Source organism: Mycobacterium sp., assembly GCF_036273375.1.
In the GTDB taxonomy this organism is placed as follows: domain Bacteria; phylum Actinomycetota; class Actinomycetes; order Mycobacteriales; family Mycobacteriaceae; genus Mycobacterium.
Genome location: NZ_DASUHS010000161.1, coordinates 1 through 84,412, shown reverse-complemented (window position 1 = coordinate 84,412; position 84,412 = coordinate 1). Strand labels below are relative to the sequence as shown.

Genomic DNA, 84,412 nt, shown 5'->3' with positions numbered 1-84,412 from the left:
ACGGTCGACTTCGGCGTGCGCGAGGTCATCGAGTGCCACCTGCTCTTTGCGCCGGAGCAACGTCTGCTCGTCGGCGCGGGCCAGCAGCAGCAGATCTTCGATCAGGGTGTGCATGCGCCGCGCCTCGGGCAGCAAGGTGTTGACCGCCAGTTCGGCGTCGAGCAGATCGGGATGCGCCTCGGCCACTTCCAGCCCGGAGATGATGGTGGCCAGCGGGCTGCGCAATTCGTGTGACGCGTCGCCGACAAAGCGTTGCTGCGCACGGTGACCCGCTTCCAGGCGCGAGAGCATCTCGTTCATGGTGACGGCCAGGGCCGCGATCTCGTCCTGCCTGTCCGGCACCGGTACCCGCTCGGCCAGATCGGACGTCGAGATGTCGGCCACCCTGGTCCGGATGGCGTCCACCGACTGAAGCGACCGTCGCACCAGCCAATAGGTTGCCCCCGCCACCGCCCCGACGATCACCGGTGCGCTGCAGGCCAACAGGATCGCCAGAGTCCGCGCGGTCGCCTCGACCGCCTCGCTGCCTCCCCCCACCAGCACCGTGTACACACCGGACCGGGTTGCGACTTTTTGACCACTGACACGCATGTCGTCACCGGCCACCGCGTCGTCGGGCAGGCCGCGACGCAGGCTGAAGTCGAACTCGCTCGCGGCGACCAGCGGTGTTTTCGGCGCCGAGCCGGATCGCTTGACCACGTTGCCATCCGGACCGATCAATTGGGTTGCGACCACCCGCTGGTCGGTGTGCAGCACCGCGTTGTCGAGGTCGTCGAGCGAATCGGACTGCAGCGCCTTGGTGATGTCGCGGACCCTTTCGGCGGCCGCGTAGTCGACGCCCGCCAGCAACTTGCGGTACAAGACCGCGTCCAGCCCCGCGCCGGCCACGCCCAGCGCACACAGCACGACGATCGCCGACACGGCCGCCGAGCGGGCCGAGATGCCCAGGTGCGCGAGGTGCCACGAACGCCCTCGCCCGCTTCGCCGAGACGGCCAGACACCGGATATCCGCACGTCCTCGATTCTGCAGGCCCGTCGGCCCGGGTGAAAACATCGAGCTCAGCGCGTTCTCAGCGGCCTCTCAGCGGCCGCGTCCTACCCTCGTGGCGTCATGCTTGGTACTGCACGCCCTGTGCGTCGTAACGATCGTGCGATCACCCGAATACTGGTCGGCGCGGCGGTCGTGTTCGGCTGCGCTGCCCTGGGAGCGTCCCCGGCCGGTGCCGACCCAAGCCCGTTCAACACTCTCAGTTCGAGTTGCAACCAGACGGCTCCTGCGGGCAGGGACGCACTTCTTCAGGGGATCCGGCGAGGCATCGCCGACTGGTCGCCGGGCGCACCGCACACCTCTGCCCGCACCACGTGCGGCGCGAACCCGACTCCGACGACCGGTTGATCGCTCAGCTGTCGGCGACCGATGGCACGGCATCAGCAGCGTCGTCGCGTGCCCCGTTGGTTCCGGACGCGTCCGCGGGCAGCTCGAAATGCGCGGTCACCGAACCCACCGCCGCCATCGCGGCATTGCGTTGCGCTTCCATTCGGGCCAGCGCCGTCTCGGTGAAGACCGACAGCCCGAGATCGGGGTTGTAGCCGTGGATTTCTTTGACGTCGAGCTGGGCCAGGAAGTAGACGATCTCCTTGGAGACCACCTGGCCGGGCACCAGCACCGGGAATCCCGGTGGGTAGGGCACCACGAACGTGGTCGACACCAGGGTTTTGCCCTCGGCCAGCCGCCGTCCGGCGGTGCCGATCAGCACATGCTCGCGATCGGATTCTTCGTATCCTGCGTAGAAGGCCGAGCGCATGTCGCCGAACCTGCACTCATCGACAGGCTTGAAGGCGACGTCGAATTCACTGAAGTCGGGTAGATGCGGCAGATCCTCGGTGATCTCCTCTACATGACGCTCCTGCAACGCGCGGTCGGCGACGCTGGCCGCCTTCTCGATGCGGTCGAAATCGATTGCCACCCTTCGCAACACGTCGAGCAAATAGTGCACGCTCGACCATGTGACTCCGATCGTGAAGATCAGCAGCACGCTGTTGATCGACGTCTTGTTGATCTGGATGCCGAATCGCTCCATCAGGATCTTCTCGCGGAAGTCGTAGCCGTTCATTCCGGTCGTGCCGACAAAGAGCGTGACGCGCGTCGGATCCAGCACGAACTGGTCGGATCGCCACGCCTCGTTCCACTCGGCCAGGGCGCCCTGCCTGATCGAAGCGGTCGAGCTGACCGCGGACTCCCGAAACTCCTCAGGCACCAGGTCCGATTCGTCGAGGATCCGGAACCACTTGCTGATCAGCCGGTCTTTACGCACCCGGTGCCGGAAGACCAGCGCCATGTCGTAGACCTGCCGGACCAGTTGGAAGCCTTCGATGTCGACCTGGCGCCGGGCCAGGTCCAGGGACGCCAGCAACTGCTGGTTCGGTGACGTCGAGGTGTGGGTCAAAAACGCTTCCCCGAACGAATCGCGGGTGAGCGCGTTGAAATCCTGGTCGCGCACGTGGATCATCGACGCCTGCCGCAGCGCCGAGAGCGATTTGTGCGTGGAGTGCGTGGCATACACGCGCACCCGCGCGGTGGCCGGGTCGGGCATCAGCTTGCGCTCGATCCACTCCGACCGGTCCATCCCGTCCATGGACGCGGCCCATTTCCGGTATTCCTCAACGTATTCCGGCGATGCCAGCATCTGCTCGAGACGCTCGGCAGACACCATCGCTGTCCGCTGCCGGGCCCACGGCACGGCGGTGGCGAACGCGTACCACGCCTCGTCCCACAGGAAACAGATATCGGGCTTGATCGCCAGCACCTCCTGCATGACCTGCAGCGGGTTGCAGACGACCCCGTCGAAGGTGCAGTTGGTCAGCAGCAGCATGCGCACCCGGTGCAGCTGACCGGCCGCCTCCAGATCCAGCAGCGTCTGCTTGATGGTGCGCAGCGACACCGCGCCGTAGATCGCGAACTGCGGCAGCGGATACGCGTCCAGATACAGCGGGTAGGCACCGGCCAGCACCAGTCCGTAGTGGTGCGACTTGTGGCAGTTGCGGTCGATCAGCACGATGTCGCCGGGCCGGGTCAGCGACTGCACCACGATCTTGTTGGCGGTCGACGTCCCGTTGGTGACGAAGTAGGTGTGGTCGGCGTTCCACGTCTTCGCGGCCTTGTCCATCGCCTTTTTGATGTTGCCGTGCGGGTCCAGCAGCGAGTCGAGGCCACCGGAGGTGGTGGAGGTTTCGGCCATGAAGATGTTGCGGCCGTAGAACTCCCCCATGTCCTGCAGTGACCTGGAGTTGAAGATGCTGGCGCCGCGCGCGACGGGCAGGGCGTGGAATTGGCCGACCGGCGCCGCGGCATACGCACGCAATGCGTCGAAAAACGGTGTGGCGTAGCGGTTTCGCAGTCCGGCGAGCACCGTGCTGTGTAGGTCGGTGACGTCGTTGAGCCGGTAGAACGTCCGGTCGTAGACGTCGGGCTCGATGTCATCGCCGGCGGCGATCGACTCGTCGGTCAGCAGATACAGGTCGATGTGGGGCCGCAGCTCCCTGATCCACTCGCCGCACTCCACCCAATCGTTGGCGCGGTCCGGAATGACGTCTCCCGCATCCTCGTTGGGCCCGAGCAACGTGTTCATCAAGGGCAACCGGTCGCGGGACCGAAGCGGCAGGTCGTCGCGGATGATCGCGGCCTGAATCTCCCCGTTCAGCGCGACCGCGGTGATGGCGTCCTCGACGCTGGGAACCACCAGGATTTCGAACTGCACATCGTCGGACGGGTAGCGCAGCGCGCGCAAGCACTCGGCCAGGCTGTCCGGCGCCGTGCTCGGGGCGTCGTCGGCGAGCAGCACAGTGTAGAAGTGCTGCTGCTTGGCCTGGGCGACCAGCTCCTGGTCGTCCAGCGGCGCCGAGGTATCGAAAAGCCCTGCGCGGTCGCCGTATTCACTCAGCAACCGCACGGCCAAGGAAACCTCTTCGGTGAGCCGCACTGTGGACAGGCTCTCCAGGTGGGCGCGGAAGATCGCCAGATTCGCCGCACCGGGGTACAGCCAGTACCGCTCGTAGGCGGCGATGCGGTCCATGAGCCGTTTCACCCGCGCCACGTCGTGGGCCTTGTCCAGTCCGGCGAGGTCCACCTCGGCGAGATGGCGGCAGGCGTCATCGAGCAGGTTCCAGGTGTCGACCCGGGCGTATGACGGGTTGGCCACGGCCGCCAATGCGGACACCCGAAGTCGTCGCGGCTGGGTGCTGTATCGAATCATGACCTCACCTGTTCTTCTCGGATCGCCGCCGCTGACGTGCCGTTCGTATTGTGAACCCGCTGCGCCACCCAAGTGGTCATTTCACCCCAGCTTGATCAGTGGTCCGCCTCGTCGCCACTTTCCACGTCACCGTCGATGACGCGCCTGCCCCGGGCGCCGTCCGCCCACCGCAGCATGGGCAGCTCCCAGCGCCGGACCGGCAACTCGGTGACATCGGACAGCGACCGCACCACGCCCTGAGTCAGCGCCATGATCGCGGCCATCACCGGCAGCAGCGGCTGCAGCGGCTTGGCCGCCGAGCGCACCGTGCTGATGCGGCGTGCGACGGCCACCCGTTCGACGCAGTGATACAGCCAGGCGCCCACGCCGAGCGCGTAAATCGAAAGCACCGAGGCGACGATGGCCAGCCCGTAGGCGGCGCAGATCACCGCACCCAGCACCACCGTCGCGGCCAGGACGGCCGCCACGAGCAGACGCAGCTCCAACCGGGTCATGGCTGGGGTCCGTGGTCCTTCGGTGTGCCGGCGGTGTCGGAACCCAACGCACCCCGAACCGCCTGGGCGGCCGCCCTGATCTGCGGCGTCACCAGCATGACGTGGCCGAGGACCCCGTTGACGAAGCCCGGCGAGTCGTCGGTGGACAGCTCCTTGGCCAGCTGGACGGCCTCGTCGACGGCGACCGGCTCCGGCACGTCGTCGGCATACAACAGCTCCCAGACCGCGACCCGCAGGATGGCGCGGTCCACGGCGGGCAGCCGGTCTAGCGTCCAGCCCTGCAGATGCGAGCTGATCAGGTCGTCGATGTGCGCGGCGTGTTCGCCGACGCCCCGGGCCGCCGCGGCCGTATACGGCTGCAGGGGCGCGACTTCGGGGTTCGTTTCGGCAAGCCCGGTGCGGACGTCGACAACCTCCGCCGGGCTCAGCCCACGGGCCTCGGCTTCGAACAACAGGTCGACGGCACGTTTGCGGGCCTGATGGCGTCCCCTGACGGGTCTGCTCACGCGTTGACGCGCCCCAGATAGCTGCCGTCCCGCGTGTCGACCTTCAGCTTGTCTCCCGTGTTGATGAACAGCGGCACCTGGATCTCGGCCCCGGTCTCGACGGTCGCGGGCTTGGTGCCGGCACTGGACCGGTCGCCCTGCAGGCCCGGCTCCGTGTGCGTGACCACCATCTCGACCGACACGGGCAGCTCGAGGTACAACGGAGCCCCGTTGTGGAACGCCACCTGCACCGGCAGGCCCTCCAGCAGGAACCGGGCGCCGTCGCCGACCAACGACTCGGGCAGCGGGTGCTGCTCGTAGTCCTGGCTGTCCATGAACACGAAGTCCGAGCCGTCGCGGTACAGGTAGGTGCTGTCGCGCCGGTCGACGGTGGCGGTCTCCACCTTCACGCCGGCGTTGTACGTCTTGTCGACGACCTTGCCGGAGAGCACGTTCTTCAGCTTGGTCCGCACGAAGGCGGGGCCCTTGCCCGGTTTGACGTGCTGGAACTCGACGATCTGCCACAGCTGGCCGTCGATCACCAGCACCAGTCCATTCTTGAAATCGGCAGTGCTTGCCACGGTTCGGTATATCTCCTCGGACGTTGGACAGTCGTCTATCGGAACTGTCTGTGACTTGTCGGCCAGTTTAGAGCGCTCCGCGGCCGCGCCCCCGGGGCCCGGGTCGGACGGTGACTCGCGGGGGCAACCCCCGGCGAAGCCGTGCATCAGCGGCGCTACGTCAAAACAGTCAGCTCCTTGGGGAACTTGGTCAGCAGTTCCGGGGGCATGCCACGAGCCTCCTCCGGCACCACCAGCGTGTCCTCGATACGCACCCCGCCGCGACCGGGCAGGTAGACGCCGGGTTCCACGGTCACCACGGATTCGGCCAGCAACGTGCCGGTGGACGTGGCGCCGATGCCCGGCGCCTCGTGGATTTCCAGGCCCACGCCGTGGCCCAGACTGTGGCTGAACTGCTCGCCATAACCGGCGTCGGCGATCACCTGGCGGGCCGCGGCGTCCACCTCGCGCAGGTCGGCCCCGGCGTGCAGCGCCTCCCGGCCGGCCCGCTGCGAGTCGGCGACCAGCTGGTAGATCTCCAGCTGCCAGTCGGCGGCCATGCCGAGCACGAAGGTGCGGGTCATGTCGGAGTGATAACCGCCGACCAGCGCACCGAAGTCGATCTTGACGAAATCGCCGCCGGCGAGCACCGCGTCGGTGGGGCGGTGATGCGGGATCGCCGAATTCGGCCCCGCGGCCACGATGGTCTCGAACGAGATCGCGTCGGCGCCGTGGTCCACCATCAGGGCCTCCAGCTCGCGGCTGACCTCGCGTTCGGTCCGGCCGGGCCGCAGGCCGCCCCGCGCCACCAGATCGGTCAGTGCGGCGTCGGCCGCCTCACAGGCCAGCCGCAGCAGGGCGACCTCACCGGCGTCTTTGACCTCTCGCAATGCTTCGACGGTTCCGGCCGCCTTGACCAGCTCGGTGGCCGACTTCCGCTCGTCCAGCTCGCGGGTCAGGGCGTCGAATCCGTCGACGGTCACCACGTTGCTTTCAAAGCCCAGCTTCTGCGCACCCGCCTCGGCGGCCTGCGCCACCAGGTAGCGTCCCAGCGCCCGTTCGATCGCGACTTCGAGGTCCGGCGCCTGCTCGGCGGCCTGGGTTCGGTAGCGCCCATCGGTGGCCAGCACGGGGCCGCGATCGTCGGCGAACACCAGCAACGCGCCGTTGGACCCGGTAAAACCGGAGAGGTACCGGACGTTCACCAGGTCCGTGACCAGCAGCGCATCCAATCCGCTGGCCTCGAGTCGCGCTCTGAGCCTGTCCCGACGCTGTGAATGTGTCACGGGTCTTGACGGTACTCGCTACGCTTTTGGGCCATGAGTAACTGGATGTTGCGCGGATTGGTCTACGCCGCGGCGATGGTCGTCCTCCGATTGTTCCAAGGCGCACTGATCAACGCGTGGCAGACGCAGGCCGGGCTGATCAGTGCGGTGCTGCTGATTCTGTTCATCATCGGCGTGGCCGTATGGGGGGTTCTCGACGGCCGGGCCGACGCCCGCGCCAACCCGGACCCCGATCGCCGCGGCGACCTGGCGATGACCTGGCTGCTGGCCGGCCTGCTGGCCGGTGTGCTCAGTGGCGCCGTTACCTGGCTGCTCGCGCTCTTCTACAAGGGCCTGTACACCGGCGGGCTGCTCAACGAGCTGACGACCTTTGCGGCCTTCACCGCGCTGTGCGTCTTCGTGCCCGCAATCATCGGCGTGACCATCGGGCGCTGGCGGGTGGACCGGCAGTTCGAGAAGACTCCGGAGAAACACCACGGCCTTGACGAAAAACGAGAGCGCGACGGTGACACCGACGTGTTCTCCGCGGCGCGCGCCGACGACGCGCCCACCGGCGAGATTCCCGCGCAGACGTCCGGTGCCCACACCGAGGCGCGGACCGCGGCGGTCGCCACGGCCGAGCGCGAGGCGCCCACCGACAAGGTGGCCACCACCGAATCACCGACCGAAACGATCGCCAAGCCCGAGGACGACCCGAAGACCGAGGTGATCCGCACCGGCGACGAGCACACCAGGCACGGCAGGGAACACGACAAGGGCTAGCTTTGGGCGCCGGGCTCCCCGGCCAGATAGCGCAGGGCGAGCAGATAACCCTGCACTCCCAGCCCGACGATCACGCCGGTCGCGACCGGGCTGAGGTAGGAGTGTCGCCGAAACTCCTCGCGCGCATGGACATTGGAGATGTGCACCTCGATCAGAGGGCCACTCAACTCCGCGCACGCATCGCGCAGCGCCACCGATGTGTGGGTGAGCCCGCCGGCGTTGAGGATCACGGGTTCGCCCGCGTCGGCGGCCGAATGGATCCAGTCCAGCAGTTCTGCTTCGTTATCGCTTTGTCGCACAACGGCTTTGAGGCCGAGCGTGTCGGCTTCCCGTTCGATCAGCGCGGCCAGTCGATCGTGTGTCGTGTCGCCGTAAACGTCGGGCTCGCGCCGGCCCAGCCGGCCCAGGTTCGGGCCGTTGATGACGTTCACCGTCGTGGTCATGACACCTCCGCGAGTCCGGCATAGGCGGCCGCCAACAGCGACGGGTCGGGGCCGGCCATCCGGCCCGGCTTGCCCAGGCCGTCGAGGACCACGAACCGCAGCACCCCGGCGCGCGACTTCTTGTCTCCCGCCATGTATTCCAGCAACTCCGGCAACGCGTCGGCGTCGTAGCTGACCGGCAGGCCGAGCGCGGACAGGATGGTGCGGTGCCGCTGCGCGGTGGTGTCGTCGAGGCGGCCGGCCAGCCGGGCCAGCTCGGCGGCGAAGACCAAACCCACCGACACCGCGGCGCCGTGCCGCCATTGGTAGCGCTCGCGACGCTCGATCGCGTGGCCCAAAGTGTGTCCGTAGTTGAGGATTTCGCGCAGCTCCGACTCTTTCTCGTCGGCAGCGACAACCTCTGCCTTGACGGCGATCGCGCGACGGATCAGCTCCGCCAGCACGTTACCCGACGGGTCGACCGCGGCCTGCGGATCGGCCTCGATGAGGTCGAGAATCACCGGATCGGCGATGAATCCCGCCTTGACGATTTCGGCCATTCCCGCGACGAGTTCGTTGGCCGGCAACGTCTGCAGCGTCGACAGGTCGACCAGAACGGCGTGTGGCTGATGGAACGATCCGACCAGGTTTTTGCCCGCGTCGGTGTTGATCCCGGTCTTGCCACCGACGGCCGCGTCGACCATGCCGAGCAACGTGGTGGGCACGTGCACGATGTCGACGCCGCGCAGCCAGGTGGCCGCCGCGAACCCGGCGACGTCGGTGGCCGCTCCGCCACCGAGGCTGACCAATGCGTCTTTGCGCCCGATCCCGATTCGGCCCAAGACTTCCCACAAGAAGCCCACCACCGGGAGGTCCTTGCCCTCCTCGGCGTCCGGGATTTCGATGCGGTGCGCGTCAACACCCTTGTCCGCCAACCGGCTTCGGATCACCTCGGCGGTCTCCGTGAGCACCGGTTGATGCACGATGGCCACCTTGTGCCGGCCGCAGAGCAGTTCGTCCAGCTCGCCCAGCAAGCCGGTCCCGATGATCACCGGGTAGGGCGGGTCGACGGCGACCTTGATGGTCACCGGATCGCCGGGGCCGGTCATGTGGCGGCCCCGGCGGGAGCCTGCAACCGCGACACGATGTAGCGGACCACCGCGCCGGGGTTGCGCCGGTTGGTGTCGACGCGGATGGTCGCCGCCCGCCGGTACAGCGGGCTGCGTTCGGCCAGCAGCGCGCGGTACTTATCGGCGCGATCGGGCCCGGCCAGCAGCGGACGCACGGCGTTGCCGCCGGTGCGCCGCACGCCTTCGGTGGCGCTGATCTCCAGGTAGATAACGGTGTGGCCGGCGAGCGCCGCACGCACCCCTGGGCTGGTGACCGCGCCGCCCCCGAGTGACACCACGCCGTCGTGGTCGGCCAGCGCGGCGCGCACCACGCCTTCCTCGATGCGGCGGAATTCCGGCTCGCCGTCGGTGGCGAAGATGTCGGCGATGCGGCGCCCGGTCTGCTGCTCGATGGCCACATCGGTGTCCAGGAAATCGACACCGAGTGCCTTGGACAGCCGCCGGCCGATGGTGGACTTGCCCGACCCCGGCAGACCCACCAGGACCGCTTGGGGCGCCATTACGCGGTACCCCGGGCGGCCGGCGACTCCCGCTCGGCGATCGCCTGTCGGTAGGCCTCGGCGTTGCGGCGGGTTTCGGCCAACGAATCGCCGCCGAACTTCTGCAGCGCCGCCCGGGCCAGCACCAGCGCCACCATGGCCTCGACCACCACGCCGGCGGCCGGCACCGCGCACACGTCCGAGCGCTGGTGGATCGCGACGGCCTCGTCGCCGGTCGCCATGTCGACGGTGGCCAGCGCCCGCGGCACCGTGGAGATGGGCTTCATCGCGGCGCGCACCCGCAGCGGCTGGCCGTTCGTCATGCCGCCTTCCAGGCCGCCCGCGCGGTTGGTCGAGCGGACCACGCCGTCGGGGCCGGGGTACATCTCGTCGTGGGCGCGGCTGCCGCGGCGACGTGCCGTCTCGAAACCGTCGCCGATCTCGACGCCCTTGATCGCCTGGATGCCCATGACGGCCGCGGCGAGCTGGCTGTCCAGCCGGTTGTCGCCGCTGGTGAACGAGCCCAGCCCGACCGGCAGGCCCAAGGCCACCACTTCGACCACACCGCCGAGCGTGTCGCCGTCCTTCTTGGCGGCTTCGATTTCGGCGATCATCGCCTCCTCGGCCGCCTTGTCGAAGGCGCGCACCGGGCTGGCGTCGATCGCGGGCAGGTCGCCCGGGCCCGGCGGTGGGCCCTCGTAGGGCGCCGACGGGCCGATCGCGATCACGTGCGAGAGCACCTCGACGCCAAGCGCCTGACGCAGGAACGAGCGGGCGATCGTGGCCGCCGCTACGCGGGCCGCGGTCTCGCGGGCGCTCGCCCGCTCCAGTACCGGCCGGGCGTCGTCGAAGCCGTACTTCAGCATGCCTGCGTAGTCGGCGTGGCCGGGCCGCGGCCGGGTGAGCGGCGCATTGCGCGCGCTGTCCGCCAGCTCTCCCGGGTCGACCGGGTCGGCGGCCATCACGGTCTCCCACTTCGGCCATTCGGTATTGCCGATCTCGACGGCGATGGGTCCACCCAGCGTGACGCCGTGACGCACCCCGGACAGCACGCTCACCGCGTCACGCTCGAACGCCATCCGCGCGCCGCGACCGTAACCGAGGCGGCGCCGGGCCAGCTGTTCGCCAATGTCGAGGGAGGTGATCTCCACACCGGCGACCATGCCTTCGAGCACGGCCACCAGCGCGCGGCCATGCGACTCCCCAGCAGTGATCCAACGCAACACGAGTCCCATCTTCCCATGTCGAGATCCGAAAAGCCGATTCGCGCAGTCCGCGGCGGTAGTGGGTCCGCGCGCGGCACGGGTCAGAAGAAACTGCTCGCAGGCAGGTCCGCCTACGCGTCGACTTTCATCCGTGCTGATTCCTGCGCTGACCATGAGATAAGCCGCGAAGCCGGGCCACGCCATCGCGGTCATGTGCCACCATGTTGCCTGGTGGGTCAACTTCTCTGGTACATACCGAATACCGTCGAGCCGGGCCATCGAGGCGACGACACCGTCGACGGCTGGGGAAGTCTGGACTATTCGGTCGACCTGGCGCTGCGCGCCGAGCAACACGGCTGGGAAGGCGCGCTGATCGGCACCGGCTGGGGCCGGCCGGACACTTTCACCGTCGCGACCGCAATCGCCGCGCGCACCACCAACTTCGCCCCGCTGGTGGCGGTCCGCCCCGGTTACTGGCATCCGGCCCATTTCGCCAGCGCGGCGGCAACCCTGGATCGGCTCAACGACGGCCGGCTGTTGATCAACATCGTGAGCGGTGCCGATGACTCGGCCGCGTATGGCGACGCCGAAGTCGATAAAGCACGCCGCTACGACCGCACCCGCGAATTCATGCGGCTGGTTCGCCGGTTGTGGAGCGAGGACGACGTCACCTTCCGCGGCGAATTCTTCACCGTCGAACACTCGACGTTGCAGCCGCGCCCGCTCGGTGCGGCCGACGGCCGGTTCCCGAAGCTCTACTTCGGCGGAGCATCGGCGACCGCCGAGCAGGTCGCCGCCACCGACGCCGATGTTCAACTGTTCTGGGGCGAGTCACTGGAGGGCATCGCCGAACGCATCGACAGGCTGAAGTCGTTGTCCGACAAGCTCGGTCGCGAACACGCGCCACTGGAATTCGGCCTTCGGGTGACCACGCTGGTGCGCGACACGTCCGAGCAGGCCTGGCGCGACGCCGAGGCGAAGGTCGCCAAGCTGGCCGGCACGCCGACCATGTTGCTACTGCACGACCCAGCGGGGTCCGAGGGGCAGCGGCGGCTCAACGACCTTGCCGGGTGCTCAGAAGTGCTTGATTCCTGCCTGTATACGACGCCGAGCAAGTACGGCGGGGAGGGTGCCGGCACCACATGGCTGGTCGGCTCGGCCGTCGAAGTCGCCGCCGCATTGCGCAAATACGCCGACCTCGGCGTCAGCCATTTCGTGTTGTCGGACACCCCGTACAAATCCGAGACGGTCAGGCTGGGCGACCAATTGTTGCCGCTGCTGCGCACCACCGCCGCGCCGAACTGAGGGGCGTCACAGCAGCGCCAGCCCCACGCCCGCCGCACTGGCCAGACACATCGACGGCCCGTGCGGCACCGTGGCCGTGTCGTTGGCACCGCGGCGAACCCGGGCGAGCGCCCCAACCACCGCGGTCAGCAGCGGCGCGCCCAACGCCGCCAGAAACCAGGCGCCGACCCCGAAGCAACCGGTCAGCGCGCCCAGACCGAGAGCAAGCTTGACGTCACCGGCGCCCATTCCGCCCGGCGCCGCCCAGTGCACCACCAGGTAGATAGCGGTCAAGGCCACGGTTCCGGCCAGCGCCGGTGACCCGCGCCCGGCAACCGTCGCGACGGCAAGGACCGCCGCGGCCCCGCTCAGTGTCAGCGCGTTGGGCAGGCGTCGTTCGCGGATGTCATAGCAACTCAACGCGGCCAACCAGGCCAGCACCAGACACGCCGCCGCAATCCGCATGCGCGGCAGGCTAATCCGGTGCGGGCACCGCGCAAGTCATAGCCTCGCGCGGCGCGGGCAGCCCGGTGAACTGTTCCACCTGCGCGAAAGCCTGGTGCAGCAGCATCTGCAGACCGCTGACCACCCGGCCGCCCGCGGCGCTGACCGCGGCCGCCAGCGGCGTGGGCCACGGATCGTAGACGGCGTCCAGCAGCACACCGATGCGTTCGAAGGTGCCGATGTAGCGTTCGGCCACGTCCGCCGGGATGGTGCTGACCAGCACTTCGGCGCCCGCCACCTCGTCGACCAGCCCGTCGCCGTCCAGGTCGCAGAACCGGGTCGGCACACCCAGCCCGTTGCCCAGGTCCACCAACCGGGCCGCCTTGTCGGGATTGCGGGCCACCACGGTGATACCGGCGACGCCCAGTTGGGTCAGGCCGGCGACCGCGGCTGGCGCGGTGCCGCCCGATCCACAGACGAGCGCCCATCCAGAGGCACTGCCGAGCGCCCCGGCGACCCCGTCGATGTCGGTGTTGTCGGCCCGCCAGCCCGTCGGCGTGCGCACCAGGGTGTTGGCCGAGCCCACCCGCTGCGCACGGTCGGTGCGCTCGTCGGCGAACCGCAGGGCGGCGAACTTGCCGGGCATGGTCACCGACACCCCCACCCATTCGGGCCCGAATCCGCCGACGACGCCCGGCAGCTGCTCGGCGTCGCATTCGATGCGGTCGTAGGTCCAGTGGGCCAGACCGAGCGCGCGGTACGCGGCCAGGTGCAATTGCGGGGATTTCGAGTGGGCGATCGGCTTGCCGAGCACAGCCGCCCTGCGAGGGGCCGCGCTAGCGGGGGGTGCTGTCGAGGACACCGTTGTGCTTAGCCAGCTCGATGTTGGCCAGGTGTTGTTGATAGTCGCGGGTGAACAGCGTCGTGCCCTGAGCGTCGATGGTGACGAAGTACAGCCAGTCACCGGGCTGCGGGTGCTCGGCGGCGTTCAGCGCGTCGGTACCGGGCGAACAGATCGCGGTGGCCGGCAAACCCTGCGACACGTAGGTGTTCCACGGCGTCTTCTGGGCCCGGTCGGCGTCGCTGGTTGCCACCTCGCGGCGGTCCAGCGGGTAGTTGACCGTCGAGTCGAACTCGAGCGTGTGGTGGGCGTGCAGGCGGTTGTAGATGACCTGCGCGACCTTGGCGAAGTCCTGGGAGTTGGATTCCTGCTGCACCAGCGATGCCACCACCAGGATGTCGTACGGCGACAGGCCCATGGCCTGGGCGGTATCCACCAGCCCGGACTTCACGTACTCCTCGGCTCCGGCCCCGATCAGGGTGGTCAGGATGCTCTCTGGCGAAGCGGATGGGTCGACGTTGAACGTGCCGGGCGCGATCAGGCCCTCGATCCGGCGGTGGTCCCTGCCGAGCTCATTGACCGGCTCGAGCGCCCACGGCGGCACCGCCAGCGCCGCGGCGTTGCTGTTGGTCGCGGCCGCGCGCAGGTCCTGCACCGCAGCGCAGCGCGTGTCACCGTCGAGATCCACGCAGGTGGCGCGCGAGATCAGCGTCAGGATTCCTGGCGTCACCACGTTGGTCTTCATGTCGGTGGTGTCGTCGAGCTGACGTCCTTCCGGGATGACCAGCCGGCCCACCCGGCTGTTCGGGTCGGCCAGCCGCGCGACGGCGTTGGCCGCCGGGATTTCGGTGCGCATCCGGTAGAAGCCGGGCTGAATCGAATTGATGGCGCTGTTGCCGTGCGCGGCGTTGACGAAGGTCCGCACCGTCTTGATGACCTGCTGTTTCTGCAGTGTCTCGCCGATGTTGGTGGTCGAGTCGCCGGGCTGAACCTGAATCACCAGGTCCCGCTTGCCGCTACCGCTGTAGTCGTCACCGGGCCCGAATAGCGTGTGCCACAGCTTGCCGCCCAGTAACACGCCGGCGAGCACCACCACGACGAACAGTGCGAGCGCGATCTTGCCGGCGAAGCGCCGCCGCCGGCGGCCCCGCTCGGCTTGATTGCGGGCGACGCGGCTCGACCTGCGCCGGGACGGCGCGCCCACCGCCTCGGGCTCGGCTCGTTCCCGCCGTGCGCTGTCAACCATCGCTGAGCTCCCCCGCCACCGCCGCGCGCCGCTGATCCAGCCAACTCTGCAGGATCGCCACCGCCGCCGCCTGATCGATCACCGCACGCTGTTCCTGGGCCCGCCCCCCGGCCGCGCGCAGCGATCGCTGCGCGGCCACGGTGGTCAATCGCTCGTCGGCCAGCCGCACCGGGGTGGGCGCGATCCGCTGGGCCAACGCGTCGGCCACCTCGATCGCGTCGACCGCCGACGGCCCGGTGCGATCGGCCAGCGTGCGCGGCAGCCCGACGACCACCTCGACGGCCTCGAATTCGGCGGCCAGTGCGGCCAGCCGCCGCAAGTGTTTGCCGTTGCGGTCGCGGCGGACGGTTTCGACGGGGGTGGCCAGGATGGCATCGGGGTCGCTGCAGGCCACGCCGATGCGGACGCTGCCCACGTCGATGCCGAGCCGTCGTCCCCGTCCAGGGTCCTGGTGAGGATCGCCGGGCCGGTCAGGCACGCGGTGCTGTACTGAGACCACTCAGAGGCCCTGCGCTCTGACGATCTCTTCGCGGACCGCGTCAAGCGCCTCATCGATGGCGCTCGGATCCTTGCCGGAGCCCTGCGCCAGCTCTGCATTGCCTCCGCCGCGCCCATCGACGGCCTGCGAGAGTTGCTTGACAAGGTCGTTAGCGCGAAGCCCGAGATCTTGAGCGGCCTGATTGACAGCGACGGCGTAGGGGACGGCGTCGCCATCGTTTTCAGAGATGAGCACGACCACCGCGGGGTCGCTGGTTTGTTGGCGAATCTTGCCCACGACCAGGGAGCGTAGCTCGGATGCGGTCTGCCCAGACGTCCGATGCGGGAACACATTGACGTTGCCCTTGCGCTCAAGCTCGACCTTGGCCACGGTTGCGGAGAGCCCGCTTTTGCGGGCGCGTTCGAGTTCCTTCTCCGCCACCTTGAGCCGCTCCACCAGGTTGGCCACCCGGGCGGGCACCTCGTCGGATGGCACCTTCAGCGACGACGCCAGCCCCGCCATCAACGCGCGCTCCTTGGCCAGGTGCCGGAACGACTCCAGCCCGACATAGGCCTCCACCCGGCGCACCCCGGAGCCGACCGAGGATTCGCCCAGGATCGTCACCGGCCCGATCTGCGCCGAGTTGTGGACGTGGGTTCCACCGCAGAGCTCCAGCGAGAACGGGCCGCCGATCTCCACGACCCGGACCTCGTCGGGGTAGGCCTCGCCGAACATGGCCATCGCGCCCATCGCCTTGGCCTTCTCCAGCTCCTCGGTGAACGTATGCACCTCGAAGTCGGCCTGCACGGCCTGGTTCGTCACCTCTTCGACCTGGGTGCGCTGGTCCTCGGATAGCGGCCCCTGCCAGTTGAAGTCGAAGCGCAGGTAGCCCGGCCGGTTCAGCGATCCGGCCTGAACGGCGTTGGGGCCCAGCACCTCTCGCAGCGCCGCGTGCACCATGTGGGTGCCCGAGTGCCCCTGGGTGGCGCCCCGGCGCCACTGCGGGTCGACCGCCGCGACGACGGTGTCGCCCTCCACGAATTCACCGGACTCGACGTTAACCCGGTGCACCCACAGGGTTTTGGCAATCTTCTGCACATCGGTGACCGCGGCGCGGGCGCTCTGTCCGGCGCCCGTCCCGCTGATGGCGCCCTCGTCGGCGATCTGGCCGCCGGCCTCGGCGTACAGCGGGGTGCGGTCCAGCACGAGTTCGACCCGGTCGGCCCCTTCGGTGCCATGGGTGACCACCGGAACCCGCTTGCCGTCTACGAAGATACCCAGAATCTTTGCCTCGGAGGTCAATTCGTCGAATCCGGTGAACTCGGTGGGCCCGGCGTCGACCAGTTCCCGGTAGGCGGTCAGGTCGGCGTGCGCGTGCTTGCGCGCGGCGGCATCGGCCTTGGCGCGGCGGCGCTGCTCGGTCATCAATTCCCGGAAGCCGAGTTCGTCCACCTGCAGCCCGGCCTCGGACGCCATTTCCAGGGTGAGCTCGATCGGGAATCCGTAGGTGTCGTGCAGGGTGAAAGCTTCTGAACCCGAAATCGCTTTCACACCAGAGGATTTGGTAGCGCCGGCCACCTCGTCGAACAGCTTCGAGCCCGCCGCCAGCGTGCGATTGAACGCGGTTTCCTCGGCGACGGCGATGCGCCGGATGCGGTCGAAGTCGGCGACGAGTTCGGGATATGACGGGCCCATGGCGTCGCGCACGGTGGCCATCAGGTCACCGACGATGGGTCCTTCGATGCCGAGCAGCTTGGCCGAGCGGATCACCCGGCGCAGCAACCGGCGCAGCACGTAGCCCCGGCCGTCATTGCCGGGCGTGACGCCGTCACCGATCAGAATGGCCGCGGTGCGGCTGTGGTCGGCGATCACCCGGTAGCGCACGTCGTCGTCGTGGTTGCCGGCGTCGTACCCGCGCGGTGCCCGCGCGGCGGCGGTATCGATGACGGGCCGTAATAGGTCGGTCTCGTAGACGTTGTGCACGCCCTGCAGGATGAAGGCGACCCGCTCCACACCCATGCCGGTGTCAATGTTCTTGCGGGGCAACGGGCCCAGGATCTCGAAGTCGGCTTTGCCGGTGCCCTCGCCGCGTTCGTTCTGCATGAACACGAGATTCCAGATCTCGATGTAGCGGTCCTCGTTGGCGATCGGGCCGCCCTCGACGCCGAATTCCGGCCCGCGGTCGTAGTAGATCTCCGAGGACGGGCCGCACGGGCCAGGGATGCCCATCGACCAGTAATTGTCTTCCATGCCGCGGCGCTGGATGCGATCCTCCGGCAGCCCGGCGATCTCCTGCCACAGCTGCACGGCCTCGTCGTCGTCGAAAAAGACCGTCGTCCAAATGCGTTCAGGATCCAGGCCGTAACCGCCCTGCTCGACGCTGTTGGTCAACAGGGTCCAGGCCAGTTCGATGGCGCGACGCTTGAAGTAGTCGCCGAACGAGAAGTTGCCGGCCATCTGAAAGAACGTGTTGTGCCGGGTGGTGATACCGACCTCGTCGATATCGGGGGTGCGGATGCACTTCTGGATGCTGGTGGCGGTCGAGTATTCGGGGGTTCGCGCGCCCAAGAAGTAGGGCACGAACTGGACCATGCCCGCGTTGACGAACAGCAGGTTGGGGTCATCGAGGATCACCGATGCGCTCGGCACCTCGGTGTGGCCCGCCTTCACGAAATGATCAAGAAACCGCTTCCTGATCTCGTGTGTCTGCACTTTCCAGTCGCTTCTTCCTGTTACTTCGACGTCTGGCTCCCAGCCTATTCGCCGGTGCATGGGAAGCCTGTCTAACGACGCATTTCGACCGCTCACAGTACCTGCCCCGGCGCGACGGACACCGGGGCGCTAACCCTCCAGAAAGCTCAGCCGGACCGAGCGTTGCGGGTTGTCCCGGTTCAGGTCGACCAGGACGACGCTTTGCCACGTGCCCAGCATCGGCTCACCGGCCGACACCGGAACCGTCACCGACGGCGCGACGAGCGCCGGCATCACATGGTCGGCGCCGTGGCCAGCCGAGCCGTGCGAATGCCGGTAACGATCGTCGCGCGGCAACAGCCGCTCCAGCGTGTCGACCAGGTCGTCGTCGGAACCGGCGCCCGTCTCGATGATGGCCACCCCGGCCGTGGCGTGCGGGACGAACACGTTGCACAGGCCGTCCCCGCGCGACCAGCAGAACCCGCGCACCGCCTCGGTCAGATCGACGATTCGGCGGCGCGAGGTGTCCACGTCCAGCACATCGGTATGCACCCGGCCAAGCCTACGGCGCGAGCCTTGAGGCCAGCCAATCCATTGTGAGCGCTGACACAGCATCCAACGGCCGCCAGAAGCTTTCCGAAAGCATTGCGGCGAGTAACCGGCAGGAGGAAGGTAACGGGTGGGACCGGTGGCGCCACCGGGGTGCCGCCCCGACATAGGAGGGGTCAACCGTGTATGCACGCTCCACTACCATCCAGGCGCAACCCCTGTCGGTCGACATCGGTATTGCGCACGTTCGCGACGTCGTCATGCCCGCCCTCACCGAGATCGATGGGTGTGTGGGGCTATCGCTGTTGGTCGACCGGCAAGCCGGCACCTGCATCGCCACCAGCTCGTGGGAAACCATGGAAGCGATGCGCGGCAGCGCCGAGCGGGTGGCACCCATCCGGGACCGCGCCGCGCTGATGTTCGACGGCAGCGCGCGGGTCGAGGAATGGGACATCCCGTTGCTGCACCGCGACCATCCCTCCCGCCCCGGCGCGTGTGTGCGAGCCACCTGGCTCAAAGTGGTGCCGGATCAGCTCAGCCGGTCGCTGGACTTCTACCGGATGGCGGTGCTGCCCGAGCTGGCGGATCTCGACGGGTTCTGCAGCGCCAGCCTGATGGTCGACCACCCCGCCTGCCGCCGCGCCGTGACCTGCTCCACGTTCGACTCCATGGAGGCGATGGCCCGCAACCGCGACCGCGCCAGCGAACTTCGCAGCAGGCGGGTGCGCGACCTGGGCGCCGAGGTGATCGACGTCGCCGAGTTCGAGCTGGCGATCGCTCACCTGCGGGTGCCCGAGCTGGTCTAACCCCGCGTGCGGCGGATGATCGCGCGCAGCCGGTCCAGCCGGCCGGCCATCTCGCGTTCACCCCCGCGGCCGCTAGGCCGGTAGTAGTCGACCCCTACCAGCTCATCCGGTGGATATTGTTGTGCGACAACACCATCCGGGTGGTCGTGCGAGTACTTGTAGCCCTGCGCGTTGCCCAGTCCGGCCGCACCCGAATAGTGCCCGTCGCGAAGATGGGGCGGAACCAGACCGGCTTTGCCGGCCCTGATGTCGGCCATCGCCGCGGCCAGCGCCGAGGTGACCGCGTTCGACTTCGGCGCACTGGCCAGATAAATCGTGCAGTGCGCCAGGGTGAGCTGCGCCTCGGGCATGCCGATCAGCGCCACCGTCTGCGCGGCCGCAACCGCGACCTGCAGCGCGGCCGGGTCGGCCATGCCGATGTCCTCGCTGGCCAGGATCATCAGCCGGCGCGCGACAAACCGTGGGTCCTCACCGGCGACCAGCATGCGGGCCAGATAGTGCAGTGCGGCGTCAACGTCCGAGCCGCGGACGGACTTGATGAAGGCGCTGATGACGTCGTAGTGCTGGTCACCGTCGCGGTCGTAGCGCACCGCCGCCTCGTCCAGGGACTGCTCGACGGCCGCGACGGTCAACTCGCCGCGGGGCTCGACCGCCTCGGCGGCGACCTCCAGCGCGGTCAACGCGCGGCGGGCGTCACCGGCGGCCAACCGCACCAGCAGGTCGATGGCCTCGGGCGCGACCGCGATCTGCCCGCCCAGGCCGCGCGGGTCGTCGATCGCGCGCTGCACCACGGTGCGGATGTCCTCGGCGCTCAGCGGCCGCAACTGCAGGATCAGCGAGCGTGACAACAACGGCGCGACCACCGAGAAGCTGGGGTTCTCCGTGGTCGCCGCCACCAGCAGCACCACCCGGTTCTCCACCGCGGACAGCAGCGCGTCCTGCTGGGTCTTGGAGAATCGGTGCACCTCGTCGATGAACAGCACCGTCTGCTCCCCGGACAGCAGCGCCCGGCGCGCGGTGTCGATCACCGCCCGAACGTCTTTGACGCCGGCCGACAGGGCTGAGAGCGCCTCGAACCGGCGGCCGGTCGCCTGCGAGATGAGCGCGGCCAGCGTTGTCTTACCGCTGCCGGGCGGCCCGTACAGGATGGCCGACGCCACACCCGAGCCCTCGACCAGGCGGCGCAGCGGAGATCCGGGCGCCAAAAGATGGTCCTGTCCGACCACCTCGTCCAGCGATGCCGGACGCATCCGGACCGCCAGGGGTGCACCGCCCGACACGCCCAGTCCATGATCGCTTGACTGCGGCGGGCCGGGCAGGTCAAACAGACCGTCGGACACGGCATCAGGCATACCACGAAGCCGCGACACGGCGGCGACTCACATGGCGGGGTCTGCAAGGCCGTCGGATACTTGTTAAGTTCTGCGACGCATGCCCAGAACGTCGACGACGTAGGAGCGGTGATGAGCCAACCCCCGGAGTACCCCGGCAATCCGATCGGGCCGCGAGGTAATCCTGATCCCGCCGGCTACCCGCCTCCCGGTTACGGGCCGCCCGGTCCACCACCCGGCTATGGGCCGCCACCCGGCCACGGTCAACCCCCCGGCTATGGGCCACCACCCGGCTACGGTCCACCCCCCGGCTATGGCCCACCCCCCGGCTATGGGCCGCCCCAACAACCGGGCTACGGCACGCCGCCGCCCGGGTACGGGCCGGCGCAGCCCGGCTACCCGCCACCGGGCTACCCCGCAGGAGGCCCGCAGCGGTTCAGCATCGGTGAAGGCTTCTCGTGGGCGTGGAGCAAGTTCGGCAAGAACGCCGTCCCGCTGATTGTTGCGGTGCTGGTGTACGCCGTGGTCGGCCTGATCCTGTACGGCCTGGTATTCGTGCTGCTCGGCGGGGGTGACGCCGCGACGAGCAATGCCGACGGAAATTACGGCGCATCGTTTTCGGGAAACATGGGCGGCGTCGGCGCGATCGTCCTGCAGATCGTGATCTTCGTCTACACCATATTCGTCCAGGCGGCATTCCTGTCGGGTGCCCTTGACATAGCCGACGCCCGGCCGGTGACGGTCAGTTCCTTCTTCAAGCCGCGCCACTTCGGCAACGCGCTTCTGGCCGCCGCACTGCTCAGCGTGATCAGCGTGGCATTGGACGCGCTGTCGCTGATCCCCCCGACGATTGTGTTCAATTTGTTGGCGCTGTTGGCCGTTGCGGTCTTCAGCTTCTTCTCGCTGTTCACCATCGCCTTCGCGACGGATCGCGACCTGCCGCCGATCGAGGCGTTGAAAGCAAGTTTCACCACGGTCCGCTCCGACATCGGCAGCGCCCTGCTGTCATGGCTGGTGCAGTTCGCGATCGTGCTGGTCGGTTGCTTTCTGTGCTTCGTCGGGCTCGTCGTCGCCGCCCCGGTAGCGCTGTTGATCCAGGTCTACACCTACCGGCGTTTGTCCGGCGGCCAGGTCGCGCCGTGAGTCCGATGACCATCACCGTCGACTGAGGCGGCCCCGCTGCATCAGTCGGGTTACCAGGCGGGCCCCCAATGACATTCGGCACCGGTGCACCGTCAGGGGCCGGCACCGCGCGCTATGACGCGGATCGCCTGCTGGCCGAATACCGCGCCGCGCGGGCCCAGGAAGCGCTCTTCGATCTGCGGCACGGTCCGGCAAGCGGCTATGACGAATTCGTCGACCGGGACGGCGACGTCCGACCGGCGTGGGCCGAGCTGGCCGACGCCATCGCTGAGCGCGGCCGCGCCGGGCTCGACCGGCTGCGCTCGGTGGTGCACGACCTCATCGACAACGACGGCATCACCTACACCGACGTCGAGCCCGGCGGTCGCGGCCAGGAGCCCAGGCCCTGGCAGCTGGACACCCTGCCGATCGTGCTGTCCGCGGCTGACTGGGAGGTGCTCGAGACCGGCCTGCTGCAACGGTCGCGGGTGCTCGACGCCGTGCTGGCCGACCTGTACGGGCCGCGCAGCCTGCTCACCGAAGGCGTCCTGCCCCCCGAGCTGCTGTTCGGCTATCCCGGGTACGTACGCGCGGCCAATGGAATCGAAATCCCCGGGCGCCACCAGCTTTTCATGCATGCCTGCGATGTCAGCCGGCAACCGGACGGCACGTTCGTCGTCAACGGTGACAGCACCCAGGCGCCCTCGGGCGCCGGGTATGCGTTGGCCGACCGGCGCGTCGTCGCGCACTCGATTCCCGACCTCTACGAACGAGTCGCCCCGCGGCCGACGACACCGTTTGCCCAGGCGCTACGGCTGGCGCTGATCGACGCCGCACCCGATGACGCCCAGGACCCCGTGGTGGTGGTGCTGTCCCCGGGTATCTACTCCGAGACCGCGTTCGACCAGGCCTACCTGGCCACATTGCTGGGTTTCCCGATGGTGGAAAGCGCCGACCTGGTGGTGCGCGACGGCATGTTGTGGATGCGCTCGCTGGGCACCTTGAAACGCGTCGACGTCGTGCTGCGCCGGGTCGACGCCGACTACACGGACCCGCTGGATCTGCGTGCCGACTCCCGGCTCGGGGTGGCCGGCCTGGTGGAGGCCCAGCACCGCGGGACGGTGACCGTGGTCAACACGCTGGGCAGCGGAATTCTGGAAAACCCTGGGCTGCTGCGTTTCCTGCCCGCGATGGCCGAGCACCTGCTGTCGGAAACGCTGCGGTTGCCCACCGCCGGAGTCTATTGGGGCGGCATCGGCAGTGAACGCTCACACCTGCTGGCGAATCTGTCGTCGTTGTTGGTGAAGTCCACCATCGGCGAGAAAACCCTTGTCGGGCCGACACTTTCGTCTCAACAACTGACGCAGTTGGCGGCCCGCATCGAGCAGATGCCGTGGCAGTGGATCGGCCAGGAGCTGCCGCAATTCTCGTCCGTGCCGACCGACCACACCGGCGTGCTGTCGTCGGCGGGCGTCGGCATCCGTTTGTTCACCGTTGCCCAGCGCGGCGGCTACGCGCCGATGATCGGCGGCATCGGTTACGTGCTGGCCCCCGGACCCGCCGCATACACGCTGAAAACCATTGCGGCAAAAGATGTCTGGGTCCGACCCACCGAGCGGGCGCGCGCCGAGGCGATCAGCCTTCTAACGCCGGAGGCGCCGGCGAAGACGGCCGCGGGTACCTGGGGCGTCAGCTCCCCGCGCGTGCTGTCCGACCTGTTCTGGATCGGGCGCTACGGTGAGCGCGCGGAAAGCATGGCGCGGCTGCTGATCGTCGCCCGCGACCGGTTCCACGTCTACCGCCACCACCAGCACAGCGAGGAAAGCGAATGCGTGCCGGTGCTGATGACCGCGCTGGGCCGAATCACCGGAACCGACATCGCGGCCGACAGCGACGGCGACCACGCCGAGCTGATCGCCACAGCCCCCTCCACCCTGTGGTCACTCACCGTCGATCCGAACCGGTCCGGCTCACTGGTGCAATCGGTGGAGGGTTTGGCCCTGGCCGCGCGGGCGGTGCGCGATCAGATGTCCAACGACACCTGGATGGTGCTGGCTGCGGTGGAGCGGGCGCTGGCGCTGAAAAGCGACCCGCCGGACTCACTTTCCGAGGCCGACGCCTTGCTGACCGGAGCTCAGGCCCAGACGCTGGCCGGCATGCTGACCCTGTCGGGGGTGGCCAACGAGTCGATGGTGCGCGACGTGGGCTGGACGATGATGGACATCGGCAAACGGATCGAACGCGGGCTGTGGCTGACGGCGTTGCTGCAGGCCACACTCACCGTCGGCCGCGGCGCCGCGGCCGAACAGACCGTCATCGAGTCCACCCTGGTGGCGTGCGAGTCCTCGGTCATCTACCGGCGCCGCACGGTGGGCAAGATCAGCGTGGCCGCCATGGCCGAGCTGATGCTGTACGACGCGCAGAACCCGCGGTCGCTGCTGTACCAGCTGGAGCGGCTGCGGATCAATCTCAAGGACCTGCCCGGCTCGTCCGGGTCGTCGCGGCCGGAACGGTTGGTGGACGAGATCGGCACGATGTTGCGGCGGTCCCACCCCGCCGCGCTCGAACGGGTCAGCCACGACGGCCGGCGTGCCGAGTTGGCGCAGCTGCTCGCGTCGGTGCACGTCGAGCTGCGCAACCTGGCCGAGGTCATCACCACTACCCAGCTGGCGTTGCCCGGTGGTATGCAACCGATTTGGGGTCCCGACGAACGACGGGTAATGCCAGCCTAGTTTCGTTGTCTCCCCACACCTTTCACGCGTTCGATGTCGCCCGATCCGCGGCGAGGCCCTGGTAGCGGTGCGCATCGGGCAGTCGCCGACGCCGCACCATGTGCACCAGCGCCAGAACCGACAGCGCGGCGGCGTAGATGCACCAAAGTGACGCGAAGGCGTTCACATAAAGGACGGCAACCACGATCAGCCCCACCAGGTTGGCCACCCCGAACACCACGATGGAGCGATAGCCCGACAGCAATGCCGGCCCGATGACAGCGATGACGTAGAGCACCACCCACACGTAGCCGTCGTGGACGCCGGTCTGGTATTGCAGCGCATGGGGGCCCTTCGTCACTTCGACTGGTTCGGTGAGCACGACGACAGCCAGATAGGCCGACACGACGGTGCCGAGTACCGCGAATGGCGCCACCCGCAGCCGGGCGCCGCGCGGTTCCAGCATCAGGATCGCCCACGGGACCAGCGCGGGAAGCAGCGGCAGCGCGACGAAGACATATGCGCGTATCGCCAAGTGGACCAGTCCGGGCGAGAAGACGCCGTCGGGCCACACGGCCGCCTCGATGAACTGGTGGACTGCGAACACCGTCGGCAACAACGCGAATGGCACTTCGCGCCAGTGCTTGACCTCGCGCAGGGTCGCCACGGCGACCGGGACGAGGGCGGTGCCTACCACCAGATCCGCTGTGATCGAAAAGCACATCGCCGCAGAGTTCCCCTTTATACCGCTGCGAATCGGGCTTCGGCCCCGGGCGCGACTCAGCCGGCCACCGAGGCGGGGCCGCGGGACTCCGAGGTCACCTCGTCGACCACGGTGTGGATGAACCTCATCTTCTCCAGCACCGCGACCGGGAGCACGAACGGGTACAGGTCGTCGCGGCCCATCGACCGGTTCACCATGTTCAGCGACCACGACAACGGCAGCCACATGTCGATGATCGTCTGAAAAGCACTGGGGCCCAAGGCGGGCCGGTCGAAAGTGGCCGACGCCGGGGCCAGTCCGCACCAGGCCGAGGTGTCCAGCGTGTCACGGATGTGCAGGTAGTGGGCGAACGTCTCGGCCCAGTCCTCGGCGGGATGCATGGTGGCATAGGACGATACGAAGTCCTTTTGCCAGCCCTCGGGAGCGCCCTCGCTGTAGTGGCGGTCGAGCGCCTCGGAGTAGTCGGATTCGTGGTCGCCGAACAGTTCGTTGAACCGCTCCACATAATCGGCGAACGGTGCGATCAGCCGGTAGTAGTAGTAATGCCCGATCTCGTGGCGGAAGTGGCCCAGCAGGGTCCGGTACGGCTCGTCCATCTCGACGCGCAATTGCTCGCGGTGCGCGTCGTCGCCCTCGGCCAAATCGATGGTGATGACCCCGTTCTCGTGCCCGGTCATCACCTGCTCGTGCGCGCTGGACAGCAGCCGGAAGGCCAGCCCGTAGTTGGGATCCCTGTCCCGCCCGACGATCGGCAACTTCAGCTCGTGCAGCTCGGCGATCAGCCTGCGTTTGGACGCCTCGGCCCGGGCGAACTCGGCCATCCCCACGGTGTCGGCGTCGTTGGGCCGTTCGATCGTCAGCGCGCACGAGGGGCACAGCAGCCGGGGGGTGTTGACGGGAACCAGCCAATTGCACTCGGCGAGAAGTAGATTGGCGCACAGCTGATACTCGCTCGCGCGTACGACGCCGGCGTGCTCGGGGGCGTCGTCCTCCGAAAGTACCAGCAGCGCCATCTGGTCGAGCGAAAACCCTAGTGCGCTACCGCAATTGAGACAGGTGGAGTTCTCGAAGGTCAGCCGCTGGCCGCAGTTGGGGCAGGTGAAGTCACGCATACAGCACATCGCCTTCGAAGGGCACCACGTCGACTGCGACGTCGATCACGCTGTGTTCCGAATTGGTGTAGATGATCCCCCGCAGCGGCGGGACGTCCGCATAGTCACGGCCCCGGCCCACGACGATATAGCGCTCGTCGACCATCTGGTCGTTGGTGGGATCAAGCCCCAGCCACTCGAATTGGCGCGCCTGCTGCGGAGTCCACACCGCTGCCCAGGCGTGGGTGGCGTCGATGCCGATCATCCGATCCTTTCCGGGTGGCGGGTCGGTGGCCAGGTATCCGGATACGTAACTGGCCGCCAACCCATTGGCTCGCAGGCAGGCAATCGCCAGCCTGGCAAAGTCTTGACATACCCCTTCGCGGGCGGCCAGAACCTCGTTGACTCCGGTGGAAATCGTCGTCGACCCCGACCGGTAGGCGAAGTCGGTGAAGATGCGCGACGTCAGGTCGCGCAGCACATCGATCAGCGGACGTCCGGGTGTGAAGCTGGGCGCCGCGTAGTCGCGGATGTCGTCGGTGATCTCCGGTGGATTCAGGTCCAGCGTGAACTCCGTCGCCAGCGCTGCGCTGGGTCCGATGGGCCGGGCCGCCTCCCACGGCTGGGCCGCGGAGACGTGGGAATCGGGGCCGGGCGGATAGGCGTCGACGATGGAATCGCTGGTCACCTTGAGGGCGCGGTGCGGCTCGGTCACGTGGAAATAGGAGCTGGTGTTGCCGTAGCTGTCCGTGCTGGTAGAGCTGTCGGCGGGGGTTGGCTCGATGATCAGCCGATGCGCGACACAGCGCTGCCGCAGCGAGTCGCGCGGGGTGAGAAATCCGCGACCGTAGGAGCTGGTCACGATGTCGGAGTAGCGGTACTCGGTGCGGTGGGTCACCCGATGTCGACGGGCGACCCCGGCTCCTGGTTCGCCTAATTCTGCTGGCAAGCGCTTTCTCCTCCTCACCGCTGATCTCATCACATGCCGGCCCCGTGCGTAGGGCCCGCGGAACGCACCGTCGCCCACCGTTTGCCAATCCGACGGCACTCGCGCCAAAACGGGAGCACAATCGTGTGGTGGCCACCTGGGGCGAGGTCGCCCGCATCGTCGGTGAGCTGGCACTCACCTCCGAGCCGTCACCGCACGACTGGCGGGTCGGCAAGAAATTGCTGGCCTGGGAGCGGCCGCTGCGTCCCTCCGAGCGCGAGGCGCTGGAGCGCGACGGCCCGCGACCACCACAGGGCGACATCCTCGGGGTCCGGGTGTCCGACGAGGGCGTCAAGTTCGCGCTGATCGACGACGAGCCCGGGACTTACTTCACCACCCCGCATTTCGATGGCTATCCCGCGGTGTTGGTCAACCTGGCCGAGATCTCGGTGCGCGACCTCGAGGACCTGATCACCGAGGCGTGGCTGACGCAGGCGCCGCGGAAATTGGTTCAGGAGTTCCTGGCCGACTCGCGCTGACTCGCTCAGACGTGTCGAAGGTCGATGACGCGCTGCAGGTCGTCGATGCAGGCGCTGACGACGTCGGCGAGGATCCCTTGCGCCTTCTCGTGCGCCCCCGACTGCAATTCCGCGGCGTGATTGCGCGCCGACGCCGTGTAAGCGCAGGCGCCGGCGGGATCGGAGTCGGCGAGAGCGGTCGCGGCCGCCAGCACCACCAGCACGGTGGGCACGGGATGCGGAAGGCGTTCGCGGCCGCCATCGGAGATGGGATCGGGGCCCGGCGAGACGGCGCGGGCCAGTTGCAGCACCGAGCCGGCCAGCAGGGCCACGTGCACGGCCTGGTGATCGGCGGCCTCGATCGTGGTCCGCAGGCCCCATCGTCGCGGTGCGATGGTGACGACGTGGCGAGCCGTCGTGCGCGCCTCGAGTAGCCCGCTGAGCTGTTCGTGCACCCGGTCTACAGCAGTCAGCGGCCAATCCGGCGGAGGGGCTTTGCGTCCGGCGGCGACGTCCGCGGCGCGCGACAGGACGTCGTGCAGCACCCCGAGCACGCCGACGCGGGCATTGCGCAGCACCGTCAGCGGGTCGGCGGGAAACAGCAAGACGGCGAAGACGATGGCCACCGCACCGCCGATCAGCGCGTCGAAGATGCGTTCCAGCCCGACGCCGCCGCGGTAGAGGGCCAGCACCAGGATCGCCGACACCACGGTCTGGTTGGCGAACATCATCCCGTGCCCGATGAAGCCGCCCCCGATGAACACCGCGGCGCCCAGCGCCACCAGGGCGGCGACCGCAATGGGCACGTCACCGGGCCCGAGCAGGCCCTGCACCAGCGAGCCCACCCCGATGCCCAGGGTCACCCCGATCATCATCTGGACGGCGCGTTGCGCGCGCAGCACGTTGCTGGTCGACAACGACACCGCGGCGGCGATCGGCGCGAAGAACGGCTGCGGGTGATCCAGCACGTCGTGGGCCAGGTACCAGGACAGGCCCGCGGCCACCGCGGTCTGCACCAGGTTGAACCACACCACCCGCAAGCGTTTGCCGCCCGCGCGCGCGGCGGCGAGAACCAGCGATGGCACCGCTCGCCGCGAACCGCCCACCGGCTAGGTCCGGCTTAACTCGAACAGCGGAATCACCCGGGTGGTCTTGGCCTGGTACTCGGCGAAGCCGGGCGCGACGGCGGTGATTTCGTCGAAGAGCGCGGCCCGCTCCCCGGCGGGAAGCTCGTGGGCGGCGACGTCGAACGCTTGCACTCCCTGCGGGGCGCCGATCTCGACGCGCGCCTGCGGGTTGGCCCGCAGGTTGTGCACCCACGCCGGGCTGACCGGGGCGCCGGCGAAGGAGCCGATGATGATGAGCTTGCCGTCGATGCGGAAATAGGCCAGCGGAGACACCCGCGGCTGACCGGACTTGGCGCCGGTCGTGTGGAGCAACAGCAGGTTGGCGTTGGCGAACTGGCCGCCGACCTTGCCGTCGTTGGCACGGAACTCCGCGATGATGTTCTCGTTGAAATCATTGACGAATTCGGGGTCCGGAGTTTGTTGAGTCATGCCCTGTCAACCTTCTCGGGCTTGGCGTCTATTCCGGACTCCTTGCGCTGCTGCGCGGTGATCGGCGCCGGCGCTTCGGTCAGCGGGTCGACGCCGCCGCCGGTCTTCGGAAAGGCGATAACCTCACGGATGGAGTCGACCCCGGACAGCAGCGCGTTGATCCGGTCCCAGCCGAACGCGATCCCGCCGTGCGGGGGCGCGCCAAAGGTGAACGCCTCCAACAGGAATCCGAATTTCTCCTGGGCCTCAGCGTGGTCCAGGCCCATCACCGCGAACACCCGCTCCTGGATGTCGCGACGGTGGATACGTATCGATCCGCCGCCGATCTCGTTGCCGTTGCAGACGATGTCGTAGGCGTCGGCGAGCACGTTGCCGGTATCGCTCTCGATTGCATCCTCATGCCCGGACTTGGGTGAGGTGAACGCGTGGTGCACGGCGGTCCACGCCCCCGACCCGACGGCGACGTCCCCGGCGGCGGTCGCGTCGTCGGCGGGCTCGAACAGCGGCGGGTCCACCACCCAGACGAACGCCCAGGCGTCGGGGTCGATCAGTTCAAGCCGGTGGGCGATCTCACCGCGGGCGGCCCCCAGCAGGGCCCGCGAGGGCTTGGCCGGGCCCGCCGAGAAGAAGACGCAGTCGCCCGGCTTCGCCCCGACCTGCGCGGCCAGCCCATCGCGTTCGGCATCGGACAGGTTCTTGGCGACCGGACCGCCCAGCGTGCCGTCGTCGGCGATCAACACGTAGGCCAGTCCGCGGTGGCCGCGCTGTTTGGCCCACTCCTGCCAGCCGTCCAGCGTGCGCCGCGGCTGCGAGGCCCCACCGGGCATGACCACGGCACCGACGTACGGTGCCTGGAAGACACGAAATGTGGTGTCTTTGAAGAACTCTGTGCAGTCGACGAGCTCGAGGGAGAAGCGCATGTCGGGCTTGTCGGAGCCGAATCGTCGCATCGCGTCGGCGTAGCTGATCCGCGGGATGGGCGTCGGAATTTGGCAGCCGATCAACGCCCACAACGCGGACAGGATCTCCTCGGAGATGGCGATGATGTCCTCGGCGTCGACGAAGCTCATCTCCATGTCGAGCTGGGTGAACTCGGGCTGGCGGTCGGCGCGGAAATCCTCGTCGCGATAGCAGCGGGCGATCTGGTAGTAGCGCTCCATGCCGGCGACCATGAGCAGCTGCTTGAACAGCTGCGGGCTCTGCGGCAGGGCGTAGAACGAGCCTGGATGCAGTCGGGACGGCACCAGGAAGTCGCGGGCCCCTTCCGGGGTCGAGCGGGTAATGGTCGGGGTTTCGATCTCGACGAAGTCATGTTGCGCGAGCACCGAACGCGCCGCGGCATTCACGTTGGAGCGCAGGCGGATTGCCGCGGCCGGACCGTCACGGCGCAGGTCCAGGTAGCGATACTTCAGCCGCAGCTCCTCGCCGGCGGGTTCGTCGAGCTGGAACGGCAGCGGGGCGCTCTCCCCCAGCACGGTCAGCGAGGTGGCGTTGACCTCGATGTCGCCCGTGGCGATCTCGGGGTTGGCGTTGCCCTCCGGGCGGATCTCGACCACGCCGGTGACGGCGACGCAGAACTCGGCGCGCAGCCGGTGCGCCTGGGCCAGCACTTGCCCCACCTCGAGGCCCTCCCGGAACACCACCTGGGCGATCCCGGAGGCGTCGCGCAGGTCGATGAAGATGACGCCGCCGTGGTCGCGGCGGCGGGCCACCCAGCCCGCTAGCGTCACCTGCTGCCCGGCGTCGCTACTGTCCAGCGAACCCGCGGCGTGACTGCGCAGCACAAAACACTCCCTTTCACCTGGCTTGAACGAGTGACCAGTCTAAAGGAGGTAATTTCGGTGGCATCGCCACAGACGCTGCTACCAACATCGCCCTGGTCGGTCCCGGAGCCGTCGGTACGACGGCCGCCGCGCTGCTGTACCGGGCGGGCCATTCGGTCATGGTGTGCGGTCGCACCCCGCGCGACGCCATCGAACTGCGGCCCGATGGAGCGGACCCGATCGTCGTTCCCGGGCCGGTGCACACCGATCCCGCCGAGGTGACCGGGCCGGTGGACATGGTGCTGCTGGCCGTCAAGGCCACCCAGAACGACGCGGCGGCCGGCTGGCTGGCCCGGCTGTGCGACGTCCACACCATCGTCGTGGTGCTGCAAAACGGCGTGGAGCAGGTCGAGCAGGTGCAGCCGCACTGCCCGCTGTCCCCCGTCATCCCCGGCATCGTGTGGTACTCGGCCGAGACCCAGCCCGACGGCTGGGTGCGATTGCGTAGCGAGGCGGCCCTGGTCCTGCCCAGCGGGCCCTCCGCCGAGACCGTCGCCGAACTGCTGCGCGGCGCCGGCTGCCGGGTGGACTGCGACCCCGACATCATCAGCGCGGCCTGGCACAAGCTGCTCACCAACGCACTGGCCGGGTTCATGGCGCTGGCGCACAGGCGGTCCGGGATGTTCCGCCGCGACGACGTCGCCGCGCTGTCGCGGCGCTACGTCGCCGAGTGCCTGGCCGTCGCCCGTGCCGAGGGTGCGCGGCTGGCCGACGGGGTGGCCGACGAGTTGGTCGACATGTTCCGCAACGTTGCCGAAGACATGAGCACGTCGATCCTGACCGACGCAGAACACCAGCGGCGGATGGAATGGGACATCCGCAACGGCGTAATCATTCGCAAGGGCCGGGCGCACGGCCTGGCCACGCCGATCAGCGACGTCATAGTGCCCTTACTGGCCGCGGCCAGCGACGGCCCCGGCTAAGTTGATCTCATGTTCCCCTGCGAGCGCGTGGATACGAGCTTCACCGACACCGCACCGTTCCGGTTCAGCAACAGCGTCGAGCTGGCCATCACCCCCGAGCAGCTTTTCGAGGTGCTTTCCGATGCCCAGTCCTGGCCGCGCTGGGCGAAGGTGATCACGAAGGTGACCTGGACCAGTCCCGAGCCGCGTGGTGTGGGCACCACCCGCGTCGTCGAGATGCGCGGCGGCATCGTCGGCAACGAGGAATTCCTCGCCTGGGAACCGTTCACCCACATGGCATTTCGGTTCAACGAATGCTCGACCCGATCCGTGGCGGCCTTCGCCGAGGATTACCGGGTCGAGCGCATCCCGGGTGGCTGCCGGCTGACGTGGACCATGGCCCAGAAACCGGCCGGCCCGGCGAAGCTGGCGATGGTCGTGGTGGGACCGCTGCTGAACCTGGCTCTGCGCCGTTATCTGCGAAACCTGCGCAGCTACACCGACTCCCTTGCGACCCGGCAACGTTAGGAGAACGTCATGACCTTCAACGAGGGCATGCAGATCGACACCAGCACCGCGTCCTCGTCCGGTGGGGGCGGGATGGGAATGGCCGTCGGGGGTGGCGGCCTCGGACTGCTCATTCTCATCGGGGCGCTGTTTTTCGGCGTCGATCCCGGCCGCGTCATGAACCAGCAGCCGACGAATACCGGCGGCTACTCGGCGCCCGGCTTCGACCTGAGCCAGTGCAAGACCGGCGCCGACGCCAACAAGTACGTGCAATGCCGCGTGGTCGCCACCGGCAACTCGGTGGACGCGGTGTGGCACCAGCTGCTGCCGGGTTACACCCGCCCCCACGTCCGGCTGTTCACGGGCCGGGTGAGCACCGGCTGCGGGGCGGCCACCACCGCGGTCGGCCCGTTCTACTGCCCGGTCGACCAGACGGCGTACTTCGACACCGACTTCTTCCAGGAGCTGGTCGATCGATTCGGTTCCAGCGGTGGGCCGTTCGCCCAGGAGTATGTGGTCGCCCACGAATACGGCCACCACGTGCAGCAGCTGCAGGGGCTGCTGGGACGCTCGCAGCAGGGTGCGCAGGGCGCCGGCGGCAACGGCGTGCGCACCGAGTTACAGGCCGACTGCTACGCCGGGATCTGGGCGCACTACGCCTCCACGGTCAAGCAGGAGAGCACGGGTGTGCCCTACCTGGAACCGTTGAGCGACAAGGACATTTCCGATGCCCTCTCCGCCGCGGCGTCGGTGGGCGATGACCGCATCCAGAAGGAATCCACCGGGCGGGTCAGTCCCGAGTCCTGGACGCACGGTTCGTCGGAACAGCGGCAGAAGTGGTTCACCACCGGATACCAGACCGGTGACCCGAAGAAGTGTGACACCTTCTCGGCGCCCGAATTGGGTTAGGCCCTAGGCCAGTAGACCCCGCAACGGCGCCGAACGCGCCGAAGTCGTCGTCGTCGCGCACGCCGAACCCGGGAGTGCACCGGCTTGAGCCCGACCGAACTGTTGTTCCCCTACGGCACGCTGCAGCAGCCCGACGCGCACGTGGACGGGCCAGTGTTCGCCATCAGCGAAATCGACTGGCGGCCGCCGGGGTGTACGTCTTCGCCGGCTGATTACCCGGGCTGGGCCGCGCAGGTAACGGTGGTGGTCGCATCCTGCTGCGCGATCACCTGGCCGTCCACGGCGATCTCGCAGTGGAACGAGGCCGGTCCATTGCCCGAATCCGGCCAGTGCAGCATGCCGCTGGCGCTGATCCTCGCCGACTGGTTCGGGTTCGCCAAGGTGGCGGTGTAGGTGACCGGCGTTCCCGCGCTGAGCGGGGCCTGCGCGCTGGTCATGAACTTCGACGGGTCCGCGTTGTAGGCGGCCTGGCTGGGCGGATCGGCATTCACGTAGTTGACCGTGGCGGTCAGATTGTTGGGGCTCGTCACGGTGTAGGTCACCTGATGGCCGGCCGGATCCGCATAGCTGGTCGCGGGCGTGAGCACCGCCCCTGCCGCCATTGCCAGCATTACCGCTGAGATCGCGCTCGCTGTCCTGTGCACGTTCGTCATATCGAAAACGCTACCGGATTCGTTAGCGGCGGTTCGCTGTTTACCGGCAGCTGTGCCCGCCGTTGCCCGGCTCCGGTATGAAGCAAGCATGAGCGATGAGTCGCAATCGGCACCGAAACCGGCCGATATCGCCGTCGCGCCGGTGACCCGCCGCCGGTTGCTGACGACCGCGGCGGTCTCGGCCGCCCTCGGGGTGGGCATCGGGGGCGGTGCCGTGCTGCTGTGGCCACGCCCGCGAGGCCCGATGGCCTGGCTGCAGCCCGACCGCGATGGCGCACCACCGGTTGGCGGGCTGCATCTGCAGTTCGGGAAGAACGCCGGCGCCGAGGTGGTGGTGTCCTGGCACACCACCGACGCGGTCCGCAATCCGCGCGTCCTGCTCGGGACGCCGACATCCGGCTTCGGCCGCACCGTCGCCGCGGAAACCCGCACCTATCGGGACGCGAAGTCCAACACCGAAGTTCGCGTCAACCACGCCCGGCTGACCAACCTCACCCCGGACACCGACTACGTGTACGCCGCGCTGCACGACGGCGCCCAACCCGAGCAGGGCATCGTGCGCACGGCGCCCGTGGGACGAAAACCACTCCTGTTCACCAGTTTCGGAGACCAGTCCACACCGGCACTGGCCAAGATGCCGAACGGCAGCTACACCACCGACAACATCGGCTCACCGGCCGCCGCCGACACCACCATGGCGATCGAACGGATGGGGCCGCTGTTCAACCTGATCAATGGCGACCTGTGCTACGCCAACCTGGCCCAAGACCGGGTGCGCACCTGGTCGAACTGGTTCGAGAACAACACCCGCTCGGCGCGGTACCGGCCCTGGATGCCGGCGGCCGGTAATCACGAGAACGAATTGGGTAACGGGCCAATCGGTTACGGCGCCTACCAGGCCTACTTCGCGGTACCCGACTCCGGGTCGGGCCCGGAGACCCGCGGCATGTGGTATTCGTTCACCGCCGGTTCGGTGCGGGTGATCAGCCTGAGCAACGACGACGTCGCCTTCCAGGACGGCGGCAACTTCTATGTACACGGCTATTCCGGTGGTGAGCAAAAGCGCTGGCTTGCAAATGAACTCGCTACGGCCCGGCGCGATCCGGGCATCGACTGGGTCGTGGTATGCATGCACCAGACGGCGATCTCCACCGCCGACAAGACCAACGGCGCCGACCTGGGCATCCGCCAGGAATGGCTGCCGCTGTTCGACCAGTACCAGGTCGATTTGGTGGTGTGCGGTCACGAACACCACTACGAGCGCTCGCATCCGCTGCGCGGCACGCTGGGGACCGACACCCGCACGCCGATACCCGTCGACACCCGAAACGATCTCATCGACGCCACACGGGGAACGGTGCACCTCGTCATCGGCGGGGGCGGCACGTCGGCACCGAGCAACGCGATGTTCTTCCCCGAGCCGAGGTGCCGGGTGGTGACCGGTGTGGGCGCCTTCGATCCCGGGCTAAGACGCAAGGCCCCCGTCTACGTCCTCGAGGACGCACCATGGTCCGCGTTTCGCGACCGCGACAACCCTTATGGTTTCGCGGCTTTCGACGTCGATCCGGGCCAACCGGGCGGTGATACCACCATCAAGGCGACGCACTACGCGCTGCGGGGTCCGTTCGGTGAAGTCGCCGTCATCGACGAATTCACGCTCACCAAACCGCGGGCCGACAAGCCCGGCTAGCTCAAAACAACGTCGGCTGAATGGGTTCCGGTGCCGGCGCGACCGACACCGCTTGCGAGAACGGGCGGTGGTCACCCGCCAGTCGATGCTTGGCGATCAGCGGCACGGCCCGCTGCCGCAACATGGCGCGATAATCCTGCGGCAAGTAGGCGCCGCGCCGAAACAGCTCGCGATAGCGGCCGACCAGCTCTGGATGCGAGCGCGCCAGCCAGCCCATAAACCATCCTCGGGTCGAGCTGCGCAGATGCAAGCCGAAAACCGTGACGCTGCTGGCACCGGCCGCCGCGATCTGGCCGAGCAGCCCGTCGAGGTGCTCGGCGGAATCGGTGAGATGCGGCAACACCGGCGCAACCATCACATGACAGTCCAGGCCGGCGGCCCGGATCGCGCTGATCAGGCCCAACCGGGCCTGTGGTGTGGGCGTGCCGGGCTCGACGTCCTTGTGCAGCTCTGGATCGCCGACGGCCAGCGACACCGCGACCGAGACCGGAACCTGCGCCGCCGCATCCGTGATCAGCGGCAGGTCGCGGCGCAGCAGCGTGCCCTTCGTCAGGATCGACAGTGGCGTGCCCGATTCGGCCAGGGCGCAGATGATGCCGGGCATCAGGGCGTAGCGCCCCTCGGCCCGCTGGTACGGATCGGTGTTGGTACCCAGGGCGACGGTCTCGCGCTGCCAGGACGGCCGCCGCAGCTCGCGGCGCAGCACCTCGACGACATTGGTCTTGACGACAACCTGAGTGTCAAAGTCATTGCCGCAGTTCAGCTCCAGGTATTCGTGGGTGGGCCGGGCGAAGCAGTACCGGCAGGCGTGCGAGCAGCCGCGGTAGCCGTTGACGGTGTAGCGGAACGGCAACGCCGCCGCGTTCGGAACCTTGTTCAGCGCGGACTTGCACACCACCTCGTGGAAGGTGATCCCGTCGAACTGAGGCGAGCGCACGCTGCGCAGGAAGCCGATGCGTTGTAGCCCCGGCAGCGCCCCGTCCTCGACCGGCTTCCCGTTGACCGCGACAGCCTGATTTGCCCACCGCATACGGTCTATTCGAACATTAGTTCGAGAGCCAGTCAAGCACCATGCCGCGGACCGCGGCGCGCGGGGCTCAATAGCGTGCCCGGCAAGAGGCGTCCGTTCGCCGTCGCCTTTGCGTAAATGGTTGTCCGTCAATCAGAATGGCGGTGGATCATCGTCGCCGTCGGCCGGTGGTGCGGGACCGAAGTAGGCGGCCTCGCGTTCTCGGCGTTTCGCTTGCCGGGCTTGCTGGTTTTGCCTGCGTTCGGTGGCGACGCGATGGGCGCGGTTTTGAGCGCGGGTGCGGCGGCGTTTGGGCATCATGGCGGCGCGCTCGGCGCAGTATTCGACGGGCGGGCCGGCTTCGATGGCCGGGATATCGCCGGTGGAGCGGCACAGACTGGGAAACAGCAGCGAACTGCCGGGGTGGGTGACATAGGTGTGCCCTGCCGGTGAGGTGAGGATCAGCGACCCGTCGGGCAGTTGTTTCTCCTGCCAGCCCCAAAACGTCTTGATCAAATGATGCGTACGGCAGTAACACTTGAGGTTCGACGCGTGGGTGGGCCCACCATCGCTGTAGGGAATCGTATGGTCCACATCGCAGTCGGTGGCCGGACAGTCACACCCGGGCCAGCGGCAGGTCAAATCCCGGCACCGCACGAAATCAGCCAGCGCCTTCGATGGCGCATAGTGCGGCTCGGGCACGGAGTCGACCGGGTGGACCAGCGGCACCAGCTTCGCCGAGATGGCCAGCTCGGCTATCAGCTCCGGCGGGATCAGCCCCTCAGCACCCACCTCCACGGCCGGCGCCTGGCCGCCACCCAGCGTGGAATGCTCTGCGATCACATGGATTACCACCGGTCCTGCGGCGCGCCGTTTCCCCGCGGCGCAACCCGGGGACCCGCACCGGCACCCCAACCGGTCCGCACCGGCAGCCAGCGCGCCCAACGCATCAGCGCGGCGTTGGTCGCGGCTGCGCGGGTCCTTCTCGCATACCGTGGCCGCCAGCGCATCCAACCGCTGATCCAGCGCGTGCGCATCCGGGCTCAACAGGCTGCCTTCAAGGTGCGCCAGGCCGCCCTCCATATCGACGATCCAAACCTGTCGGTCGGCCCGGCGCTCAGTGCGCCGGCGCACCGCATCGGCATCATTCCTGGCCACAATCTTGTCCACTTGCGCGACCAGCCGCCCCTGCGTCAACGACGGCCAGCGTGCCACCTTGATCGCCAGCTCGGCGTCCACCGCCGCCAATACGTCAGGGTCGGTGATCAGATCGGTGCGGTAAACGATCGTGGCGAACAACCGAAAATCCAGGCCACCGGCCCGAAAGACCGCACCGACCTCAGGCAGCCGTTCGCGCATCGCGCGGGCATACCGTACGCGGCTCGCGGCCAGTCCCTGACTGATCCGCAACTCCGCGGCCACTTCCGCGCTGACCGCCGCTTCGGTGTCGACCGCCCACTCCTCGCACTCCGAACACCGCGAAAGCCGGTACGAAAACAAGTCTCCGATCGCCGTCAACTGCTCAGCCGCCGCACGATTTTCGACCCGCGAAAACGCGCCGATCCGCTCCAGCAGCGCGGCGGACTCCGGCGTTGTGGACGGGTGGTGCCGCTCGAACAGCTCGTCGAACCGAGCGATCACGTCTTCGAACATAAGTTCGATTATGGCAGCCGGGTACGACACCGGCGCGCCACATCAAAGCCTGGTGTCAAGGTCCGGCCGCGGCGAACGAGGGTCGGAAACGGGGCTAAGCTGCGGATCGTATCGCCCCTACCCGGCTGCGAGGACCTATGACCGACCGCATCGAGACTTCCCGCACCATCGCCGCGCCGGCGCCGGCCGTCTTCGCCGTGCTGTGCGACCCTCAGGGCCACGTCGCAATCGACTCCTCCGGGATGCTGCAGGCAGCCGACGGTGATCCGGTACGCGGCGTGGGTGACCAATTCGTCGTTCACATGGACCGCGAATCATTGAACGATTTCCCGGAATTGGGCAGATACGACGTCACCGTTGACATCAAGGAGTTCGAGCAGGATCGCCTGATTGCGTGGACGGTTCTCGGCCAGATCCAGCCGCCGCTCGGCCATGTCTACGGCTATGCGCTCGCGCCGTCCGAAGACGGTTCGGCCACCGTGGTCACGTCGTTCTACGACTGGTCGAACATTGATCCGAAGTGGCGGGAAGCCGGAATTTTCCCGATCCTGTCCGAGGGCGCCCTGCGGGCCACTCTGGGAATTCTGGACCGTACCGTGCGGCGTGGTTATCCGGCCGGATAATTTCGAGCCCACCGCCGCCACACGCGGTGTTGCTCATCGGGTTTCGAACGAGTGGGTTAATGGAGACGCGGTTTCACGTCGCATGTCTTCGGGTATTATTCCGAGGCCCCTCACGAAAGGACCTGTCATGTTGCACTCGGTGATTTTGGCGAGTTCGGACCCCGTCGCGGCCGGCTTTATCCTCCGCGGCATCAAGGGGATTTTCGTCGCTATCGGCAGCATTATCGCGGCCATAATCTGCGGAGTGATCGCAATGATGAAGGGCCGCAACCCGCTGGGATGGGGAATTCTCGGGCTGTTTTTCTCGATCCTCACATTGATCGTCGTCATCATCATTCCCAGCAAGAAAAGCTAAAGGGACGCCCCCGAACGGTGACGTAGGCGTGCCCGCCGGACACCGGCGAAATTTTTCAAGCGCCGTTTCGTTGGTCAAACAATGTAAACGCGGGATAATGCCCGCATGCGTTTCATCTGTGCCGCTGCGGCGGTCGGCATACCCATCGCCGTGCTGATGGGGGCGTGGTCAGCTCACGCTGATACTGGCGTCAACGGTTACGTTCACTGCATAGGGGGCGACGCGAAGCCCCCGCCGCCGGGGGTAAGCGCGGAAAATTGGTTTCCCAGCCTGCACGTGATCGATAACGACATCGGTTCTGGCATACCTTCGGAGCAAGTAGTCCAGAGACTAGTAACCATGGGAGTAGCCCCGAACGACGCCGCTACCCGAGTGCGGTGCTATCTGGCCAACTTGCCGCATTAGCCAGCTAGCCGCGAAACCACCTCGGCGACAACCGAATCGAGCGCGACGGGGAGCTGCTCCCCCGTCGTCAGATCCTTCATAGCGACGGTGCCGGACTCGATGTCGCGGTCACCCAGGACCAGCGCAAGCCGGGCGCCGGAGCGGTCGGCGGCGCGCATCGCGCCCTTGAGCCCGCGGTCGCCGTAGGCCAGGTCGACGCGCACACCGCCGGCGCGCAGCTGTGCCGCCAGCACCGCCAGCCGCAACTTGGCCTGCTCGCTCAACGGCACGCCGAACACGTCGCAGCGCGCGCTCTCCCCCACACTCTTGGCCTCGGCTCGCAGCGCCAGCAGCGTGCGGTCCACACCGAGCCCAAAACCGATGCCGGACAGATCTTGTCCGCCGAGCTGACGCATCAGGCCGTCGTAGCGACCGCCGCCTCCGATGCCGGACTGCGCGCCCAGGCCGTCGTGGACGAATTCGAACGTGGTCTTGGTGTAGTAATCCAACCCGCGCACCATACGGGGGTTCAGGACGTAGGGCACCGCCATCGCATCCAGGTGGGCCAGCACGGTATCGAAGTGCTGCTTGGCCGCATCGGACAAGTGATCGAGCAGCACCGGAGCATCGGCCGTCATGGCGCGCACCTCGGGTCGCTTGTCGTCGAGCACCCGCAGCGGATTGATCTGCGCCCGTCGCCGCGTTTCCTCGTCCAGGTCGAGCGCAAAAAGGAAGTTCTGCAACAGTTCCCGGTATTGCGGGCGGCAGTTGTCATCGCCCAGCGAAGTGATTTCCAGGCGGAATCCGTCGAGCCCGAGCGAGCGAAAGCCGGCGTCGGCGATCGCGATCACCTCGGCATCCAGAGCAGGGTCGTCGACGCCGATCGCCTCCACGCCGACCTGCTGCAGCTGGCGATAGCGGCCCGCCTGCGGACGCTCATAGCGGAAAAACGGCCCCGCGTAACAGAGTTTGACCGGCAACGCGCCGCGGTCCAAGCCGTGTTCGATGACCGCGCGCACCACGCCCGCGGTGCCCTCGGGCCGCAGCGTCACGGAACGATCGCCTCGGTCGGCGAACGTGTACATCTCTTTGGACACCACGTCGGTGGATTCGCCGACGCCGCGGGCGAACAAGGCGGTGTCTTCGAAGATCGGCAGCTCGATATCGCCGTAGCCGGCCCGGCGGGCGGCCCCGAGCAGGCCGTCGCGCACGGCGACGAACTGCGCCGAGTCCGGCGGGACGTAGTCCGGCACCCCTTTGGGCGCGGAGAGGGCTGAGAATTCCGGCACGGGCTACAGGCCTTCGAGGAACGGGTTGAGGCGCCGCTCGGCGCCGATGGTGGTGGAGTTACCGTGTCCGGGCAGCACCACGGTCGCGTCGTCGAGGGCCAGGAGTTTGTCGACGATCGAGGTCAGCAGGTCGCGGCCGCTGCCACCGAACAGGTCCGTGCGGCCGACGGATCGCTCGAACAGCGTGTCGCCGGAAAAGACCACGTCTGTCCCGTCCGTGCTCGCCTCGAGGACCCGGAACACCACCGACCCACGAGTGTGCCCGGGGGCGTGATCGACGTTGACGGTCACACTGCCCAGATCCAACTTGTCGCCGTCGCGGTCCAGCTCGACGACCTGCTTGGGCTCCCGCCAGAAAGCGCCCGCCACCATCTGCGCCAGGCGCGGGCCCAGGCCGTAGATCGGGTCTGTGAGCATGAATCTGTCCTCGGGATGGATGTAGGTCGGGCAACCGTAGGTGTCGGACACCTTCTGCGCCGACCACATGTGGTCGATGTGGCCGTGGGTCAGCAACACCGCGGCCGGCGTCAGCCGGTGCTTGTCCAGGATGTTTCGCAACGGACCCATCGCCCGCTGCCCCGGATCCACGATGACGGCGTCCGTTCCTGGCCGCTGCGCCAGCACGTAGCAGTTGCACTGCAACATGCCGGCGGGAAATCCGGTGATCAACACGATGCCCAGTTTCCCACGGGCCCCACTTGACACGAGTCGCGGCGCCCACATTAGCCTGAGCTGGCACCTCACCGGTTCAGAGAAGTTCCGACTCACCAACCATGGAGGCAGAGCGGCCGTGCCGACCAACGAACAGCGACGTGCCAACGCCAAACGCAAGCTCGAACGGCAGCTGGAGCGGCGCGCGAAGCAAGCCAAGACACGCCGGATCGTGCTGATCGTGGCCGGCTCGATCATTGCCGTGGCCGTGATCGTGGCGGTGGTGATCACGATCGTCAACACCAAGCATGACCACAAGAGCAGCACCGCGGCGTCGACGACCACCAGCAGCAGCTCGCCTGCGGAGTCCACCACTCCCGCCGGACCGACGCCGTCCGCCGCACCGCTGCCGCCGTTCAAGCCGTCGGCCGACGTGGGCGCCAACTGTCAGTACCCGGCCTCGCCCGAGCCGGCGGCCAAGCAGGTCAAGCCGCCGCGGACCGGCAAGGTTCCGACCGATCCGGCCCAGGTGAGCGCCAGCATGGTGACCAACCAGGGCCACATCGGCCTGATGCTGGCGAACAACGAATCACCCTGCACGGTCAATAGTTTCGCGAGCCTGGCCGGCCAGAAATACTTCGACAACACCAAATGCCACCGGCTGACCACCTCACAGGGCCTGGGCGTCCTGCAATGCGGCGACCCGAAGGGCGAGGGCACGGGCGGTCCGGGCTATCAATTCGCCAACGAGTACCCGACCGACCAGTATCCGCCCAATGATCCCAAGGCGCAGGAGCCCGTCCTCTATCCGCGCGGCACCCTGGCCATGGCCAATGCCGGGCCCGGCACCAACGGCAGCCAATTTTTCTTGGTGTACAAGGACTCTCAGTTGCCGCCGCAATACACCGTATTCGGCACCATTCAGCCCGACGGGTTGGCCACCCTCGACAAGATCGCCAAGGCCGGCGTCGCCGGCGGCGGTGAGGACGGGGCACCCGCCACCGAGGTGACCATCACCTCGGTGCTGCTCGACTGAATCCACAGCGGCGCAACGCAGGCGGAGATTCGCGAGAATCACGCGGGGGCCGCGACCGACGGCTTATTGTCGTTGCGTGGCGGGAGAGTCGTTCGGGCAATATCAATTGCTGGAAGTCTTGGGGCGCGGTGGCATGGGACAGGTCTACCGCGCTTTTGACGCCACCACCGATCGGGTCGTAGCGCTGAAGGTGCTGCCCGCAGACCTGGCCGAGGACCTCGAGTTTCAGCAGCGGTTCCGGCGCGAGGCACGCATTGCTGCAAGCCTGAACGATCCGCATGTGGTGCCCATCCACAGTTACGGCGAAATCGACGGGCGGCTCTACGTCGACATGCGGCTGATCGAGGGACGCGATCTGGTCGACTACATGGCCGAGAACGGCGGGCGGCTGAGCCCCGAGCGCGCTGTCGCGGTGGTCGAACAGGTTGCCGCGGCGCTGGATAGCGCGCATGCGGCGGGATTGATCCACCGCGACATCAAGCCGAAGAACATCTTGGTCACCACGGCACGGGATTTCGTCTACCTGATCGACTTCGGCATCGCCCGCAGCACCGCCGACACGGCCCTGACGCAAACCGGACACACGATGGGCACGGTCGCCTATATGGCGCCAGAACGTTTCAGGGGCACAACGGATCACCGCGCCGATGTCTACTCGTTGGCCTGCGTCCTGCAGGAGTGCCTGACCGGGAAGCGTCCCTTCCCCGGTGAGAGCCTCGAAGAGCAGCTCAATGCGCACTTGACCATTCCGCCGCCGCAACCGTCGGCCAGCGTGCCCGGAGTGCCCCCGCAACTGGACGCGGTGGTCGCGCGCGGCATGGCCAAGGACCTCGAACACCGCTACCAGTCGGTGATGGAGCTCGCCGAGGCCGCCCGTGCCGCACTGGCCGGTCCGGCAACCGGACCGATCGGGACCGCATCGACGGCACCGCCACCGCCCGGTGCGTCGCCGCCGGTACCCGCGGCTTTCCCGCCGGACAGCAAATCCAATGCGCGGCTACAGCATCACCGCCCAACGCATTCGCGGCGTTTGCTGATCGGCATCGTCGGCGCATCGGCGCTGGCGCTGACCGCGGTGGCGGCGTTGGTCATCGCGTTGGTGACCCAGAGCCACGGTTCCGCCGACAGCGCGGGAGCCTCCACCCAGGCCCGGGTCCGGGTTCCCGGCCGGACCGGATCCAACCCCGGCACGAGCGGCCCGGCGGCAGCGACGGTGCCGCCGTTGCCGGCGTTCGCACCGCCGCCCGACCTGGGCGCCCACTGCCAATATCGATCGGTGCCGGACCCGGTCACCCGGCCGGTGAACCCGCCGCAGTCGGGCGGGGTGTCCACCACTCCCCCGCAGATTGGTGCCGCCATCTCCACCAACTTCGGTGACATCGCCATCCAACTGGCCAATTCCGAGTCCCCGTGCGCGGTGAACAGCTTCGTCAGCCTGGTCAAGCAGCAGTTCTTCGACGCCACGCAGTGCGCCCGATTGATCAGCTCCCAAGACGGCGGATCGCTGTTGTGCGGCGGTCCCGAGGTAGACGGATCGGGTGGTCCCGGTTACGAATTCGCCGACGAGTACCCGGCCGACCAATACAAGCCCGACGACCCCGCGCTGCGCGCGACGGTGGTGTACCCGCGCGGCACCATCGTCATGGCCACCGAGGGACCCAACACCAACGGCAGCCAATTCGCCTTGATCTTCAAGGATTCCGAGATGGAACCGCAGAGCACGGTGCTGGGCACCATCGACCAGGCCGGGCTCGAGACCCTGGACAAGATCGCGCGGGCCGGCATCGCCGGCAATCGTCAAAGCGGTGCGCCCGCCGACCCGGTGAAGATCACGTCGGTGCGGCTGAGTTAAGGCCAGGCGGGCGTCACGCCGCGGACGTCACGCGGTAGACGTCGTAGACGCCTTCGACGTTGCGCACGACGTTGAGCAGGTAACCGAGATGCTTGGGATCGCCCATCTCAAAGGTGAAGCGGCTGATGGCAACCCGGTCACCGGAGGTGGTGACCGACGCGGACAGGATGTTGACCTTCTCGTCGGCCAACACGCGGGTGACGTCCGACAACAGCCGGTGCCGGTCGAGCGCCTCGACCTGGATGGCCACCAGAAACACCGACGACGGCGACGGCGCCCAATGCACTTCGATGATGCGCTCGGACTGCTGCTGCAGCGAGGCCGCGTTGGTGCAGTCGGTGCGGTGCACGCTCACTCCGCCGCCGCGGGTGACGAACCCCATGATCTGGTCGCCGGGGACCGGGGTGCAGCATTTCGCCAGCTTGGTCAGCACGCCGGGGGCACCGGGGACCGAGACGCCGACGTCGTCGCTGCTGCGTGGGCGGCGCAACATGGTTGTCGGCGTGGACCTTTCGGCGAGGTCCTCTTCGGCCTGGTCGATACCACCGAGTTCGGCCAGCAGTCGCTGCACGACGTGCCGGGCCGACACGTGCCCCTCACCGATCGCGGTGTAGAGCGCGGATACGTCGGTGTAGTGCAGCTCGCGGGCCACCGTCGCCAGCGTTTCACCATTGACCAAGCGCTGCAACGGAAGTCCGCCGCGACGCACCTCGCGGGCCATGGCGTCCTTGCCGGATTCGAGCGCCTCCTCCCGGCGCTCCTTGGCGAACCACTGCCGGATCTTGGCCTTGGCGCGTGGTGAGACCACGAACTGCTGCCAGTCTCGCGACGGCCCGGCGTTGGCCGCCTTGGAGGTGAAAACCTCGACGACTTCCCCGTTTTCCAGCTTGCGTTCCAGCGCGACCAGCCGCCCGTTGACGCGGGCGCCGATGCAGCGGTGGCCGACCTCGGTGTGCACCGCGTAGGCGAAGTCCACCGGCGTGGAACCGTTGGGCAGGGTGATGACATCCCCCTTGGGGGTGAACACGAAGATCTCTTGTACCGCAAGGTCATAGCGCAAGGACTCGAGGAATTCGCCCGGGTCCGCGGCCTCCCGTTGCCAATCGAGCAGCTGGCGCATCCAGGCCATGTCGTCGATCTCGGCGGCGGCGTGCAGATGCGGAACGCCGTTGCGCCCCTTGGCTTCTTTGTATCGCCAGTGCGCGGCGATGCCGTATTCGGCGGTGCGGTGCATGTCGCGGGTCCGGATCTGCACCTCCAGCGGCTTGCCTTCCGGGCCCACGACGGTGGTGTGCAGCGACTGGTAGACGCCGTAGCGCGGCTGGGCGATGTAATCCTTGAATCGCCCCGCCATCGGCTGCCACAGCGAATGCACCACACCGACGGCCGCATAGCAGTCCCGGATCTCGTCGCACAGGATGCGGATGCCGACCAGGTCGTGGATGTCGTCGAAGTCGCGGCCCTTGACGATCATCTTCTGGTAAATCGACCAGTAATGCTTGGGGCGGCCCTCCACCGTCGCCTTGATCTTGGACGCGCCCAGGGTGTTGACGATCTCGGCGCGGACCTTGGCCAGGTAGGTGTCCCGCGACGGCGCGCGCCCGGCGACCAGCCGGACGATCTCCTCGTACTTCTTGGGATGCAAGATCGCGAACGACAAGTCTTCCAATTCCCACTTGACGCTGGCCATACCCAGTCGATGCGCAAGGGGCGCAATGACTTCCAGCGTCTCGCGGGCCTTGCGCGCCTGCTTCTCCGGCGGCAGGAACCGCATGGTGCGCATGTTGTGCAGCCGGTCGGCGACCTTGATCACCAGTACGCGCGGATCGCGCGCCATCGCAGTGATCATCTTGCGGATGGTCTCGCCCTCGGCAGCGCTGCCCAGCACCACCCGGTCCAGTTTGGTGACGCCATCGACCAGATGGCCCACCTCTTCACCGAATTCCTCGCTCAAAGCTTCCAGGGTGTACCCGGTGTCCTCGACGGTGTCGTGCAACAGCGCGGCCACCAAAGTGGTGGTGTCCATGCCCAATTCGGCCAGGATGGTGGCGACGGCCAGCGGGTGGGTGATGTAGGGGTCGCCGGAATGGCGTAACTGGCTGGCGTGCCGCTGGTCAGCGACCTCGAAGGCGCGCTGCAGCAGCGATACGTTCGCCTTCGGGTAGATCTCCCGGTGCACGGCCACCAGCGGTTCCAGGACCGGATTGAGCGTGCTGCGCTGGGCGGTCATCCGGCGGGCCAGCCTGGCCCGGACCCGCCGCGACGCGCTGCTGGATGTCTTGAGGGATTCGGTCGGTGGCTCCGGAGCCTCCATCGGCTGCGTGATGGCCGGTGACTCCGCGGGCGCGTCAAGCGCTTGCGCCGCGCTCTTTTCCTCCGCCACGTTGGTCACCTCCGAAATCGAGGATATCTCCTCTCGATCCGATTGCCCGGCTCCTTCTCACGCCGCTCCGCGGCGCGCATCGTCGCCGGAGGCTAGAGCGCTACTCGCAAGTCAGGCTGTGCACTGCCAACGGTGCGACCACTTCCCGGCCGCGCAGCGCGCCGAGTTCGAACACCACCGCCGCCGCCATCACATTGGCCCCGGCGCGCTCGAGCAGCCTGGCCGCAGCGGCCAGGGTACCGCCGCTGGCCAGCACATCGTCGATGATCGCGATGTTGCGCCCGCGCAGATCCATGCCGTCCGCGGGAATTTCCAGCGTCGCGCTGCCGTATTCCAGGTCGTACCGCTCGGCGTGTACCGGCGGCGGCAGTTTCCCGGCCTTGCGAACGGCCAGCACGCCGGTCTGCAGCCGATCGGCGACGGCCGCGGCCAGCAGGAATCCCCGGGCCTCGATGCCGGCCACCAGATCCGCGCCGGACGCGATTTCGGCCAACGCACCCGTGATCGCCGTCATCGCGGTCGCGTCCGCGAACACCGGGGTGAGGTCCTTGAACTGGACCCCCGGCTTGGGAAAATCGGCCACCTTGCGCGTCAGCGACGCGATCAGCTCGGCCACCGGCGTCAGGCCGCCGGCGTTCGTCATTGGAGCCTCACTGTATGAGGGCCCATCGGTCCATGTTCCAGCCCGCGCCCCACCGCGTCGGGTTCTTGCTCACCGCGTACATCTTCTTCGAGGTCAGCAGCGTGCGCTGCTGCCGGTACAGCGGCAGGGTGGGCATGTCGCCCCACAGTACCGGGGCGGTTTCGGTCAGCAGCCGGGCTCGTTCGGCGGCGTCGGCCGAGACGGCCAGCGCGCTGATGGCGTTGTCGACCTGGGGATTCGTGTACCCGGACAGGTTGTTGCCGTTGCCACTGTGCAGGGCGTAGGCATCGAGCGCCGACGACCCCGTCGACCCGCTGCCGGTGGCCCCGCCGGTGCTGGCCAGCAACGCGTCGATCTTGCCGTCCCGCAACGCCTGCGGACCCGGGCCGTCCAGGATGACGCCGGCGACGGTGATGCCGGCCGCGGCGCACGCCTTGGTGATGACGCCGACGTTGACCGCGAGTCGCGCGTTGGGCCCCTGATACCCGATCCGCACCGTCAGCGGCGCACCGCCCAGCGCGCTGCGCGCGGCGACCGGATCGGCCTTGCTGAACGGGCCGGCCTCGGCGGCCCCATCGCCGGCCGACACCGCATCATCGGTGGCCGGGTCCAGGCGCGAGTTGGCGATCGGCGTCCCCGCGTCCTTGGCCAGCGAATCGCGCGGCGTGCACAGCGCCACCGCGCGCCGGGCCTTGGGCGCCGCCAGCGGACCCTGCGGGGCGAAGATCAGCTGCTCGACGCCGTTCGACGGTCCATCGGCGCGCTCGTAGTTGTCCGGCGTGGTCAGCGCCCCCGAGGAGCCCGAGGCGACGTCGACCACGTCGACGCTGCGGCTGTTGACCCGATCCTGGATGTCGGGTCCCTGCGGCCAGACGGTCACCCGCTTGGTGATGGCCCTGGGCCCCCACCACCGGTCGTTGGCGACTAGCACCACCGCGCCGCGATCCAGGACGGATTCAATCTTGTACGGCCCCGACGACGGGAAACGCTTGAGGTCGACCCCGGGCTTGAGGTCCCAGGTGGTGTTCCACAGCTTCGCGATCTGCTGCACCAGGGGTCCGTTGTTGCTGAGCAGGGCCGCGGTCACGTCGACGTTGAGTTGGTCGGCGATGACGTGCGACGGCATCAGCGAGGTCGCGGTGAACAGCTGGTTGTAGTCGACCACGCCGCGGTCCGGAATGAAGGACACCCGCGCCTTCTTCTGCCCGGGCATGCATTCGACGTTGGCGATGTCGAGGTAGCCGGCCTGGGTGGCGGCGTGGAAGTCGGGAAACCTGCCGGACTGTGCCGCCCAGGCGAGCACGATGTCGTCGCAGGTCACCGGCTTGCCGTCGGAGTAGACGGCATTGTCGGCGACTTGGTAGTCCAGCACCAGCGGCGTGCCGCCGACCACCGACACGGTGCCGAAGTCGCGGTCGGCGACGGTTTGCCCGTCGGGACCGTGATAGCTGAAGCCGGTGAGCGTGCGGGCGAACGCCTGCGCTCCGGCGGATGCGGCGCCGGCGACGGTGTTGGTGTTGTAGGTGGACAGCGGGCCATCGACCACATAGTCGATCTGGGACGCGGCGCTACCCGCGCAGGCGGTCAGCGTGAAACCCGCCGCCAGCACAACCGCCAGTCCGGTGCCGATCCATCCGGCTAAGGCCCGACGGCCGATGAGCCCGCCACGATCGGCCCCAGTTCCGGGGTACCTGGTGGCCATGGGCCTACCGCCGGCCGACGTTCCGCTTGCCGGTGGGACGCCGGGTCCCGGTCGGCCGCACGGGACGGGCGCCCGGTGCCGGCTTGCTCGGCGCGGGCTTGGCCGGCTCGGCCGCGGCCGCCGCTTCGTCCGCTTCATCGGCGGTCTCGGTGTCACCATCACCGGTGGCGGTCTCCGCCGCCGGGCGCGAGCGGGGGCTGCGGCGCCGCATCACGCGTCGGGTGTGGGTGCGCACCAGCTCGGTGCGCTCGCGCAGCGTGACCAGCAGCGGCGTGGCGAAGAAGATCGACGAGTAGGTGCCGACCAGGATGCCGACCAGCTGCACCAGCGCCAGATCCTTCAGCGTGCCGACGCCCAGCAGCCACACCGCAACGACCATCAGCGCCAGCACGGGCAGCACGCTGATCAGGCTGGTGTTGATGGAGCGCATGAACGTCTGGTTGATCGCCAGGTTGGCCTGCTCGGCGAAGGTGCGCCGGGTGGTGTGCTGGAAGCCGTGGGTGTTCTCCTCGACCTTGTCGAACACGATGACGGTGTCGTAGAGGGAGAAACCGAGAATCGTCAGCAAGCCGATGACGGTGGCCGGCGTGACCTCGAAGCCGACCAGCGAGTACACCCCCGCGGTGACGCTCAGGTCGAAAACCATGGTGGTCAGCGCGGAGATGGCCATGTACCGCTCGTAGCGGACCATGATGTAGACGCCGACCAGCACCAGGAAGACGGCGAGCGCGATCAGCGCCTTGTCGGTGATTTGATCGCCCCAGGTCTCGGACACCGCGGCGTCGCTGATGGCCTGCTTGCTCGGCTTACCGTCGGCGCCCTTGGGTCCGAAGGCGTCAAACAGGGCGTTGCGCAGCTTCGTGGTCTGGTCGTTGGTCAGCGTTTCCGAACGGACTTGCACGGTCGCGCCCGCGCCGTTGCCGACGATGACCACCGACTCCGGATCCTTACCGAGGGCCTTGCGGAACACCTCTGAGACCTGCGAGGACTGCACTGTGCCGGTGGCCCCGGCGGCGGGCATCGACACCGTCGTGCCGCCGTTGAAGTCGATGCCGAAAGTAAAGCCCCGCAACAGGATGCTCAGGATGGCGACGGCGACGATCGCGCCGCTGATGCCGAACCAGAACCGGCGCCGTCCGACCACCTCGAAGGCGCCGGTGCCGGTGTAGAGCCGCGACAGGAAGCCATGACGCGGCAGGCCGGCGGCGCTGCTGTCGGTCAACTCCGTCGCGCCCTCGGAGGCTTCGGTGATCTCGGTTGCGTCTTTGGAGGCTTTGGAGGGAGTCATGCGCTATCCCCGTCCCGTCTTGACCTGCGCCGAAGCCCGCCGTTCGCGGGCGACCTGCTGAACGGCACCCAGGCCGTTGTAGGCCGGCTTTGCCAGCGTCGGAGACTTGGACGCCAGGTACACCAGCGGCCAGGTCACCAGGAACACCACCACGATGTCGAGGACGGTGGTGAGGCCCAACGTGAAGGCGAATCCCCTCACCTGGCCGATGGCCAGGGCGTACAGCACCGCGGCGGCCAGGAAGGTGACGGCGTTACCCGACACGATCGTCTTGCGGGCGCGCACCCAGCCTCGTGGCACCGCCGATCGGAACGAACGGCCCTCGCGAATCTCGTCTTTGATGCGTTCGAAGAAGACTACGAACGAGTCGGCGGTGGTACCGATACCGATGATCAGACCCGCGATTCCCGCCAGATCCAGGGTGTAGTTGATCTGACGGCCCAAGATCACCAGGATCGCGAAAATCATTGCGCCGGAAGCACCTAGCGACAGGGCGGTGAGCAATCCCAGCACCCGGTAGTAGAGCAGCGAATACAGCAACACCAGGATCAAGCCGATCGTGCCCGCGACCAGCCCCGCTCGCAGCGAGGTCAATCCCAGTGTCGCCGAGACGGTTTGGGCCTCCGAAGACTCAAAGGACAGCGGCAGCGAGCCGTATTTGAGGACGTTGGCCAGCTGCCTGGCGGTCGAGGCGGTGAACGGCGGATCGCCACCGCTGATCTGGGTCCGGCCGCCCGGTATGGCTTCCTGGATCATCGGCGCGCTGACCACCTGCGAGTCCAGGGTGAAGGCAGTCTGGGTACCGATGTGGGCGGCGGTGAAGTCGGCCCAGATGTTGGCCGCGGCGGACTTGAACTGGAGGTCGACGATGTAGCCGATGCCGCGCTGGTTCTGGCTCGCGCTGGCGTCCTGGATCTGATCACCACTGATGATCGACGGGCCCAGCAAATAGGCGACCTTGTGGTCGGTCGAGCAGGTGACCAACGGCTGGGCCGGATCGTCGTTGCCGGCCAGAATGTCTTCTTTGTCGCAGCGCGTCGCCTGGAACTGCAGCGCGAGGTACTGAATGCCCTGACGCGTGCTCTGTCGCCACTTCTTCTCGTCGGCGATGCGGTCGGCGAGTTCCTTGCGCGGATCAGGCGGCGCGGGCTGTTCTCCCGGCGGCGCCTCCGCTGCCGGCCCTGCAGGTGCCGGCGCCGGCGCGTTCGAGCCGGGCGCCGGAGGCGCCGGGCTGGGCGGCGGCGGGTCCTGGGGATACGGCCGGGGCTGGGCACCCGGGTGAGCGGGAGCCGGTTGCCCGGGCGCGGGCTGACCGGGAGCCGGTTGACCGGGTGCCGGCTGACCGGAAGCGGGCTGACCTGGCGCCGGCTGGCCACCCGCGGGCTGGCGCGCCGGCGGCTTCGGCTCGGCGCTCTGGGCCGGCATCGAGTTGAGCACGGGCCGGATGTAGAGGCGGGCGGTCTGACCCAGGTTGCGGGCCTGGTTGCCGTCGTTACCGGGGACCGTGATGATCAGGTTGTCGCCGTCGACGACGACCTCCGAACCGGAGACGCCGAGCCCGTTGACCCGGGCGCCGATGATCTGCTGGGCCTGCGCCAACGCCTCACGGCTGGGTTTCGAGCCGTCCGGGGTGCGCGCGGTCAACGTGACGCGGGTGCCGCCCTGAAGGTCGATGCCGAGCTTGGGTGCGGCTCGCTTGTCCCCGGTGAGAAACACCAGCAGATAGACGCCGACGAGCAATAACAAGAAGACCGACAGGTAGCGGGCAGGGTGCACCGGCGCCGAAGACGATGCCACGTTCCTTCTATCTCCTTGAAATCGGTTACTTACCCCGGACAGAGCCTACGTGGCCCCCACTTGCCCGTCGTGCAAGCGGTCCGCCGGTTGCTGCGATCGGTGGGGATCCCCGTCAGGAATCGTTGGTGATCGAGCCCTCGTCGGCGGAGTCGTCGCCGTCGGCCAGGTCTTCGTCGTCGTCGGGCAGGATCCGGTCGCGGATCGCCAGCTTCATCCAGGTGGTCACCACGCCGGGTGCGATCTCGAGGTCGACGGTGTCATCGGTGATCTCGACGACGGTGGCCTGAAGGCCCGACGTGGTGTGCACCCGGTCGCCCGGATGCAACGACTCGTGCAGGTCGATGGTGGCCTGCATCGCACGCTTCTGACGGCGCGATGCCAAGTACATGAACCCGCCCATGATGAGCAGGAACGGCAGGAACAGGATCAAGCTCTGCATGGACGCGCCTGTCTTTCGTCGTAACTATCGGGACCTACGGTGCCGGTACGACTCGAGCGTCGCGCACCTTGTAACGGTCCAGTGTGCCCGTTCAGTCTGGCAGGCCACGGGTCGTGACCGACCGCCACCGTGCACCGAGTGCCCGCCGGCGTCAAGCTCGATAGGCTTTTGATGCGACGTGACACGCGCGCCGCGAGAGGAGTTATGTGGTGGCCAGCCTCGAGCAGACTCGCCAGCTGGTCACCGAGATCCCCGGTCCGGCATCGCTGGAACTGACCAAGCGCCGGGCGGCGGCGGTGTCGCACGCGGTGAACGTGTCGGTGCCGGTATTCGTGGCGCGCGCCGGCGGCGGCATCATCGAGGACGTCGACGGCAACCGGCTGATCGACCTCGGATCCGGGATCGCGGTGACGACGATCGGCAACTCGTCACCCCGGGTGGTCGAAGCGGTGCGCGCGCAGGTGGCCGAGTTCACCCACACCTGCTTCATGGTGACGCCCTATGAGTCCTACGTCGCCGTCGCAGAGACGCTGAACCGAATCACTCCGGGCTCCGGTGAGAAGCGCTCGGTGCTGTTCAACTCCGGCGCGGAGGCGGTCGAGAACGCCGTCAAGGTCGCACGCGCGTACACGCGCAAGCCCGCCGTCGTGGCGTTCAACCACGCCTACCACGGCCGCACCAACCTGACCATGGCGCTGACCGCCAAGTCGATGCCCTACAAGGGCGGCTTCGGCCCGTTCGCGCCGGAGGTTTACCGCGCGCCGCTGTCCTACCCGTATCGCGACGGCCTGGTCGACAAGGAACTGGCCACCGACGGGGAGAAGGCCGCCGCGCGCACCATCAGCGTCATCGACAGCCAGATCGGTGCCGACAGCCTGGCCGCCCTCATCATCGAGCCGATCCAGGGTGAGGGCGGGTTCATCGTTCCGGCCGAGGGATTTTTGCCCACCCTGCTGGACTGGTGCCACAAGAACGACGTGGTGTTCATCGCCGACGAGGTGCAAACGGGATTCGCGCGCTCCGGCGCCATGTTCGCGTGCGAGCACGAGGGCATCGAGCCCGACCTGATCTGCACCGCGAAGGCCATCGCCGACGGACTGCCGCTTTCGGCGGTCACCGGTCGGGCACAGATCATGGACGCACCGCATGTCGGCGGTTTGGGCGGCACCTTCGGCGGAAACCCGCTGGCTTGCGCGGCAGCGTTGGCCACCATCGAGACGATCGAGAACGACGGATTGATCGAGCGGGCCCAGCAATTGGAACGCCTGATCACCGAACCACTGCTGCGCCTGCAGGTCGGCGACGACCGGATCGGCGACGTGCGTGGTCGGGGCGCCATGATCGCCATCGAATTGGTGAAGTCGGGAACCGCCGACCCCGACAAGGAATTTGCCCAGAAGCTGTCCGTCGCGGCGGCCGCGGCCGGAGTGATCGTTTTGACCTGCGGCATGTACGGCAACATCATCCGGCTGCTGCCCCCGCTGACCATCAGCGACGAGCTGCTGGCCGAGGGCATCGACGTCCTCGGCGCACTGCTGCGCGACCTATAGACCTGGGGAAGCTTCGGGCCTGCGTGGGCAATCTCACAAACACCACCAGGCCAGATCATTGGTGGAATACCGTTACTTTAGCTAACGTTCTATAGGTCAGCGCGAACAGCGCAAATTGACTCGCTAACTCTTATTTGCAAGGGATCTGTTTATGTCGACTGCTATTCATGACGAACAACTCGACCGTCGCGTCGAGGAACTCATTGCCAACGACCCTCAGTTCGCCGCCGCCCGACCGGACCCGGCGATCACCGCGGCCCTCGAACAGCCCGGGCTGCGGCTGCCCCAGATCATTCGGACCGTGCTGGACGGTTACGCCGACCGGCCGGCGCTGGCGCAGCGCGCTGTCGAGTTCGTCAAGGACGGCACGATCGGACGCACGTCGGCCGAGCTGCTCCCCCGCTTCGAGACCATCACGTATGGCGAACTGGGCGAACGGGTTTCGGCCCTCGGCCGGGCGTGGCTGCGTGACTCCGTGAGTCCCGGCGACCGCGTCTGCGTCCTGGGCTTCAACAGTGTCGATTACGCCACCATCGACATGGCGCTGGGCACAATCGGAGCCGTGTCGGTGCCGCTGCAGACCAGCGCGGCGATCACATCGCTGCAGCCGATTGTGGCCGAGACGCAGCCCAGCCTGATCGCGTCGAGCGTCGACCAGCTGACCGACGCCGTGGAGCTGATCCTGCGCGGCGACCACCTGCCCGGCAAGCTCGTCGTGTTCGACTACCAGCCCGAGGTCGACGACCAGCGCGAGGCCGTGGACGGCGCCGTGGCGCGGCTGGCCGAGACCGAGGTGGTTGTCGAGGCGCTCGCCGCCGTGCTGCAGCGCGGCAAGGACCTGCAGGCAGTTGCCGAGCAGGAGACCGACGAGGACTCGCTGGCCCTGCTGATCTACACCTCCGGTAGCACCGGCGCGCCCAAGGGCGCGATGTACCCGCAGAGCAACGTCGGCAAGATGTGGCGCCGCGGCAGCAAGAACTGGTTCGGTGAGAGCGCCGCGTCGATCACCCTCAACTTCATGCCGATGAGTCACGTCATGGGACGCGGAATCCTCTACGGCACCTTGGGCAACGGCGGCACCGCCTACTTCGCGGCCCGCAGCGACCTGTCCACCCTGCTCGAGGACCTCGAGTTGGTGCGGCCCACCGAGATGAACTTCGTCCCGCGCATCTGGGAGACGCTGTTCGGTGAATTCCAGCGCCAGGTCGAGCGTCGTCTGGCCGACGGTGATGCGGACCGCGAAGCGGTCGAGGCCGCGGTTTTGGACGAACAGCGCCAGTACCTGCTGGGCGGCCGGTTCATCTTCGCGATGACGGGCTCCGCACCCACGTCACCAGAATTGAAGAAGTGGGCCGAGTCGCTGCTCCAGATGCACCTGCTGGACGGCTACGGCTCGACCGAGGCCGGAATGGTGTTGTTCGACGGGGAGATTCAGCGCCCGCCGGTGATCGACTACAAGCTGGTCGACGTTCCGGATCTTGGTTACTTCAGCACCGACCGACCGCATCCGCGCGGTGAGCTGTTGCTGCGGACCGAGAACATGTTCCCCGGCTACTACAAGCGGGCCGAGACCACGGCCAACGTTTTCGACGACGAAGGGTACTACCGGACCGGTGACGTGTTCGCCGAGATGGCTCCGGGCCGGCTGGTGTACGTCGACCGTCGCAACAACGTGCTGAAGCTCGCGCAGGGCGAGTTCGTGACGCTGGCCAAGCTGGAGGCGATGTTCGGCAACAGCCCGTTGATCCGCCAGATCTACGTCTACGGCAACAGTTCTCAGCCTTACCTGCTGGCCGTTGTGGTGCCGACCGAAGAGGCTCTGGGCCAAAACGCCGAAACAGGGCTAGAGTCGCTCAAGCCGAAGATCGCCGACTCACTGCAGAAGGTCGCCAAAGAGACCAACCTGCAGTCCTACGAGGTGCCGCGCGACTTCATCATGGAGACCACCCCGTTCACGCTGGAAAACGGTCTGCTGACCGGGATCCGGAAGCTGGCATGGCCGAAGCTGAAGCAGCACTACGGCGAACGGCTCGAGCAGATCTACGCCGACCTGGCCGCAGGACAGGCCAACGAGCTGGCCGAACTGCGCCGCAGCGGCGCCGAGGCGCCGGTGCTGCAGACCGTGAGCCGGGCCGCGGCCGCCATGCTGGGGGCCGCCACCAGCGACCTGTCGCCGGACGCCCACTTCACCGATCTGGGTGGCGACTCGTTGTCGGCGTTGACATTCGGCAACCTGCTGCGCGAGATCTTCGACATCGATGTGCCGGTGGGTGTCATCGTCAGCCCGGCCAACGACCTGGCTGCCATCGCCACCTACATCGAGGCCGAGCGGCAGGGTTCCAAGCGGCCGACATTCGCCGCTGTGCACGGGCGCGGCGCCACCACGGTGCACGCCGGCGACCTCACGCTGGACAAGTTCCTCGACGAGGCCGTCCTGGCCGCCGCGCCGAGCCTGAAGCAGCCGGCGACCGAGGTGCGCACCGTGCTGTTGACCGGCGCGACCGGATTCCTGGGCCGCTACCTGGCATTGGACTGGCTCGAGCGGATGGACATGGTCGACGGCAAGGTCATCGCCCTGGTGCGGGCCAAGTCCGACGAGGAGGCGCGCGCGCGGCTTGACAAGACCTTCGACAGCGGCGACCCGAAACTGCTGGCGCACTATCAGAAGCTGGCCGGCGACCACCTCGAGGTCATCGCGGGAGACAAGGGCGAGGCCAACCTCGGCCTGGACCAGCAGACCTGGCAGCGACTGGCCGACACGGTCGACGTCATCGTCGACCCGGCGGCGCTGGTCAACCACGTGCTGCCGTACAGCGAGCTGTTCGGGCCCAATGCCGTGGGCACCGCGGAGCTGATCCGGATTGCGTTGACGTCCAAGCAAAAGCCGTACATGTACGTGTCGACGATCGGTGTGGGCGACCAGATCCAGCCGGGCACGTTCGTCGAGAACGCCGACATCCGGCAGATCAGCGCCACCCGCGAGATCAACGACAACTACGCCAACGGCTATGGCAACAGCAAGTGGGCCGGCGAGGTGCTACTGCGTGAGGCACATGACCTGTGCGGCCTGCCCGTCACGGTGTTCCGTTGCGACATGATCCTGGCCGACACCACCTACGCCGGACAGCTCAACTTGCCGGACATGTTCACCCGGTTGATGCTGAGTCTGGTAGCCACCGGTATCGCGCCCGGTTCGTTCTACGAGCTCGATGCCGACGGCAACCGGCGGCGGGCACATTACGACGGTCTGCCGGTCGAGTTCATCGCCGCGGCGATCTCGACGCTGGGAACGCAGATCACCGACAGCGACACCGGGTTCCAGACGTATCACGTGATGAACCCGTACGACGACGGCATCGGTCTCGACGAGTACATCGATTGGCTGGTCGAGGCCGGGTATTCGATCGAGCGCATCGCCGATTACGCCGAATGGCTGCGGCGGTTCGAGACCTCGCTGCGGGCCCTGCCGGATCGCCAGCGTCAGTACTCGCTGCTGCCGCTGTTGCACAACTACCAGAAGCCGGAAAAGCCGATCAACGGCTCGATGGCACCCACCGATGTATTCCGTGGGGCGGTGCAGGAAGCGAAGATTGGCCCCGACAAAGACATTCCGCACGTGTCGGCGCCGGTCATCGTCAAGTACGTCACCAACCTGCATTTGCTTGGACTCCTCTGAGGTAGGCCAAACAGTAAGTCGCCCAGTCCTTTTGGGGCTGGGCGACTTGTCTGTGTTTGAGCCTACCGCTGCGGGTGCGGCCAACGCAGATACGCTGCGTTTCCCCCGGCCCCCGCAGCCGCTCGGTTGCGACGCCATCCCCGCTTGGGCCCGGCGGCCGCCGCGGATCGCGGCTTGGTCAGCGCGCCCGAGGAGACCTCGGCCGGTTCGTCGTAAGTCGAATCCCGGTAGGGCTCAATGGCCGGCGCCGACGCGGCAGACCCGGCCGCCACCGGATGCACGTCGCGGGCCAGGCGCACGGCGGTGCGGGCCAGCGCAACGCCACCCAGGAAGACGATCAGCGCGCCAAGGCCCGAGAAGTACGTGACCTCGAGGACCGCACGCTTGCGATCGGTTGCGGCGATCGGGTCGCCGGCGGAGCCGATTCCCAACAGAGGGGCGACCTGATTGCCCACGACGAACCAGGCACCCGCCAGCACGGCCAGCCAACCGCCCAGCATGGCGGCGGCACGGTTCCCGGCGAGGATCAGCAACAGGCCACCCAGAACGGCCGCCGCGCCTGGCGCCACCTCCAGCCAGCCCCGGGCCGTGCTCCATGCCCAGTCCCGGTCCGGTGTGTAGGCGAAATTGAAGTGCGGACCAACAAACGGTATTAACGCTCCCCAAGCCCCCAAAATGACCAGGAGCAATCCACTGACCGCGCCGCGCGAGCGCGGCATTCTCAGTCCGCGGGTTTGGCCGTCTTCTGCGTATTTCATGACATCCCCTCGTTGAATACCGGGTCGGCTTCCGGCTTGGGCTGGTTACCCAGCGCCTTCCACTACTAACCGACGAGGCGGGCGAAAGCCACCGCTAGCCGTGGCTTTTGAGGCTGGTGAGACTGGTGTTACTACTGAAGGCCGAGCAGCAGGAGCACGATTGCGATCGCCGGGAAGGTGCCCTGCGTCGCGGCGGCGCGCGCCTTGTCGCGGTCCGACGCGACCAGAACCGCCGCGGCCGCGGCCATCGATCCGACGCCCGCGAAGACGAGCGACGCTCCAACGCTTGTGTGCCCCAAGGCAACTGCGATGATGCCGACACCGGTGACGACGGCCAGGAACAGGTTGTAGAACCCTTGGTTGAAGGCGAGCAGCTTGGTGGTTTCGGCTTCGGCCTCGGTGGTGCCGAAGGTGGCACGGGTGCGCGGCGAGGTCCAAGTCAACGATTCCATCACAAAGATGTAGACGTGCAGCAACGCCGCCAGTGCTGCGAACACCAACGCGGTGGTGATCATCGCTCTCCCTCGTTGGTCGGGACCTGCGCTGCGGCAGATTTCGCTTGGCTCGGCGCCGGTGAACATTACCGACCGGCGGTTACCCGGGCCAGCCTGACGCGAAAAGGCACCGGTAGCCCAGGGCTACCGGTGCCTCCCGCCGTTGGAATTGCCGCGCTAGGCGCCGGCGTGGTGGTGCCGGTGGAACAGGCCGCCCTCGCCGGTGCGCCGACGGAACAGGCCGCCGCCGCGCTTGCGGGGCGCCCGCTCGGCCGTCGTGGCATCCGGCGCCCTCTCGGCCGCCATGGTGTCGGCCCGCGCTCCTGCCGGGACGCGACCGTGGTCGAGCATGGCCGGTTCCGCCACCGGGGCGGCCTCGCCCGCCACCGGCGCCGGTTCCCTCGCCACGACGTCTCGTGCGTGGCGAACGGCAAGGCGCGCCACCGCGGCCCCGCCCAGAAACACGATCAAAGCGCCTAGGCCGGTGAAGTAGGTGACCTCGAGCAGGGCTCGTTTCAGGTCCGTCGACGCCGTCGGTTGACCGATGTCGCCGATGCCGAGCGTTGAGGCGAACGCACGGCCGACCACGAACCAGGCGCCGCCGGCGACCGCCAGCCAGCCGCCGAACACCGCGGTGGCGCGGTTACCGGACATGAGCACCAGCAAGCCCCCCACCGCGGCGGCTGCCCCGGGGAGCACCTCCAGCCAGCCTTTGGCGGTGGTCCACGTCCATGCCGGATCGGCCATGTACGCCCAATCGATGTTGGGCCCGAAGCAGGGCACCAATGCACCCCACGCACCCAGAAGAATCAGGAACAACCCGGTTAGCGCGCCGCGGGTACGTGGCATGTACAGCGCGCGAGGGCGGTCGTAGTCGTGGCTCGTGGTCCTCATCGGAACCCTCCTTCAGACAGGTATGACTGCTGTGGGGCTGGTTACCCGACGGTGCCGGGGTGTAACCGGTCACGCGGTGCGCAAGTGTTTGCTGGGGTCGCTGGGGTTAGTGCGGCCGCCGTGGCCGAGGTCGTGCGATCGCGGTGTGGGCGCGTCTGAGCTGGCCGGAGGCCGCGTAGGACGAACGTACGGGCCCGGTCTCGGCGCAAAGGTCACGATTTGGCCGCGAATTGCCCGGACCGTCGATGGCGGCGACCCGCTTCGCCCGGCACCGCCGCGCTCGCGATCGCCGTCAGTCGAACAGACCGGCCCGGCCGAAGCCGGTGACCCCGGCCGGCGGGGTCATGCCGAGGTGTGTCCAGGCCTGGGCGGTGGCCACCCGGCCCCGGGGCGTCCGCGCGATCATGCCGGCACGGACCAGGAATGGCTCGCATACCTCCTCGACGGTGGCGGCCTCCTCGCCCACCGCCACCGCCAGCGTCGACACCCCAACCGGTCCGCCGCCGAAGCTGCGGGTGAGCGCCGAGAGCACCGCGCGGTCCAGCCGGTCCAGGCCCAGCTCGTCGACGTCGTAGACGGCCAGCGCGGCCTTGGCGACGTCGCGGGTGATCACGCCGTCGGCGCGCACCTCGGCGAAGTCGCGAACCCGGCGCAACAACCGGTTGGCGATCCGCGGTGTCCCGCGCGAGCGCCGGGCGATCTCCTCGGCCGCGTCCCCGCCGAGTTCGATGCCCAGGATCCCGGCGGAGCGGGCCAGCACCCGCTCCAGCTCGGAGGGCTCGTAGAAGTCCATATGCGCGGTGAAACCGAACCGGTCCCGCAGCGGGCCGGTCAGCGCGCCGGACCGGGTGGTCGCGCCGACCAGGGTGAACGGCGCCACCTCCAGCGGAATCGACGTCGCCCCGGGACCCTTGCCGACCACCACGTCAACCCGGAAGTCCTCCATGGCCAGGTACAGCATCTCCTCGGCGGACCGGGCGATGCGGTGGATCTCGTCGATGAACAGCACGTCATGCTCGACCAGGTTGGACAGCATCGCCGCCAGGTCACCGGCGCGTTCGAGTGCGGGCCCTGACGTCATCCGAAGCGAGGATCCGAGCTCGGCCGCGATGATCATCGCCAGCGACGTCTTGCCCAGCCCCGGCGGACCGGACAACAGGATGTGATCTGGTGTGCCGCCGCGGTTTTTGGCGCCTTCGAGGACGAGCTGCAGTTGCTCGCGGACCCGCGGCTGGCCGATGAACTCGCGGAGCGAGCGCGGACGCAGGCTGACGTCAATGTCGCCCTCGCCCGACGCCAGCGTGCCGGACACCTCCCGATCGGCGTAGTCGTCAGCGAAGTCATCCGTCATCGGGACTTACCCAGCATCGACAGCGCGGCGCGCAGGGCGGCCGTCGTGGTGGCGTCGTGATCGGTGGCCAGCACCTTGTCGGTGGCTTCCTCGGCCTGCTTGACGGCGAAACCGAGCCCCACCAGCGCCTCCACCACCGGCCCGCGAATCGCGTGGCCGTTGAGGGCCGCACCCGGCGACGCTCCCCCGGCCGCGACGCCGGCACCGACCTTGTCGCGCAATTCCAAGACCATCCGTTCGGCGCTGCGCTTGCCGATCCCGGGCACCCGGGTCAGCGCGGTGACGTCGCTGTCGTGCAGCGCCTGTCGCAGCGCTCCGGCGTCGTGCACGGCCAGGGTCGCCATCGCGAGCCGCGGCCCGACCCCTGATACCGACAGCAGCGTCGAGAACAGGTCGCGGGTATCGGCGTCGGTGAAGCCGTACAACGTCATCGAGTCCTCGCGGACGATCATCGCGGTGATCAGCCGCGCGTCGGTCCCGGTCCGCAGCGTGGACAGCGTCGACGGGGTCGCGTTGACCCGGTAGCCGACGCCGGCTGCCTCGATCACCACATGATCGAGCGCCACCTCGAGGACCTCGCCGCGCACCGAGGCGATCATCGGGTGGCCTTCAGCTTGGCTTTCAACGTGGTCTTGTATTTTCGTCGCTGCTCGGCGGCCATCGCCTCGGCCGCGGCCATCCGGGCGATCATCGGCGCCCGCCAGCAATGACAAATCGCCAACGCCAGCGCGTCGGCGGCGTCGGCCGGTGTCGGTTTGGTTTGCAGCGCAAGGATTCTGGTGACCATCGCGGTGACCTGCGCCTTATCGGCCGCACCGTTGCCGGTGACCGCGGCCTTGACCTCGCTGGGGGTGTGGAAGTGCACATCGATGCCACTCTTGGCCGCCGCCAACGCGACCACGCCACCGGCCTGGGCGGTGCCCATCACCGTCGACACGTTGAGTTGAGAGAACACCCGCTCGATGGCCATGACGTCCGGCTGGTGGGTGGCCAGCCAATGCTCGACGGCATCACTGATAGTCAGCAACCGCTCGGCGAGGGGCGCGTCCGAGGGCGTGCGCACCACGTCGACGTCGAGCGCGACGACCGTGCGCCCGCGCCCGCTTTCGACGACCGACAGCCCGCACCGGGTCAGGCCGGGGTCGACGCCCATCACCCGCATTCCCGCTCCCAACTAGTAGAACAGCTGTTCGATACCCTAGCGGTCGGCACGGACGCGTCCGGGTAGGACACGCGGCGGTGCCGCCGATTCCCGGGGTGACGTTACGGCGCCGAACCCCGCCAAAAGCTGTTAGCTTTAGCCCACGTTCGCTCGAGCAACGTGGCAACTAAGGGGTTGGCGTGGGATCTCTGCTGGTCATGATCGCCGTGGTGCTCTTCATCGCATCCGTCGTAGTGCTGGTGGTGGCTTTGCGACGACCCAAGCAGCCGGCCCAGCGGGGCGGGCGCCAGGATCCGCTCTCCTCCGACGCGATGCCGCAGTTCGGGCCGCGCCAGCTCGGGCCGGGCGCCATCGTCAGCTACGGCGGCATCGACTACATCGTGCGCGGTTCGGTCACCTTCCGCGAAGGTCCCTTCGTGTGGTGGGAGCACTTGCTGGAGGGCGGCGACCAGCCGCTCTGGTTCAGCGTCGAGGAGGACGACGGACGCCTGGAACTGGCGATGTGGGTCACCCGCAAGGACGTGTCACTGCGACCCGGCGACCAATATGTCGTCGACGGCGTGACGTTCCACGAGTCCGAACGCGGCCGCGCCTCCTACACGACCGAAGGCACCACCGGACTGCCGGCCGGCGGCGAGATGGAGTTCGTCGACTGCGCCAACGCCGACGAGTCGGCGCTGCTCTCGTTCGAGCGCTGGGCCCCTGACATGCCCTGGGAGGTATCGACGGGCAAGTCCGTCTCGCCAGGCGAAATCACCGTGTATTCGGCGCCCCCACCCAGCTCGGCGTAGGGCAAGAGGTCAGGCCGGTGCCCCTTCATCAACTCGCCGTGACTCCGGCCGACGTATCCGGGGAAAGGCTGGGACTCGCGCTCAACGCGCCCGTGCCCGCGTCGCTGGCCAGCTGCCGCCTGGACCACCCGGCCGGTGGCGCCACGCTCCTGCTCGGCGTGCTCGGCGCGTCACATGTCATCGCGGTCGAGCACGCCGCGGGCCGGTTTTCCGAGGAAATCTCTTGCACGGCACGCAATCTCGGCGACGTCCTGCCCGAGCGCACCGACGCGCCCGGCTACAGCCTGCAGTCGCGTACCGACACCCACGACGAGGCGAGCTTTCGCCGCCTCGCGCGCGATCTGCGCGGCCGTTGCGCCCGTCGGGCGGCCTGGCTCGGCGGCACGTTCCCCGGCGATGACGCCGCGCTGACCGTGCTGGCCGCCGAACCCGACGGCGCCGGCTGGCGCTGGCAGACCTGGCACCTCTATCCGGGCCATCCCGGCGGCGGCGGAACGGTGGTTCACACGGCCAGCCGGTGGCGTCCGTGAGTCGCAACCGCCTGTTCGTGATCGCCGGTGTGCTGGGCGCGGCCGGCGTGGCGTGCCTGATCTTCGGAATCATCCTGCTGCAGAAGAACATTGCGTCATACGTGGCCGGCCACTATCACGAGTATGCCCGCGACGTGAACGGGACTCGCTACCAGTGCACCGGTTCGCCCGAACAGGTGGCCGACGCGCTCGCCGACTATGCCGAACCCAACGCGCGGGCCGCCAACGGCAAGACCGAGTACCTGCGCTACAGCAACAACATCGTGATCGTCGGCCCCGACGGCGGCTACCCGTGCAGCATCCGCGTCGAACCGCTGAGCGCCGGATACAGCCACGGCGCCTTCGTCTTCCTGGGCCCCGGATTTTTCCCTGGATCCCCGTCGGGCGGCGCCGGGGGCACCCCCGGCGGCCCCGGCGGAACCAAGTGACGGCACCATCGCAAAGGAGAGCACCATGTACCTCGCCGTCGAGATCGGCACCGTCGACCTCAATCCCGTGCTGAAAGGCGCGGTCGCGACGATCCTGTACTTCGTCGTCGGCATGGCCGTGCTTCTCATCGGGTTCTACGCGGTCGACGTGCTGACCCCGGGGAAGTTGCGCCAGTTGGTGTTCATCGACCGCCGCCCCAACGCCGTGGTGGTCGCGGGCGCGATGTACATCGCCCTGACCGTCGTCATCATCACGGCCATCGCCAACAGCTATAGCCAGCTGGGCCAGGGACTCCTCGGCGTGGCGGTGTACGGGTTGATGGGCGTGATCCTGCTAGGGATAGCGCTGCTGACGATGCATCTGCTGATACCGGGCAGCTTCCACCAGCACATCGACGAGGCGGAGTTGCATCCGGGATCGTTCGCCGTGGCGCTGATACTGCTCGCCGTGGGAGGGGTGACCGCGGCGGCGGTGTCATGAGCGCTGTCGATGTGCGGCCGCCCGAGGCGGCGCCGTCCGCGGGGCCCACGGGTCGATGGCGGGCGCTGCTGCTGGCCGCCGTGGCGGCGTGCGCGGCCTGCGGCATCATCTACGAACTCGCGCTGCTGACGCTGTCGGCCAGTCTCGACGGCGGCGGGATCGTCGCCACCTCCCTGATCGTCGCGGGCTACATCGCCGCGCTGGGCGTGGGCGCCCTGCTGGTCAAGCCGCTGTTGGCGCACGCCGCGATCACCTTCATCGCCGTCGAGGCGCTGCTGGGCATCATCGGTGGCCTGTCGGCGACGGCGCTATACGTGGTGTTCGCGTTCGTGGATGGGTCGACGTGGGTACTTGCGTTGAGCACCGCGCTGATCGGTGGCCTGGTGGGTGCCGAGGTGCCGCTGCTGATGACGCTGCTGCAGAGTGGCCGGACAGCGGGTGCGGCCGACGCCGGGCGGACGCTGGCCAACCTCAACGCCGCCGACTACCTGGGCGCGTTGCTGGGCGGACTGGTCTGGCCGTTCCTGTTGCTGCCGCAGTTGGGGATGATTCGCGGTGCGGCGGCCACCGGCATGATTAACCTGGTGGCCGCCGCCGTCGTCGCGATTTTCCTGTTGCGCCAAGTGGTTTCGACGCGCCAGCTGGTGCTGGCGCTGTGCGCGCTGGCCGCCGCCGTGGGGCTGCTCGCCACCCTGCTGGTGCGTTCGGCCGACATCGAAACAACAAGCAGGCAAAGGCTTTACGCCGACCCGATCATCGCCTACCGGCACACGGCCTATCAGGAGATCGTGGTGACCCGCCGCGGCAACGACACCCGGCTGTATCTCGATGGGGGGCTGCAGTTCTCCACCCGAGACGAATACCGCTACACCGAAAGCCTCGTCTATCCCGCCCTCGGCAATGGCGCCCATTCGGTGCTGGTGCTCGGCGGCGGAGACGGCCTGGCGGCGCGCGAATTGCTCCGCCAGCCAGGCATTTCCAAGATCGTGCAGGTCGAGCTCGACCCCGCGGTGATCGACATCGCGCGCACCACGCTGCGCGCAGCCAATGGCGGCTCGCTGGACAACGCGCGGGTGACCGTCCTGACCGGGGACGCAATGAACTGGTTGCGCGGACCGAACGTGGACCGCTTCGACGCGGTCATCGTCGACCTTCCCGACCCCGACACACCCGTGCTGGGCCGGCTGTACTCCACGGAGTTCTACGCGCTGGTCGCCCGCGCGCTGGCTCCCGGTGGGCTGATGGTGGTGCAGGCGGGCAGTCCCTTCTCCACCCCGACCGCGTATTGGCGCACGGTATCGACGATCCGGGCCGCCGGCTACGCGGTCAGGCCGTATCACGTGCACGTGCCCACCTTCGGTGACTGGGGATTCGCGCTGGCGCAGCGCGCCGAGGTCGCACCCGCACCAACGGTGCCCCCCAATGCGCCCCCGCTGCGTTACCTCAACCAACAGGTGCTCGACGCCGCCGGCGTCTTCTCCGGCGACATCGGGCCGCGCCCGGTGGAGCCGTCGACTCTGGACAATCCGCGCATCGTCGAGGACATGCGGCACGGGTACGACTAGTTCTGATGGCGCCGACCCGCTTCGCCCGGCGCTGGCCGCCGCGCTTGCGATCGACGACTAACGCCGACGGTGTCGGCTACTCCTCGTCGAGGGCGGCGAGCACCTCGTCGGACAGGTCGACGTTGGTCCAGACGTTCTGCACGTCGTCGCTGTCCTCCAGCGCGTCAACCAGCTTGAATACCTTCCGCGCGCCGTCGACGTCGACCGGCACGCTGACGGACGGCTGGAAGCTGGCCTCGGCCGATTCGTAGTCGATGCCGGCGTCTTGCAGCGCGGTACGCACCGCCACGAGGTCGGTCGGTTCGGAGATGACCTCGAAGCTCTCCCCGAGGTCGTTGACGTCCTCGGCGCCGGCATCCAGCACGGCGGTCAGCACATCGTCTTCGGTGAGCCCGTCCTTTTCCAGCATGACGACGCCCTTGCGGGTGAACAGGTAGGACACCGATCCGGGATCGGCCATGTTGCCGCCGTTGCGGGTCACCGCCACCCGGACCTCGCCGGCCGCGCGGTTGCGGTTGTCGGTGAGGCACTCGATCAGCACCGCCACGCCGTTGGGCCCGTAACCCTCGTACATGATGGTCTGGTATTCGGCGCCGCCGGCTTCCTCGCCCGCGCCTCGCTTGCGGGCGCGCTCGATGTTGTCGTTGGGCACCGACGTCTTCTTCGCCTTCTGGATGGCGTCGTAGAGCGTCGGGTTGCCCCCCGGGTCACCACCGCCGGTACGGGCGGCGACCTCAATGTTCTTGATCAGCCGGGCAAATTCCTTGCCACGGCGCGCATCTTTGACGGCCTTCTGGTGCTTGGTGGTGGCCCACTTGGAATGGCCGCTCATCGCTGTCCTATCTGAAAGTCCTCTTGTTTTTGTGGCCAGACGAGTCTACGTGGGCGATCGGGGTGGGCTGCCCGGCCACTGCCTGTCGCCTCAGCGGCCCCAGGAGTCACAGCACGGCGGGGATCTGTACGTTCCGCGTGACTGACAGTTTCGGCTGTGCGCTGACGGCGGGAATTCCAGGAAATCGTCGCCCTGGATGCACACTGAAAGCCCACGATGCACACTCGACGCCACGGTGTGCAAACTGGCCGGATCGTCAGCCGGTGACGAGGTCGACGAACAGGTGGTGGATGCGCCGGTCGCCGGTCATCTCGGGGTGAAACGCCGTGGCCAGCTTGCGGCCTTGCTTCACCGCGACGACGTGGCCGGCCGCGCTGGCCAGCGCCTCGACGTCGTCACCGGCGCGCTCGACCCAGGGGGCACGGATGAATACCGCGCGCACCGGATCGCTCAGCCCCGCGAACGGGATGTCGCCTTCAAACGAATCGACCTGCCGCCCAAAAGCGTTGCGCCGTACCGTCATATCGATCGCGCGCAGCGGCAGCGCCTCGCGCCCGCCCGCGCCGGCGTCGAGGATCTCGCTGGCCAGCAGAATCATCCCGGCGCACGCACCGTAGGCGGGCAGCCCGTCGGCCAACAGGCCCCGCAACGGCTCCAGCAGCCCGAGATCAAGAAGCAGATGGCTCATCGTGGTCGATTCCCCACCGGGGATGACCAGCCCGTCCACCGTCTCCAGCTCGCTGCGCCGGCGCACCGGCATCGACTCGGCTCCCGCCTCGCGCAGGGCCGCCAGATGCTCGCGAGTGTCGCCCTGCAGCGCCAGGACTCCGATCCGCGGCGCGCTCACTGGTTGGTCGGCTGGTACCCGCGCTTGAAGCGGGTCAGCCCCTCCTGCATGACAGCCGCGACCATCTCGCCGGACTGCGTGAAGATCTTGCCCTGGCACAGCGAACGGCCGCCGCTGGCCGACGGCGAACTCTGGTCGTACAGCAGCCACTCGTCGGCCCGGAACGCCCGCATGAACCACATCGCATGATCCAACGACGCCACCTGTAGGTGCTCCCGCACGTCGAGATGGGTGACCTGCGCCGACCCCAGCAGCGTCAGGTCGCTCATGTAGGCCAGCGCGCAGATGTGCAGCACCGGATCGTCCGGCAACGGATCACGGTGGCGGAACCACACCTGCTGCTGGGAGACCTTGCCCGGCAACAGCTGCAGGCGCTCGCGCGGCACGATGCAGACGTCCCACTCCTCGAACTGCTTGAACCCGGCGTCATCGAAGACCTTGATCGAGTCCAGCCCCGGCAGGCCGTCCGGCGGCGGCGCGGCCGGCATGGGGTCCTGGTGATTAATGCCTTCCTGATCGGTATGGAAGGAGGCGCCCATGCTGAAGATGATTTCCCCGTGCTGGATGGCGTTCACCCGCCGGGTGGCGAAAGAGCCGCCGTCGCGGGAGCGCTCGACGATGAAAACCGTGCGCTCCATGGCGTCCCCGGGCCGCAGAAAATACCCGTGCAGCGAGTGCACCTGATACTGCGGGTCGACGGTGCGCACCGCCGACACCAGCGACTGGCCGGCTACATGGCCCCCGAAGGTGCGCTGCAGGAATCCCGACTCTGGGCTGAAGACGCTGCCACGGTAGATGTTGACCTCGAGTTGTTCGAGATCAAGGATCTCTTCGATCGCCACGGACTGTTTTTACCAGCCGCGTTGGGCCAGCCGATGGGGCTCCGCGATCTGCTCGACGTTGATGCCGACCATCGCCTCGCCCAGCCCGCGCGACACCTTGGCCAGCACGTCGGGGTCGTCGCAAAAGGTGGTGGCCTTGACGATCGCGGCCGCGCGCGCAGCGGGATCGCCGGACTTGAAGATGCCCGAGCCCACGAATACGCCCTCGGCGCCGAGCTGCATCATCATCGCCGCATCGGCCGGGGTGGCGATGCCGCCCGCGGTGAACAGCGTGACCGGCAGCTTGCCGGCCCGGGCGACCTCGACGACGAGGTCGTAGGGCGCCTGCAATTCCTTTGCGGCAACGTACAACTCGTCTTCCGACAACGACGTCAGGCGGCGGATCTCGCCACCGATCGCCCGCATGTGCGTGGTCGCATTGGAGACGTCACCGGTGCCGGCTTCGCCCTTGGAGCGGATCATGGCCGCGCCCTCGCTGATGCGGCGCAGCGCCTCACCGAGGTTGGTCGCCCCGCACACGAACGGCACGGTGAACTTCCACTTGTCGATGTGATGGGTGTAGTCGGCGGGGGTGAGTACCTCGGACTCGTCGACGTAGTCCACGCCGAGGCTCTGCAGGATCTGTGCCTCGACGAAATGGCCGATGCGGGCCTTGGCCATCACCGGGATGGTCACCGCGGCGATGATGCCCTCGATCATGTCGGGGTCGCTCATCCGCGACACTCCGCCCTGAGCGCGGATGTCGGCGGGCACCCGCTCCAGCGCCATGACGGCGACGGCGCCGGCGGCCTCGGCGATCTTGGCCTGCTCGGGGGTGACGACATCCATGATGACGCCGCCCTTGAGCATCTCGGCCATGCCGCGTTTAACGCGCGCCGTTCCGGTTCGCCCGTTGCCGTTCGGTGGGTGGGCGGTATTCACTGCTTGATCTCCTTCAACCGTTGTCGACCCAGTCTAATGAGGCGCTTTGGCCCGCGTTGACCGACGGAGTCAGCGGATGGAAAGCAGCGGCCCGGGGGTGCGCCCGCCGGCGAGCGCGGCCGCGTCGGTGAGCAGTCCGGATAGTTGCATGGGATACACCGTCTCCCCCGCCGCGACCAGGGCAGCGATGTCAGCAGCGTCACACCAGCGATGGCCGTGGATGTAGCTGCGTTCCAGCTCGGTTCGTCCGGTGCGCGACGGCTCGAAGCGGTGGGTGCGGTAGACGAAGTAGAACTCCTCGCTGTCGATCAGCGAGCCGTTGAACTCGAAGACCTCGTCGCGCCGCCACACCGGCCCGACCATCTCGGCCGGCGGGATCCGCAGACCGGTTTCTTCGGCCAGCTCCCGCGCGGCGGCCTCGGCCAGCCGCTCCCCTTGCTGCACTTCGCCGCCCACGGTGAACCACCACTTCGGCGCGTGGCGGGCAGCGAGCGCGGGATCGGACCCGCACAGCAGCAGCACGGCGCCGGTGTCGTCGAGCAGCACGATGCGCGCCGAGGTGCGGTGGTTGAGGACGCCTTCAAAGCCCAGGGCGCCGTGGGCCAGCGCGTGCGGCCGTTCGACGATCTCGAAATAGCTGGGCTGCGCGGCGGTCCCGCCGAGGTGGAACAGCCGCACCAGGGGCCGTTCGGCCAGGGCCAGGGTGTCCCGGACCGCATCGTTGTGGAAGCGACGGGCCAGCACCACCCGGGCCTCGGCATCGGCCAGCTCGGCGATCAGACCGGCCGGCAGCGATGCCGGATCGACGACGGCCAGCGCGGCCGACAGCTCGTTCTCGGCGTGTTCCCGCGCGGGCCGCGGCGCCCCCTCGGCGGCGTCGGCCAGCGCCGCCAGCCGCCGCCCTTCGGACGCACCGCCGTAGGCGTCGATGGCGACGGCGCGCGACACCACCGCGCGCCGAGCCAGTGCACCGTCGAGCGCCTGCCACGACAGGTCGTAGCGGACGTGCAGCCGGTCCAGCCGGTTGGCCGTCCTAAAAGCCCAGGCGCCGAAGACCGCCAGCACCGCGACGAACACCGCGATGGCGACAATCAGCCATGTCATCAACTGGCCACCTCAACCTTGGCGCCTGACGCGGCGACCGTCTCGTAAACCCGCATGATCTGGCTGGCCACCACCGACCAGTCGTAGCGCTGGACAGCTGCCGAACCGGCCGTCACATAACGTTCCCGCAGCACATCATCCTCCAGCACCGCGATCAACGCGGCGGCAAGCGCGTCGCCGTCGCCGACGGGCACCAGGCATCCCACGTCACCGCCGGCCAGCACGCGACGGAACGCGTCCAGATCGCTCGCCGCCACCGGGGTGCCGGCGGCCAGCGCCTCGACCAGGACGATGCCGAAACTCTCACCGCCGAGGTTGGGCGCGCAGTACACGTCGGCGCTGCGCATGGCCGACGCCTTCCCGGCGTCGTCGACCTGGCCGAGCAAACGGACGTGGTCCACCAATTCGCCTGCCTGGTCGCGCAATTGGTCCTCGTCGCCGCGCCCGACGACGAGTAGCTGCACGTCGGGAAAACGCTCGACCAACCCTGGCAGCGCATTGAGCAGCACCGACATGCCTTTACGCGGCTCGTCGTAGCGGCCCAGAAACAGCACCGTCTTGCCGGAGCGCGGATAGCCGTCCAGGTGCGGGGCTGAGGCGAACGAGGCGACGTCGACGCCGTTGGGGATCTCCACCGCGTCGGTGCCCAGCGCCTCCATCTGCCAGCGCCGGGCCAGATCGGAGACCGCGATCCGGCCGACGATCTTCTCGTGCATCGGGCGCAGGATGCCCTGGAACACCGTCAGCGTCAGCGATTTGGTGGTGGATGTGTGAAACGTGGCGACGATCGGACCCTCGGCGATGTTGAGGGCCAACATGGACAGGCTCGGCGCGTTGGGCTCGTGCAGGTGCAGCACGTCGAAATCGCCTTCGGCGAGCCACTTTTTCACTTTGCGGTGGGTGGCCGGCCCGAACCGCAGCCGGGCCACCGACCCGTTGTAGGGAATCGGGACCGCCTTGCCCGCCGAGACGACGTAGTCGGGAAGCGCGGCATGCGGCGAGGACGGCGCGAGCACGCTGACGTCATGCCCGCGGGCGCGCATCACCTCGGCCAGCTGCAGGACGTGCGACTGGACCCCGCCCGGAACGTCGAACGAGTAGGGACAGACCATCCCGATCCGCATCAGGTTTCCTTCAGCCGGGCCTGCTTGGCTTCGGGGAGGTCGGCCAGCCACTGCGGCTGCATCATGTGCCAGTCCTCGGGACGGGCGGCGATGTTCTTCTCGAACTGATCGGCCATCGCCTGGGTGATGGCGCCGACGTCGCCGCTGGTGCAATCCAGGGGCGGCTGTATCCAGACGCCCCAGCCCCGGTCCTGGAACCAGCAGTGCGCCGGCAGCAGGGCCGCCCCGGTCGCGATCGCGAGCTTCGCCGGCCCGGCGGGCAGCCGCGTGGGCTCGCCGAAGAAGTCGACCTGCACACCGGTGCGGGTGAGGTCACGCTCGGCCATCAGGCACACCACCCGGTTGTCCCGCAGCCGATCGCACAACACGTCGAACGGTGGCCGTTCTCCCCCGGACAGGGGCACCACCTCGAAGCCCAAGTGTTCGCGGTAGGCAATGAAGCGGCGGTACAGCGATTCAGGCTTGAGGCGCTCGGCGACGGTGGTGAATGTGCCGTGCGTCTGGGCCAGCCATACCCCGGCCATGTCCCAGTTGCCGCTGTGCGGCAACGCGATCACTGCGCCGCGGCCGCTGGACAGCGCCGCCTCGATATTGTCTCGCCCCAGGACGGAGTCGTGCAGCTCGCGGCCCAGCACGCCCAGGTCCATGCCCGGCAGGCGGAACGCCTCGCGCCAGTAACGGGCGTAGGAGGCCAGCGATGCCCGCATCAGCGAGTCCGGCACGTCCTCGGGCGGCACGCGCAAGACGCGGGCCAGGTTCTTGCGCAGCTGGTCGGGGCCGCCCCCGCGCGCGGCGTAACGCGCCCCGGCCTCAAAGGCGTTGCGCGCGACGAACTCGGGCATCGCGCGCACGGCCATCCAGCCCGACGCGTACGCCCAGTCGGCGCTCACGCCGCCCGCGACACGGCCCACCATGCGGCTGGCCAGCTGGCGGGCCATGCGGGGTTGTGCCCCAATCATTTTCATGCCTGGCGGAGTGGGAATCACGGCTCGTTCACCAGCCGGTCGGTCGCGCCCGGGGAGGTGCGCACCGCGTGCAACCGCTGCGCGCAGGTGACCAGGCTGGCCACCGCCAGCACCCACATCGCGACCGGCAGTGCGGGCCGCCACGCGATGAACGGAAAGTCGGACACGAATGCGCCAAGGAGCACGATGATCAGTCGTTCCGGCCGTTCGATCAGGCCGCCGTCGCCGCGCAGCCCGCTGGCTTCGGCGCGGGCCTTGATGTAGGAGATCACCTGCGAGCTGACCAGGCAGATCAGCGTGGCGACCGCCAGCAGCTTGTCGTGCAGGCCGAAGACGATCCACCACAGCAGCCCGCAGAACACGGCGCCGTCGCTGACCCGGTCGCAGGTGGCGTCCAGCACCGCGCCGAACCGGGTGCCGCCGCGTTCCCGGGCCATCGCCCCGTCGAGCATGTCGAAGAGGACGAAGAACGAGACGACGAGCGCGCCGGCGAACAACTTGCCCATCGGGAACAGGGTCAGCGCTCCGGCTACCGCGACGATGGTGCCCAAGATCGTGACGACGTCGGGGGTCAATCCGAGCCGCAGGCATGCCCTGGCGGTCGGAGTGGTCAGTCGCGCGAACGCCGCCCGCGACAGGAACGGCACCTTGCTCATGGTTGTTTCGTCCACTCCGTGGCCAGCAGCTGGCGCGTCTCGCGCAGCAATTGCGGGATCACCTTCGCCCCGCCGACGATGGTGATGAAGTTCGCGTCGCCGCCCCAGCGTGGCACCACGTGCACGTGCAGGTGTTCGGCCAGCGACCCGCCGGCCGATGTCCCCAGGTTCAGGCCGACGTTGAAACCGTGCGGCCGCGAGACGTTCTTGATGACGCGAATTGCCTTCTGAACGAAGGACATCAGCTCCGCGCTTTCCGGGTCGGTCAGGTCCTCGAGCTCAGAGACGCGCCGGTAGGGCACCACCATCAGGTGTCCGGGGTTGTAGGGGTAGAGGTTGAGCACGGCGTACACCAGCTCCCCGCGGGCGACCACCAAACCGTCTTCGTCGGCGAGGTGTGGAATGTCGGTGAACGGCTGCTCGGTTTTGCCGTTGTCGCGCTTCGTCGGTGCTTCGGCCAGGTAGGTCATCCGGTACGGCGTCCACAACCGCTGCAGGTGGTCTTGCTCGCCGACACCCCTGTCCAAGATGGTGTCGTCGGCACGGTCGGCGTTGTCGTGCTCACTCACCGCCGGCTACCTTCACCAGTTCTCTTGTGGGCGTGGCATTCTCGCGGTCGGCGATCCATTTCACGATCGCATCGACCGCACTGTCGCGGGGCACGCCGTTGATCTGCGTGCGGTCACCGAAGCGGAAGCTGACCGCGCCGGCCTGCACGTCGCGGTCACCGGCCAGCAACATGAACGGCACCCGCTGGGCGGTGTGGTGGACGATCTTTTTGGCCATCCGGTCATCACTGGCATCGACCTCGACCCGCACTCCGTGCGACTTCAGCTGTGCGGCAATGCTTTCCAGATACTCGACGTGCTCGTCGGCGACCGGGATGCCCACCGCCTGCACCGGCGCCAGCCACGCCGGGAACGCCCCCGCGTAGTGCTCGGTGAGGATGCCGAAGAACCGTTCGATCGACCCGAAGAGCGCTCGGTGAATCAGCACCGGCCGCTGCCGCGACCCGTCGGACGCGGTGTATTCCAGCTCGAATCGGTCCGGCATGTTGAAGTCGAGCTGAATGGTCGACATCTGCCAGCTGCGGCCCAACGCGTCCTTGACCTGCACCGAGATCTTCGGCCCGTAGAACGCCGCGCCGCCGGGGTCGGGGACGAAGTGCAACCCGGAAGCCTCGGCGACCTCCCGCAGGACTTCGGTGGCCTCGTCCCACACCTCGTCGGAGCCCGAGTACTTCTCCGGGTCCTTCGTGGACAGCTCCAGGTAGAAGTCGTCGAGCCCGTAGTCGGCCAGCAGATCGAGCACGAAGCGCAGCAGCGAGGTCAGCTCGTCGCGCATCTGCTCTCGCGTGCAGTAGATGTGGGCGTCGTCCTGAGTCATGCCGCGCACCCGGGTCAGCCCATGCACCACGCCCGACTTCTCGTAGCGGTACACGCTGCCGAACTCGAAGAGCCGCAACGGAAGCTCGCGATACGAGCGACCGCGTGACCGATAGATCAGGTGGTGCATCGGGCAGTTCATCGGCTTGAGGTAGTAGTCCTGCCCGGGCTTGCGCACCGTCCCGTCCGCGTTGAACTCCGCGTCGAGGTGCATCGGCGGGTACATGCCGTCGGCGTACCACTCGAGGTGGCCCGACGTGATGTACAGCTGCTCCTTGGTGATGTGCGGGGTGTTGACGAACTCGTACCCGGCCTCGATGTGCTTGCGCCGCGAGTACTCCTCCAGCTCGCGACGGATGACGCCGCCCTTGGGATGGAAAACCGCTAGGCCGGAACCGATTTCGTCAGGGAAGCTGAACAGGTCCAGCTCGCTGCCCAGCTTGCGATGGTCGCGGCGCTGCGCCTCCTCGATCAGCTTAAGGTAGGCATCCAGCGCCTCCTGCGACTCCCAGGCGGTGCCGTAGATGCGTTGCAGGCTGGCGTTGCTCTGGTCGCCGCGCCAGTAGGCGGCCGAGCTGCGGGTGAGCTTGAACGCCGGGATGTGCTTGGTGGTCGGGATGTGCGGCCCGCGGCACAGGTCGCCCCAGACCCGTTGTCGGGTGCGGGGATTGAGGTTGTCGTAGGCCGTGAGCTCGTCGCCGCCGACCTCCATTATTTCGGCCATGTGCTCGGTCCCGACGGACTTGTCGTCGACGAGTTCGAGCTTGTACGGCTCGTTGGCCAGTTCGGTGCGCGCCTGCTCTTTGGACTCATACACGCGCCGCTCGAACAGCTGGCCCTCTTTGACGATCTGGCGCATCCGCTTTTCCAGCGCCGCCAGGTCTTCGGGCGTGAACGGCTCCGCCACGTCGAAGTCGTAGTAGAAGCCATCGGTGATGGGCGGGCCGATGCCCAGCTTGGCTTGGGGGAACAGCTCCTGGACGGCCTGGGCCAACACGTGTGCGGCCGAATGCCGGATGACGCTGCGGCCCTCGTCGGTGTTGGCGGCCACGGGGACGACGTCGGCGTCGCCGTCGGGCGTCCAACTCAGGTCGCGCAGCTTTCCCGAATCGTCGCGCACCACCACGACGGCGTCCGGCGTGCCCCGCCTCGGCAGCCCGGCCTCCCCGACCGCGGCGGCCGCGGTAGTCCCAGCGGGCACCCGGATCGGGGCTTGCGGCGATCGCGAGCCCGGCGGGGCCGGGCGCTGCGGGTCGCCGCCATTGGCTCCCGGGGTGGGCTGTGGGGCGGCGCTCATCGGGCTGGGTCTCCAAGGGGTGGGTTGAACAGGCATGGCTGCGCGATCGTGATTGGTCGTAGCCATGCTATCGGGGCCGACCGCGCTCAGGGCTGACCAGGTTTGAGCCGCACGAACAGCGCGTCGGCTTCGGTCAGCACCTGATCGCCGTCGGTCAACCGGCCCGACACGAAGATCTTGCGTCCGTCCACCCGGTCGATGCCCGCGTCGAACTGCAGTTCCGTTTCCACCGGAACGATGTGGCGGTAGTCGATCTTGAGATACGCGGTGCGCTGTCGCGGGTTGCCGGTAAGCACCGAGGCCGACAACCCGAGGATGGAGTCGAACAGCATGCCCAGCGCACCGCCGTGCACGGCGCCATTGCGGCCCAGATGGAACCGGGCGAAACGGGCCTGGCCATGGATCCGGCCGTCCTCGCCTTTGTGTGCCGACATCGGGATCGTCAGGATGTTGCCGCGCATCGGCAGGTCCATCCGCCGGCCCGACGGCGACGCCCATTCGTCGGCGTCGAACGGCGCCAGCAGCACCGACACCTTCTCCAGCAGGTCAGCTGCCTCGGTGATCACCTCGTCGGGCGCGTCGGCGGCCCGGGCGTGGTCCTGCAACGAGCGCACGGCGTCGATGAACCTGCCGTAGTCGGGGCCGCCCTTGGTCGTCGGCTCCGGCGGGTTGAATCCGCCGCCGGGGTGTCGCTGGTGTTCGGCCACCACCACACCGTATTGCCCGGCGGACGGGCTTTCGCGCGGTGGTCAGACCGGCTACTGCGCCCCGGCGGCCGACAACGTTTCGAACTCGTCGTCGGACAGCTCGATCTGAGCCGCGGCAACGTTCTCCTCCAGGTGCGCAACCTTGGACGTACCGGGGATCGGCACCATCACCGGCGAGCGTTTCAGCAACCACGCCAACGCCAACTGTGAGGGCGAAGCGTCGTGGTCGGCGGCGATCCGCTGCAGCGGGCCGTCGGGAGCGGCCAGCGGCCCGGCGGCCAACGGGAACCACGGGATGAACCCGATGCCCTGTTTGGTTGCGGCGTCCAGCAGCGGATCGGCGGCGCGGGACGTCAGGTTGTACATGTTCTGCACCGACACGATCTCGGTGACACGCAGGGCGGCGTTCAGCTGGTCGACGTCGATTTCGGACAGGCCGATGTGGCGGATCTTGCCTTCGTTCTTCAGGCCGAGCAGCTCGCCCACCTGATCCTCGAGCGGGAAGTTCGAATCGATGCGGTGCAGCTGGAACAGATCGATGGTGTCCACGCCAAGCCGACGCAAACTCATCTCGCACTCCTGACGCAGGTAGCTCGGATTGCCCAAGGGAATCCAGACATCCGGGCCGGTGCGCAGCAGCCCGGCCTTGGTCGCGATCACCAGACCGTCGTAGGGATGCAGCGCCTCGCGAATGATCTTCTCGGACACGTAGGGGCCGTAGGAGTCGGCGGTGTCGATGAAGTTCACTCCCAGTTCGACGGCCCGCCGCAGCACCCGGACGCATTCGTCGCGGTCGTCGGGCGGGCCCCACACGCCCTTTGCCGTCAGGCGCATGGCGCCGAAGCCGAGCCGGTTGACGGTCAGGTCGCCACCGAAGGTGAATGGTCCGGACGCCCCTGCAACAGTTTTCGCGTTTTCTGCGGTCACACCTACAGACCGTACGCGCCGAATGCGGCGGTGCATCTCGGCGTGGCAAGCTGGGCGCGTGGACCTGCGAGCGCTCGAGGAACTCCCCCTGACCTACGCCGAGGTGGGGGCGACGGCTTCCGGCGAACTGCCCGCCGGATACGACCATCAACATGCCGAGCGCCAAATCGGCACGGGCCAGCAGCGTTTCGAGCAAGCCGCGGCCGCCGTCATGCGTTGGGGCATGCAGCGCGGATCCGGGCTGCGGGTGCAGGCCAGCTCCGAGATCGCCGTCGTCGACGCGGTGGTGGTGGTGAAGATGGGCTTTCTGCCGGCCCCTTGTCGCGTCGTCTACGTCGTCGACGAGCCCGACATCCGTGGCTTCGGCTACGGCACCCTGCCGGGCCATCCGGAGTCCGGCGAGGAACGCTTCGTGGTGCGCCGCGACCCGGTCACCTCGGCGGTGTACGCGGAGGTGTCGGCCTTCTCCCGGCCCGCGACCTGGTGGAGCAAGGCCGGCGGGCCGGTGGTGAAGGTGGGCCAGCGCCTCATCGCCAGGCGCTACCTGCGCGCGGTGTGACCGCTACCGCGCCGCGACGCCGACTCCGACGGTGCCGCTGTGCACGCCCTGCGCCAGCCGGGCCAGCGCCACGGCGCCGACGAGCAATCCGAAGTCGCGCAGCGCGACGTCGTAGAAGCCGGGCCCGGTGACCAGGTCGATGATGATGCCGACCAGCCATGCCGCGACCACCCAGGCGCCCAACCGCGGGGCCACCGCCACCAGCACCCCCGCCACGATCTCGATGATGCCCACCAGGTACATGCACTGGTCGGCCGTCCCGGGCACCAGATCATTGATCCATCCGGCCAGATACATGCTCCAGTGATGCGGGTGGGTGAGCAGGTTGAAGAACTTGTCCAGCCCGAAAACGATGGGCGCGATGGTGAACACGGTGCGCAGCGCGAAGTACGCCGAGTAGGCCGGATCCCTCAGCCGATCGGCCAGGGCGGGAGTTGCGGTGACTTGTTTGGTGCTCATGGCTGCCTCCATTTCTAACGGATAATAATTTGAACGTTAGATTGGGTAGACTGTAGCGTCAAGCATTTTGTCTGTTAGAAACGGCGGTCGAATGGACGACGCGGACGCATTAGAGCGCGACGCCGCCGGCATCGGCGCGCTCGCCGATCCCGTGCGCCGACAGCTCTACCAGTTCGTGTGCGCCCAGTCGGGATGGGTGAGCCGTGACCAGGCGGCCGACGCCGTCGGAATTGCCCACCACCAGGCCAAGTTCCACCTGGATCGGCTCACCGCCGAGGGCCTGCTGGAGTCCGATTACGCGCGCCTGACGGGCCGCTCCGGCCCCGGCGCCGGACGTACCTCCAAGCTGTATCGCAGAGCGCGCCGTGATATCGCGGTCAGCCTTCCCCAGCGGGAGTACGAGTTGGCCGGGCGCTTGATGGCGGCGGCCATCGCGCGCTCGGCCGGTACCGGAGAGCCGGTTGCCGAGATCCTGAACCGGGTCGCCCGCGACTACGGCCACGAGATCGGCGCCACCGAGTTTTTGGGGCCTACGCCCCATGCGCCCCCGAAAGATGCCGCCGCCGCGCTGCAGCGCGCGGTCCGGGTGCTGCGCCGATACGGCTACGAGCCGCGTTTCTCCGACGGTGAGGTCGAGCTCGCCAACTGCCCGTTCCACGCGCTGGCACAGGAGCAGACGGAACTGGCCTGCAACATGAACCACGCGCTGATCACCGGTGTCGCCGATGCGCTCGCACCGCACAGTCCCGACGCCCGACTCTGCCCCGGCCGGGACCGGTGTTGCGTCGTGCTCACAGCCGGCGGCCAGTAGGGTCGTCGAGCGTCACGCCAGCGGGCCTACGTCTCCCAGCGGGACAGCAATTCCACGGCGCCCGTGCACATCTCGTCGATGACGTCGGCCACCGATGCGTCGTTGTGGATCATCCCGACGCCCTGACCGGCATCGACGGGCGCGATGCGGCAGTCGCCGGCGGCGATCGCGGCGGCCAGCTCGTCGCAGGCCCCCGCGTCCAGCGCCTCCTCGTGACCGGTCCAGTGCTCGACGAAGTCGTTGGCCAACACCCGCGACGGGAACCGCGCCGGCCAGGGCAGCCCCTTGGCGACGTCGAAGACCCGGGTGACGGCGGTGTCGGTCTCGGTAGCCGTGACCAGGGCCCGACGGCCGGTGTCGCCGGTCAGCGCTTCCGGACATGCCGACAATCGGGTGCCCACCCACGCTCCGCTGGCCCCGGCGGCCAGTACCGCGGCCAGGCTGCGCGCCGAGGCGACCCCGCCGCCGGCCAGCACCGGCACCGAGACGGCGTCCAAAACGGCGTCCAGCAGCGGCAACAGCCCCAGCTTGTCCTCGCCGTGCCCGCCGCCCTCGGACCCGCGCGCGACCAGGATGTCGACGCCCGCGTCGACGGCTCGCCGCGCCCCGGTGCTGTCGTAAACCTGTGTGACGGTGGGGATTCCGGCGTCATGAGCCTTGGCGATCCACGACCATTCGGTGCCGAAGCTGACCGACAACAGGGCGGGTCGTGCGGCCAGCGCGTCTTCGAGCAGTCCGGACTCGTTGCGCATCACCCAGTCGACCATGCCGATGCCGAACCGCCCGTCGACGTGCTGTAGCTGCTCGGCGAGTAGCTCCCTGGTCGCGACGCTGCCCATGCCGACCATGCCGAGACCACCGGCCGCCGTGACCGCCGCGGCCAGGCGGCCGCCGGCGACCCCGCCCATCGGCGCATTGAGGATGGGGACCCGCAGACCGAAACTCGTAGACCAGGGCGTCGACAACATCGGCGGCTAGTGCGCCGAGGGAAGGGTCTTCAGCACGGTCAGCAGGACCACGGAGTCCTCGACCGCGTGCAGGGCGTGCCGTTCGGCGGGAATCGCGACGTATTGACCGGCCTTGCCGTCCCAGGCGTCGCCGCCGGTCGTCAGGCGCACGTGGCCCTGCAGCACCTGCAGCGTCGCCTCACCGGGGCTGTCGTGTTCGGACAGATCGTGACCGGCCAGCAGCGCCAGCACGGTCTGGCGGAGCTCGTGGGTGTGACCGCCGTGAATGGTGTGGGCGGCCCGTCCGCTGTGCGATTGCTTGGCCTCGGCGATCTTTTCGGACGAGAGGTCGGTCAGCGAGATGGAATCCATAGTGGGTCCTTCGAAGTTGCAAGGCCCGCACGGGCCCTGAGGGTGGCTGTTAACCGCTCAGTAGCAGTATCCCCGCCACGATCAGGCCGATGACTTTGACCGTCTCCAGCCCGACGTAGGCGTAGTGCGCGCGCGAGCGCGGTCCATCCGACCCCGCGAGCACCTTGTCGGCACGACGGGTCAGCGCGGGACGCACCGCGACCAGCTGGATGGCCAGTGCGGCCACCGCGATGGCGATCGCCACCGCGACGCCGGCCCGGGCCGGACCGGAAACCACGATGGCCCCGATGACGAGGGCGAAAGCCACCTCGACGGTGTTGAGCGCGCGAAAGACCAGCCGCCCGATGCCGAGCCCGATCTGCAACGTCACGTCTGGGGCCCGGAATTTCAATGGGGCTTCCAGGAAGGAGATGGCCAGCACCATGCCGAGCCAGATGAAGGTCAGTGCAACGGCAATCGCTGTGCCGGTGCTCATTTGGCCGCCAGTGTCAGGTGAGCCAGGCACAGGTCCGGCTCGACGAACGGGTCGAGCCGGTCCACCGAGACGGGCGCTCCCCAGGTCTCCATGGCTCCTTGCATGAGGCCTAAATGCACCGGACAGACAAGACTCGAGGAGTTTTCGGCCAATTCCAGAAAGGGGCAGTGCCGCAAGCCGACCTGCTGCTCTCCGTCGCTGACCCGGCGCTCGGGGGCGAAGCCGAGTTCGTCGAGCACATCGATCAGGTGGGCGATGGCCTCTTCGGCGCTGTCGGCGTCCTTGGGCAGCGGGTGCAATTCGGCATCCATCTTCTGCCCCCAGGCGCGGCCCGCGGCCAGGGCTTTGGGCCCGGGATCGCGCTCCGTGGCGAAGGCCATGGCCAGGATCTCGGCCAGCAGCCGGTAGTGCCGCGTTCCGCCGCGATCCATCTGCCGGACCGCGCGGAACATCAGCGGCGGGCGCCCCGGCCCCTTCCGATCCAGCTCGACATGTTCCACCTGGCCGTCAGCGACCAGGCTGTCGAGGTGGAAGCGGACGGTGTTGGGGTGCACGCCCAGCACGTCGGCGATTCCGGCGATGCTCATCGGATCGGGCGCGGCCCGTAGCAACCGCATCACGGCGCGGCGCCGGCCGGCCGATTCCCCGGTCGACGAGTCCTGAGACTTCTGGGAATTCTCGGATTTCACAGGGCCCCTCCCGCTCGTTGTCCTTCACGCCCCGTCTGAATGGGTGGCACTGGGTTGGCCCGCCACCAGAGGTGTGTCGACACCGAGCGGACCGACCTTGCCCGCCCCACCCGGGGACCCCAACGGGGCGTCGCGACCCGGGAGCGTTTCAGCGAAGAATGCCTCATTGTCGGCCAAGTAGGGTTTGAGGTCCTCAGGCAGGTCATCTTCGTAGTAAATCGCTTCCACCGGACAAACCGGTTCACACGCGCCGCAATCGACACATTCGTCGGGATGAATGTAAAGCGCCCGGCCGCCTTCGTAGATGCAATCGACCGGGCATTCGTCGACGCACGCGCGGTCCATCACATCGATGCACGGCTTCCCGATCACGTAGGTCATGCGCTAGAGTTTACACAATACCACTTGTGAAAACTAGAGGGAAGGTCGGAGAACCGATGGCCGCCAACGAACTTGACGTACGCCGGCTGCGCAAGCCGGACAAGCACCCGCACGACGAATTCGAGGCCTAGTACCCAGGCGACTACGACTGGAAGTATCTCGACGAAGGCCCCACCGTATGGCGGATCCGGATCACCAAACTCACCGACACCCCACCCCCGGTGCGCCACGGACATCTCGAGCTGGCCCTAGAGCCGCTGGAAAGCTCTGTGCGGCAGGAAATCTGATGCCAGGACACCGAGCAGGTTCCGAACTGCCGCTACCGTCGTCGAGCCGCGCCGACGACGCGGTTGCCGGATCAGGTCGCGACCGCGCCCATGGCGCTGCTGCAACCGCGCCGGCTTGTGTCCGACGAAGGGTTCTTCGGTGCGCTGCGATTCGCCGGGAACGTGCTCGTGCACCGCGACGCCCGCAAGCGGGTCCTGACCATGCGCCGCACGTTCCACAAACATCGCAAGCAGCTGGCCGCCGTCGCCATCATCGCCCACAAACCGGCGGCATCGGACACCACCTGACAACCACTGCGACGCTTTGACCTTCGCCTTTGCACCGCCGCCGACATTGGGCCCGTTCCGCAATCTCTGCGTGACGGTTTAGTTACGCCCCCTGGCAAAACTTGGCTGCGGCAGTCGCGGGGAGAACGAAGGAGCTTGCCGGTTATGGGTGCAACCCCACCGTTGTTGACGGAGTCCGACCTCGATGCGTTGGCGTCGGATTTTCTGCAGTCGCACTACCTCGGATCCATCTACGCCGATTGGTCACCGGATCGACGGCTCGACATGTTCCTGCGGCGGCGCGGTCTCGCCCGCGTGGCCAACGACGGCGACCTGTCCCACAACGTCTTGGAACGCATCATGGCCACGCGGCCGCGCCACGCCGGCGCGGCATTGATCGGGCCGCTTGTTCCATAGGACCAGGTAGGCGATCGGATGACCAAAGACCTCAAAGAAACGGCATTTCTCGCGGGGGAAATACCGGCCAACGCATTGGTACAGACGTACTATTGCGTCCTAGAGTTGAACGCGCCGCCAGGGCCGGATGAGTCGTTGAGGCTAGCGGGGAGGGGACGATGAATTCACCGAAATGGACGGTTCATTGGCCGCAGCGCAGCAGGCCGACGGCCACGATCTACCAGTTGACCGACCGCCTCCACAAAGGGCATATGGCTCGCGTACCCGCACACCAGATCACGGCGACGGTGGCGGCGTGGCTGGCCGACCTGGGTGCCGCCGACAGCCCGCTGGTCGACGAACTCGAGCGCGCCGTCTGTGGCGGCGACTGGGCCGCCGCCCACGCGCTGGGCGAGTGCTTGTCCATCGAGATCGCGGTGGCCGACTAACGAAGTCGTCGTCGGAGCAAAGCTTCGTTCTTAATCGACATTATCGCTG

General features: G+C 67.9%; 83 protein-coding genes and 2 pseudogenes. 27 read left to right on the top strand and 58 right to left on the bottom strand.

Annotated features, from left to right (window positions below):
- From VFW69_RS15500 to VFW69_RS15475, 6 genes are all read right to left on the bottom strand, one after another.
- A partial coding sequence (locus VFW69_RS15500; RefSeq protein WP_526502392.1) for a histidine kinase dimerization/phospho-acceptor domain-containing protein occupies positions 1–1,008 on the bottom strand: 1,008 nt, incomplete at its 3' end.
- 392 nt (positions 1,009–1,400) lie between these two features.
- Positions 1,401–4,253 carry an aminotransferase class I/II-fold pyridoxal phosphate-dependent enzyme gene (locus VFW69_RS15495; protein ID WP_526502385.1) on the bottom strand — a complete coding sequence of 951 codons (2,853 nt, stop codon included), beginning with the start codon at positions 4,251–4,253 and terminating at the stop codon, positions 1,401–1,403.
- Positions 4,254–4,348: 95 nt separating this feature from the next.
- Complete coding sequence (locus VFW69_RS15490; protein WP_526502384.1) at positions 4,349–4,747, bottom strand: antitermination protein NusB; 399 nt, start codon at positions 4,745–4,747, stop codon at positions 4,349–4,351.
- On the bottom strand, positions 4,744–5,253 hold the full coding sequence (gene nusB / locus VFW69_RS15485; RefSeq protein ID WP_526502383.1) for a transcription antitermination factor NusB: 510 nt from the start codon (positions 5,251–5,253) through the stop codon (positions 4,744–4,746). The genes VFW69_RS15490 and nusB overlap by 4 nt, the downstream gene beginning before the upstream one ends.
- Positions 5,250–5,813, bottom strand: a complete 564-nt coding sequence (gene efp, locus VFW69_RS15480; RefSeq protein ID WP_526502382.1) for an elongation factor P — start codon at positions 5,811–5,813, stop codon at positions 5,250–5,252. Before efp ends, nusB begins: the two co-directional genes overlap by 4 nt.
- 155 nt (positions 5,814–5,968) lie before the next feature.
- The gene (locus VFW69_RS15475) at positions 5,969–7,078 is read right to left on the bottom strand and encodes a M24 family metallopeptidase (protein WP_526502381.1); all 1,110 of its coding nucleotides are present in this window, start codon (positions 7,076–7,078) and stop codon (positions 5,969–5,971) included.
- Positions 7,079–7,111: 33 nt separating this feature from the next.
- Between VFW69_RS15475 and VFW69_RS15470 the strand changes: the two genes are divergently transcribed.
- Complete coding sequence (locus tag VFW69_RS15470) at positions 7,112–7,840, top strand: B-4DMT family transporter (protein WP_526502380.1); 729 nt, start codon at positions 7,112–7,114, stop codon at positions 7,838–7,840.
- Here VFW69_RS15470 and aroQ read toward each other — a convergent pair.
- From aroQ to aroC, 4 genes are read right to left on the bottom strand one after another with little or no spacing between them, the layout of a single operon-like run.
- A complete protein-coding gene (aroQ, locus tag VFW69_RS15465; RefSeq protein ID WP_526502379.1) occupies positions 7,837–8,283 on the bottom strand; it encodes a type II 3-dehydroquinate dehydratase in 447 nt (148 codons plus the stop codon). The genes VFW69_RS15470 and aroQ overlap by 4 nt on opposite strands.
- Positions 8,280–9,371, bottom strand: coding sequence for a 3-dehydroquinate synthase (aroB, locus tag VFW69_RS15460; RefSeq protein ID WP_526502378.1), 1,092 nt, complete (start codon positions 9,369–9,371; stop codon positions 8,280–8,282). Before aroB ends, aroQ begins: the two co-directional genes overlap by 4 nt.
- A complete protein-coding gene (locus VFW69_RS15455) occupies positions 9,368–9,892 on the bottom strand; it encodes a shikimate kinase (protein ID WP_526502377.1) in 525 nt (174 codons plus the stop codon). The genes aroB and VFW69_RS15455 overlap by 4 nt, the downstream gene beginning before the upstream one ends.
- The gene (aroC, locus tag VFW69_RS15450; protein ID WP_526502391.1) at positions 9,892–11,097 is read right to left on the bottom strand and encodes a chorismate synthase; all 1,206 of its coding nucleotides are present in this window, start codon (positions 11,095–11,097) and stop codon (positions 9,892–9,894) included. The genes VFW69_RS15455 and aroC overlap by 1 nt, the downstream gene beginning before the upstream one ends.
- Before the next feature lie 210 nt (positions 11,098–11,307).
- Here aroC and VFW69_RS15445 point away from each other — a divergent pair, with 210 nt between their 5' ends.
- Positions 11,308–12,381, top strand: coding sequence for an LLM class flavin-dependent oxidoreductase (locus tag VFW69_RS15445; RefSeq protein WP_526502376.1), 1,074 nt, complete (start codon positions 11,308–11,310; stop codon positions 12,379–12,381).
- Between the two features lie 6 nt (positions 12,382–12,387).
- Here the strand turns inward: VFW69_RS15445 and VFW69_RS15440 are convergent, their stop codons facing one another.
- The 6 genes from VFW69_RS15440 to VFW69_RS15415 form a co-directional block, all read right to left on the bottom strand.
- Positions 12,388–12,825 (bottom strand): prepilin peptidase, encoded by a 438-nt coding sequence (locus VFW69_RS15440; RefSeq protein ID WP_526502375.1) that lies wholly within the window; start codon positions 12,823–12,825, stop codon positions 12,388–12,390.
- Positions 12,826–12,835: 10 nt separating this feature from the next.
- Positions 12,836–13,666: a shikimate dehydrogenase gene (locus VFW69_RS15435; RefSeq protein ID WP_526502374.1), complete on the bottom strand. Its 831-nt coding sequence runs from the start codon at positions 13,664–13,666 to the stop codon at positions 12,836–12,838.
- Complete coding sequence (gene mltG / locus VFW69_RS15430; RefSeq protein WP_526502373.1) at positions 13,641–14,891, bottom strand: endolytic transglycosylase MltG; 1,251 nt, start codon at positions 14,889–14,891, stop codon at positions 13,641–13,643. The genes VFW69_RS15435 and mltG overlap by 26 nt, the downstream gene beginning before the upstream one ends.
- Positions 14,884–15,390 (bottom strand): Holliday junction resolvase RuvX, encoded by a 507-nt coding sequence (gene ruvX / locus VFW69_RS15425; RefSeq protein ID WP_526502372.1) that lies wholly within the window; start codon positions 15,388–15,390, stop codon positions 14,884–14,886. Before ruvX ends, mltG begins: the two co-directional genes overlap by 8 nt.
- Positions 15,391–18,081 (bottom strand): alanine--tRNA ligase, encoded by a 2,691-nt coding sequence (gene alaS, locus VFW69_RS15420; RefSeq protein ID WP_526502371.1) that lies wholly within the window; start codon positions 18,079–18,081, stop codon positions 15,391–15,393.
- 129 nt (positions 18,082–18,210) lie between these two features.
- Positions 18,211–18,600: a secondary thiamine-phosphate synthase enzyme YjbQ gene (locus tag VFW69_RS15415; RefSeq protein ID WP_526502390.1), complete on the bottom strand. Its 390-nt coding sequence runs from the start codon at positions 18,598–18,600 to the stop codon at positions 18,211–18,213.
- A gap of 191 nt (positions 18,601–18,791) precedes the next feature.
- Between VFW69_RS15415 and VFW69_RS15410 the strand changes: the two genes are divergently transcribed.
- The gene (locus tag VFW69_RS15410; RefSeq protein WP_526502370.1) at positions 18,792–19,415 is read left to right on the top strand and encodes a hypothetical protein; all 624 of its coding nucleotides are present in this window, start codon (positions 18,792–18,794) and stop codon (positions 19,413–19,415) included.
- On the opposite strand, the gene VFW69_RS15405 is transcribed toward VFW69_RS15410, so the two are convergent.
- Positions 19,412–20,767 (bottom strand): replication-associated recombination protein A, encoded by a 1,356-nt coding sequence (locus tag VFW69_RS15405; RefSeq protein WP_526502369.1) that lies wholly within the window; start codon positions 20,765–20,767, stop codon positions 19,412–19,414. The two genes, VFW69_RS15410 and VFW69_RS15405, sit on opposite strands and share 4 nt — an antisense overlap.
- 111 nt (positions 20,768–20,878) lie before the next feature.
- Between VFW69_RS15405 and VFW69_RS15400 the strand changes: the two genes are divergently transcribed.
- Entirely contained in the window at positions 20,879–21,889 is a 1,011-nt protein-coding gene (locus tag VFW69_RS15400; protein WP_526502368.1) for a hypothetical protein, read from the top strand.
- A gap of 68 nt (positions 21,890–21,957) precedes the next feature.
- A complete protein-coding gene (locus VFW69_RS15395) occupies positions 21,958–24,600 on the top strand; it encodes a circularly permuted type 2 ATP-grasp protein (protein WP_526502367.1) in 2,643 nt (880 codons plus the stop codon).
- Positions 24,601–24,622: 22 nt separating this feature from the next.
- Here VFW69_RS15395 and VFW69_RS15390 read toward each other — a convergent pair whose 3' ends face one another.
- From VFW69_RS15390 to VFW69_RS15380, 3 genes are read right to left on the bottom strand one after another with little or no spacing between them, the layout of a single operon-like run.
- Positions 24,623–25,303: a DUF6629 family protein gene (locus VFW69_RS15390; protein WP_526502366.1), complete on the bottom strand. Its 681-nt coding sequence runs from the start codon at positions 25,301–25,303 to the stop codon at positions 24,623–24,625.
- Between the two features lie 56 nt (positions 25,304–25,359).
- Positions 25,360–26,415: a zinc-binding metallopeptidase family protein gene (locus tag VFW69_RS15385; RefSeq protein ID WP_526502365.1), complete on the bottom strand. Its 1,056-nt coding sequence runs from the start codon at positions 26,413–26,415 to the stop codon at positions 25,360–25,362.
- Positions 26,408–27,373, bottom strand: coding sequence for a transglutaminase-like domain-containing protein (locus tag VFW69_RS15380; RefSeq protein WP_526502364.1), 966 nt, complete (start codon positions 27,371–27,373; stop codon positions 26,408–26,410). The genes VFW69_RS15385 and VFW69_RS15380 overlap by 8 nt, the downstream gene beginning before the upstream one ends.
- A 98-nt stretch (positions 27,374–27,471) precedes the next feature.
- Here VFW69_RS15380 and VFW69_RS15375 point away from each other — a divergent pair, with 98 nt between their 5' ends.
- Positions 27,472–27,861: an MmcQ/YjbR family DNA-binding protein gene (locus tag VFW69_RS15375; RefSeq protein WP_526502363.1), complete on the top strand. Its 390-nt coding sequence runs from the start codon at positions 27,472–27,474 to the stop codon at positions 27,859–27,861.
- A 5-nt stretch (positions 27,862–27,866) separates the two neighbouring features.
- Here VFW69_RS15375 and VFW69_RS15370 read toward each other — a convergent pair whose 3' ends face one another.
- Genes VFW69_RS15370 through aspS form a run of 3 tightly spaced genes read right to left on the bottom strand, consistent with a single transcriptional unit; the run spans position 27,867 to position 31,180 of the window.
- Positions 27,867–28,946 (bottom strand): FUSC family protein, encoded by a 1,080-nt coding sequence (locus VFW69_RS15370; RefSeq protein WP_526502362.1) that lies wholly within the window; start codon positions 28,944–28,946, stop codon positions 27,867–27,869.
- Positions 28,947–28,949: 3 nt separating this feature from the next.
- Positions 28,950–29,396, bottom strand: a complete 447-nt coding sequence (locus VFW69_RS15365) for a nitroreductase family deazaflavin-dependent oxidoreductase (protein ID WP_526502361.1) — start codon at positions 29,394–29,396, stop codon at positions 28,950–28,952.
- Complete coding sequence (gene aspS, locus VFW69_RS15360; protein WP_526502360.1) at positions 29,393–31,180, bottom strand: aspartate--tRNA ligase; 1,788 nt, start codon at positions 31,178–31,180, stop codon at positions 29,393–29,395. The genes VFW69_RS15365 and aspS overlap by 4 nt, the downstream gene beginning before the upstream one ends.
- Before the next feature lie 62 nt (positions 31,181–31,242).
- Here aspS and VFW69_RS15355 point away from each other — a divergent pair, with 62 nt between their 5' ends.
- The 3 genes from VFW69_RS15355 to ypfJ are packed head-to-tail and all read left to right on the top strand — an operon-like array spanning position 31,243 to position 33,537.
- A complete protein-coding gene (locus VFW69_RS15355; protein WP_526502389.1) occupies positions 31,243–32,142 on the top strand; it encodes an oxidoreductase in 900 nt (299 codons plus the stop codon).
- Between the two features lie 9 nt (positions 32,143–32,151).
- On the top strand, positions 32,152–32,649 hold the full coding sequence (locus VFW69_RS15350; protein ID WP_526502359.1) for an SRPBCC family protein: 498 nt from the start codon (positions 32,152–32,154) through the stop codon (positions 32,647–32,649).
- A 9-nt stretch (positions 32,650–32,658) separates the two neighbouring features.
- Complete coding sequence (ypfJ, locus tag VFW69_RS15345) at positions 32,659–33,537, top strand: KPN_02809 family neutral zinc metallopeptidase (protein WP_526502358.1); 879 nt, start codon at positions 32,659–32,661, stop codon at positions 33,535–33,537.
- A gap of 212 nt (positions 33,538–33,749) precedes the next feature.
- Here the strand turns inward: ypfJ and VFW69_RS15340 are convergent, their stop codons facing one another.
- Positions 33,750–34,190, bottom strand: coding sequence for an Rv2576c family protein (locus tag VFW69_RS15340; protein ID WP_526502357.1), 441 nt, complete (start codon positions 34,188–34,190; stop codon positions 33,750–33,752).
- Positions 34,191–34,278: 88 nt separating this feature from the next.
- Between VFW69_RS15340 and VFW69_RS15335 the strand changes: the two genes are divergently transcribed.
- Positions 34,279–35,880, top strand: coding sequence for a fibronectin type III domain-containing protein (locus tag VFW69_RS15335; RefSeq protein ID WP_526502356.1), 1,602 nt, complete (start codon positions 34,279–34,281; stop codon positions 35,878–35,880).
- Between the two features lies 1 nt (position 35,881).
- Here the strand turns inward: VFW69_RS15335 and VFW69_RS15330 are convergent, their stop codons facing one another.
- Both VFW69_RS15330 and VFW69_RS15325 read right to left on the bottom strand, forming a co-directional pair.
- Positions 35,882–36,910, bottom strand: coding sequence for an Rv2578c family radical SAM protein (locus VFW69_RS15330; protein ID WP_526502355.1), 1,029 nt, complete (start codon positions 36,908–36,910; stop codon positions 35,882–35,884).
- A 132-nt stretch (positions 36,911–37,042) separates the two neighbouring features.
- Complete coding sequence (locus VFW69_RS15325) at positions 37,043–38,542, bottom strand: HNH endonuclease signature motif containing protein (RefSeq protein WP_526502354.1); 1,500 nt, start codon at positions 38,540–38,542, stop codon at positions 37,043–37,045.
- A gap of 137 nt (positions 38,543–38,679) precedes the next feature.
- Between VFW69_RS15325 and VFW69_RS15320 the strand changes: the two genes are divergently transcribed.
- The 3 genes from VFW69_RS15320 (at position 38,680) to VFW69_RS15310 (ending at position 39,925) form a co-directional block, all read left to right on the top strand.
- On the top strand, positions 38,680–39,165 hold the full coding sequence (locus VFW69_RS15320) for an SRPBCC family protein (protein WP_526502353.1): 486 nt from the start codon (positions 38,680–38,682) through the stop codon (positions 39,163–39,165).
- Between the two features lie 127 nt (positions 39,166–39,292).
- On the top strand, positions 39,293–39,520 hold the full coding sequence (locus VFW69_RS15315) for a deoxyribodipyrimidine photolyase (protein ID WP_499919598.1): 228 nt from the start codon (positions 39,293–39,295) through the stop codon (positions 39,518–39,520).
- A 105-nt stretch (positions 39,521–39,625) separates the two neighbouring features.
- Positions 39,626–39,925 carry a hypothetical protein gene (locus tag VFW69_RS15310; RefSeq protein ID WP_526502352.1) on the top strand — a complete coding sequence of 100 codons (300 nt, stop codon included), beginning with the start codon at positions 39,626–39,628 and terminating at the stop codon, positions 39,923–39,925.
- Here VFW69_RS15310 and hisS read toward each other — a convergent pair.
- A complete protein-coding gene (gene hisS / locus VFW69_RS15305) occupies positions 39,922–41,193 on the bottom strand; it encodes a histidine--tRNA ligase (protein WP_526502351.1) in 1,272 nt (423 codons plus the stop codon). The genes VFW69_RS15310 and hisS overlap by 4 nt on opposite strands.
- A gap of 3 nt (positions 41,194–41,196) precedes the next feature.
- The gene (locus VFW69_RS15300) at positions 41,197–41,865 is read right to left on the bottom strand and encodes an MBL fold metallo-hydrolase (protein ID WP_526502350.1); all 669 of its coding nucleotides are present in this window, start codon (positions 41,863–41,865) and stop codon (positions 41,197–41,199) included.
- A gap of 118 nt (positions 41,866–41,983) precedes the next feature.
- Between VFW69_RS15300 and VFW69_RS15295 the strand changes: the two genes are divergently transcribed.
- Together VFW69_RS15295 and VFW69_RS15290 are read left to right on the top strand one after the other, a co-directional pair.
- Positions 41,984–42,880: a peptidylprolyl isomerase gene (locus VFW69_RS15295; RefSeq protein WP_526502349.1), complete on the top strand. Its 897-nt coding sequence runs from the start codon at positions 41,984–41,986 to the stop codon at positions 42,878–42,880.
- A 133-nt stretch (positions 42,881–43,013) separates the two neighbouring features.
- Complete coding sequence (locus tag VFW69_RS15290) at positions 43,014–44,732, top strand: protein kinase domain-containing protein (protein WP_526502388.1); 1,719 nt, start codon at positions 43,014–43,016, stop codon at positions 44,730–44,732.
- A 13-nt stretch (positions 44,733–44,745) separates the two neighbouring features.
- On the opposite strand, the gene VFW69_RS15285 is transcribed toward VFW69_RS15290, so the two are convergent.
- From VFW69_RS15285 to yajC, 6 genes are all read right to left on the bottom strand, one after another.
- Positions 44,746–47,115, bottom strand: coding sequence for a RelA/SpoT family protein (locus tag VFW69_RS15285; protein ID WP_526502348.1), 2,370 nt, complete (start codon positions 47,113–47,115; stop codon positions 44,746–44,748).
- Between the two features lie 100 nt (positions 47,116–47,215).
- Entirely contained in the window at positions 47,216–47,758 is a 543-nt protein-coding gene (locus VFW69_RS15280) for an adenine phosphoribosyltransferase (RefSeq protein WP_526502347.1), read from the bottom strand.
- A gap of 7 nt (positions 47,759–47,765) precedes the next feature.
- Positions 47,766–49,460, bottom strand: a complete 1,695-nt coding sequence (locus VFW69_RS15275) for an ABC transporter substrate-binding protein (protein ID WP_526502346.1) — start codon at positions 49,458–49,460, stop codon at positions 47,766–47,768.
- 4 nt (positions 49,461–49,464) lie between these two features.
- Positions 49,465–50,748, bottom strand: a complete 1,284-nt coding sequence (secF, locus tag VFW69_RS15270) for a protein translocase subunit SecF (RefSeq protein ID WP_526502345.1) — start codon at positions 50,746–50,748, stop codon at positions 49,465–49,467.
- Between the two features lie 3 nt (positions 50,749–50,751).
- Positions 50,752–52,545: a protein translocase subunit SecD gene (gene secD, locus VFW69_RS15265; protein WP_526502344.1), complete on the bottom strand. Its 1,794-nt coding sequence runs from the start codon at positions 52,543–52,545 to the stop codon at positions 50,752–50,754.
- Positions 52,546–52,657: 112 nt separating this feature from the next.
- On the bottom strand, positions 52,658–52,984 hold the full coding sequence (yajC, locus tag VFW69_RS15260) for a preprotein translocase subunit YajC (protein ID WP_526502343.1): 327 nt from the start codon (positions 52,982–52,984) through the stop codon (positions 52,658–52,660).
- A 209-nt stretch (positions 52,985–53,193) separates the two neighbouring features.
- Between yajC and gabT the strand changes: the two genes are divergently transcribed.
- Both gabT and car read left to right on the top strand, forming a co-directional pair.
- Entirely contained in the window at positions 53,194–54,534 is a 1,341-nt protein-coding gene (gene gabT / locus VFW69_RS15255; RefSeq protein ID WP_526502342.1) for a 4-aminobutyrate--2-oxoglutarate transaminase, read from the top strand.
- A 151-nt stretch (positions 54,535–54,685) separates the two neighbouring features.
- Positions 54,686–58,210 carry a carboxylic acid reductase gene (gene car, locus VFW69_RS15250; RefSeq protein ID WP_526502341.1) on the top strand — a complete coding sequence of 1,175 codons (3,525 nt, stop codon included), beginning with the start codon at positions 54,686–54,688 and terminating at the stop codon, positions 58,208–58,210.
- A 62-nt stretch (positions 58,211–58,272) separates the two neighbouring features.
- Here the strand turns inward: car and VFW69_RS15245 are convergent, their stop codons facing one another.
- The 6 genes from VFW69_RS15245 to ruvC form a co-directional block, all read right to left on the bottom strand.
- Positions 58,273–58,968 carry a hypothetical protein gene (locus VFW69_RS15245; RefSeq protein WP_526502340.1) on the bottom strand — a complete coding sequence of 232 codons (696 nt, stop codon included), beginning with the start codon at positions 58,966–58,968 and terminating at the stop codon, positions 58,273–58,275.
- 131 nt (positions 58,969–59,099) lie between these two features.
- Positions 59,100–59,483, bottom strand: coding sequence for a DUF1304 domain-containing protein (locus VFW69_RS15240; protein WP_526502339.1), 384 nt, complete (start codon positions 59,481–59,483; stop codon positions 59,100–59,102).
- A gap of 156 nt (positions 59,484–59,639) precedes the next feature.
- Complete coding sequence (locus VFW69_RS15235; protein ID WP_526502338.1) at positions 59,640–60,356, bottom strand: hypothetical protein; 717 nt, start codon at positions 60,354–60,356, stop codon at positions 59,640–59,642.
- Between the two features lie 292 nt (positions 60,357–60,648).
- The gene (gene ruvB, locus VFW69_RS15230) at positions 60,649–61,707 is read right to left on the bottom strand and encodes a Holliday junction branch migration DNA helicase RuvB (protein ID WP_526502337.1); all 1,059 of its coding nucleotides are present in this window, start codon (positions 61,705–61,707) and stop codon (positions 60,649–60,651) included.
- Positions 61,704–62,306, bottom strand: a complete 603-nt coding sequence (gene ruvA / locus VFW69_RS15225) for a Holliday junction branch migration protein RuvA (RefSeq protein WP_526502336.1) — start codon at positions 62,304–62,306, stop codon at positions 61,704–61,706. Before ruvA ends, ruvB begins: the two co-directional genes overlap by 4 nt.
- Positions 62,303–62,869: a crossover junction endodeoxyribonuclease RuvC gene (gene ruvC / locus VFW69_RS15220; protein WP_526502335.1), complete on the bottom strand. Its 567-nt coding sequence runs from the start codon at positions 62,867–62,869 to the stop codon at positions 62,303–62,305. The genes ruvA and ruvC overlap by 4 nt, the downstream gene beginning before the upstream one ends.
- A 179-nt stretch (positions 62,870–63,048) precedes the next feature.
- Here ruvC and VFW69_RS15215 point away from each other — a divergent pair, with 179 nt between their 5' ends.
- From VFW69_RS15215 to VFW69_RS15195, 5 genes are read left to right on the top strand one after another with little or no spacing between them, the layout of a single operon-like run.
- A complete protein-coding gene (locus tag VFW69_RS15215; protein ID WP_526502334.1) occupies positions 63,049–63,660 on the top strand; it encodes a DUF4178 domain-containing protein in 612 nt (203 codons plus the stop codon).
- A 17-nt stretch (positions 63,661–63,677) separates the two neighbouring features.
- A complete protein-coding gene (locus tag VFW69_RS15210) occupies positions 63,678–64,190 on the top strand; it encodes a DUF2617 family protein (RefSeq protein ID WP_526502333.1) in 513 nt (170 codons plus the stop codon).
- A complete protein-coding gene (locus tag VFW69_RS15205) occupies positions 64,187–64,618 on the top strand; it encodes a DUF4247 domain-containing protein (RefSeq protein ID WP_526502332.1) in 432 nt (143 codons plus the stop codon). Before VFW69_RS15210 ends, VFW69_RS15205 begins: the two co-directional genes overlap by 4 nt.
- 25 nt (positions 64,619–64,643) lie before the next feature.
- Complete coding sequence (locus VFW69_RS15200; RefSeq protein WP_526502331.1) at positions 64,644–65,099, top strand: DUF350 domain-containing protein; 456 nt, start codon at positions 64,644–64,646, stop codon at positions 65,097–65,099.
- Positions 65,096–66,664, top strand: coding sequence for a polyamine aminopropyltransferase (locus VFW69_RS15195; protein ID WP_526502330.1), 1,569 nt, complete (start codon positions 65,096–65,098; stop codon positions 66,662–66,664). Before VFW69_RS15200 ends, VFW69_RS15195 begins: the two co-directional genes overlap by 4 nt.
- Positions 66,665–66,740: 76 nt before the next feature.
- On the opposite strand, the gene VFW69_RS15190 is transcribed toward VFW69_RS15195, so the two are convergent.
- The 12 genes from VFW69_RS15190 to VFW69_RS15135 form a co-directional block, all read right to left on the bottom strand.
- A complete protein-coding gene (locus VFW69_RS15190; RefSeq protein ID WP_526502329.1) occupies positions 66,741–67,496 on the bottom strand; it encodes a YebC/PmpR family DNA-binding transcriptional regulator in 756 nt (251 codons plus the stop codon).
- 256 nt (positions 67,497–67,752) lie between these two features.
- Complete coding sequence (gene pdxT, locus VFW69_RS15185; protein ID WP_526502328.1) at positions 67,753–68,343, bottom strand: pyridoxal 5'-phosphate synthase glutaminase subunit PdxT; 591 nt, start codon at positions 68,341–68,343, stop codon at positions 67,753–67,755.
- Positions 68,340–69,185 carry an acyl-CoA thioesterase II gene (gene tesB / locus VFW69_RS15180; protein ID WP_526502327.1) on the bottom strand — a complete coding sequence of 282 codons (846 nt, stop codon included), beginning with the start codon at positions 69,183–69,185 and terminating at the stop codon, positions 68,340–68,342. Before tesB ends, pdxT begins: the two co-directional genes overlap by 4 nt.
- A gap of 9 nt (positions 69,186–69,194) precedes the next feature.
- Complete coding sequence (gene pdxS / locus VFW69_RS15175) at positions 69,195–70,106, bottom strand: pyridoxal 5'-phosphate synthase lyase subunit PdxS (RefSeq protein WP_526502326.1); 912 nt, start codon at positions 70,104–70,106, stop codon at positions 69,195–69,197.
- A gap of 69 nt (positions 70,107–70,175) precedes the next feature.
- Entirely contained in the window at positions 70,176–71,210 is a 1,035-nt protein-coding gene (locus VFW69_RS15170; RefSeq protein WP_526502325.1) for an NUDIX hydrolase, read from the bottom strand.
- Positions 71,210–72,334, bottom strand: a complete 1,125-nt coding sequence (locus tag VFW69_RS15165; RefSeq protein ID WP_526502324.1) for a glycosyltransferase family 4 protein — start codon at positions 72,332–72,334, stop codon at positions 71,210–71,212. Before VFW69_RS15165 ends, VFW69_RS15170 begins: the two co-directional genes overlap by 1 nt.
- The gene (locus VFW69_RS15160; RefSeq protein ID WP_526502387.1) at positions 72,334–73,272 is read right to left on the bottom strand and encodes a phosphatidylinositol mannoside acyltransferase; all 939 of its coding nucleotides are present in this window, start codon (positions 73,270–73,272) and stop codon (positions 72,334–72,336) included. The genes VFW69_RS15165 and VFW69_RS15160 overlap by 1 nt, the downstream gene beginning before the upstream one ends.
- A gap of 44 nt (positions 73,273–73,316) precedes the next feature.
- On the bottom strand, positions 73,317–73,955 hold the full coding sequence (gene pgsA / locus VFW69_RS15155; RefSeq protein ID WP_526502323.1) for a phosphatidylinositol phosphate synthase: 639 nt from the start codon (positions 73,953–73,955) through the stop codon (positions 73,317–73,319).
- Positions 73,952–74,524, bottom strand: coding sequence for an ATP adenylyltransferase (locus tag VFW69_RS15150; protein WP_526502322.1), 573 nt, complete (start codon positions 74,522–74,524; stop codon positions 73,952–73,954). Before VFW69_RS15150 ends, pgsA begins: the two co-directional genes overlap by 4 nt.
- The gene (gene thrS / locus VFW69_RS15145; protein ID WP_526502321.1) at positions 74,517–76,637 is read right to left on the bottom strand and encodes a threonine--tRNA ligase; all 2,121 of its coding nucleotides are present in this window, start codon (positions 76,635–76,637) and stop codon (positions 74,517–74,519) included. Before thrS ends, VFW69_RS15150 begins: the two co-directional genes overlap by 8 nt.
- Before the next feature lie 86 nt (positions 76,638–76,723).
- A complete protein-coding gene (locus VFW69_RS15140) occupies positions 76,724–77,350 on the bottom strand; it encodes a PaaI family thioesterase (protein ID WP_526502320.1) in 627 nt (208 codons plus the stop codon).
- A 45-nt stretch (positions 77,351–77,395) separates the two neighbouring features.
- Complete coding sequence (locus tag VFW69_RS15135; RefSeq protein WP_526502319.1) at positions 77,396–78,307, bottom strand: aldo/keto reductase; 912 nt, start codon at positions 78,305–78,307, stop codon at positions 77,396–77,398.
- A 22-nt stretch (positions 78,308–78,329) separates the two neighbouring features.
- Between VFW69_RS15135 and VFW69_RS15130 the strand changes: the two genes are divergently transcribed.
- Positions 78,330–78,830 (top strand): DUF1990 domain-containing protein, encoded by a 501-nt coding sequence (locus tag VFW69_RS15130; protein WP_526502318.1) that lies wholly within the window; start codon positions 78,330–78,332, stop codon positions 78,828–78,830.
- A 3-nt stretch (positions 78,831–78,833) separates the two neighbouring features.
- Here VFW69_RS15130 and VFW69_RS15125 read toward each other — a convergent pair whose 3' ends face one another.
- Positions 78,834–79,289, bottom strand: coding sequence for an Rv2617c family stress response/phage resistance protein (locus VFW69_RS15125; protein WP_526502317.1), 456 nt, complete (start codon positions 79,287–79,289; stop codon positions 78,834–78,836).
- 91 nt (positions 79,290–79,380) lie between these two features.
- On the opposite strand from VFW69_RS15125, the gene VFW69_RS15120 reads away from it, so the two are divergent.
- Positions 79,381–80,100 (top strand): helix-turn-helix transcriptional regulator, encoded by a 720-nt coding sequence (locus VFW69_RS15120; protein ID WP_526502316.1) that lies wholly within the window; start codon positions 79,381–79,383, stop codon positions 80,098–80,100.
- A 26-nt stretch (positions 80,101–80,126) separates the two neighbouring features.
- On the opposite strand, the gene VFW69_RS15115 is transcribed toward VFW69_RS15120, so the two are convergent.
- The 5 genes from VFW69_RS15115 to fdxA all read right to left on the bottom strand — a co-directional run bounded on the left by VFW69_RS15115 (position 80,127) and on the right by fdxA (position 82,964).
- On the bottom strand, positions 80,127–81,068 hold the full coding sequence (locus tag VFW69_RS15115) for an NAD(P)H-dependent flavin oxidoreductase (RefSeq protein WP_526502315.1): 942 nt from the start codon (positions 81,066–81,068) through the stop codon (positions 80,127–80,129).
- Between the two features lie 6 nt (positions 81,069–81,074).
- On the bottom strand, positions 81,075–81,419 hold the full coding sequence (locus VFW69_RS15110) for a cupin domain-containing protein (RefSeq protein ID WP_526502314.1): 345 nt from the start codon (positions 81,417–81,419) through the stop codon (positions 81,075–81,077).
- A 49-nt stretch (positions 81,420–81,468) separates the two neighbouring features.
- A complete protein-coding gene (locus VFW69_RS15105) occupies positions 81,469–81,894 on the bottom strand; it encodes a hypothetical protein (protein WP_526502313.1) in 426 nt (141 codons plus the stop codon).
- Positions 81,891–82,511 (bottom strand): helix-turn-helix transcriptional regulator, encoded by a 621-nt coding sequence (locus VFW69_RS15100; protein ID WP_526502386.1) that lies wholly within the window; start codon positions 82,509–82,511, stop codon positions 81,891–81,893. Before VFW69_RS15100 ends, VFW69_RS15105 begins: the two co-directional genes overlap by 4 nt.
- A gap of 96 nt (positions 82,512–82,607) precedes the next feature.
- Positions 82,608–82,964 carry a ferredoxin gene (gene fdxA / locus VFW69_RS15095; RefSeq protein ID WP_065026742.1) on the bottom strand — a complete coding sequence of 119 codons (357 nt, stop codon included), beginning with the start codon at positions 82,962–82,964 and terminating at the stop codon, positions 82,608–82,610.
- 356 nt (positions 82,965–83,320) lie between these two features.
- Here fdxA and VFW69_RS15090 point away from each other — a divergent pair.
- The 3 genes and pseudogenes from VFW69_RS15090 to VFW69_RS15080 all read left to right on the top strand — a co-directional run.
- Positions 83,321–83,539, top strand: a pseudogene (locus VFW69_RS15090) (SAM-dependent methyltransferase); the annotation flags it as partial.
- 165 nt (positions 83,540–83,704) lie between these two features.
- Positions 83,705–83,915: pseudogene (locus VFW69_RS15085) on the top strand (hypothetical protein).
- Positions 83,916–84,093: 178 nt separating this feature from the next.
- The gene (locus tag VFW69_RS15080; protein ID WP_526502312.1) at positions 84,094–84,363 is read left to right on the top strand and encodes an Rv2628 protein family; all 270 of its coding nucleotides are present in this window, start codon (positions 84,094–84,096) and stop codon (positions 84,361–84,363) included.
- The last annotated feature ends 49 nt before the right edge of the window (positions 84,364–84,412 follow it).

What these genes read in the sequence shown, in the direction of transcription:
- VFW69_RS15495 (WP_526502385.1), bottom strand. Translation starts at nt 4,253, where the DNA reads ATGATTCGATACAGCACCCAGCCGCGACGACTTCGGGTGTCCGCATTG.
- VFW69_RS15490 (WP_526502384.1), bottom strand. Translation starts at nt 4,747, where the DNA reads ATGACCCGGTTGGAGCTGCGTCTGCTCGTGGCGGCCGTCCTGGCCGCG.
- VFW69_RS15470 (WP_526502380.1), top strand. Translation starts at nt 7,112, where the DNA reads ATGAGTAACTGGATGTTGCGCGGATTGGTCTACGCCGCGGCGATGGTC.
- aroQ (WP_526502379.1), bottom strand. Translation starts at nt 8,283, where the DNA reads ATGACCACGACGGTGAACGTCATCAACGGCCCGAACCTGGGCCGGCTG.
- aroB (WP_526502378.1), bottom strand. Translation starts at nt 9,371, where the DNA reads ATGACCGGCCCCGGCGATCCGGTGACCATCAAGGTCGCCGTCGACCCG.
- VFW69_RS15455 (WP_526502377.1), bottom strand. Translation starts at nt 9,892, where the DNA reads ATGGCGCCCCAAGCGGTCCTGGTGGGTCTGCCGGGGTCGGGCAAGTCC.
- VFW69_RS15440 (WP_526502375.1), bottom strand. Translation starts at nt 12,825, where the DNA reads ATGCGGATTGCGGCGGCGTGTCTGGTGCTGGCCTGGTTGGCCGCGTTG.
- mltG (WP_526502373.1), bottom strand. Translation starts at nt 14,891, where the DNA reads ATGGTTGACAGCGCACGGCGGGAACGAGCCGAGCCCGAGGCGGTGGGC.
- VFW69_RS15405 (WP_526502369.1), bottom strand. Translation starts at nt 20,767, where the DNA reads ATGCCTGATGCCGTGTCCGACGGTCTGTTTGACCTGCCCGGCCCGCCG.
- VFW69_RS15400 (WP_526502368.1), top strand. Translation starts at nt 20,879, where the DNA reads ATGAGCCAACCCCCGGAGTACCCCGGCAATCCGATCGGGCCGCGAGGT.
- VFW69_RS15395 (WP_526502367.1), top strand. Translation starts at nt 21,958, where the DNA reads ATGACATTCGGCACCGGTGCACCGTCAGGGGCCGGCACCGCGCGCTAT.
- VFW69_RS15390 (WP_526502366.1), bottom strand. Translation starts at nt 25,303, where the DNA reads ATGTGCTTTTCGATCACAGCGGATCTGGTGGTAGGCACCGCCCTCGTC.
- VFW69_RS15385 (WP_526502365.1), bottom strand. Translation starts at nt 26,415, where the DNA reads ATGCGTGACTTCACCTGCCCCAACTGCGGCCAGCGGCTGACCTTCGAG.
- VFW69_RS15380 (WP_526502364.1), bottom strand. Translation starts at nt 27,373, where the DNA reads ATGAGATCAGCGGTGAGGAGGAGAAAGCGCTTGCCAGCAGAATTAGGC.
- VFW69_RS15365 (WP_526502361.1), bottom strand. Translation starts at nt 29,396, where the DNA reads ATGACTCAACAAACTCCGGACCCCGAATTCGTCAATGATTTCAACGAG.
- VFW69_RS15350 (WP_526502359.1), top strand. Translation starts at nt 32,152, where the DNA reads ATGTTCCCCTGCGAGCGCGTGGATACGAGCTTCACCGACACCGCACCG.
- ypfJ (WP_526502358.1), top strand. Translation starts at nt 32,659, where the DNA reads ATGACCTTCAACGAGGGCATGCAGATCGACACCAGCACCGCGTCCTCG.
- VFW69_RS15340 (WP_526502357.1), bottom strand. Translation starts at nt 34,190, where the DNA reads ATGACGAACGTGCACAGGACAGCGAGCGCGATCTCAGCGGTAATGCTG.
- VFW69_RS15335 (WP_526502356.1), top strand. Translation starts at nt 34,279, where the DNA reads ATGAGCGATGAGTCGCAATCGGCACCGAAACCGGCCGATATCGCCGTC.
- VFW69_RS15330 (WP_526502355.1), bottom strand. Translation starts at nt 36,910, where the DNA reads ATGCGGTGGGCAAATCAGGCTGTCGCGGTCAACGGGAAGCCGGTCGAG.
- VFW69_RS15325 (WP_526502354.1), bottom strand. Translation starts at nt 38,542, where the DNA reads ATGTTCGAAGACGTGATCGCTCGGTTCGACGAGCTGTTCGAGCGGCAC.
- VFW69_RS15320 (WP_526502353.1), top strand. Translation starts at nt 38,680, where the DNA reads ATGACCGACCGCATCGAGACTTCCCGCACCATCGCCGCGCCGGCGCCG.
- VFW69_RS15315 (WP_499919598.1), top strand. Translation starts at nt 39,293, where the DNA reads ATGTTGCACTCGGTGATTTTGGCGAGTTCGGACCCCGTCGCGGCCGGC.
- VFW69_RS15310 (WP_526502352.1), top strand. Translation starts at nt 39,626, where the DNA reads ATGCGTTTCATCTGTGCCGCTGCGGCGGTCGGCATACCCATCGCCGTG.
- VFW69_RS15290 (WP_526502388.1), top strand. Translation starts at nt 43,014, where the DNA reads ATGGGACAGGTCTACCGCGCTTTTGACGCCACCACCGATCGGGTCGTA.
- VFW69_RS15280 (WP_526502347.1), bottom strand. Translation starts at nt 47,758, where the DNA reads ATGACGAACGCCGGCGGCCTGACGCCGGTGGCCGAGCTGATCGCGTCG.
- VFW69_RS15275 (WP_526502346.1), bottom strand. Translation starts at nt 49,460, where the DNA reads ATGGCCACCAGGTACCCCGGAACTGGGGCCGATCGTGGCGGGCTCATC.
- secF (WP_526502345.1), bottom strand. Translation starts at nt 50,748, where the DNA reads ATGACTCCCTCCAAAGCCTCCAAAGACGCAACCGAGATCACCGAAGCC.
- yajC (WP_526502343.1), bottom strand. Translation starts at nt 52,984, where the DNA reads ATGCAGAGCTTGATCCTGTTCCTGCCGTTCCTGCTCATCATGGGCGGG.
- car (WP_526502341.1), top strand. Translation starts at nt 54,686, where the DNA reads ATGTCGACTGCTATTCATGACGAACAACTCGACCGTCGCGTCGAGGAA.
- VFW69_RS15245 (WP_526502340.1), bottom strand. Translation starts at nt 58,968, where the DNA reads ATGAAATACGCAGAAGACGGCCAAACCCGCGGACTGAGAATGCCGCGC.
- VFW69_RS15240 (WP_526502339.1), bottom strand. Translation starts at nt 59,483, where the DNA reads ATGATCACCACCGCGTTGGTGTTCGCAGCACTGGCGGCGTTGCTGCAC.
- VFW69_RS15235 (WP_526502338.1), bottom strand. Translation starts at nt 60,356, where the DNA reads ATGAGGACCACGAGCCACGACTACGACCGCCCTCGCGCGCTGTACATG.
- ruvB (WP_526502337.1), bottom strand. Translation starts at nt 61,707, where the DNA reads ATGACGGATGACTTCGCTGACGACTACGCCGATCGGGAGGTGTCCGGC.
- ruvA (WP_526502336.1), bottom strand. Translation starts at nt 62,306, where the DNA reads ATGATCGCCTCGGTGCGCGGCGAGGTCCTCGAGGTGGCGCTCGATCAT.
- ruvC (WP_526502335.1), bottom strand. Translation starts at nt 62,869, where the DNA reads ATGCGGGTGATGGGCGTCGACCCCGGCCTGACCCGGTGCGGGCTGTCG.
- VFW69_RS15200 (WP_526502331.1), top strand. Translation starts at nt 64,644, where the DNA reads ATGTACCTCGCCGTCGAGATCGGCACCGTCGACCTCAATCCCGTGCTG.
- VFW69_RS15195 (WP_526502330.1), top strand. Translation starts at nt 65,096, where the DNA reads ATGAGCGCTGTCGATGTGCGGCCGCCCGAGGCGGCGCCGTCCGCGGGG.
- VFW69_RS15190 (WP_526502329.1), bottom strand. Translation starts at nt 67,496, where the DNA reads ATGAGCGGCCATTCCAAGTGGGCCACCACCAAGCACCAGAAGGCCGTC.
- VFW69_RS15170 (WP_526502325.1), bottom strand. Translation starts at nt 71,210, where the DNA reads ATGACATGGCTGATTGTCGCCATCGCGGTGTTCGTCGCGGTGCTGGCG.
- VFW69_RS15165 (WP_526502324.1), bottom strand. Translation starts at nt 72,334, where the DNA reads ATGCGGATCGGGATGGTCTGTCCCTACTCGTTCGACGTTCCGGGCGGG.
- VFW69_RS15160 (WP_526502387.1), bottom strand. Translation starts at nt 73,272, where the DNA reads ATGGCCCGCCAGCTGGCCAGCCGCATGGTGGGCCGTGTCGCGGGCGGC.
- pgsA (WP_526502323.1), bottom strand. Translation starts at nt 73,955, where the DNA reads ATGAGCAAGGTGCCGTTCCTGTCGCGGGCGGCGTTCGCGCGACTGACC.
- thrS (WP_526502321.1), bottom strand. Translation starts at nt 76,637, where the DNA reads ATGAGCGCCGCCCCACAGCCCACCCCGGGAGCCAATGGCGGCGACCCG.
- VFW69_RS15135 (WP_526502319.1), bottom strand. Translation starts at nt 78,307, where the DNA reads ATGCACCGCCGCATTCGGCGCGTACGGTCTGTAGGTGTGACCGCAGAA.
- VFW69_RS15125 (WP_526502317.1), bottom strand. Translation starts at nt 79,289, where the DNA reads ATGAGCACCAAACAAGTCACCGCAACTCCCGCCCTGGCCGATCGGCTG.
- VFW69_RS15120 (WP_526502316.1), top strand. Translation starts at nt 79,381, where the DNA reads ATGGACGACGCGGACGCATTAGAGCGCGACGCCGCCGGCATCGGCGCG.
- VFW69_RS15115 (WP_526502315.1), bottom strand. Translation starts at nt 81,068, where the DNA reads ATGTTGTCGACGCCCTGGTCTACGAGTTTCGGTCTGCGGGTCCCCATC.
- VFW69_RS15110 (WP_526502314.1), bottom strand. Translation starts at nt 81,419, where the DNA reads ATGGATTCCATCTCGCTGACCGACCTCTCGTCCGAAAAGATCGCCGAG.
- VFW69_RS15105 (WP_526502313.1), bottom strand. Translation starts at nt 81,894, where the DNA reads ATGAGCACCGGCACAGCGATTGCCGTTGCACTGACCTTCATCTGGCTC.
- VFW69_RS15100 (WP_526502386.1), bottom strand. Translation starts at nt 82,511, where the DNA reads ATGCGGTTGCTACGGGCCGCGCCCGATCCGATGAGCATCGCCGGAATC.
- fdxA (WP_065026742.1), bottom strand. Translation starts at nt 82,964, where the DNA reads ATGACCTACGTGATCGGGAAGCCGTGCATCGATGTGATGGACCGCGCG.
- VFW69_RS15080 (WP_526502312.1), top strand. Translation starts at nt 84,094, where the DNA reads ATGAATTCACCGAAATGGACGGTTCATTGGCCGCAGCGCAGCAGGCCG.